This window comes from Microbacterium limosum (genome assembly GCF_036324365.1).
Classification (GTDB): domain Bacteria; phylum Actinomycetota; class Actinomycetes; order Actinomycetales; family Microbacteriaceae; genus Microbacterium; species Microbacterium limosum.
In genome coordinates, this window is sequence record NZ_CP137080.1 from 281026 (window position 1) to 395327 (window position 114302).

Sequence of the window (114302 nt, forward strand, 5' to 3'; positions counted from 1 at the left end):
CCACGCCCGGGCGGTGGATGCCGCGGCCCGCGGCCTCTTCGACGGCCAGATCGTCCCCGTTCCCGCGCCCGAGGGCCCCGTGACCGCGGACGAGACCATCCGCCCCGCGACGACCGTCGAGGGTCTCCGCGCGCTCGGACCGGCGTTCCGCACCGATGCGATGGCCGAGCGCTTCCCCGACCTCGACTGGCGCATCACGGCCGGATCGTCCTCACCGCTGACCGACGGTGCCTCCGCCGTGCTGATCATGGGGGAGGACGTCGCGGCGGCGCTGGGCCTGCGGCCCCGCGCCCGCTTCCACGCCTTCGCGGTCGTCGGCGACGACCCGCTCATGATGCTGACGGGGCCGATCCCCGCGACCCGGCGCGTCCTCGACCGGGCAGGACTCTCGATCGACGACATCGACGCGTTCGAGGTGAACGAGGCGTTCGCGTCGGTGCCGCTGGTGTGGCTCCGCGAGCTCGGGGCGGATGCCGGGCGCACGAACGCCTGGGGAGGTGCGATCGCGCTCGGCCACGCCCTCGGGTCGTCGGGCACGCGCCTGCTCGGCACGCTCCTGGCGCGCCTCGAGCACGACGGCGGCCGTTTCGGCCTGCAGACCATGTGCGAGGGCGGCGGGCTCGCGAACGCGACGATCATCGAGCGCCTCTAGCGCCGCCCCCGCGCCCGCCGGCGCTCCGCCCGCGCCGCCCCGCCCGCCGGCGCTCCGCCCGCCGGCGCTCGCCTGTCACGAACCGCGCGCGCGGGTGCCGTCGGGGAGCGGGTTGCGACAGGGGAGCACCGTGATCCGGGCGGGGGTGGGGGTGACGCGGGCGTGCGCCGGCCCGGAATAGACTCGTCGGGGCGGAGGAGCGGCATGAGGATCATCGTCCCGGTCAAGGGTGTCCCCGATACGTGCGGGGATCGTGCGTCCTCGCTCGAGGCGCGGAAGAGCCGGGCGGCGTGACCTATCTGCGACGCGGCCTGCCGCGCACGCCCGGCGACGAGCCATGGCCGGATGCCGCGCTCCCCGCCACGACCGAGCCGATCCCGTCCCCCGAGGACGACGCCCCCGCGGCCCCGTCGGCCGCCGGCGACGACTCGCGAGACGCATCGCCGGCACCCCGGGCCGATCTCGATCGGCCGCTCCCCTTCACCCGCACGGCGTGGGCGGGCGCCGCCGCCATCCGTCCCGCGAAGGCGCCGCGGGAGGAGCCGGTCCGCATGCGCGGCCTGACCCGAGCCCAGTGGGCGATCGGGCTCCTGCTCGGCGGGGTCGCGCTCGTGTTCGCGTCCGGGATGGTCGTGGCGGCGGCGCGGTTCCTCGTGAGCCTCGACGGCGTGCGCGCGTTCCTCGCCGCCTTCCCGGGCGAGTACCCCCTTCCCGCGGGCACCGCGCCCGGCTTCCCCGCGTGGGTGCAGTGGCAGCACTTCTTCAACGCCTTCCTCATCGTGCTGATCATCCGCACGGGGCTCCAGGTGCGCACGGAGAAGCGTCCGGCGGTGTTCTGGTCCCCGCGGGGCAACCGCAAGCGCCGCATCAGCCTCGCCCTCTGGTTCCACCAGGCGCTCGACATCCTCTGGATCGTGAACGGGGTCGTCTTCGTCGTCCTGCTCTTCGCCACGGGGCACTGGGCGCGCATCGTCCCGACGAGCTGGGAGGTCTTCCCCAACGCGCTCTCGGCGGCGCTGCAGTACGCGTCGCTGAACTGGCCGACCGAGAACGGCTGGGTCAACTACAACTCGCTGCAGCAGCTGGCCTACTTCACGACGGTCTTCGTCGCGGCGCCGCTGGCCGTCGTCACCGGTGTGCGCCTGTCGGGCGTGTGGCCGAAGAACGCCGCGACGCTCAGCCGCCTGTACCCCGTCGAGTGGGCGCGGGCGCTGCACTTCCCGGTCATGCTCTACTTCGTCGCGTTCACCGTCGTGCACGTCGCGCTCGTGCTCGCGACGGGGGCGCTGCGCAATCTCAACCACATGTACGGCGGCACGGACGCGGTGAACACCGTGGGCTTCTGGATCTTCGTGGCCTCGACCGCGGTCATCGTGGCCGGCTGGATCGCGGCCCGCCCGGTGGTGCTCGCCCCCATCGCGAAGCTCTTCGGCACGGTCAAGGGACGGTGAGGGCGGGGGATAACCCTCCCCATCTTCTCCGGCTGACCCCGGCGCGCGGGCGGGGCGGCCGTCCTAGCGTGGAGCCATGTCCACTCCCGTGTCCCCCTCTCCCCGAGTCGAGGCCGTGCCGCCGCACGCCGACGCGGCGCCGGGCCCCGCGCCCGCCGCCCGCCCCGCGCGCGACGGGATCTTCCGCCCGCTCCGGGTCGCCGGCGCGATCGCGCAGCTCGCCGCGCTCGGAATCGTCGGCCCGATCGTCTTCACGATCCTGGTGTCGCTCCTCAGCATCGGCGCGAGCCTCATCCTGGTGCTGGGTCTCGGCCTCGTCTTCCTCCTCGCCTTCGTCTATGCGCTCTTCGCACTCGGGTGGCTCGAGACCGCCCGCGTCGACGGCCTGTACGACTTCGGGCTTCCCGCCCGGCGACCGCGCCGCAGCGCCAAGCCCGGCTTCGGCGGCTTCCTCCACACGGTGTGGCTGCAGTTCATCGACCCCGGCATGTGGCGGGGCGTCGCGAACTCCGCCATCGCGACGGTGCTCGGTCTCATCGTGCTGCCGCTGGCGAGCATGCTCGTGTCGGGACTCGTGCTGGCGTTCTCGCCGCTGTTCGCGGGAGGCGGCGCCGTGCGCCTGGCGGGGACCGGCATCGAGATCGGTGCCGCGTGGGCGATCCCGGGCGGCCTGCTCGCCACGGTCGTGAGCGCGGCCGCCCTCGTGGGCCTCGGCATCCTGCACGGGGTCATCTCCCGCGCGATCATGGTCCCCTCCCGGGAGGCGCAACTCGCCGAGGCGGCGCGCACGTCGAACGTGCAGCGGGCCGGGGCCGTGCGCGCCGCCGAGGTGGAGCGCACGCGCATCGAGCGCGACCTGCACGACGGCGTCCAGCCTCGACTGGTGTCGGTCGGAATGACGCTGGGGCTGGCGCAGCAGAAGGTCGAGACCGACCCGGCGGCCGCGAAGGAGCTCATCGCCGAGGCGCACACCTCGACGAAGGCGGCCATCACCGAGCTGCGCCAGCTGGCCCGCGGCATCCACGCCTCGGTGCTCGACGACCGGGGACTGGATGCCGCGCTGTCGGCGCTGGCCGCCAGGTCGCACGTGCCGGTGACGCTCGATGTCCGCCTGGGCGCACGCTGCAGCCGCACGGCCGAGGCCGCCGCGTACTTCTGCATCGCGGAGGCGCTCACCAACGCCGCGAAGCACTCGCGGGGCAGCGAGTGCCGTGTGCTCGTGCGGGAACGCGAGGGCGGGATTCTCTGGGCCCGCGTCGAGGACAACGGCATCGGCGGCGCCCGGGTCGTCCCGGGCGGCGGGCTCGACGGCATCGCCAATCGAGTGCTGGCGGCGGGCGGGCAGTTCCGTCTGGACAGCCCCGCGGGCGGACCCACGACGGTGGAGGTGAGCATTCCGTGCGCATCCTGATCTGCGAGGACTCCGTCCTCCTGCGCGAGGGCCTGATCCGCCTGCTCGAGGACGCGGGGCACGAGATCGTCGCCGCGCTGCCCGACGCGGCCGGTCTCGCCGCGGCGGTGGCCGAGTCTTCCCCCGACCTCTGCATCCTCGACGTGCGCCTGCCGCCGACCTTCACCGACGAGGGCGTGCGTGCCGCGCTGCGCCTGCGCGCCGCGCGCCCCGACCTCGCCGTGCTCGTCCTCTCGCAGTACGTCGAGGAGCGGTACGCCAGCGACCTCATCGCGGGCAAGGGCGGCGCGCTCGGGTACCTGCTGAAGGACCGGGTGGCGGATGTCGCGGAGTTCGTCGAGACCGTCGCCCGCATCGGCGGCGGGGCCACCGTGTTCGACCCGGAGGTCGTCGCCCAGCTGCTGAGCCGCCGCCCGCTCGATGCGAAGATGCGCCGGCTCACCGACCGCGAGTCGACCGTGCTCTCGCTCGTCGCGGAGGGGCGGTCCAACCAGGCGATCGCCCAGACGCTGCACATCACGGAGGGCAGCGTCGAGAAGCACATCACCTCGGTGTTCGCCAAGCTCGAGCTCGAGCAGGACGACTCCGGAAACCGGCGAGTGCTCGCGGCCCTCGCCCATCTCGAACACGGCGGCCACGCGCCGCAGACTGGAACAGGAGCACCCCGATGAGCACGACGCTCACGCCCCCGCCGAACGCCCCGGCCACCCCGCCGCCGCCCGGCCCCTCCGGGGAGCCGCCCCGCATGTCGCGTCCGGCGGCCCGGGTCGTCGCGATCCTCACGATCGTGCTCGGCACCCTCGTGCTCGCGGGTGCCGCACTCGCCGCCGTCTTCTCGACGGTCTTCGCCGCCGCAGTGCACACCGACAGCCGCACCGCGGATGCCGCTGGCATCACCGAACTCGACGTCGATGTGTCGGCCGGCTCGTTCGAGCTCGTCTTCGGCGACGTCGACGAGGCCGTCCTCGAGGTCACGAGCGGAGCCGGAGCCGACCGGTGGCGACTCGAACGCGATGCCGGCACCCTCGTCGTCGACTCGCCCCGCGCCCTCTTCGGGGGCTGGCTGTTCGGCGGAAGCGGGCACGCGGTCCTCACGCTCCCCGCCGCACTGGAGCGGACGACGCTGGACGCGACGTACTCCCTCTCCGCCGGCGACCTCGACGCGCAGGGACGCTACGGCGACCTGTCCGTGGAGATGGGGGCCGGCGCGATGCGCATCGAGGGGTCGGCCCGCGAGGTCGACGCCGACGTGAGCGCGGGGCGCGCGGACCTGCTCCTCTCCGGCGTCTCGCGGGCGGACCTGGCCGTGTCGGCGGGCCAGCTCGTCGGGGTGCTCCGCGGCGACGCGCCGGATGCCGTGGGCATCGACGTGAGCGCCGGCTCGCTCGAGCTCACCCTGCCGGATGCCGCCTACGACGTGCGAGCCGAGGTCTCGGCCGGCGAGCTCGACAACCGCCTCGAGACGGCCGCGGCGTCACCCCGGGTGATCGAGGCGACGGTCAGCGCGGGTCAGGTGATCCTGCGCAGCGCCGACTGAGCGGCGGTGCCGGCGCGGGTCAGCGGACGAGCCGGACCTCGGTGATCGTCTCGCCGAGGAACGGCTCGTCGTGGCGTGCCCCGTCCGCGGTGAAGCCGTTGCGGGCGTAGAACCGGTGCGCGCGGGGGTTGTCCTCGGCGACCCAGAGATAGACGCCTTCGCCCTCCGGCACGACGGCGTCGAAGAGCTTCTGGCCGATGCCGGTGCCGTGCCACGCGTCGAGCAGGTAGATGAAGTAGAGCTCCCGCGGGCGCGGGGCGTCCTCGTCGCGGGCGGGGCCCGCGCCGGCGAACCCGACGATCTCGCCGCCGACGAGGGCGGCGTGCTGCACGTAGTCCGGGCCCTGGTTCATCCAGTGGGTCCAGAGCTCGGCCATGCGGCGGGCCGAGACGCTCTCGAGCGCCGCCCTGCTCACGAGGTGGTCGTAGGTCTCGTGCCAGCAGGTGGCATGCACGCGACCGAGGGCTTCGGCGTCCACATCGCGGACGGGGCGGACGACGACGTCGGTGGAGAGCTCGGCTTCCATGGCCAGACTCTACGACAGGCCGCGGAAGGGGGGAAATCGATCCCCCCGGCATCCCGGGCGGGCACGGTTCTTTGTCGGAGACGGACAACCGAATGCGTGCTCGGGGGGATCCTCACTACCATCGCCCCTCGTGAACGTGATCTGGCGCACCCTGCTCGTGATCCTCGCCGCCCGCCGCGCGCTGCGTCGCGAGGGCCCGGTCGACCCCGCGGCGATCGGGCGCCTCCGGGTCACGACGCTGCCCACCGACATCGACGTGCTGCGGCACATGAACAACGGCCGCTATCTCTCCCTGTTCGATCTCGGCCGCTGGGATCTGCTCACCCGATCGGGCCTCGCCGACGCGATGCGCGCGCACGGGTGGTACGCGGTGGTCTCGAGCGAGACGGTCACCTTCCGGAAGTCGCTCGGGCTGTGGCAGCGGTTCACGATCGAGACCCGCTTCATCGGGCACGACGACCGCGCGCTGTACATGGAGCACCGCGCGATCGTGGACGGCGAGGTGTACGCCCGGGCCATCATCCGCGCCCGCATGCTCAAGCGCTCGGGGGGCACCCTCTCCCACGACGAGCTCTTCGCCGCGGTGGGCCGGCCGGAGGGCCTGCCCGACGTCCCCGAGTGGGTGCACGAGTGGGCCGCGGCATCCGCCCTGCCCTCCACGCGCCGCCCCGCGCCGAGCATCTGGGACTGATCCGCCGCGCACCACGACGCCGGCCGACGCCGGACACGGATGCCGCGCCCGCGCCGTGCCCGGACGGCGACGGCCTCGCCGCATAGGCTGAGCCCATGGTGACGACCCCCGCCCCCGGGGACACCGGCAGCTCGGCCCCCGGCGATGACCTCGCCGAGCGCGCCGTGCGGCTCGCGCAGCGCTGGGTCGCGGAGAGCGCCCGGGTCGAGGCGGACCCCGCCGCGCAGCGCCTGGCCGGTGTCCTGAAAGACCGCAACGGCCTGCCGTTCACCCTCGGCTTCGTCGACGGCGTGATGCGCCCCGAGTCGCTCGTGGCCGCGGCATCCACCCTGCACCGGGTCGCGCCGCTCGTGCCCGAGTTCCTGCCGTGGTACCTGAGGGGTGCCGTGCGGATCGGCGGCGCCGTGGCGCCCGCCCTGCCCGCGCCGGTCGTGCCGATCGCCCGCCGGGTGCTGCGCGAGATGGTCGGGCACCTCGTCGTCGACGCGCGGCCCGACCGGCTCGGACCCGCGATCGCGAAGATCCGCGAGGGCGGGGCCCGGCTGAACCTCAACCTGCTCGGAGAGGCGGTTCTCGGCGAGAAGGAGGCCGCGCGCCGCCTCGACGGCATCCACGAGCTGATCCGCCGACCCGACGTGGACTACGTCTCGGTGAAGGTGTCGGCGATCGCGGGGCGCATCGCGCCGTGGGCGTTCCCCGAGACGGTCGACGACGTCGTGGCCCGCCTGCTGCCCCTGTACCTCTCCGCCGCCGAGGACGGCACCTTCATCAACCTCGACATGGAGGAGTACCGCGACCTCGACCTCACGATCGCGGTCTTCACGCGGCTGCTTGAGGACCCGCGGCTGCGCCGGCTCGAGGCCGGGATCGTGCTCCAGGCGTACCTGCCCGACGCGCTGCCCGCGCTCGACGAGCTGACCGCGTGGGCCCGGCGCCGCGTCGACGACGGCGCAGCCCGCATCAAGGTGCGCCTGGTCAAGGGGGCGAACCTCGCGATGGAGCGGGTCGACGCCCTCGTGCACGGGTGGAGCCTCGCGACGTACGACGCGAAGGTCGACACCGACGCCAACTATCTGCGCTGCCTCGACGCGGCGCTGCGCCCCGAGCGCACGCGCGCCGTGCGGCTGGGCGTCGCGGGGCACAACCTCTTCGACATCGCGCACGCGTGGCTGCTCGCGGGAGAGCGCGGGGTTCGGGGCGACGTCGACGTGGAGATGCTGCTCGGCATGGCGCAGGGCCAGGTCGAGGCCGTCTCGCGCGAGGTGGGCCCCGTGCTGCTGTACGTGCCGGTCGTGCGCCCGGACGAGTTCGACGTGGCGATCGCGTACCTCGTGCGCCGCCTCGAGGAGAACGCCTCGAGCGAGAACTTCCTCTCGGCCGCGTTCGACCTCGCGGGCGACCCCGTGCTCTGGCGACGCGAGCGCGACCGCTTCCTCGCCTCGGTCGCCCGGGCGCACACCGCCGACCTGGCCACGGGGCCGAACCGGCGTCAGGTGCGCGCGGCGTCCCCGGGTGCCGCGGATGCCGCGGCGGAGGGCCCCTCGTCGCCCGCCGACACCCCCGCCATCCGCCGTGCCCCCGCGCCCGACGCGGAGCCGGAGGCCGGCATGACGCAGGCCGTGCTCGGCATCGCGCAGGGCGCTGCCGCCGGCACGCTCGGCGAGACCGCCGCGCTCGCTCAGCCGGGCGAGCCGTTCTTCTTCGGCGGCACGCCGCTGGTCGAGACGGCCGTCTACGCCCCGCGGGAGCGCGGAGGTGCGGCGCGGGCGGGGGCCGCCGCGGGGATGCCCGGGTTCGCGAACGCCCCCGACTCCGACCCCGCCCTGCCGGCGAATCGAGAGTGGGCCCGCGAGGTGTTCGAGCGGATCCCCGCCTCGACCGCGGGGGAGCGGACGATCGGCGCCGCGCGCGTCGGCGACGTGGACGCGCTCGAGGCGATGGTGGCGCGGGTGCGGGGTGCGGCGGAGGGCTGGGGATCGCTCCCCGCGGCGGAGCGCGCCGCCGTGCTCGAGCGCGCGGCCGCCGTGCTGGAGGGGCGACGTGGCCTGCTGATCGAGGTCGCGGCATCCGAGACGGGCAAGGTCTTCGCCGAGGCCGACGCGGAGGTGAGCGAGGCCGTCGATTTCGCGCGCTACTACGCCGGCGCCGCTCGTGAGCTCGACAGCGTCTCCGGTGCGATCTTCGTGCCCTCGCGCGTGAGCGTCGTCGCCCCGCCCTGGAACTTCCCCCTCGCGATCCCGGCCGGCGGTGTCCTCGCGGCGCTCGCCGCGGGCTCGGGCGTCGTCTTCAAGCCGGCCCCGCAGGCGCGGCGGTGCGCCGCCGTGATCGCCGACGCGCTCTGGGACGCCGGGGTGCCGCGAGACGTGCTGGCACTCGCCGACATCGACGAGGGCGACCTCGGGCGCGAGCTCATCTCGCACCCCGACGTCGACCGCGTCATCCTCACCGGCTCGTGGGACACCGCGGCGCTGTTCCGGTCGTGGCGAGCCGACCTGCCCCTGCTGGCCGAGACCAGCGGCAAGAACGCCATGATCATCATGCCCTCGGCCGACCTCGACCTCGCTGCGGGCGACCTCGTGCGCAGCGCGTTCGGGCACGCGGGGCAGAAGTGCTCCGCGGCATCCCTCGCGATCCTCGTCGGTCCCGTCGGGCGCTCGAAGCGGTTCGCCCGCCAGCTGGTGGATGCCGCGACCTCGCTCCGCGTCGGCTTCCCCCACGACCCGCGAGCGGAGGTCGGTCCCGTCATCGAGCCGCCCAGCGGGAAGCTGCAGTGGGCGCTCACGACCCTCGACGAGGGCGAGCGGTGGCTCGTGGAGCCCCGCCCGCTCGATGCGCAGCGACGGCTGTGGAGCCCCGGCATCCGCACGGGCGTGGAACCCGGCTCGCGGTTCCACCGCGAGGAGTTCTTCGGCCCCGTCCTCGGCATCATGCACGCCGCGACCCTCGACCAGGCGATCGATCTGCAGAACGCCGTCGACTACGGGCTGACGGCGGGCCTCTACACGCAGAGCCCCGACGACCTCGCGCGGTGGATCGGGCGCGTGGAGGCAGGCAACCTCTACGTGAACCGCGGGATCACGGGCGCCATCGTGCAGCGCCAGCCCTTCGGAGGCTGGAAGCGGTCGTCGGTGGGCCCGGGGACGAAGGCCGGGGGGCCCAACTACCTCATGGGTCTCGGCTCCTGGCGCGCGAGCGCCGGCAAGCCCTCGTCGTCGCTGCACCTGCGCGGGCTCGATTCGCGGCTCACGGCGGTCATCGAGGCGGCGCAGGCGACCCTCGACTACGAGGGCTTCGACTGGCTGCGCCGCGGTGCGCTCTCCGACGCGGTGGCGTGGGATCGCGAGTTCGGGCAGGTGAAGGATGTCTCGGGCCTCGGCGTCGAACGCAACCTCTTCCGATACCGGCCCGTCCCCGTCGCGATCCGCGCGACGGGGGACGCGCCGTGGCGCTCGGTCCTGCGGGTCGTGCTCGCCGGCGTCAGGTCGCGGTCGCGGTTCACGCTCAGCGCCCCCGTCGGGCTCCCGGCGCCCGTGCGACGCGTGCTCGGCGAGCTCGACGTGCCGGTGTACCTCGAGACCGACGCCCAGTGGTGCGAGCGGATGTCGGGGGCGCCGCAGGTCGTGGCGGACGCCGGCGCCGAGGAGGCGCCTCGCGCCCGCCCGCCCCGGGCACGGCTGGTCGGGTCCGCGCAGTCCGTCGCCGCGCTGCGCGGCGACCTGGCGCGGGCGGTCGCGGGCGACCCCGATCTCGCGGTGTACGCCGACGAGGTCACGACCGCCGGGCGCATCGAGCTGCTCCCGTTCCTGCGGGAGCAGGCGATCGCGATCACGGCCCACCGCTTCGGGGCGCCCGACCCGTGGAGCGCCGACGTCATCTGACACCGGAGGCGCGGACCCTCGCGAGTCGCAGGGGCAGCGTGAGAGAATGACCGCGGCGTGCTCGTGCCGACCTTTCCTCTCCGCTTCACCGGGGCGCAGAGTCGAAGGGCCGTCGGGCCTCTGGACAGCGTCCGCCGCACCTCGACGAAGGAGCGACAGATGAGCCCCCGACCCCTGCCTACCGAAAGCGCACCCGAGGCCACCGCGGGGCGCACCGCGCATCGCCGGCGGTACCTCATGTGCCGGCCCGAGCATTTCACCGTCAGCTACACGATCAACCCGTGGATGCAGCCCGCCCTCCCGACCGACACGGCGACCGCGCTGCGCCAGTGGCAGACGCTATACGACACGTATGTCTCACTCGGCCACGAGGTGGAGCTGATCGACCCCGTGCCGGGCCTGCCCGACATGGTCTACACCGCCAACGGCGGCTTCCTCATCGACGGTGTCGCCTACGGCGCGAAGTTCCGCTTCGCCGAGCGGGCGCCGGAGGCGGCGCACTTCACCGAGTGGTTCGCCGCGAACGGGTTCGAGGTGGCTGAGGCGCGCGAGGTCAACGAGGGCGAGGGCGACTTCCTGCTGGTCGGCGAGACGATCCTCGCCGGCACCGGATTCCGCTCCACCGGCGACAGCCACCGCGAGGTGGGCGAGGTCTTCGCCCGCGAGGTCGTGAGCCTCACCCTCACCGATCCGCGGTTCTACCACCTTGACACCGCGATCGCCGTGCTCGACCCCGTCGAGGGCGCGCACCGCGGCGGCCCCGACCGCGCGAACATCGCCTACCTGCCGCACGCCTTCGACGCCGTGAGCCGGGCGATCCTCGCCGAGCGCTATCCCGATGCGATCCACGTCGCCGAGGCCGACGGAGACGTGTTCGGGCTGAACTCCGCCAGCGACGGCCGCCACGTGCTGATCTCCCCGCGCGCGACCGGCTTCGAGGCGCAGCTGCGCGAACGCGGCTACGAGCCCGTGCTCGTCGACCTGTCCGAACTGCTGCTGGGCGGCGGCGGGATCAAGTGCTGCACGCTCGAACTCCGAGGAGGAACCCGATGAGCGCACCCGTGCGGGATTCCCAGACCGCCGCCCTGATCGCGGTGGAGGACGCGCACCTCGCCCACAACTACCACCCGCTCCCCGTCGTCATCACGCGCGGCGAGGGCGCGTGGGTGACGGATGTCGAGGGCAAGCGCTACCTCGATCTGCTCTCCGCCTACTCGGCGCTGAACTTCGGGCACTCCCACCCGGCCATCCTCGCGGCCGCGCGCGATCAGCTCGACCGCCTGACGCTCACCAGTCGCGCCTACCACAACGACCGCCTCGCCCCCTTCGCGCAGGCGCTCGCCGACCTGGCGGGCAAGGACATGGTGCTGCCCATGAACACGGGCGCCGAAGCCGTCGAGACGGGCATCAAGGTCGCGCGCGCGTGGGGCTACCGCGTCAAGGGCATCGCGCCGGATGCCGCCACCGTCGTCGTCGCGCACGGCAACTTCCACGGGCGCACGACGACGATCGTCGGCTTCAGCGACGACCCCGACGCCCGCGAGGGATTCGGGCCGTTCGCGCCCGGCTTCGTGCACGTGCCGTTCGGGGATGCCGCCGCCCTCGCGGCCGCGATCGACGAGAACACGGCGGCCGTGCTGCTCGAGCCCATCCAGGGCGAGGCCGGCGTCGTCATCCCGCCCGAGGGCTACCTGCGCGAGGTGCGCCAGATCACCCGCGAGCGGGGGGTGCTGATGATCGCGGACGAGATCCAGTCGGGCCTCGGACGGGTCGGGACCACGTTCGCGTGCGATCGGGAGCAGGTCGTGCCCGACGTGTACCTCCTGGGCAAGGCGCTCGGCGGCGGCATCCTGCCCCTCTCCGCCGTCGTCGCAGACGCCGACGTGCTCGGCGTGATCCGCCCGGGCGAGCACGGATCGACGTTCGGCGGCAACCCGCTCGCCGCCGCCGTGGGCCTGCAGGTGGTGGAGATGCTCGCCTCGGGCGAGTTCCAGACGCGTGCCGCCGCCCTCGGGCAGCACCTCGAGACGAAGCTCGCGGAGTTCGCGGGGCGGGGCGTGACCGCCGTCCGCGTGGCGGGCCTGTGGGCGGGGATCGACATCGATCCCGCGCGCGGCACGGGGCGGGAGGTCGCCGAACGGCTCCTCGCCCGGGGCGTGCTCGTCAAGGACACCCACGGCCAGACGATCCGGATCGCGCCACCCCTCGTCGTGCGGGCGACCGAGCTGGACTGGGCGCTCGAGCAGCTCCGTGTCGTGCTCGCCGGCTGAGGCGGCACGGTCGCCATAATGCGACGGTGGTCCGGGACGAGCACGAGGAGACACCCGACTGACGCCATGACGCCGTGCGCGGCATCCGCCGGCCGAGACCCGCGCGGATGACGCGGCCTTCCGCTCTTCGGAAACGACCCTGCGTCCAGGGGCGGCGGCCGTGGCATCCTGACGACGTCGCCGCCCCGGAGCAGCCCTGCTCCCCGTCAGATCGGAGCACGTCATGAGCGATGTCGCAGACGCCGCGAGCGTGGATGCCGCGCTCGCGCAGTTCTCGGAGATGATGGCCGCCGACGGCTACGTGCTGTCGTGGCAGCCCGTGCAGGAGGACCGCATCGTCGTGCGCATCGACGCGACAGACGGCGCCTGCGCCGACTGCCTCGTGCCGCAGAAGGTGATGGAGGCGATCATGTCGCAGGCGCTCGAGCCGACGCCCTTCGCCCTCGATCACGTCGTGCTTCCCGAGGGCGCCGCCCACTAGCGAGCCGGTCGGGCGCTGCCGCGACCGGGGCGGGCCTGCTCACCGCACCGAGACCGACACCTCGTGCCACCCGGTCGCGCCGTCGGGCACGACGCCGACGCGCTCGGATGTCTGGGTCTGCCCCTCCGCGTTGGTAACGCGGCACCGCACGGTGTGCTCGCCGGTGGTCGCCTCCCACGGGATGCTCCACTGCACCCAGGTGTCGTCCGAGATCGCGCTCGCGAGGGTCGCCGACCGCCACGGCCCCTCGTCGACCTGCACCTCGACACCCGCGACGCCCGTGTGCTGCTGCCACGCGACGCCCGCGACGACGCGGTTTCCGGCATCCACGGCGGCGCCGCGGCGGGGGACGTCGATGCGCGACTGGAGCTTGACGGGACCCCGCTCCGACCATCCGCGGTCGGTCCAGTAGGCGCGCGCACGATCGAAGCGCGTCACCTCCAGCTCGGTCACCCACTTCGTCGCCGAGACGTAGCCGTAGAGCCCCGGAACGACCATCCGCACGGGGAAGCCGTGCTCGGCGGGCAGGGGCTCGCCGTTCATCCCGACCGCGAGGAGGGCGTTGCGGTCGTCGGTGAGCGCCTCGAGCGGGCTCGATGCGGTGAACCCGTCGATCGAGCGGGAGAGCACCATGTCGGCGTCCTCCCGCACTCCGGCGCGCGCGAGCAGCTCGTCCCAGCGCAGCACGACCTCGCGGTCGACGAGGCCGTGGATGCGCAGCGACCAGTCCGCGGGGGCGATGTCGGGCACGACGAGGGCGGTGTCGATGCGGTAGAACTGCGCGTTCGGCGTGACCACGGGCGCAAGCCCGTCGATGCCCAGTTCGGCTCCGGCAGGGACCTCGGGCGCGGCGGTGGCGGGGACCGGAAGGCGGACGGCCTCACGAACGGCCGACGCCGCCGAGCGCCCGGCGCGCACGGCCGTCGCGCCGATCGCGGCCGCGATCGTCACGGCCGCCGCGATGCCGGCGGTGATGAGGAAGCGGCGCCTCGAGGCATCCTCCGTCGGCCCCGGGAGGGGATCGGAGCGGCGGATGAGGACCGACAGCACGCGGCGGTGAGCTCGCCCAGGGCCGTGCCGGTCGCCGCGGCGACGATCCCCGCCACCGCGGAGCCGATGCCCCCCGGCGTGCGTCGGGGCGCATCCGTGCGTGCTTCGACAGCCGTCGCCATGGCGGAAGCCTACGTCCGCGCGCACCGGCCCCGGCCCGCCGCCGGGAAACACCCAGGCAACATGCCCCGGACTAGGCTCGCAGCATGGGTGACCTCTTCGACGGCTACGGCTCCACTCTCGCGCCGCGCAAGACTCCCCAGGGTCTCCCCGCCTTCGACGAGATGTTCGGATCGCCGTCGCATCCCGGCGCGCTCGCGGAATCGCGCGACGCGTACCGCGAGCTCTATCACGCCCTCGCGAGGATGACGCAGGAGGAGCTGCGCGGGCGCACCGACTCCCTCGCGAGCTCCTATCTCGCGCAGGGCGTGACGTTCGACTTCGCCGGCGAGGAGCGGCCCTTCCCCCTGGATGCGGTGCCCCGCGTGATCGACTTCGACGAGTGGTCCGAGGTCGAGGCGGGCATCAAGCAGCGCGTGCGGGCGCTCGAGGCCTTCCTCGACGACGTCTACGGTCGCCAGAACTGCGTGCGCGACGGGGTCGTCCCCGCGCAGCTCATCGCCTCGTCGCAGTACTTCTACCGCCAGGCCTACGGCATCCACTCGGCCAACGGCGTGCGCATCCAGGTGTCGGGGATCGACCTCATCCGCGACGAGCACGGCAAGATGCGCGTGCTCGAGGACAACGTGCGCGTGCCGAGCGGCGTCAGCTACGTCATCTCCAACCGCCGCGTGATGGCGCAGACCTTGCCGGAGCTCTTCGTCTCGATGCGGGTGCGGCCTGTGGGCGACTACCCCAACAAGCTGCTCGCGGCGCTGCGCGCCTCGGCCCCGCCCGGCACCGACGAGCCGAACGTGGTCGTGCTCACCCCCGGCGTCTACAACTCCGCGTACTTCGAGCACACCCTGCTCGCCCGGCTCATGGGGGTGGAGCTCGTCGAGGGCCGCGACCTGCTGTGCATGGGCGGCAAGGTATTCATGCGCACCACGCGCGGGCCGAAGCGCGTCGACGTGATCTACCGGCGGGTCGACGACGACTTCCTCGACCCGCTGCAGTTCCGCGCCGACTCCATGCTCGGCGCGCCGGGGCTCATGCTCGCCGCGCGCCTGGGCAACGTGACGATCGCCAACGCGGTCGGCAACGGCGTGGCCGACGACAAGCTCCTCTACACCTACACCCCCGACCTCATCCGCTACTACCTCTCCGAGGAGCCGATCCTCCCGATCGTCGACACGTGGCGGCTCGAGGAGCCCGAGGCGCTGGAGGAGGTGCTCGACCGCCTCGACGAGCTCGTCGTGAAGCCGGTCGACGGCTCCGGCGGCAAGGGTCTGGTCGTGGGGCCCGATGCCTCGCGCGCCGAGCTCGACGCCCTGCGTACCCGCCTGCTGGCCGACCCCCGCGGCTGGATCGCGCAGCCGGTGGTCATGCTCTCGACGATCCCGACCCTCGTGGAGGACGGCATGCGCCCGCGGCACGCCGATCTGCGCCCGTTCGCCGTCAACGACGGCGACGATATCTGGGTGCTGCCGGGCGGCCTCACGCGCGTCGCCCTCCCGGAGGGGCAGCTCGTGGTCAACTCCAGCCAGGGCGGCGGGTCGAAGGACACGTGGGTCGTGGGAGGCTCGGCGCCCGCGCACGTCGAGTACGGGCAGGGGCAGGGGCTCGCGGGCCTCGTCGCCGATCAGGCGGCGACCGTGACGGCGGCGATCCCGATCATCTACGACGAGGCCGACCACCCCGGCGTCGACCACTCTCCTCAGGATCGTCCGCGCTCGCGCGTCGAGCAGCAGGAACAGCAGCAGCAGGCGAGCGACGCCGCGCCGTCGGATGACGAGGACGGTGCCCCCTCATGCTGAGCCGCATCGCGGAATCCCTCTTCTGGATCGGTCGCTACATCGAGCGCAGCGACGGAACCGCCCGCATCCTGGACGTGCACCTGCAGCTCCTGCTCGAGGACCCGTGGATCAACGAGGACACCGCCTGCCGGTCGCTGCTGTCGGTCATGGGCACGGTCGTCGCCTCGGACGACGCGGCGACGGTCACGCGCGAGGACGTGCTCTCCCGCCTCGCGGTGGACCGGATGAACCCCGCGAGCATCGTCTATTCGCTCAACGCGGCTCGCGAGAACGCCCGGCGGGCGCGCGAGATCGTCTCGACGGAGCTCTGGGAGTGCCTCAACACGACGAACGCCCGGATGCCGAGGCGCCTGCAGGTCGACAAGGTGCACGAGTTCTTCCAGTGGGTTCGCGAGCGGGCCGCGCTCGCGGTCGGGGTCATGGACTCCTCCACGAGCCGCGATGAGGCGTGGCAGTTCTTCGCGCTGGGCCGCGCGATCGAGCGCGCCGACATGACCGCGCGCCTGCTCGCGACCCGATCGCTGACGGAGGTCTCCGGCCCCTCCTGGACGACGATCCTCCGCTCGTGCGGCGCCTACGAGGCGTACCTGCGCACGTATCGGGGGATGCCGAGCGCCCGCAACGCGGCGGAGTTCCTCCTGCTCGACCGGCTCTTCCCACGCTCCATCATCTTCTCGATCCAGCGCGCCGAGGAGTGCATGAGCGCGATCGACCCGCGCGAGGACCGCGTCGGGCACTCCAATCAGGTGCTGCGAGCCCTGGGCCGCATCCGCAACGACCTGGAGTACAGCCCCATCAGCGAGATCCTCGGCGAGCTTCCCCACCACATGCTGCGGGTGCAGACCGTCACGCGCGAGGCATCCGAGGCCATCCGCCAGCGGTTCTTCCCGACGCAGGCCGAACCCAGCTGGATCGGAGAGACCTCATGAAGCGCCTTCGCATCGAGCACACGACCGGCTTCAGCTATCCGGGCGACGTCTCCGCCTCGTACAACGAGGCGCGGATGCTGCCGGGCACGACCGACAGCCAGTTCGTGCTCAGCTCGTCTCTCGATATCGATCCCTCGACCGCGGTCAACAGCTACGTGGACTACTTCGGCACGCGCGTGAGCGCCTTCGATGTGCTCTCCGGACACAAGGAGCTCAACATCACGGCGCGGTCGCTCGTCGAGGTGCGGCCCCGTCCGATCGAGCACACCGGCATCTCGTGGGATCGCCTGGTGGCCGAGAGCGCCCGCTCGATCGACACCGTCGAGCACCTGACGCAGACGCGCCGCACGACGCCGAGCGAGGAGGTCGTCGAGATCGCCCGCTCGATCGCCGGCCGCCACAGCGACCCCGGCCCCGCGGCGCACGACATCTGCATGGCGATCGGCGACGCGGTCGAGTACATGCACGGCATCACCGGCGTGCACTCCACCGCCGCGGAGGCCTGGGATGCCCGCAAGGGCGTGTGCCAGGACATCGCGCACATCGCGATCGGCGCCCTGCGCGCCGTCGGCATCCCCGCCCGTTACGTGTCTGGCTACCTGCACCCTCGGCCGAACGCCGAGGTCGGTGTCGCTGTGAGCGGCGAGTCGCACGCGTGGCTCGAGTGGTTCGCGGGGGAGTGGACCGGTTTCGACCCCACGAACAACATCGAGATCGGCGACCGGCACGTGCTCGTCGGCCGTGGCCGCGACTACAACGACGTGCCGCCGCTGCGTGGTGTCTACGCCGGCCCCTTCAAGAGTCAGCTGTTCGTGCGCGTCACGATCACCCGCGAGGCGTAGGAGCGGGGCGGGGCGCCGCCGCGGCATCCGTTCCGGGCAGGCGGATCGGGGTCGTCCCCGCGACCTCGTCGCTGAACTGCTCCGGTTCCGGGGAGACGATGCTGACGGGCGTCGTCTCGTCCAGGCTCAGCGCGAACCGACGTGTGCGGTGACGGTGCACCCGTCCGGACGCGAGCATCCACGTGATGCCCACGCCGAAGGCGACAAGACCCGCGGCCGCGCCGACGAGGATGGCCACCCGCGGGCCGAACTCGGCCGCGACCCACCCGACGATGGGGGCGCCCACGGGTGTCCCGCCCATCATGACCGCCACGTAGAGGGCCATGACGCGGCCGCGCAGCGCGGGATCTGTCGTGGTCTGCACATAGCCGTTCGCGGTCGTGAGCGCCGTGACGACCGTGAACCCGTTCACGACGAGCAGCGCCGCATACGTCCAATAGGAGGGCATCAGGGCGGATGCGCCGGAAGCCACCGCGAACCCCAGGGCGGCGAACATGACCACCCGGATGCGGGCGCGATCGCGGCGGGCGGCCATGAGGGCGCCGGCGAGGGAGCCGATCGCGAGCACCGACGACAGCAGCCCGAACCCGTCGGCCTGCTGCCCGAACTCGAGCGCCATGGTCGAGGCGAAGATGGGGAAGTTCATGCCGAAGGCGCCGATGAGGAAGACCATCGCGAAGACCACGAGCAGGTCGGGCCGCCCGGCCACGTAGCGGAAGCCGTCCGCCAGCCGAGAGCCGCCGGGCGCGTGGGCGCGCGGCACGAGCTCGCGTGAGCGGATGAGGAGCAGGGCCACCCCCGTGGCCAGGAAGGTGGCGCCGTTGGCGACGAACACCCATCCCGAGCCGACCGCGACGATCAGCACGCCCGCGACGGCCGGGCCGATCATGCGGGCGCCGTTGAACGACGCGGCGTTGAGCGCAACCGCGTTCGAGGCGTTCTCGCGGCTGACGAGGTCGGACACGAACGCCTGCCGCGCGGGGTTGTCGAAGGCCATCACGACCCCCGACAGGCCGGCGATGACGAACATCAGCGGGAGCGTCATCGCGCCCACGAGCAGCAGGATGCCGGTGCCGACCGCCAGCAGCAGCAGCGCGCCCTGCGTGAGCATGAGCAGCCGCCGCCGCTCGAACCGGTCGGCGACCCAGCCCGTGACGCTCACCAGCAGGAGGGGCGGACCGAACTGCAGCGCCATGCTGATCCCCATCGCTGCGGGATCGTTGTCGGTCAGCTCGGTGAGCACGACCCAGCTCTGGCCCGTCGCCTGCATCCACGCGCCCACGTTGGATACGAGGGCGCCGATGAACCAGACGCGGTAGTTGAAGATCGAGAACGACCGGAACATGCCCGAGCCGCCGGCGGTGCGGGGAGCGCGGGTCGTCGTCATCGCTCGGCCATCCGGGCGATCACATCCACCGCATCGCGGAGCCGGCGACGCTCGTCGCCCGACAGCTCGAGGAGGGCGTCCTCGAGCCAAGCGTCGCGGCGCCGCAGGGTCTCCTCCACCACGGCGATCCCCTCCGCGGTGAGCGCGATGTTCACCTTGCGCCGGTCGGCCTCGTCGGGGCTGCGGGAGACGAGGCCGTCCTGCTCGAGGCAGTTGACGGTGCGATTCATCGAGGGAGCCGACACGCGCTCGCGGTCGGCCAGCTCGCCGAGGGTGTGGGTGCCGTGCATCTTCAGGATGCCGAGCACCGCGAGCTGCCCGTCGCTCATCGAGTCGACCGCGCGTTCGTTTCGCAGCCGACGGGACAGGCGCACGATCGCGGATCGCAGCTGCGACGCCTCTGCGGAGAGGGGAGGCGTCGCATCGGTCATCGTGTTCGTTAGCATAGCTCATTAACGTTGCTAACGAATAGCCCGAGGAGTGCCCGATCCCGCGGCATCCGCCGGTGCCGCGCCTAGACTCGTGCCCGTGCCCGAGTTCATCGACGCCCACGGCATCGCGATCGTCTACGACGTCCATCCGGCCCGCCCGCCGATGAGGGGCGTCGTCCAGCTGCTCCACGGCGTCGGTGAGCACGCGGGTCGCTACGGCGAGCTCGTCGAGGCCCTCACCGGCGCGGGTTTCACGGTGTACGCCGACGACCACCGGGGCCACGGCCGCACCGGCATGGGCCACCACGGCGATGCGGCCCGGCTCGGGCGGCTGGGGCCCGGGGGGCTCCCGGCCGCCCTCGAGGCGGTGTGGCAGCTCAGCCGGCTGATCCGGCTCGAGAACCCAGAGGCGCCCGTCGTGCTCCTCGGGCATTCGTGGGGCTCGTTCCTCGCGCAGATGCTGCTGGACCGGCATCCGGACGCGTACGACGGCCTCGTCCTCTCGGGGTCGGCGCTGCGCTGGCCCGGTTCGCTCAACGCCGGCGACCTCAACGCCCCGTGGAAGGACGAGGACCCCACGGGTCTGGCCTGGCTGTCCTCCGACCCCGCGGTCGGCAGAGCGTTCGCCGACGATCCCCTGACGACCTCCGAGCCGCTGCGCAAGCTCTTCGGCGTCGTCGACGCCGCCCGGCTGTTCGGCCGCCCGCGGCGGGGCCTCCGGGGGCGGCGCGCGGGACGCGACATCCCGATCCTGCTGATGGTCGGCCGGGACGACACCGTGGGCGGGCCCGCCTCGGTGCACCGGCTTGCACGGGCGTATCGCGAGCGCTCCGGCTTCGACGACATCACGACGCTCGTGTATCCGCACGCCCGCCATGAGATCTTCAACGAGGTCACCGCGATCCGCGAGCAGGTGCGCGCGGACCTGCTCGCCTGGCTCGACCGCCGATTCCCCGTCGTCGACGCCGCCCTAGGCTGAGAGCATGCACGGCGAGTACAAGGTCCCCGGCGGAAAGCTCGTGGTCGTCGACCTCGACGTCAGGGAGGGGCGCATCGCGGACTTTCGTCTCGCGGGCGACTTCTTCCTCGAACCCGACACGGCGCTCGTGTCGATCGACGCCGCCGTGACGGGCCTGCCGGAGACGGCGGATGTCGCGGCCATCGCGGCGGCGATCCGCGCCGACCTCCCGGAGGGCGTGCAGATGCTCGGGTTCACTCCGGAGGCGGTGGGGACCGCCGTGCGCCGGGCGCTCGTGACGGCTCCCGGGTGGCGGGACTTCGACTGGGAGATCGTGCACGAGAAGGCGGTGTCCCCGCGGATGAACCTCGCGCTCGACGAGGTGCTCACCGCCCGCGTGGGCGACGGCCGTCGCCGCCCTACGCTGCGGATGTGGGAGTGGGACTCCTCCGCGGTCGTGATCGGCTCGTTCCAGTCGCTGCGGAACGAGGTGGACCCCGAAGGGGCCGCGCGCCACGGGTTCGACGTCGTGCGACGGATCTCGGGCGGCGGCGCCATGATGATGGCGGCGGGGCAGATCGTGACGTACTCGCTCTACGTCCCGGCATCCCTCGTGGCCGGAATGACCTTCGCCGACTCCTACGCCTTCCTCGACGACTGGGTGCTGCAGGCGCTGCGCTCGCTGGGGATCGAGGCCGTCTACCAGCCCCTCAACGACATCGCGAGCCCGACGGGGAAGATCGGCGGCGCCGCGCAGAAGCGCCTCGCGAACGGCGGCGTGCTCCACCACGCGACCCTCAGCTACGACATCGACGGCCAGACGATGACCGAGGTGCTGCGCATCGGTCGCGAGAAGCTCTCCGACAAGGGGACGGCGTCGGCGGCCAAGCGCGTCGATCCGCTCCGCAGTCAGACCGGCCTGCCCCGGGCGGAGGTCATCCAGCGGCTGCTCGACACGTTCGCGCGGCTGTACGGCGCGGAGCGGGGCACGATCACCGCCGACGAGTACGCGGAGGCGGAGCGGCTCGTGGAGGAGAAGTTCTCGACCGACGCCTGGCTGAAGCGCGTGCCGTGACCGCCGACCCCGCGCCGGCCGGATCGGGCGTAGAGATCGTCGAGGGGGACAATCTCGCCGTCATGGCGGATCTGCCCGACGGGGCGTTCACGCTCGTCTACCTCGACCCGCCGTTCAACACCGGTCGCACCCGTGAGCGCGTGTCGACGACGACGACGGTGGCGGGCGACGTGCAGTCCGGCTTCCGCGGCCGGGGCTACGAGCGGGTGCGCACCCTCCTGAAGATCTACGACGACACCTTCGACGACTACTGGGGGTACCTCGCGCCGCGGCTCGTCGAGGCGTGGCGCCTCCTCGCCGACGACGGCACGCTGTATCTGCACCTGGACTACCGCGAGGCGCACTACGCCAAAGTGATGCTCGATGCGCTGGTCGGCCGCGACCGCTTCCTCAACGAGATCATCTGGGCCTACGACTACGGCGCCAAGCCGCGCAGCCGATGGCCGAGCAAGCACGACACGATCCTCGTCTACGTGAAGAACCCCGGGGCGCACGTCTTCGACGTCGACGCCATCGAGCGCGAGCCCTACATGGCGCCCGGGCTCGTCACCCCCGAGAAGGCGGCGCGGGGCAAGCTGCCGACCGATGTGTGGTGGCACACGATCGTCCCCACGGGCGGACGCGAGCGCACCGGCTACCCGACGCAGAAGCCCGAGGGCATCCTGCGCCGCATGATCCAGGCATCCACGCGCCCCGGCGACGTCGTGCTCGACCCCTTCGCCGGCAGCGGCACGACCGGCGCCGTCGCTTCCGCCCTCGGGCGGCGCGGCGTGCTCATCGACGCCCACCCCCACGCGATCGACGTCATGGCGAGGCGGATGCCGGGGGCGGCGGTGCGCCGTATCGCGGACGGCGACGACGCCGCCGTCACGGCGTAGACACGCGCGCGCGGCGGTTCCGCCGCCGGCGTCGCCGCCCGGCACTACGCTTCCTCCATGTCCTCCCCCTCCGCCCGGCCCAACCGCGGCCCCGCCGCCGGGCCGGGGAACCGCCGCGCACTCATCGACGCCGCCCGGCGCATCTACGCGGAGACGGGATTGAGCGCACCGTTCACCTCGGTCGCCCGCGCCGCGGGCGTCGGTCAGGGGAGCCTCTACCGGCACTTCCCCGACCGCACATCGCTCGAGGTCGCGATATTCCAGGAGACCCTGGCGGCCTTCCGGGCAGACATCGCCGACGAGCGTATCGGTCTCGATGCGCTCTTCACGGCCGTCGCGGGCGAACCGGTGCTCTCGACGGTGTTCGTGCAGATGATCCGTGATTCGAAGGATGCCGAGGTGGTCGAGATCGCCGACGGGTATCAGGAGGCGTTGTCGCTGCTGCTCACGCGGGACATCGCGCGAGGTCGCGTGCGCGCCGACGTCGACGTCGACGACGTCATCCACGCCGCCAGCATGCTCGCCGGCGAGCTCACCGCGGTCCCGCTCGAGGATCGCCCCGCAGCCGCGAGCAGGGTCCGCCGCCTGATCGACGCGGCGCTCGCGGCCCGCTGAGGGATCGAACCGCGCGACGGGGACGCGGCGGCCGAGGCTCCTACGCGTCGCGCCCCGCGCCCCGCGAGGGGGTGACGGTGAAGGTGCGCGGGGCGCCGAACCCGCGACGCGCGAACGCGCGGGCCGCGGCATCCGCCACCCGCTCGACGGCGTCGCCCTCGACGAGCGCGATCGCGGCGCCGCCGAACCCGCCGCCCGTCATGCGCGCGCCGATCGCACCCGCCTCGAGGGCCGCGTCGACGGCGGTGTCGAGCTCGAGCGTCGAGATCTCGAAGTCGTCGCGCATCGAGGCGTGCGAGGCGACGAGCAGGCCCCCGATCGAGCGGGGGCCCCTGTCGCGAAGCGTGCGCACCGTGTCCTGCACCCGCTGGTTCTCCGTGACGATGTGGCGCACACGGCGGAGGGTGACGTCGTCGAGGAGGCCTCGGGCGCGCTCGAGGTCGTCCGGCAGGAGATCGCGCAGGGCGGGGACGCCCATGGCGGCCGCGCCGCGCTCGCAGGCGTCGCGACGCTCGCGGTAGCCGCCCGTCGCGTGCGAGTGCGTGACGCGCGTGTCGATCACGAGCGGCCGTAGGCCCTCCGCGTCGAAGCCGAGGTCGACGCTCTCGGTCGCCAGCGTTCGGCAGTCGAGGAAGGTCGCGGCATCCGCGCGCCCCAGCATCGACGCGACCTGGTCCATGATCCCGGTCGGCGCCCCTACGGCGTCGTTCTCGGCCACGCGGCCGACCTTCGCCAGGTCGAGCCCCGAGAGCCCGAGCTCCCAGAGGTCGTTGAGCGCGCTCGCCGCCGCACCCTCGATCGCGGCCGACGAGGAGAGGCCGGCGCCGATCGGGACGTCGGAGGCGATCGCGATGTCGACTCCGGGCAGTCCCGCGGGATCGACGCCCGTCTTCGCCAGCGCGGCCCACGCGACGCCGAGCGGGTAGGACGCCCACTCCGGGATGCCGTGGCCCGGCCGATCGAAGAGCGTCGGCAGGGCGGCGAGCGGCGCCTGCACCGGGTTCTCGTCGAACGTGGAGGCGACGCGCACCACGCCGTCGTCGCGACGCGCCACCGCCGCGTACGTGCGGTGCTCGATCGCGAACGGCAGCACGAAGCCCTCGTTGTAGTCGGTGTGCTCGCCGATCAGGTTCGCTCGCCCGGGCGCCGACCAGACGCCGTCGGGCTCGCGGCCGGTGAGCTGCTGCAGCAGCACCTCCGCCGCGGCGCGGGCGCTCATCGGGCGATCGCCTCGCGCAGGCGCTCCGCGCTCTGCTCCGGGGGGATGTCCGCGATCCACGCGCCCATGGCGGTCTCCGATCCTGCGAGGTACTTGAGCTTGTCGGCGGCGCGGCGGGGCGACGTCAGCTGCAGATGCAGCCGCACGGCATCCCGCCCGGTGTGAACCGGCGCCTGGTGCCAGGCGGCGATGTAGGGGGTGGGGGTGTCGTAGAGCGCGTCGACGCCGCGCAGCAGGCGCAGGTAGACGTCGGCGAGCTCGTCGCGCTCGGCCGCGCTCGTGGCGGCGAGGTCGGGCACGTGCCGCAGGGGGGCGAGGTGCACCTCGAGCGGCCAGCGGGCTGCGAACGGCACGTAGGCGATCCAGTGCTCCGCCTCGAGGACGACGCGGGGCCCGGCCGACTCGAAGGCGATGATGCGCTCGAAGAGGTCGGCGCCCTCGCGCTCGATCGCGGCGAGCATGCTCCTCGTGCGGGGAGTGACGTACGGGTACGAGTAGATCTGCCCGTGCGGGTGGTGCAGGGTCACACCGATCTCCTCGCCCCGGTTCTCGAACGGGAAGACCTGCTGGATGCCGGGGAGCGCCGACAGCGCCGCGGTGCGGTCGGCCCAGGCCTCGATCACGGTGCGGGCGCGCGAGGACGACTGCGTGCCGAACGATCCCTCGTGGGCGGGGGAGAAGCAGACGACCTCGCAGCGCCCCACCGAGGAACGGCTCCGGCCGAGGCCGGCGGCGTCGAGGTCGTCGAGCCCGGTGGGGGCGTCCTCGGCCAGGGGCGCGTCTCCCGTGGCGGCGGCCAGTGCCGGACCGAACGAGGGCGACTTGTTCTCGAAGACGACGACGTCGTAGAGGGAGGGGACCTCCGACGGGTTCGTCGGGGTCTGCGGCGCGAGCGGGTCGAGGTGCGCGGGCGGCAGGAACGCACGGTTCTGGCGTGCCGCGGCGACCGAGATCCAATCGCCCGTGAGCACGTCGCGGCGCATCGTGGCGGTCGCGGGCCGGGGGTCGAGCGGCCGCGGGTCGATGGCGCGCTCCGGCGGGAGAGTCGTGTCGGCGTCGTCGTAGTAGATGATCTCGCGACCGTCGGCCATGCGGGTCGCGCGGCGGACGACGCCGGCCCCGAGGGGGGTGAGGACGGTGTCGGCGGGCGCGCCCGCGTGACGGGATTCCGGAGTGTTCACGTCAACACGGTAGTGGGCCTGCAATGATGACGTCAACATCCCGATCTCTCCGGAGTTCTGTCCGGGTCGATCGACCATCGCCGAGGGGGAGACGCGCAGATGCACCGACGGGTCTCGATGGCCGACGTCGCCGCCGCGGCGGGCGTGTCGGGCCAGACCGTCTCGCGCGTCGCGAACGGGTCCGCGCGGGTCGACCCCGCCACCCGCGCGCGCGTCGAGGCGGCGATGGCGTCGCTCGGCTATCGGCCGCACCGTGCGGCCCGCGCGCTGCGCACCGGACGCACCCACACGCTCGGCGTCGTCGTGCGCACCCTCGCATCGGTCGGCAACACCCGCATGCTCGAGTCGGTCGTCGCGGCGGCCGCCGGGCGCGGATACGCCGTCGTCGTCGCGAGCCTCGCGGGCGGGAGCGGGGAGGATGCCGCGGCGGCCTTCGCCTCGCTCCACGACCAGGGCGTCGACGGCGCGATCGTGCTCAACGAGGCGACGCCCTCGGTGCGCGCGGCCGGGCCGCCCGCGGGGATGCCGGTGGTCGCGATCGACTCCGGCGGCGACGAGCGCTTCACATCGGTCGAATCCGACCACGCGGGGGGCGCGGCCGCCGCCACGACGCACCTGCTGGGAGCGGGGGTGGGCGCCGTGCACCACGTCGCCGGTCCTGCACGGGCGTACGCCGCCGCCGAACGCGAGCGGGGCTGGCGCACCGCGCTCGAGCGGGCCGGGGCGGACGCGCCGAAGGTCTGGCGCGCGGACTGGACCGCGGCATCCGGCCACGCCATCGGCCGCCGCCTCGCCGCCGACCCCGATGTGCACGCCGTCTTCGCCGCGAACGACCAGATCGCCCTCGGCATCCTCCGTGCGCTGCACGAGGCGGGCCGCCGCATCCCGGAGGACGTCGCGGTCGTCGGCTTCGACGACGTGCTGGATGCCGCGGAGTACTGGCCGCCTCTGTCGAGCGTGCGGCAGGATTTCGACGCCCTCGGCGCGCGGGCGGTGCAGGCGCTGCTCGCCCGGGTCGACGGCGCGGCATCCACCCACGACGTCGTGCCGACGACGCTCATCGTGCGGCGCAGCAGCGGCGGGAGTGCGTCGTGAGCCGCGTCGTCGTCGCGCCCGACTCGTTCAAGGGCACGATCGGGGCGGATGCCGCGGCCGTCGCCCTCGCCGACGGCTGGCGCGCCGTGCGGGGCGACGACGCCCCGCTGCTGCGTCCCATGGCCGACGGAGGCGAAGGGACGCTGGATGCGTTCGCGCGCGCCGTTGCCGGGTCGGTCCGGATGCCCGTGCGGGTCACGGGTCCGGCGGACACCCCTCTCGACGCGCACTGGCTCCTGCTCCCCCCGACCCCTGACGCGCCCGAGGGCACGGGCGTCGTGGAGCTCGCCGGCACGTCGGGCATCGAGGCGCTCGGCTCGCCGCCCCGCCTGAGTCCCCTCGCGGCGCACACCCTCGGATTCGGTCAGGCGATCGCCGCCGCGCTCGACCACGGAGTGTCGCGGCTCGTGCTCGGCGTGGGCAGCAGCTGCTCGACCGACGGCGGGGTGGGCCTGCTGTCGGCCCTGGGCGCCCGCTTCCTCGACAGTGCGGGGGCACCGGTGCCGCTCGGCGGCCGCGGGCTCGCCCTCATCGCACGCGTGGAGACGGACGCGCTCGTCCCCCTCCCGCCGGGCGGGGCGGCCGTGTTGACCGACGTGACGAATCCTCTCCTGGGCCCCGAGGGAGCCGCGGCGGTCTTCGGCCCGCAGAAGGGCGCGTCGCCCCTGCAGGTCGCGGCGCTCGAGGCGGGGCTGCGGGTGCTGGCCTACCGGCTCGGGGGCGAACCGGATGCCGCGGGCGCCGGAGCCGCCGGCGGCGCGGGCTATGGGCTGCTCGCGTGGGGCGCGACGCTGCAGAGCGGGGCGGATGCCGTGGCGCGCTTGATAGGCCTGGGCGAGGCGATGGCCGGGGCATCCGTCGTCGTGACGGGCGAGGGATCGTTCGACGGTCAGTCGGCGCGGGGGAAGGTGCCGGGCCGCGTCGCGGCGCAGGCGCGAGCGGCGGGGGTGCCGGTCGCCCTCGTGGCGGGAAGGATCGATCCGGCGGCCGACGCGACGGGGTTCGCGGCGACGCTCTCGCTCGCGGAGCTGGCGGGATCACCGGATGCCGCGATGGCCGACGCCGCGCGCTGGCTCCGCGCCGCGGGCGAAGCCCTTGCGCGCACCTTCGCCTGACCGCGCGGCATCCCGTCGCGGGCGACCTCAGCCGCCGAGGGCGGCCGAGACGACGGCGCGGGCCTCCTCCTGCACTTGCGCGAGGTGCTCGGGGCCCCGCAGGGACTCGGCGTAGAGCTTGTAGACGTCCTCCGTGCCGGAGGGGCGCGCGGCGAACCACGCGTGCTCGGTCTGCACCTTAAGGCCGCCGATCGCCGCGCCGTTGCCGGGCGCGTGCGAGAGCTTCGCGGTGATCGGCTCGCCCGCCAGGTCCGTCGCCTCGACCGCGTCGGGCGAGAGCTTCGCGAGCGTCGCCTTCTGCTCCGGCGTCGCCGGCGCGTCCACGCGCTGGTAGGCGGATGCCCCGAACTGCTCCTCGAGCTCGGCGTACCGCTGCGAGGGGGTCTTGCCCGTCACCGCGAGGATCTCGGCCGCCAGCAGGCAGAGGATGATGCCGTCCTTGTCGGTCGTCCACACCGATCCGTCGGTGCGCAGGAACGACGCCCCCGCGGACTCCTCGCCGCCGAACGCGACGGAGCCGTCGAGGAGACCCGGGACGAACCACTTGAAGCCGACGGGGACCTCCAGCAGGCGGCGGCCGAGCGACTCCGTGACGCGGTCGATGATCATCGACGACACGAGCGTCTTGCCCACCGCGGCATCCGCGGGCCAGCCGGGCCGGTGCGAGAACAGGTAGTCGATCGCGACGGCGAGGTAGTGGTTGGGGTTCATCAGCCCCGCGTCGGGCGTGACGATGCCGTGGCGGTCGGCGTCGGCGTCGTTCCCCGTGAGCAGGTCGTACTCGTCGCGGCGGGCCACGAGGGCGGCCATCGCGTTCGGCGACGAGGGGTCCATGCGGATCTTCTCGTCCCAGTCGAGGGTCATGAACCGCCACGTCGGGTCGACGTCGGGGTTCACGACCGTGAGGTCGAGGCCGTACTTCTCCGCGATCAGGGCCCAGTAGTCCACCGATGCGCCGCCCAGGGGGTCGGCACCCACGCGGATGCCGGAGGTGCGGATCGCATCGAGGTCGATGATCGTGGCGAGGTCGGCGACGTAGGCCTCGCGGAAGTCGTAGCGGCCGAGGGTGTCGACGACGATGTCCGCGTAGCGGGCTCGGGAGACGCCCTCGAGGCCCGCCGCGATCAGCTCGTTGGCGCGGCTCGCGATCCAGCCGGTCGCGTCGGTGTCGGCGGGGCCGCCGTGGGGCGGGTTGTACTTGAAGCCGCCGTCGCGGGGAGGGTTGTGGCTCGGGGTCACGACGATGCCGTCGGCACGGTCGGGGGAGTCGGCGGCGAGGTCGCGGTTGTAGGTGAGGATCGCGTGGCTGAGGGCGGGGGTGGGCACCCACGAGTCGCGGGAGTCGACGCGCACGTCGACGTGGTTGGCGACGAGCACCTCGATCGCGGTGCGCTCGGCGGGGCGGGAGAGCCCGTGCGTGTCGCGCCCGAGAAACAGCGGACCGGTGAGGCCCTGCGCCCGCCGGTAGTCCACGATCGCTTGCGTCGTGGCGAGGATGTGGTCCTCGTTGAAGCTCGTCGACAGGCTCGAGCCGCGGTGGCCGCTCGTGCCGAAGGCGACGCGCTGCTCGGGCACCGAGGCATCCGGCTTCCTGTCGTAGTACGCGGCGATCAGCTCGTCGACGTCGATCAGATCGGATGCTTCGGCGGGCTGTCCTGCACGGCTCATGTCTTTAGTCTGCCGTGCCGCGGACGCGGGGGCATCCTTTCGCCGCGTTCGTTCCTCGGCGCGCGCGTGTCGATATGGTTCGAGAGTGTCCCGTGTGACGGAAGTGCAGCCGACGGTCGGGCCCGCCCGCGTGGCGGTCGTCGACGACCACGAACTCGTGGCGGTGGCGGTGCGTGGCCGGAACGGGACGCGCACGCCCGAGTAGGCTGACTGCTTGTGACCAGCCCCGCCGATCCCGCCCCCCGCACGTACTCGTATCTCGGGCCGGCCGGAACGTTCACCGAGGCGGCGCTCGCGCAGGTCCCGGAGGCGAGGAACCAGCGGTGGCGGCCCGTCCGCAACGTCGGGGAGGCGCTCGCGGACGTCGTGGAGGGGCGCTCTCACGCCGCGATGATCGCGATCGAGAACTCGGTCGACGGCGGGGTCTCCACGGCGCAGGACGCGCTGGCGACCGTTCCGGGGCTGCGGATCATCGGCGAGTACCTCGTGCCGGTGGATTTCGTGCTCGTGGGGCGGCCCGGTTCGTCGCTCGAGGACGTGTCGACCGTCGCGGCGCACCCCGTGGCGTACGGGCAGTGCCTGCAGTGGCTCACGCGCACCCTGCCGGAGCACGCCCACCTGCCCGCGGCGAGCAACGTCGCGAGCGCCGTCGGGCTCCTCGACGGAACGAGCGACGCGGATGCCGCCATCGCGCCCCCGACGATCACCGAGCACCACGACCTCGTCGTGCTGGCCCGCAACATCGGCGACAACCCGAACGCGGTCACCCGGTTCGTGCTGGTGAGCCGGACGGTGGCCCCCGCGCCCCCGACCGGCGCCGACAAGACCTCGCTCATCGTGGAGCTGCCGGAAGACCACCCGGGTGCACTGCTCGAGCTGCTGGAGCAGTTCGCCACCCGCGGCATCAACCTCAGCCTGCTCGCCTCGCGGCCGATCGGCGACGCGCTCGGCCGCTACCGGTTCGTCATCGACGCCGACGGGCACATCCACGACGAACGCATGGCCGACGCGCTCTTGGGCCTGCGCCGGTTCAGCCCGAAGGTGCTCTACCTCGGCTCGTATCCGCGGGCCGACCGCACCGTCGTGCGCTACCCCGACCGCTACTCCGACGACGTCTTCGTCGAGGCGCGCGACTGGCTGCGCGCCCTGCTCAGCGGGGAGCCGGAGGCGTAACCCGCGGCGCTCACCCGCGAACGGTCGTCCCGCGCTGCTCGCCTGTCGCGAACGGTCGTCCCGCGCCGCGGCGACGAGCGGTTTGCGACAGGGGAACGGGCGCCGGGGCGACCCGCGGGCGGGCGGGGCGGGACGCCGCGGGTGGCGGGGCGGGGCGGGGGCGACGCGTGCGTCAGGCGACGAGGGCGCCGGCGCCCGCCGCGACGAGCTCGAGCGTCTGCGCGCGGCCGCCCGCGGCATCCATCGGCTCACCGTCGTACGCCGCGGCGACGGGGGCCAGCATGACCTCGTCGACGCCGTGGCGGGCGGCGAAGGCCGCGACATCCGCCGCGACCTGCTCGCCGGTGCCGACGAACCACCGCTGCCTCGCCGACGCGACGAACGACTCGGCGAGGGGATCCATCGGGGCGGCGGCGGCCTGCTCCACCGTCTCGAGCGGGATGAGCGGCTTGTTCGTGCGCAGCCGTGCCATCATGCGCAACTGCGGCAGCGCCCGCGCCTCGGCCTCCTCGAGCGTGGGGGACGCGACGGCGTTGACCGTGACGAACGTGCGCGGCTCGGGGTGGGTCTCGCTCGGCTGGAACTGGCCGCGGTAGAGCTCGAGGGCGCGCTCGAGTCCCTCGCCCGCGAAGTGGTTGGCGAAGACGTAGGGCAGCCCGAACGACGCGGCCAGCTGCGCCGAGTAGTCGCTCGAGCCGAGCAGCCATACATCGGGCGACCCGGATGCCGCGGGCGTCGCGTGCACGTCGTAGGTGCCGCCGCTGGTGAACCGCACCGTCGCGCCCTCGGGGGAGGCCATCGCGACGATGTCGCGGACGTGCTCGGGGAAGCGGTCGACGTCGCTCGTCGTGCCCGACTGGCGCAGCAGCTGCGTGATGACGGGGTCGCTACCGGGGGCGCGGCCGATGCCGAGATCGATGCGGCCGGGCGCGAGGGCTTCGAGCGCCGCGAACTGCTCGGCGACGATGAGCGGCGAGTGGTTGGGCAGCATGACCCCGCCGGAGCCGACGCGGATGCGCGCGGTACGCGCCACGGCGGCCGCGATCAGCACGGGCGGCGTCGTCGAGGCGACGGCCGGCATGTTGTGGTGCTCGGCGAACCAGTACCGGCGGTACCCGAGGTCGTCGGCATGACGGGCGAGGTCGAGGGAGGCCGCGACGGCCTGTCCGCTGGACTGCCCGTGTCGCACGGGCACCAGGTCGAGGACGGACAGGGCGGGGGCAGTGGGAGTGGACATCGCAGAGTGAAACGCCCGGGGTCGCCGCGCATTCCCGGACAACACTCCGGAGGCTCGCGGCTCCTGCCGGTCCCAGAGCACCCGATCGGCCGCGGGGCGCCGATGTCTCCGGAATGTTGTCCGGGTCCGCCGCGCTCCTCGACGCCCGAGGGCCCGGGCCCCCTCAGCGCGCGGCCTGCTTGACCTCCTCGTACGCCCGCAGCGCGGCGGCGCGCGAGGCCTTGAGATCCACGAGCGGCTCCGGCCCGTCGCCCGCCGCATGATCGGGCGCCCATTCGCGGACGTACGAGCCGCGGGGGTCGAACTTCTGCGCCTGCAGCTCGGGGTTGAAGACGCGGAAATAGGGCGCGGCATCCGCCCCCGATCCCGCGACCCACTGCCAGTTGAAGGGGTTCGAGGCGCCGTCGGCATCGACGAGCGTGTCCCAGAACCACTCCTCGCCGCGCCGCCAGTCGATCATCAGGTTCTTGATGAGGTACGACGCCGTGACCATCCGCACACGGTTGTGCATGATGCCGGTGCGCCACAGCTCCCGCATGCCGGCGTCGACGAGCGGCACCCCCGTCCTGCCCTGCTGCCACGCCTCGAGGTGCGAGGGCTCGAGCCGCGGCCAGGGGAAGGCGTCGAACTCGGCCCGCAGGTTCTTCGTCGCGAGGTCGGGGTGGTGGAACAGCACGTGCGCGGCGAACTCGCGCCACCCGATCTCGGAGAGGAACCGGGATGCCGCGCCGGGATTCGCACCCGACTCGCGCGCCGCGACGGTCTCGTGCCATACCGTGTACGGGCTGAGCTCGCCCCAGCGCAGGCGCGGCGACAGCTGCGAGGTCGCCCCGGCGGCGGGCTCGTCGCGGGCGCGGTCGTAGTCGTCGAGGTCGTCGGAGAGGAAGCCGCGCAGGCGGGCGCGCGCGGCGGGCTCGCCCGGCTCCCACGTCTCGCGCAGGCCCTCGGCCCAATCGGGCACCGTCGGCAGCAGGCCCCAGTCGTCGAGGGCGTCCGATGCGGGGGACGACCCCGGCCCGGGCACGTCGCGCGGTTCGGGCAGGGGCGCCCGCGGTGCCGGCAGGGCCTGGCAGGCCTTCCAGAAGGGCGTGAACACCGAGTAGGGGCCGCCCGATCCCGTGCGCACGGTCCACGGCTCGAAGAGCACGGATGCCGCGAACGACGCGACCTCGATGCCGTCGCCCCGCAGCGTCTCCTTCAGGCCCCCGTCGACCTCCCGCTCGGCGGCCCCGTAGCGCCTGTTCCAGAACACGGCGCCGGCGCCGGCATCCTCCACCACGTCGGCGACGACCCGTGTGGCGGGGCCCCGGCGCAGCACCAGTTCGCCCCCCTTCTCGCGCAGGCGCTCGCCGAGAGAGGCGAGCGACCCGTGCAGCCACCACTTCGCCGCGCCGCCGAGGGGGCGGATGCCGGGCGAGACCTCGTCCAGCACGTAGAGCACGACCACCGGCTCGTCGCGGTCGAGCGCCGCCCGCAGAGCGGGGTTGTCCGCCAGACGCAGGTCGTCGCGCAGCCAGACGATGCTGGGGCTTGTCATGCCCCGGATGCTACCGGCGGTCCGCGCCCGGCTTCGCGCGCTTGACGGCACGCGGCCCGCCGTCTACAGCCTGCTGGTGTCGTGACCGTCGGGCACGACGACGCGCAGGCCCCCGGCCTGGATCGTGCACCGGATGCGCACGGCTTCGCCGAACTCGTCGCCGTCGAGCTCGATCGGCTGGGCGGGGGAGGTCGCGAGCTCGATGCCCTCGCCCCGCAGGAACCGCACGGAGCTGTTGCGCCCGCGCCGCTCGAGTACGCGGCGCCCCGCGCGGAAGCGCCGGAGCACGCTGTTGTCCCACCACACCTTGCGCCACACGCCGATCCAGCCGAACCAGCCCGTCGGCTGGAGGACGGCGACATCCAGGATCCCGTCGGCGACGGAGGCCTCCGGGATCAGGGCGATCCCGGCCGGCAGCGCGCCGCAGTTGGCGAAGAGCACGCTCTGCACCTTCGCGGAGTGCAGCCGGCCGTCCTTCATCTGGTACATCACGCGGAAGGGCTTCGCGGTCGCAAGCGAGCGGGCCGCGCCGTCGACGTAGGCCACCCAGCCGACCGACTTCTTCAGCTGCGGGCTGGTGTTGGCGATCATCGCGGCATCCAGCCCGATGCCCGCCATGACGACGAAGGCATGGCGCTCGCGCGAGCCGTCATGGCGGCGGATGTCGGCGAAGCCGATGTCGATGGGATGCGTCGCGCCGGCGAAGGTCGCGGCGATCATCAGCTCGGGGTCGTTCAACGGCAGGTTGAGGTTGCGCGCGAGCAGGTTGCCGGTGCCGCTGGGGACGATCGTCAGCGGGACGTCCGAGCCGGCCATCGCCTCCGACACGGCGCGCACCGTCCCGTCGCCGCCCGCGACGAGCACCGCGTCGGCCCCCTCCTCGAGGGCCAGCCGCGTGACGTCGTCGCCGAGGTCGTCGACCGTGGTCTCGAAGAAGATCGGCTCGGCCCAGCCCGCGGACTCCGACATCCGCGTGACGAGGTCGCGCAGGCGCTCCTGGTCGACCTTGATGGGGTTGTAGACGAGGGCCGCCCGCTTGCGGAGCGAATCGTCGGGCTCCTCCATCGGTGCAGGCTCGCCCTCGGGGGTGACCTGGCGGGCCTCGCCGCCCTCGCCGTCGGCCGTGTCGGGCTCGACGTCCTCCGGCTCGCGGATGACGTCGTCGGGCGCGGCGGCCTGCTTCGGGTCGGGAGCGGCCGCATTCACCTGATCGGAGGGCGCCTCTCCGGCCCCCGCCTCATCGACGGGACCGGGTGCGTCCGCGGCGCGGTCGTCGTCAGAGGTGCCGGATGCCGCGGTCATGGTCCCACCTTAGGCTCAGCCGGGCGCCGGCCCCCGGCCCGCCCGGGGCCCGAATCGCGCGCCCTAGACTGTTCGGGTGATCGACCCCGTGCTGCTCCGCGATGACCCTGATCTGGTGAAGCGCTCGCAGGCGGCGCGCGGGCATTCGCCCGAGACCGTCGATGCGGCCCTCGCCGCCGACCGCGACCGCCGTGCCGCGATCGCCGAGTACGAAGAGTTGCGCGCCGCGCAGAACGCCTTCGGCAAGCAGGTCGCGAAGGCTCCCAAGGAGGAGAAGGCCGCGCTCGTGGCCGAGGCGAAGGGCCTCGCCGACCGCGTCAAGGCCGCCCAGCAGCGGGCCGCCGAGGTGGAGGAGGCCGCGGCATCCGCCCTCTCGCGCATCGAGAACGTCGTCATCGACGGCGTCCCCGCCGGCGGTGAGGCCGACTTCGTGACGCTGCGCACGGTGGGCGAGCCGGCGAGCTTCGACTTCGAGCCGCTCGATCACCTCGAGCTCGGCGAGAGGCTCGACGCGATCGACATGGAGCGGGGGGCGAAGGTCTCGGGGGCGCGCTTCTACTTCCTCAAGGGCGTGGGCGCCCGGCTCGAGATCGCGCTGATGAACCTCGCGCTGAACACCGCCCTCGACAACGGCTTCACGCCGCTCATCACCCCCACTCTCGTGCGCCCCGACATCATGCGGGGCACGGGTTTCCTCGGAGAGCACGCCGACGAGATCTACCGTCTCGAGGCCGACGACCTGTACCTCGTGGGCACGAGCGAGGTCGCGCTCGCGGGCTATCACAAGGACGAGATCATCGATCTCTCCCGCGGCCCGCTCCGCTATGCCGGCTGGTCCACCTGCTACCGGCGCGAGGCGGGGTCGCACGGCAAGGACACCCGCGGGATCATCCGCGTGCACCAGTTCAACAAGCTCGAGATGTTCGTCTACACGACGCCCGAGGATGCCGCGGCCGAGCACGAGCGGCTGCTCGCCTGGCAGGAGCAGATGCTGCAGCCCCTGGGCCTGGCGTACCGCGTCATCGACGTCGCCGCGGGTGATCTCGGGTCGTCGGCGGCGCGCAAGTTCGACATCGAAGCCTGGATCCCCACGCAGGGGGCCTACCGGGAACTGACCTCGACCTCGAACTGCACGACCTATCAGGCGCGCCGGCTCGACATCCGTCACCGGCCTGACGGTGGGAAGACGCAGACGGTCGCGACCCTCAACGGAACCCTCGCCACGACGCGCTGGCTCGTCGCCCTCCTGGAGACCCACCAGCAGGCGGACGGATCGGTGAAGGTCCCCGAGGTGCTGCGGCCCTACCTCGGAGGCCTCGAGGTTCTGGAGCCGGTCGCGTGAGCGAAGATCGCGCCACGACGGCGGACGAGACCGAAGCGCTCCCCGAGCCGGGCTCGGTCGAGGTCGTCGAACCCGACGACGCGGCCGAGCTGGTCGAGGAGATCGCCGACGAGACGGTCGCGGACGGCTCGCCCGAGGGCACTGCGGGCCCCATCCTGATCGTGCTCGACATCGACGGCACCGTCCTGCTCGAGGACGAGTCCCCGAGCCCGGGGGTCGTCGACGCCGTGAAGGACGCGGCCGCGGCGGGCAACGAGGTGATGCTCGCGACGGGGCGCAGCTGGGATGGCACCCGCGGCATCCTGCGGGTGCTCGGCATCGCGCCCGAATACGTCGTCTGCTCCAACGGCGCGGTCGTGCTGAAGCGGGTGGATGCCGACGACCTCGCGTACGAGCGCGTGCACACCGAGACCTTCGACGCGACGACGGTGCTGACCCTGCTGCGCGAGCACCTGCCCGACGCGCACTACCTCGTCGAGCTCCCGGGCGGTGAGCGGCTCTACACCGAGTACCTCGACGACTGGAACCTCCTCGCGGCGCACCGCGTGAGCTTCGAGGAGCTGACGGCGCAGCCCGTGTGCCGCGTCGTCGTCGTGTCGCCCGAGCACGAGGAGGGGGACTTCCTCTCATTGGTCGAGCGGATCGGCCTGAATCAGGTGTCGTACGCGATCGGTTGGACGGCCTGGCTCGATATCGCCCCGCAGGGCGTGGACAAGGGAACCGCTCTCGAGCTCGTGCGCGGCTGGCTCGGTCTTCCCGCCGACCGGGTGCTCGTGATGGGCGACGGGCGCAACGACGTCGGCATGTTCGAGTGGGCGCTGCGCAACGGCGGACGCGCGATCGCGATGGCCCAGGGCCCGGACGAGGTGCGCGCCGTCGCCGGCGAGGTGACCACGTCGGTGCAGGAGGGCGGCGTGGCCGCGATCCTCGGCGCGCTCGGGCGCTGAGGACGCCCCGGCATCCGCTTTCAGCGCCCTGCCAGCCGTTTCCTGCCAGAATGGGGCAGCTTCGCGGTCGGATAGACTCGGTGACCGACGGCGCCGCTTCGCGGTCCGCCGGGAGGGTTGTCCGAGCGGCCGATGGAGCTGGTCTTGAAAACCAGTGGGCAGAGATGTCCCGTGGGTTCGAATCCCACACCCTCCGCTTCCGGCTCGACAGGGGAGCGGCCCCGCCCGAGAGGACACCAGTGAGCGAGAGCAAAGCGCCCAGGCGCCGGTCGACGGTCGCCCGTCACGGCGAGCTCTCCTCCCCCTCCGTGTGGAGTCAGCTCGTGCGTTTCGTCGCGGTCGCCGTCGCGGTCGTGCTCGTCGCGGGCGTCGGCGTCGTCGCGTTCCAGGCCTACAGTGCCGTCACGAGCTTCACGAGCGCCGCCGTCGAGCTGGAGGGCCAGGCGGCGGTGCCGCCCGACATCGGCGAGATCGAGGGCGGAGTCAACCTGTTCCTCGCGGGCACCGACGCGTGCGAGCCCGAGTATGCGGAGCTGTTCGGCGACCGGTGCACGGGAGCGGATGCCGGGGGCGAGCTCAACGACGTCAACATGCTCGTTCACATCTCCGACGAGCCGCGCCGGGTGACGGTGGTCAGCTTCCCGCGCGATCTCATGATCCCGATCCCCGAGTGCACCGACCCCGAGACCGGCCGCACATCGTCGGCGATGAGCAAGCAGCCCCTCAACGCGACCTTCTCGTACGGCGGCCTGGCGTGCGCCGTGAAGACGGTCTCCGAGCTCTCGGGCCAGGACATTCCCTTCGCGGCATCCGTCACCTGGGGTGGCGTGATCGAGATCACGAACGCCATCGGCGGCGTCGAGGTGTGCATCGCGAACGGCATCAAGGACTACCACACGGGGATCGACTGGCCGGAGGGCAACCGCAACCTGCAGGGCCTCGAGGCGCTGCAGTTCCTGCGCACCCGCCACGGCGTCGGCAACGGCGGCGACCTGGGGCGCATCTCGAACCAGCAGCAGTACATGTCCCGCCTGGCGCGTAAGCTGATCAGCAACGAGACGCTCTCGAACCCCGCGACGCTGTACTCGCTGGCGACGACCGCCCTGAACAACATCACGGCGAGCCAGACGCTCACCAATCCGCTCACGATGGTGCAGATCGCCCTTGCGGTGAAGGACGTGCCGTTCGAGGAGATCGTCTTCGTCTCCTACCCGGTCGTCGACGACCCGTTCGACACCAACCGAGTGGTGCCGAACTACGCAGCGGCGAATGAGCTGTGGGCCGCCCTCGAGGCCAATAAGCCGATCCAGCTGAGCGGCGAGGCGAGCCAGGGGGACGGCGTCATCGTGGAGACGCCCGCTCCCGCCGATCCGTCGACGGACCCGACCGAGCAGGCGTCGCCCGCTCCCTCGGAGGAGCCGGGCGAGGCGGTGGCGACGCTGCCGCCCTCCATCGCGGGACAGACGGCGGCGATGGAGACCTGCTCGAACGGCAACGCCTGACCCGCATTCGTCGTGGGCGGACGGAGCCGTTAGTATTGCCAGGTGCACCCGCGCCGTTTCGCGTTGGGTGCCATGGAGACGTCGCATAGTCAGGCCTAGTGCACCACCCTGCTAAGGTGGAGTCCCCTCACGGGGACCGAGGGTTCAAATCCCTCCGTCTCCGCGGAAAAATCCCCGGTCATCCGGGGATTTTGCGTTTGCGCTGATGATGCTCGAGATGCCCGATCTGGCGGCGGGGTCCCCCAAGGGTCCCCAAGTGGGGACCCCCAGGGGCCCTTGCGACCGATATGGACAGCGGTTTCGGGAGAGCTGCACCCTCATTCGGCGCGGAATTCCGCGGGTTTCCGGTCGTCGTGCTCGCCGGAGAGAGCGACTCACCCGACCTGCCGACCGTTCACGACTTCCGGGATGTAGCCGTACCCGTGCTGGAGCGCATGCACAATCGGCGCCGTCGCGTTGTCGCCAAGGAAGGCTTCTCGATCTCGACCGAACGCGGGTGACGGCGCCGTGCGGCGCACGTCGAAACCGGTCGCGTCGAGTTGACAGACTGTTGAGGTGGCCGACCTATGCTTGGTCCATTGCTCCCTCCCGTCTCCGGATTGGCGGGGATTTTATTTGCCCCGGGGAAGCCATCGTGCTGCGCGCGAGGCGAGGATGGCCCAGGTCAGGTGAGGGCGTTGATGACTCGGCGGGTTTGCGTGTACGTAGCGTGCGGGTAGAGCGCGACGGCGGGGAGCTCTCTCAGGCGGTCGGGGAGCGCTTCGATGACCACGGCGACGGCGGGCTGGAGGCCTGCGGCGATCCGTAGAGCGAACTCCCGCAGCTGCCCTTCAGCGAGCCCGGTGTCGGCTTCGAGGCGTCGGATGCTGTCGGCGTTGAAAGTGCCGAGAGTGTTCGCGCCGTCGACGGCGATGGCGAGCTCGACGTTGTCGAATACGGCAGGGTCGTGCGCGAGGACTTGCTCTCGCTGCGTGAACGGGAGCGAGGTGTTCAGGTCGTAGAAGGGGGCGAGCACGCTGCGACCGGGCACGTGGGTGAGGGAGTAGTTCTTGGAGTGGCCGTCGTTGTGGCCGATGATCCAGGAGAAGACGTGCAGCTTCGCGAACCGCTCCTTGGCGGTCCTGGCGTCGACGGCGCTGAGGTTGCGGTCGAAGACCGTGAAGATGTCGCGGTAGCCGGGGCCGCCATCGGACTCATACTTTTGAACGTGCGAGGTCCCGGTGGCTTGCGCGAGGTCTTCCTGGTGGAGTCGGCCGATGGCGCCGTTGTTGTCGAAGCGGTCGAAGCGTTCCACGATGAGGACGTGCTCGCCGTCGAACTCGGCGATCACTGATGCGGCCGCATCGATCCCGAGCAGGCGCGCGACCTGCAGGGTGATGTGCTCGGTGACGTCGGAGCCGGGCAGTGGCTGGATGCCTGGTTTGAAGATGTGTGTCGACGGCTGCCGCCCAGACGGCTCGAACCACTGGTCGTTGCGAAGGGCGAGCGCGAACTTTCCCTGAGCGCCGCCGAGGGAGAACCCTTGTTCGACGGCGCGATGCTGTAGCCAGTCGGAGTCGTCTCGACGGATCTGCCGGATCCGGTCGCCGATCTCGTTCTCGGTGAGCGGCGTCAGGTTCTCCTCCTGCCTGGGTGATGTGCCTGCAGGGTAGAACTCGAGCGCGCCGGCGACATCGGCGCCGTAGACGGAGAGCAGATCGAAGGTGCTCTCGCTGGTCAACTTCGCTTCCCGCGCCCAGCGGGAACGGACGTCGGCGCGGTCTGGCAGGAGGTTGCCGAGGAATCGCTTGGTGTCGTCGTTCCCGAACGGGGTGGAGACGACGGGAAGTGTCACGGAGATGGGGACGGGGCTGTCCGATGCGACGTACTCGGGCAGGTAGCGCAACTGCAGGTTCTCGCCTCGCCGGGTGATCGTGCCGACGTAGGCGTCGTAGAGGTACACGTCGAGGGTGCGGATCATTCGATACCTGCGGCATGTGGGTCGGCGCCCGTTTGGGCCTCAGCGGTGGTCGGGGAGCCGGCTTCCACCGCTCGCGGCGGATTGTTGAGGACGGAGCCAGGGATGGTGAGACGCTCGGTGAGTCCGCGGGCGGCTGCGCGGGCGGAGGCAAGTGTTGCGGGATCGAGGTTGGCCTCGATCTGCGTGAGGATGCCAGAGGTGTCGATCTGGGGGAGCGAGCCAGTGATCTGCTTGTTGAGCGCTTCGAGCATCCCCGAGTCGATCAGTGGTGTGATGCGCGTGGTGAGTGCGTCAGCCGCGGCCTGGGCGGCACCCCTCGTGGCGACTGCGACGGGAGCAGTAGTGCGGCGGTCGGTGGTGGCGTCCAGGTGGATGCCGAGGTGATCGATGATGAGCAACACCGTATCGAAGGAGGTGCCACCGTTGCCGCGTTCGAGGCGGGCGAGGGACTGACGAGTGATGCCGACGGCGTCGGCGACATCCTGCTGGGTGAGGTTCCGCTGGGCGCGGGCGTTCTTTACCAGGCGGGCGAGGTCTGATGGTGTCTGCAACTTCACGTCGATCACCCCAATTTATGTTAGAAAAATAGCACCGCAAGTCTTCGGTAGAAAAATCTACCATCGTAGTGGATGTACTGTAAATAGCACATCCCAACGATGTGCCAAAAATGCAACATGTTTGGGCATCGTGCCTGGGCATCGCCTCGCGGAGCCTGGAACACCGACCTCGGTCGCCGCTGCCATGAGGCTTCCCTCGGTCGACGCGATTATGGTTGAGAGGTGGTTCCCGTCAGCGCGATTGGCGCGGCCACGTCTGAGCGCCGGCAGAAGATCCGTGAAGACCGAATCCGGGTTGCGGCGGGGGTCCCCCAGGGGTCCCCGAGCATCCCGTGAACGCCGATGATCGCGTGGCTTCCGTGGATAGCGTGCGTCACGAGTTGCACCAAGCGCTCCGAAAGCAGCCTGATCAAGCCCGGATTGCGCGGAATCTCGCGGAATCCGGACCAGTGAGCTTGCCGGGCCGATTTGGCCCATTTCGACCCTGCTAAGGTGGAGTCCCCTCACGGGGACCGAGGGTTCAAATCCCCCGCTCATCAACCTGCTCGTTTGAAGTCGTCGAGGGGTGAAGAATCCGCGTGTCCGCCAGGGAGGGCGGGGGGCGTATCCCTCGGTCTCCAGGGGGCCATGCGAACGCCTCCACTGCGGCCTCCGTTCCTCCACAACGGCGGATTCGGGCGCGCCGTCCCCAGCCCGTCGGATGTCGCGATCGGAGCGACGTCCTCGTCGGGATGCTGGCCGCATGGGAATCCGCTACTACGCATATGCCTTCGATGCCGACCTTGCTCAGCAGGCGGTCGATGACCCGCACAGCATCCTCTCCAGCGATCCGCTCGCTGACGCGTGGGGCTTGGAGCCGCACGCGAGCGTGAGTATCGCGACGTTCGAGCAGGTCTCGCCGAAGCGCGACATGCTCTATCTCGACAAGGCATGGTCCGCCCTGCAATCCCTCACGTGTCCGACGACCGATGTTCCCGACGCAGGCTCCTGCTACCGGATGTTCGAGGGGGGCGTAACGATGCATGGGCTCGGGTGGGACCCGTGGGTGAGGACGATCCTCCCGGCGGAGATGCCGGCGATTCGGGACGACCTCTGTGCGATCGACGAGGACCAGGTGCGAACGTGGGCGCGCACCTGGCGCAGCCGACACGGAGCCGACGATGACGACGAGCTCCGCTACGTCCTCGACTACCTCACGCGGGCACAGGAGTTCGTCGAGGCGCTCGCGACAGACGGTCGCGGGATGGTCTACCTCATCGGGTGACTCGGTCCGAGCTATCCGCCGCCGCGTCAACGGATGTCGGTGTGTTCCTTCAGAATGGACGCGTGCCCGCCGTCGCCCAGGTTCTCGAGCTCGCCCAGCTTGCGGAGCGCGATGCGGCGTGGAAGCTGCTTCGAGCCGACAGTGCACCCGTGGTCGCCGGTCTTCTCGGCACCCATCTGGGTGGAGACGAGCGCCGCGTCGACGCTGAGGAGCTGTACGAACGGATCGATGCCGACCTCGAGCGGCTCCGTGCGCAGGGGCTGGTCTTGCCGCTGACAGCGAAGGGGTACTGCGGGGAGTGGCGATCGGCCGGTTTTCTGGTGCGTCGGCCGTCATCGGAAGCGCGGGGTGAGACGCTCGAGCTTTCCCCGGATGCGATCGCCGGGATCCGCTTCTTGCAGGGGCGTGCCGCCCCGCGTTCGCGTGTGACCGAGTCTCGGCTTGCGAGTCTTGCGGCGCAGGTCCGTCGCCTCGCGATCGACACCGATCCTGATGTGTCAGCGCGCATCGCACTGCTCGAGGAAGAGATCGAGTCGATCGGGCGGCGGATCGAGAGCCTGCGTTCGGGTGACGAGACCGCGATCGACGAGGACCGGGCGCTCGAGCGCGCTCGCGATGTGTTGGCGCAGGCGGCGGACGTGCCGGACGACTTCGCTCGGGTTCGGGCCGAGTTCGAGACGTTGAATGCGTCCCTGAGGGCGAAGATCGTCGAGTCCGATGTCTCTCAAGCATCGGTCGTCGACGAAGTCTTCCGCGGCATCGACCACATCTCCGACTCCGATGCCGGCCGCAGTTTCGCCGCCTTCTCTCAGCTCGTGCTCGACCCTGCACTCGGGGTCGCGTTCGAGGCCGACATCCGCCGCATCCTCGACCGCGGATTCGCTCGCGACCTCACCTCGGATGAGCGCCGAGCACTGCGCTCCTTCCTCACCACGCTCAAGGGACGAAGCGCCGAGATCCACGATGTCATCACCCTTTTCGCCCGGGCGCTCCGCCGCTACGTACAGTCGCAGGACTACCAGCGCGACCGGGTGCTGAGAACTCTTCTGCGGGAGGCTCAGCACGCGGGGGTGGAAGCCGCCGCGCATACGCGCCCTTGGTATCCGACATCTCTCACGCTGGATCTCTCTGCTGTCGCGCTGTCAAGCGTCGGGGCAATCGACCTTCACGATCCCGCCGAATTCGCCGCCACCGAAGAAGTCGTCACGCAGACGGCATCCCTCGCGAGCATCGAGGAGCTGCGGGCGATTGCTCGCGAGACCGAGATCGACTTCGACGAGCTCACCCGGAACGTCAACGACCTGCTCGCCGAGGTGCCATCGTGCACCGTCGCAGATGTCCTTGCTCGATACCCCGCAACGCAGGGGGCCGGCAGCGTGATCGGACTTCTCTCGATTGCTGCCGAGCAGGGCACCGTTGACGATGAGCCCGAGGTACTCGCTTGGCAGGGCGCCGACGGAGTTCCGCGTGCCGCGATCGTCGCCGCGCACCGATTCACTGGAGCGGTGACATGACCGAACAGACTGCGGATGCCGTTTCCGACGAGCACACTGGCCTCTGGCGTGGCGACGCCGGCGAACTCCCCGATCGCACGCGGCGGGTCTTGCTGCGTCTGGTGCGCGGCCCATACCTTTCCGGCGCGCGCGAGGCACAGCTGTGGGCGGTGCTGCTGACCGACGAGGCTGTCATCCGCTCCCGGCTCGCCGACCTGTTCCTCGAACTGGTCATCGATCGCGACAACGAGTTCGCCTTCGTCCGCAACGCTCCATCCGACGAAGCCCCGAAGGCAGTGCGATCTGAAGCCTTGACGTTCCTCGACACCGCAATGCTGCTCGTCCTTCGCCAGACGCTGCTGAGCGAGGAGGGTCGTGGTCGGGTGATCGTCGGGCAGACCGAGGTGTTCGAGCAGCTCGCCGTGTTCCGCACCCCGGACCGCGATGAGAAGGACTTCGCGAGCCGCGTCAACTCGTCGTGGAACAAGATGCAGAACAAGCTCCGCGTGCTGTACGCCGTTGGCGATGACCGTGCCGAGATCTCGCCCGTGCTCCGACTGCTCGTCGACGCCGACCAGATCCGCGCGATCACATCGGAGTACCACCGGATCGCCCGAGAGGGCGGAGGAGAATCCGTTGCCCCGTCGACGGATGCCGAGGACGAGACAGAATGACGATGCTGAGCTTTCCCACCGACGAGCCGGAAGTCGATCCGACCAGGCCCGGCCAGTGGCGCCTCGCCCAGATCGAACTCGTCAACTGGGGTACGTTCGCTGGCCACGTCGCCGTGGACCTCGCGCGTGCCGGTCACCTTTTCACCGGCGCATCGGGATCAGGCAAGTCGTCGCTCCTCGACGCGATTGCCGCAGTCATCACCCCCGACAAGTGGCTACGCCTCAACGCGGCAGCTCAGGACGGCGCTTCCCGGCAGAGCGATCGGACGCTGATGAGCTACGTGCGTGGGGCATGGAGCAAGGAAGCAGACGAGACCGCCGATCGGGCCACCACGACGTACCTGCGCTCGAAGGCAACCTGGAGCGGTGTCCTGCTGCGCTACGAGAATCTCCGCGACGAACCGGTCGTCCTGCTGCGGGTGTTCCACGCACCCGGCACGCGCACCGAACCGAGCGCGTTGAAGGACGCGCGGATCTTCACCCGCGGTTACGTGAAGCTTCTCGACGTGAAGCCGCACGTCGAAGGCGGAATCGACGCGCGCCGCATGTCGAAGGCCTTCCCCGACGCGTTGATCACCACCGGCGGGAGACACGGACGCTTTCATGAGCGCGTCATCCGTCAGTTCGGCTTCCGTGGAGATGCGACGCTTCAGCTTCTTCACAAGACACAATCAGCGAAGAACCTCGGCACCCTCGACGCGCTGTTCCGCGGGTTCATGCTCGACCAGCCGGGAACCTTCGCGCGGGCCGAGACCGCCGTTGAGCAGTTCACGGAGCTCGATGCCGCGCACAAGCACGTGGTCGACCTGAGGAAGCAGGCTGATGCGCTCCGCAAGGTCGACGAGGCGATCACCTTGTTCGACCTGGCCGGAGCCGAGATGGCGGCGATCTCTGATCTGCACGACGCCGTCGAGCCCTTCACTGCGGGACTCAAGCTTCGGCTCGCGAAGGATGCCGCAGGCCCGGCGCGCGCCGTGCTGGCGCGCGCCGAGAGCGAGCTGAGCGACGCCGTGCGGGAGCAGCGGTTGGCAGGCGAGGCGCTGGAAACCGCGAAGGCGCGGGTCCGGGACGAGGGCGGCGCGCGCGTAGAGCTTCTGCAGGAGCGGATCGACAGTGCGCAGCGTTCCGAGGACATCACTAGGCAGTATCGAGCTCAGCTGACCGCAGAGCTGATGCGCATCGGCGCACCCATGCCCGAAGACCCCGAGCAGTTTGCGGAGCTCCTTGCCGCGGCCGTCACCGAGGTTGCGCGCGACATACCCGCTGTGTCGTATGAGGTGCGTGACGCCGCGAGTCAGGCGCGTAAGGCGCTGGACGAAGTCACCAGGCAGATTCAGGCGCTGAGAGACCACCGGAGCAACCTCGACGAGAAGCTTCTGAGCGCACGACGATTCCTTGCGGACGCTGTCGGTGTGCCGGCATCGACATTCCCCTTTGCCGGCGAGCTGATCTCGGTCGCCGAGCAGCACTCCGCTTGGCGCGGCGCGGCAGAGCGAGTGCTCGCTCCGTTTGCGTCGACGCTCCTCGTGCGGGACGAACATCTTGTCGCCGCACGTCGGGCAGCCGACTCGCGAACACTCGGTGTCCGGCTCGTCGTCGAAGCGGTCCCGCACACCGTCGATGAACCGCGTCGCCCCAAGGATGCCCGCTCACTCGTTCATCGCCTCGCGGTGAGCGATGGGCCCTTCGCGTCCTACGTCCGCAAGCGCATCGCCTCCGAGTTCGACTACGCCTGCGTTTCGCACCCCGACGAGCTTGATGACGTCGAGCGTGGCGTCACGATCGGTGGCCTGGTAAAGCGCAACTCACGCAGGTATGAGAAGGACGATCGTCACGAGGTCGGTGATGCCACTCGATGGGTGCTGGGCGGCGACACCCACGCGCGGCTCGAGGCATTGCTTGAGCGTCGTCGGGAAGCGATGGCGGCGATGGAGGAAGCATCCGCCCGCGACGCCGAGGCCGACTCGTTTCGTCAGGACGCTGTCAGTCGGCGCGACGTCTTCACACGCGTATCGACGTTCAGCTGGGACCAAGTGGACCTCGCATCCGCGATGGCGGTCACCTCGGCCCAGCGCGACGATCTCCGGGTGCTCACCAGCGAGTCGGGGACGCTCCGCGAAGCACAGGGGGCCGCGGAGCGAGCGACCCGGCGACTGGACGAGGCGAACGAGAAACACGCACGGTCGCTCGGAGCCCACGCTGTCGCCCGCAATCACGTCGAGAGCATCGCGGCGCAGGTCGCCGAACTCGAGGCCACCCCATATGCACCGGTCGAGGAGCGGATCGCCGACGCCCTCGAAGGCCGGTTCCGAGCCGAGCGACGCTCCGTGAACCTGGAGACGGTGGACGAAGTCGCGCGAAAGGTGCAGTCGGCACTCTCGAAGGAGAAGGACGCCGCGGCCGGCCGCGCAGCGGATGCTGAGGCCAGCTTCGCCGGGCGCGCCGCCGAGTTTCGGCTCGGGTGGCCCGCTGCATCTGCAGAGTTGACTGCTGACATCCGTGACCGCTACGGCTACCGGGAACTGCGCGAAGGCATCATCGCCCGCGGCCTGCCCGAGAAGGAGTCCGAGTTCCGCAAGCTGTTGCGGGAACGATCGCAGGACGTCGTCGCACACTTGCTCAGCGATCTCCGCGACGCCCCGGGTCTCATCCGTGAGCGAATCCTCCCCGTCAACGCATCTCTGGGGCGGTCCCCGTTCGAGGGAGCGGACCGCTTCCTCGAGATCGATGTGAAGACGACGCGGGCCCAGGAGGTCGACGAGTTCCTCACGGACCTCCGCCGCATCGTTGAAGGCAACTGGGCCGACGAGTCGGCCGCCGGTGCCGAGCAACGATTCGCCGTGCTGCAGCGCGTAATCGGTCGACTCGGATCCAAGGACCGCGTCGACATCGACTGGCGCAACCGGGTGCTCGACACGAGGCTTCACGTGAGCTTCCTCGCGCGGGAGAAGGACGTCGCCGGCCGGGTTGTGCGGGTGTATGACTCCGCAGAGGGCTTGTCGGGTGGTCAGCGGCAGAAGCTCGTCATCTTCTGCCTCGCGGCAGCGCTGCGGTACCAGCTGACTGAAGAAGAGGACGAGGTTCCGAGGTTCGGGTCGATCGTGCTCGATGAGGCGTTCGACAAGGCGGACAGCCGATACACGCGCAACGCGATGGAGGTGTTCCGCGAGTTCGGATTCCACATGGTCCTCGCGACACCGCAGAAGCTGCTGCAGACGCTCGAGCCGTACGTGGGCGCGATCACGTCGGTATCGAACCCCGACCGCGACGCCTCACGGCTGGCGAACGTGGTGTTCTCGGTCGATGAGACTGAGGTCGCCACCCCGCCGCACGCGGAGTCGCGCGCGTGACCAGGCTTGTCACACCATCTGACCTGCGCGCGCGGGCGAAGAAACTCTTCGACCGCGATGCACGCACCTGGGCCGCCGAGCAGCAGACCGATGTGGTGCTCGACGTTCCGTTACGCCCGCCAACGGAGCGGGAGGCGCTGGACGATCTCGATCGGGTTCGACAGTGGGTCGACGCCTGGCGCGGTGTGAGCGAGGATTCGGGTATCGAGCTCGAGTGGGTCGTCCGCCATTGGTCACGCATCGGGTCGCAGGAAGTCCCCGTACGCGCGGTGCTGCGCGGTACGGATTCGATCGCTCGAGCGGCGGGCGAGGCGGATGCTTGGCGACTTCTGGTGGCGCGACTTGACGAGTTGCGGGGCCTGGCAGGCTCCGATGTCGGCGGCGTGCTCCGCGCCCATGGCCGCGCGATCGCCGATCTCGATGGCGCCGATTTCCACAGGCTCGTCCATGTGCTGGCCTGGTTGCGCGAAAACCCGGAATCGGGCCGCCTGGTGCGGGAACTGCCGATCCGCGGCATCCACACCAAATGGATCGAATCTCGCCGCGGACTCGTGGAAGCGTTGCATCGGGCGGGAACCGGAGCGCCCGAACTGGGCCTTCGCGAGCCGTCACCGCTCATACGGATCCGTGCTCTCGATCCGTCGCTCTCGTTCCAGGGGCTCACCGATCTGTCGGCGCCCGTCGACGACCTTGCGGCGAGCACGATCCGACCCGAGCGCGTGTTCGTATTCGAGAACCTCGCCACCCTGCTCGCGATGCCCGATGTGCCCCGAGCCGTAGCAGTGCATGGTGGCGGTCACCGCGTCGATCTCGTCGCCCGCCTCCCGTGGGCGCAGACGGTCACCTACTGGGGCGATCTCGATTCGCACGGATTCGCCATACTCAACCGACTTCGATCCAAGGGAGTGGACGCAACGTCGGCATTGATGGATATGGATACTCTGTTCGATCACCGTGATCTGTGGGGGATCGATCCCGATCCCAACGTCGGCGTGTTCGAGCTGCTCACGCCTGATGAGCGCGCGACTCTCCAGGCGATGAGCGCGGAGGGCAACATACGCCTCGAGCAGGAGCGCATTCCGTGGAGCTTCGCGCTCGCGCGGCTCGGGGTGTGTTGACGACGCATCTGATCGTTGCCCCAGCACGCGCCTATCGACCTGTCGGTGACGCGTGGTACCGTAATCGCAACAAACGCAATCTCCTGCGTTTACGTGTATTGGGGTGATTTCTGTGTCTCGCGCTGCAGTTGTTGAAGAGACGTACCTTCCCAGCAGTGGAGTCGAGCTTGCCCCGGTGCTTGACTTCCTCGCCGCCCATGAGGCCGCCGGCCGGGCTCTTCCCGAACCAAGGTACTTCCTTGCCGGGGCGCGTCCAGGTGACCAGGTCGAGCTTCCGGAAGAGGTCTACCTCGCACTCCGCAAGATCGTGGACGCAATGCAGAGCGGGCTGGCCGTGTCAGTTGTACCCCAGACAACACGGCTCACCACCCAGCAGGCAGCGGATCTCCTGAACGTGAGCCGCCCGACCATCGTGAAGCTCCTCGACGAGGGCGAGATCCCGTTCGAGAAGGCGGGAACGCACCGACGCATACTCCTCGCGGATCTGCTCGACTATCGGGAGCGCCGGCGGGAGCGGCAGTACGACATCCTCGCCGCCACACGCGACTCCGTCGGCGAAGACAACATCGAGCAGACGCTCGAGCACCTCAAGGCGGCGCGGAAGGCGGTCGCGGCGAGGCGGGCTGCCCGACTCTGACCTCGCAGGCTGACAGGATGGGGGCGTGTTCACGGCGACTCGCCGCGATGCGGCGAGAGTTCGCCGACGCGGAGGCCGAAGGCTGGGAGCCGCTCGAGGGCACGTTCGGGGTTCCCGATCCGGACGACGAGCATGTGGTCGCCGCGGCCGTCATCGCGGGAGCCGGAGCGATCGTCACCGAGAACCTGAAGGACTTCCCTCCAGGCAAGATTCGCCGGGCATTCAGGTGCTCAGCGCCAGGGATTTCGCGAAGAACACTGTCGCGCTCAACCCAAGGCATGCGCTCGCCGCGGTGCAGGAGATCGCGATTCGTTCCGGCCGCTACGGTGCAGCGCTCACCGTCGAGGAGATTCTCGACACCTTGCGAGATCGATACGGCATGATCGAGGCCGTCGAGATGATGGTCGAAGCTGCATCCGCGTAGTCTCCAGATCGCGCGACAGAAGGGCGGTGCAGCCACCTGATCTCGCGCCGAATACCCGCCACGTTTCTGCCACGAATCGAACCCGGCTCACCTGATCGAGGAGGATGTCCGCCACGTCAGAAACCGCGGAATCATGCGGTTTCGACCCGTCTCGGTTGCCGTCGGCGCGATTTCACATCCCTCCGTCTCACCTCCGTCTCCGCCATTCGTCTCCGCCATTGTCTCCGCCGTTCTTGTCCAGCTCTGGGGCCTTCTTCTGCGGCGCTGCCGCCGGTCCACGGCGGGAGCGTCCGGGCGCGGACTCTTCGATCGTGGTGTCGCGTGGGAGCGCGTCGTCACTTGCTGTCACACTGTTGCCCCTCTCGCGCACGGATCTAGCCTGATAACACCGCGCGCGCCCGCCGCGGGTCGTCTATCCCGAGGAGTTGCCATGACCGTGCTGTCTGAAGTGCTCGAAGCGAACGGCCGCTACGCCGACGCTTTCGGAGACAAAGGCGAGCTCGCCCTGCCGCCTGCGCGGGGTTTCGCAATCCTGACGTGCATGGACGCGAGGCTCGACCCTGCGAAGTTCGCCGGCCTCAGCGAGGGCGACGCGCACGTCATCCGCAACGCCGGGGGGCGTGCTTCCGACGACGCGATCCGATCGCTCGTGATCTCGTACAAGCTTCTCGGCACGCGCGAGTGGTTCGTCATCCATCACACCGACTGCGGCATGGAGTTCTTCACCGACGAGGTCATGCGCGGGCTTCTGGCCAGCAGCCTCGAGACGGCTGTGCTCGGTGAGAAGGGGTTCTACGACGTCGGTGAGGGACCGGGCTCGTCCGAGGCGAAGTACATCGACTGGCTGACGATCTCGGATCAGGCGGCCAGTGTGACCGAGGACGTCACGCGCATCAAGGCGCACCCCTTGGTCCCTGCGCGCATCGCGGTCTACGGCTACATCTACGACGTCAAGACCGGACGCCTCACCGAAGTGCCCGACGCGACCGCCGCAGGGCGCGCCACGGCATGAGCTCGGCGCTCCCGCCCTGTTGCGGATTGCGGGTAGCGTGAGAGGTAACCACGTGACACGGGGTGCCCCGCGGGGCTGAGATCACACCCGTCGAACCTGATCTAGTTCGTACTAGCGAAGGGATGTCGCGCATGACGCGCACGCCAGGAAACCTGCTCGATTTCACCTGCTCCGCCCTGGACGGGGTGCGCGCACACGTGCCGCTCGTGCAGTGCATCACCAACAGCGTGGTGGTCAACGTCACAGCCAACGCCCTCCTCGCGCTCGGCGCGTCGGCGGCGATGGTCGACATCCGGGGGGAGGCGGGCCCGTTCGCGGGAGTCGCCTCCGGACTCCTCGTCAATCTCGGCACGCCGACGCTCGAGCAGCGGGAGGCGATGCTCGAGGCGGTCACCGCCGCCAATGCGGCCGGCACGCCGTGGGTGCTCGACCCGGTCGCGGTCGGCTCGCTGCCGGTGCGCACGCCGCTCGGCCACACCCTGCGAGATCTGCGCCCGACCGTGGTGCGCGGGAACGCCTCCGAGATCATCGCCGTGACCGGCTCCGGAGCGGGCGGGCGCGGTGTGGACGCCTCCGACGGGGTGGATGCCGCCGTGTCGTCGGCGCGGTCGCTGGCGGAGCGCACCGGGGGAGTGGTCGCGATCTCCGGGCCGGTGGACGTCGTCACCGATGGGCGCGACCTCGTGCGGATCGCCAACGGCGACGCGCTGCTGACGAAGATCACCGGCGGTGGGTGTGCGCTGGGCGCGGTGATGGCGGCGTTCGCTGCGGTCGACGACGACCGGTTCGCGACCACCGTCGCCGCGATCACCGTGTACACGGTCGCCGCGGAGCTCGCCGCCGCACGCGCCGCGGGGCCGGGGAGCTTCCAGGCGGCGTTCCTCGACGCTCTCGCCACGGTCGACGGCGACGCCCTGCGCAGCAGGGCGGCGTTGACGTGAGCATCGACCTGTCGCTCTATCTCGTGACCGACTCGCGCCTCGCCGAGGCGGCCGGCCACGATCTCGTCGAGCTCGTGCGCGCAGCCGCGGAGGGCGGTGTGACGGCGGTTCAGGTGCGGGACAAGGACGCTTCCGTCCGGGAGTTCCTGGACACCGTGCTGCGGATCTCCGATGCGCTCCCCGCCGGGGTCGCGCTGCTGGTCAACGACCGGGTCGACGTGTTCCTCGCCGCTCGTGCCGCCGGGGCCCGCGTCGAGGGCGTGCACGTCGGCCAGTCCGACCTCCCCGCGCATGCGGTGCGCGAGCTGATCGGCGCGGAGGCCGTGCTCGGGCTGAGCGCATCCACGCCGGAGCAGCTCCGTCTCGCGGCGGCGGGGCCCGCCCGGGTCGACTACGTCGGCATCGGAGCCGTGCACGCGACGACGACGAAGAAGGATGCGCCCGAACCCCTCGGCCTGGGCCGATTCGCCCGGCTCGTCGCGGCGAGCCCCCTGCCCGCGGTCGGCATCGGCGGGGTCACGAGCGCCGATCTGCCCGAGATGCGGTCGGCGGGCGCCGCCGGAGCCGCCGTCGTCTCGGCGATCTGCTCCGCCCCCGATCCCGCGACCGCCGCCCGCGAGCTGCGCGCGGCCTGGGGAGCGGCATCGTGACGGCGCCCCGGCGGATGCCGCGGGTGCTGAGCATCGCGGGAACCGACCCGACCGGCGGCGCCGGCATCCAGGCGGACCTGAAGAGCATCGCCGCCAACGGCGGGTACGGCATGGCGGTCGTCACCGCCCTCGTCGCCCAGAACACGCTCGGCGTCCGCTCCGTGCACGTGCCGCCGGTGGCGTTCCTCGCCGAGCAGCTGGACGCCGTCTCGGACGACGTGACGATCGACGCGGTCAAGATCGGGATGCTCGCCAACGCGGAGGTCATCCAGACCGTGGGGGATTGGCTCGATCGCACGCTCCCGCCGGTCGTCGTGATCGACCCGGTGATGGTCGCCACCAGCGGCGACCGCCTCCTCGACGAGGAGGCCGAGCACACGCTGCGCGCTCTGGTCTCCCGCGCCGATCTGCTCACTCCGAACGTCCCCGAACTGGCCATCCTCGCCGACGAGCCCGCCGCGACGGACTGGGCGGCGGTCGTGGCTCAGGCGAGCCGCGTCTCCGCGCGATACGGCGTGCGCGTCCTCGCGAAGGGCGGGCACCTCGCCGGAGCAGCACTGCCCGACGCGCTCGTCGACGCGAACGGTGACACGGTCGAGGTCGTCGAATTCCCCGGCATCCGCATCGACACGACGAACACGCACGGCACGGGATGCTCGCTGTCCTCCGCCCTGGCCACCCGTTTTGCGCGCTCGCGGGACTGGAGCGGAGCCCTCCGGGAGTCCAAGCGGTGGCTGGCCGAGAGCATCCGTCATGGCGCCGAGCTGGAGGTCGGTGCCGGACACGGTCCGGTCAGCCACTTCGCGGGGCTCTGGGAGCGCGGCGGCGTCGCCACCGACCCCACCCCGGCCGAGGTCGAGGCCGAATGGTGGGAGAGCACCCGCGAGATCCGGCGACGCATCGACGAGCTGCCGTTCGTCCGGGGCCTGGGGGACGGCACCCTCGACCGGCAGGCGTTCCTCAGGTACCTGGGGCAGGACGCACTCTACCTGCGCGACTACTCCCGAGCGCTCGCCGAAGCCAGCCGTCTCGCCCCGACACCCGAAGAGCAGGCGTTCTGGGCCGGAGCGGCGCAGTCGGCGATCGCGGCAGAGCTGCAACTGCACGAGAGCCAGCTTGCGCCCGGCACACTCGAGGACGTTCGACCCAGCGAGACCACGACGGCCTATCTGAACCATCTGCTCGCGTGCGCCGGCCGAGGGGACTATGCGGTGCTGATCGCCGCGCTGCTGCCGTGCTTCTGGCTCTACCAGGACGTCGGAGCCCGGCTGCATCCGCTCTCACATGCCGAGCATCCGTACCGGTCCTGGCTCGACACCTACGCCGACGACGCCTTCGAGGCCTCGACCCGCCGCGCGATCGACATCGTCACGCGAGCCGCGGCGGGAGCGCGGGAGGCGACGCGCGTCGCCATGCGCGAGGCGTTCCGCGTCTCCTCCGATCACGAGCATGCGTTCTTCGCCGTCGCCATCGCCCCGGCATCCTCATACGGGTCCGGTGCTGGCGCGTGCGATGAAGTCGGGGATGCTGTGCAGTTCGGTGGAGGGGGGCGCTCCGCGGAGGATGTCGAGCAGCGCGCGGGCTGACTGCGCGCCGTAGCTCAGGACATCCCGCCGCATCGCGGAGAGGCTGGGACTCATCCTCTGGCAGAGCAGCGAATCGTCCCACACCATGAGGGAGATGTCCCGCGGCACCTCGAGTCCCCGATCCACGAGCGTGGACAGGACGGTGATCCCGACGAGGTCGTTGTCGCACAGGATGACGGTCGGTCGCACCCGCTGATCGAGCAGCCGGTGGGTGAGGGATGCCGCGGAGCCCGGTGTCGCTCCGAGCTCGAGGATCGTCGGGTCCGGCAGGCCGGCGTCGCGGAGGGCCGCGAGCATCGCCGCGGTGCGGTTGTGGCTGTGCAGGAGCGTCGCGGGCTCCGTGATCCGGGCGAAGTGCCGGTGGCCGAGCGAGGCCAAGTGGGCCACGGCATCCCGCATGCCCGTGTCGTCGTCGGTCCACACGGACGTGACCGAGGCGCTGTCGACGGGGCCGCCCGCGACCACCGTGGGCAGTCCCAGCTCCTCGACGAGGCGGATCCTGGGATCGTCGGTCCGCGGGTCCAGGAGCAGGACGCCGTCCACCGCCCTCCGGGCCCACCATTTCTCGAGCGTCGACATCTCGGTGTCGACATCGGGCACGACCTGCAGCGTGAGGGAGTGGCCCTCGCCCGACAGCACTTCGCTCACCCCCGCGGTGAAGGAGCCGAAGAACGGCTCGGTCGCCACGACCTCGGCCGAACGCCCGATCACCAGGCCGATCGTCTCGGTGCGCGTCGACGACAGCCGCCGCGCCGCGTCGTGCGGGGACCAGCCGAGGCGGGCCGCCACCGCGAGGATCCGGCCCCGGGTCTGCGTGGAGACCCCGGGGCGATTGTTGAGGGCATACGACACGGCCGCCGTCGATAGGCCCGCCTCGCGTGCGATGTCGCCGATGCGCGGGCGTTCTGCGCGATTCAGCGTTGAATCTTAATCGGTCAAGTGCTTCGGTGGAAGATCAGACGATCACGGTGGAGCCGAGCGCGAGCGGCCGCTGCGGCGTCGGGGTTGCGAACGTCGGCTACGCGCGGGACCCGGTGTCCGGGTCGTTCCGGGCGGTCCACGCCGCTCCCAGCGTGAACTGGCTGGAGGCGCCGAAGTAGCGCATGGCCTCGTCGATGCGGCGCCGGCCGGTGCGTGGACTGAGCCCGAGTGTCTGCGCGGCGGCCTCCACGGTCATGCCGCGGCTGAGGAGTCGCAGCATCGGGTCCCAGGCGTGCTCGTCGGTGCGGACGGGGCGCGACTGCGTCCAGAGCGACTCGAACGCCCAGTGCAGCACGGTGGCGAGGGCGCTCGTGCGTGCGCCGACGACGGTGGTCGGGTCGGGATCGCCCCAGATCTGGGGGAGGGCGACGATGTCGTCGTCGATGATCCAGAAGAAGCTCGGCGGGCGCGGATGCACGCGGATGAGCGTGCCGGTGGCGAGCTCGTTGTCGATGTGCCACTGGTTCTCGGGCGCCCGGGCATCTTCATCTGACAGGATGACGCGGACCCGGTGCTCGTCGCCGGCCCGTGCCGCCCAGAAGGTCTCGGCGTACTCCAGGCCCGCCGCCCGCAGCACGCCCGTCGCGGGGATGCAGAGGTCCGCCGATCGCGGCGCGTTGCGCGAGGACTGCAGCCGCCACATGTCCGCCAGCGCCCACGGCCCTTCGATGACGTCCAGGGGCAGGGAGGGCGATTCTCTGCCGTTCGTCCAACTGCTGAGAAGCTCGGGCAGGTCGGCGATGAGCTCCTTCGAGCGCTGCACCGACTCCTGCAGCGATCGCACCCCCTCGTCCAGGGTGTGCTGGAGGGCGTCCGCCGCCGCGAAGTCCGGGCGTCGGTAGACGAGCTCATCGCCGATGACGTTCAGCAGCCGCATCTCGGCCAGCTGCTCGAGCGGGCCGTGAAGTTCTGCGGCGGCGACGCCGAGCACGGCCGCGAGGTCGGCGGGGGTGGTCGGCCGTTCCCGCAGAGCCGCTGCGAGCACGTCGAGCCAGCTCACGTTCGCTGTCGATTCGAAATCCACGCACGTCTCCTGGCCGTCTTGTGCCACTGGCAGCATCCGCTCCCGCTTCCGTCGATAGTGTCACGACGGAACGCCAGGAGCCCAACCGACATGTGCGGGCTCGAAGTGGGAGGAGACGGCGAGTGAGCGAGCAGCAGGCGCAATCGGATCGGAAGAAGTGGACGGCGCGGCGGGTGATTGTGCTCGCCCTCGTGATGGCGGGCGCGGGCACCGCCGCGTACTGGGTGTCCTATCTCGTGTTCGTCAACCTGGGCTGACCGCCCGCGGCCGCGAGGTGATCGCCGCGAGGATGCATCACGCCACGGTCGATGGAATCGCGGGGATGCGGTTCTTCGAGACGGGCGATCGGCGCTTCGCGGCCCGCGCATGCCACCGTCAACGACGTGCTTCTCGCGCCCGGGACGCCGTGTCGGGGCCGGGCAGGAAGTACTCGCGGGCGAGGGGCGCGACATCCACCCCGCCGGCGTCGACCGCGCCGATCCAGCGCAGCTCCGCGATCTCGGCCCCGACCCGCGGGCGCTGAGAGCCGAGCGACGCCTCGAACACGTCGGCGACGACGAGGAAGCCCGGCTCGTTGGCGGCGGCAGCCGTGAACCGTCCGAGGGGGCGCAGGTCTGCGGCGTCGACCCGCACGCCGAGCTCCTCCTCGAGCTCACGGCTGAGGGTCTCGGACGGGGTCTCGCCCGGTTCGGGCTTGCCGCCGGGCTGCATGAACGCGGTCGTGCCCCCCTTGCGCACCACGAGCAGCCGGCCGGCGTCGTCTCGGATGACGGCCGCCGACACGCGGATGCGGCGGGGCTCGGGCTGCGCGGTGCTCACCCGGGCACGCTAACAGGCGCGGGCCGGTCGACACCCCCGCGCGAACGGTCGCGACGAGCCGCGCGGGGTGCAGGCGCGCGGCATGTCGCGACCGTTCGCGGGAGAGGCGGGGCGGGATGCCGCGGGGCGGCGACGTAGAATCGTGTGTGCCCGACGAGACTTCCGTGACCGCCGACACGCCGCGAAGCGGCGCCGCCGGACCGCCGCCGACCGGCGCCGCCGGACAGCCGCGAAGCGGCGAGGTCGGACAGCCGCGAAGCGGCGAGGTCGGGCAACCGCCGAGCGGCATCGACCCCGACGAGCTCGCGATCACCCTGAAGGTGCTCGGGGGCATGGCCTCTGTCGACCAGGCCCACCCCGACTACGTCGCCGTGCGTCGCGCGACCGCCGCGATGTTCAAGGCCGTGAAGAAGGTGCGCCGGCGCGAGATCCGCGAGGCGATCGCGACCGCCGACCGGGCAGTGGTCGCCGCGACCGCGACGGGGGCGCCCGACCGCATCGACGACGAGACCCGCGGCATCCCGATCAGTACGTCCACGACGGCGCCGACGGCGGGCACGCTGCTCAAGGCGCGCGGCTGCTACATCTGCAAGCAGCCGTACACGCTCGTCGACGCGTTCTACCACCAGCTGTGTCCCGACTGCGCGGCGATGAGCCACGCCAAGCGCAACGCCCGCACCGATCTCACCGGGCGTCGCGCGCTGCTCACCGGCGGTCGCGCGAAGATCGGCATGTACATCGCGCTGCGCCTCCTGCGCGACGGGGCCCACACGACGATCACGACCCGCTTCCCGCGGGACGCGGTGCGCCGCTTCAGCAGCCTGCCCGACGCCCCCGAGTGGATCGACCGGCTGAAGATCGTGGGGATCGACCTGCGGGATCCTGCGCAGGTCATCGGCCTGGCCGACGACGTCGCCGCGGCCGGCACGCTCGACATCCTGATCAACAACGCCACGCAGACCGTCCGGCGCTCGCCGGGGGCGTACCAGCCGCTCGTGGATGCCGAGCTCGCGCCGCTGCCGGAGGGTCCGCTGCCCGAGCTGGTGACGTTCGGGCACACGAACGACCGGCACCCGCAGGCGCTCGAGCGTTCGGTGGGCGCCCACCCGATCCTGGCGGCCGCGGCGGCCCGCGCGGAGGAGCTGACCGAGCAGGCGATGAGCGCCGGATCGAGCTCGCTCGAGCGGCTCGCGGCGGGCACGGCGATCGATGCGGGCGGGCTGCTGCCCGATCTCGACCACATCAACTCCTGGACGCAGCGCGTGGATCAGGTCGACCCGCTCGAGATGCTCGAGGTGCAGCTGGCGAACACGACGGCACCGTTCCTGCTCGTGTCGAAGCTGCGTCCCTCGCTCGCCGCGAGCCCCGCGCCGCGCACGTACATCGTGAACGTCAGTGCGATGGAGGGCGTCTTCGGGCGGGGCTACAAGGGCCCGGGGCATCCGCACACGAACATGGCGAAGGCCGCGGTGAACATGCTCACGCGCACGAGCGCGCGCGAGATGTTCGAGACCGACGGCATCCTCATGACGAGCGTCGACACCGGCTGGATCACCGATGAGCGCCCGCACCCGACGAAGGTGCGGCTGGCGGAGGAGGGGTTCCACGCCCCGCTGGATCTCGTCGACGGCGCGGCGCGCGTGTACGACCCGATCGTGCGGGGCGAGGCGGGCGAGGATCTCTTCGGGGTCTTCCTCAAGGACTACGCCCCCGGCAACTGGTGAGCCCCGCCCCGCTGCGACCGGAGCGTGGCACCCTGTTCTGATGACCTCAGAACTGCTCGATCTGCGATACGGCGGCGCGGCGCCCGCCACGACGGCGACGGGGAACGAGGTGATCCCCCTCCTGCTGCGGCACCGCTCCGTGCGTTCGTTCACGGAGGAGGGGATCGACGACGAGACGATGACGGCGATCGTCGCCGCCGCGCAGTCCGCGGCGACGAGCTCGAACATGCAGGCCTGGTCGGTCGTCGAGGTGAGGGATGCCGCGCGCAAGGACGCCCTCTCGCGCCTGGCGGGCGATCAGGCGTTCATCCGCGAGGCCCCCGTCTTCCTCGTCTTCGTGGCGGACTGGGCGCGCCACCGTGCCGTCGCATCGCATCGCGGCGAGCCCGCGGACGGCGTGGACTACATGGAGAGCACGCTCGTCGGCGTCATCGACGCGGCCCTCGCCGCGCAGAACGCCACGGTCGCGGCGGAGTCGCTGGGTCTCGGCGCCGTGTACGTGGGAGCGGTGCGCAACGCGCCCGAGGCGATCTCCGACCTTCTCGAGCTGCCGCGGGGCGCGTTCCCCGTCATGGGGATGGCGCTCGGCCACCCCGACCCGCGCGACCGGGCGGGCATCAAGCCGCGGCTCCCGCAATCCGTCGTGCGGCACCGGGAGACCTATCGGGCGTCGCCCGACGAGACGATCGGCGCGTACGATCACGCCGTCCGGGAGTACTACTGCGGACAGGGTGCGGCGCGCGGCTGGATCGAGACGATCGTGGGGCGCATCCGCAGCGGGGCGAGCCTGCGGGGGCGCGACGGCATGCGCGCCTCCCTCGAGCGGCGCGGCCTGCCGTCGCGCTGAGGCTCATCCCCCGCCGGCGAATCCCGTCGATTCGCGTCCGACGACGCGGAAATCGGGCGTGAGGGTGCGCGGCGGCCGCCGTTCGCCCTTCTCGTGGATGCGCTCGAGCAGCAGGTCGACCGCCATCTCGGCGATCCGATCGCGGCCCGTGTCGATGCTCGACATGGACGGCACCGAATAGCGGGCCTCGTCGATGTTGTCGAAGCCGATGAGCGCCACATCGTCGGGAACGCGGATGCCGGCCTCGCCGAGTGCCCGGAGCGCACCCAGGCCGAGGGTGTCGTTGAGGGCGAACACGGCGTCGAACGCCACGCCGTCGTCGATCAGGCGTCGCGTGGTGGCGGCCCCCGTGGCCCGGTCCCAGTGCTCGGTCGGGCGCACCAGCTCGGGGGAGAGCGCGATCCCCGCCGCCTCGAGCGCGCGCCGCCTCGACGAGGACATGCGCCGGCTCGTGGGTATCGACCTCTCGGCGCACGCCGAGCGGCACTCGATCGTCCCCCGAGGGGGTCGACCTGCAGACCATCGACGCCGCGCTCGGGGATGCCGAGGCCGCGGCGCGGGGCGAGGCTGCGGTGCCCGCGATCGACGCGCTGCGCGACCTCGTCGCGGCCCTCGCCCCCGAGCGCCGGGGCCTTCCGCTCGTCGTCAGCGTCGGGCGGCTGCACCGCGTGAAGGGCATGGCCCCCCTCGTGCGGGCCTGGGTCGACAGCGGTGCCCAGGCCCGCGCGAACCTCCTGATCGTCGGCGGCGACCTGCGCGAGCCGTCGCTCGACGAGCGCGAGCAGCTCGATGCGATCGAGGCGATCGTCCCGGCCGCCGAGCGCGCCCGCGCGGGCCTCGTGCTGGCGGGGCACCGGCCCAACGACATCACCGCGCGGTGGCTGGCCGCCGCCCGGTTCGGGCTCGAGGGCGTGATCGCGCCGAGCGGCGTCTACGCCTGCGCGAGCATCAAGGAGGAGTTCGGCATCGCCCTGCTCGAGGCGATGGCCACGGGGTTGTATGTCGTCGCCCCCGCGGGCGGCGGTCCGGCCACGTACGTCGAGGACGGCACGACGGGAACGCTCACCCGGACATGGGACGAGCAGGCCCTCGCGGCCGCCCTGGTGGCGGCGCTCGACGCGGCGGGCGAGTCGGACGATGTCCGCCCGGAGCGGTCGCGGGGGATGGTGCGCGACCGGTTCACGATCCAGCGCATGGCGGCGGCGCTCGACGAGGTCTATGCCGGGGTGGCCCGCGAGGAGGCGGAACTGCGCGCCGTCGTGGAGGCGGCGTCGTGACGCTGCTGCTCATCAGCCCCGACTACGCCTCCCACCTGCTGCCCCTCGCGACGATCGCCACGGCGTGGCGGGATCGCGGGCATCGGGTCGTCGTCGCGACGGGCCCCGCGACCGCCGACATCGTCGCGGGCTTCGGCTTCGAGCGAGTGCACCTGCAGCTCGGGCGCGGCTCGAATCCCGGCGTCATCCGGGCCGACGAGCAGCCCCGCGACGAGGCGGACTCGCTGCGGGGCTTCTTCGCCGCGACGCGCGAGGGGATGGTCCCGACGCTCGCCTACCAGGCGAAGGAGCGTCTCACCGACCTGATGTGGGACCCGGTGGCGGCTGGCCGCGCGACGCTGCGGATCGTCGCAGATCTGCGGCCCGAGGCGATCCTCATCGACCACCTCGCCTTCAGTGCACGGCTGGCCCTGGACGCCGCGGGCCACGACTACGCCGACGTCGTGCTCGGGCACCCGAGCGCGCTCCCCGTGCGCGACGAGCTCTACGGGTTCCCGCCGGCGTGGCCGGACGCCTTCCGGCCCACGGGCGCGGAGCTGTCGGCCCTGCGCGAGCTGTGCGAGCGGGTGTCGCGGAACTTCACGAGAGAGTGGAACCGCGCCACGGCGCAGCTGGATGCCGCGGCGACGCCGACCGCGAGCGCTTTCGCCACGCACGGCCCGCGGGTCTTCTACAACTATCCGGCGCAGCTGCGGCCGGAGGCATCCGTCGACGGGGCCGTCTTCCTCGGCTCGACCCGACGCGTCGAGCCCGCGGACGCCGAGGTCGAGGCCTGGCTCGCGGACGCCGTGCCCTTCGTCTACGTGAGCTTCGGCAGCTTCCTCTCGGTGCGCGCAGACGTGCTGCGCCGCGTCGCCGACGCCCTGCGGGCACTCGGGGTGCGCGCCGCGATCGCGTCGGGGTCGACCCCCGTGGCCGAGCTCGGCGAGATCCCGGGCGGGTGGCTCGTGCGGCCCTACCTGCCGCAGGTGCGCCTGCTGGGCGCCGCGGCCGCGGCCGTCACGCACGGCGGCAACAATTCCGTGACGGAGGCGCTCGGGGCGTGCGTGCCGCTGCTCGTGCTGCCCTTCTCCACCGACCAGTTCGCGGGCGCCGCGGCGATCGAGGCGGCGCGCGTGGGGCTCTCGCTCGATCCGAACGTCGCCGATGGGTCGGCGATCGCGGACGCGGTGGCGTCGCTCCTGGACGGGCGGGCCGTCGACGCCGCGACGCTCGAGGCGATCGCGGCGGACCAGCGGGCCGCACCCGGACCCGAACGCGCCTACCGCTCGCTGACGAGCGCGCGCATCGCCGAGGCATCCTCGGACGCCGTGCGGTAGCGCTCCATCAGGGCCGCGTTCGCGTCGTACTGCGCACCCGCGCGCGTCTCGGCGACGTGATGCAGGGCGTACACGCGCCCCTCGTGTCGCTGCGGGGGAGCGCCCACGAGCGTCGTGTGGGCGAGCTGCCACGCGGCGGCATCCTCGTAACCCCATCCCCGGAATCGCGGATCCTGCCCGCCGTGGCTCTCCCACGTGCGTCGCGTCGTCACGTAGACCCCCGAGCAGGCGCCCCGCACGAGCTCGAAGCGGCAGTCCTCCGGGGCGATCCCGGCGGCGAACTGCGCCGCACCCTCGGCGCCGAGCCAGTGGTACGCCGTGTACGGCAGGTGCACGCGACCCGACGTGCGGGCCGCCTCGATGGCCGCGCGCAGGGGCGCGGGCTCGGGGATCGTGTCGGCGTCGCCGAGCACGACGACGTCGTCCGGCTCGGCGAGCGACTCGACGGCCAGATTGCGGCACAACGCGAGGTTGAAGACCGGGTCGGGGGAGTCGATCGTCGTGACCGTCAGCTCCGGCAGCATGCGGGCGTACCAGCCACGGACGCGATCATAGGCCTCGAGGCGGGACGGTGCGGGGCGCCAGGGCAGGACGACGGTCGCGGGACGCACCCGGAGAGTCTATGCGGGCCCGAGCTCAGCCGACCGGGGTGAAGCCCGTGCCGGTGTACTCCTGTACGACGACATCGCGCATGGCCGGGCGATCCTCCTGGGTCGTGTCGATGGCTCCGCCGTCCAACAGGAACGGCGCCGGGAAGTCCGAGATCGATCGGAGGGCGTCCATGAAGCTCTCCCGCGTCGGTTCGGTCATCGTGGTGAACGCCTCCTCGAGCACGCTCGCCCCGATCCAGCTCCACAAGCACTGGGGGAAGGCCGGCACTCCCTCCTGCGATGTGTGCTCTGCGAGCGCGGAGAGGAACTCCTGTCCCTCGGCGCTCTCCGCGAACGCGGGCGACCCCGCGTTCATCGACGATGCCGTCGTGTAGATCGCGGGGAAGTTGTCCGCGACCCCGGACGGGGTGAGGAACGCGCCGGGGCTCGCCGAGGTCGAGGGGAGGAAGATCTCCGGCAGCCATCCGATGGAGTTCGCCTGCTGGAGCGAGCCGATCACCAACGGCGCCAGAGAGGACATCGCGTTGAAGAAGACATCCGCCTGCGAGGAGGCCAGTTCCGTGATCTGGGCGTTGACGTCCGTCGCGGTCGCTTCGAAGCTCAGTTCCTCCACGATATCGATGTTCTCGGCCCCTTCGACGGCCGAGAGGAAGCCCTCCACGTAGCCCTGGCCGAAATCGTCGTTCTGGTAGAGGATCGCGACGCGGTGATCCGTGCCGGATGCCGCCAGCATCTCCCCGAACGCTTCGCCCTCCTGCTGATAGACCGGCAGCAGACCGAGTTGCCAGGGGCTCTCCGACCTGTCGCTGAAGAGCGGATCCCCGGTCTGCAGGAGGACCTGTGGGAACTCCGCGTCGATCGCCGCCTCCCGCCACGCGCGATTCGTCGGGGTGCCGAGGCTCAACGCCGCGCCGAACACGTCATCCGACTGCATCTGCTGGAAGTTCGCGAGCGCGCGCTGCGGGTCGTACTTGTCGTCGTAGGCCCGGAACTCGACAGTGCGGGTCTTCCCGTCGCCGAATGTGATCCCGCCCTCCTCGTTGCGGGTCTCGAAGTAGGCCGTCGCGCCGTCGACGGCGCACGTGCCCACACCGGCTGCGTTGCCGGTGAGGGGCGATGTCGTCCCGATGGTGATCGACTCGTCGGTGATCCCCGGGCTGGTTGTGCCGCCTTCCGGCGCGTCCGTCGAGGAGCCGGCGTCCCGAGCGCCGCACGCGGCGAGGAGGAGGACGAGCGCCCCGGCGGACGCGACCGCGGCAACCGCGCGGGATCGGGTGGGAATGGTCTGCATAGGACTGCGCCTTCCTGGGTTCGATGGCGCGCATCACGCGGCGTTCCTCTCTGAACGCTCACGACCTCGATGTCGCCACGGCCGAGCTTGGGCGATCTCGGCCGGGGAGGGGCTCCCGGGCTCCACTCTCGGGCTCCGGCCATTACGCGGTCAATCGAAACAATCCGATCAAGAAACACGACTGCGCCGTGTTATACGCTGCCCGCATGTCCACAACGGAGTCGGCACTGCACGCACACGTCACCCGCGGGGAGCTGACCTTCCGTCAGCTCGCGCACTTCGTCGCCGCAGCGGACGAAGGGACGATCAGCGGCGCGGCGCGTCGGCTCCAGTTCTCGCCATCGGCGATCTCGGCGTCGATCACCGAGTTGGAGCGAGCGCTGGGGGCGGAGCTGTGCGTTCGACGGCGAGCGCAGGGGGTCACGCTCACCTCGACCGGTGCGCTCGTCCTCGACAAGGCGCGACGGCTCCTGGCCGATGTGGCGGAGCTCAGTTACGCGGTGCAGGGAACGGGCAATGACATGTCCGGACCCTTGGTCGTCGGGTGCTTCGCGACACTCGCTCCGACCGTGCTGCCGCGAGTCCTCGACGAGTACGAGGACCTGCACCCTCGCGTGTCCGTCGACTTCGTCGTGGGGGCCCAGGACGAGCTGGGCGCCGCGCTCCTGAACGGATCCATCGATGCCGCGATCGTGTACGACATGGGCGGGTTCCACGGCATCCGGACCTTCGAGCTCTACGAGGCTCGCGGATACGCACTGTTCGGTGAGAACCATCCGCTCGCGGCGAAGGAGTTCGTCACGATGGAGGAGCTCGCGGCCTACCCTCTCGTGCTGTTCGATCAGAACCCCAGCACGCGGTACGCGATGTCGATGTTCGAGGCGCGGGGCCTGGTCCCCAGGGTGCGACATCGGACGCACGCCTTCGAACTGACGCGCTCGATCGTGGCCCGCTCCGATTCGGCGTACGCCGTTCTGGTGCAGCGCCCGGTGAACACCCTCACCTACGAGGGTCTGCCCATCGTGGAGCGGGAGATCGTTCCCCCGCCGCCCGCGGCCAAGGTCGTCTTCGCCTGGGCCGCGGGCGTCGAGCCCTCTCCGCGCGCGCGGGCTCTGGCGGATCTGCTCCGCCGGCAGTATCCGGTCTCTTAATTCGAACGAATCGTGCTTTATGCGCGATTTGTTCTGTTTGACCGTTGATGGCGCGGATCGCAGGATGGTCGCACGACACCCACACTGTGACCGCGGCAGCGACGCCGCGGGAGAGGCGGCATCCGATGAGCACCAGCATTCTCGACACCCGCGAGCAGGCCCCGCGGTCGGCCCCCGATCCGACGCTGACGGCCGACGACCTGGTCGCGCGGGCGCAGGAGATGATCCCCGCCCTGCGGGACCGGGCCGCCGAGGTCGACCGCGAACGTCGCATACCCGCCGAGACATATCGCATGCTCGGTGACGCGGGGTTCTTTCACATCCTCAAGCCGAAGAAGTACGGCGGGCTGGAACTGAGCGAGCACGAGCACGCACGCGTGGCCATGAACCTCGCCCGCGGGTGCGCGTCGACGGCATGGGTGTTCTCGATCCTGAGCTCGGACAACATGGCGATCCTCTCGTTCCCGGAAGAGGTGCAGGACGAGATCTGGGGCGATGATCCCTACGCCACGCTTGCGGGCAACACGAACCTGAACCCGAAGGCCACCGCTCGGAAGGTCGAGGGCGGGTACCGCCTGACCGGCCAGTGGGGGTTCTGCAGCGGTTCCGACTTCTCCGAGTGGCTGATCTTCAACGCCCCCGTCGGTGAGGCCGGTGAGGGGCACATGTTCCTCGTCCCTCACGGCGAGGCCGAGACCATCGACGACTGGCACCCGACGGGGATGCGTGGCACGGGGAGTCGGTCCATGGCGGTTCGAGACGTCTTCGTGCCGGAGCGTCGCGTGCAGGCGACGAAGGACACGGTCCGAAAGCTCGCCGAGCGTCGTTCGCTGCATCCGACATTCGACACGATGTGGGCGACCTGGCCCTCGAACGGCCGCTTTCCGTTCGCCTCCTGCGCCGTCGGCGCGGCATGGGGCGCGGCCGAGCACTTCGCCGACACGGTGGGATCGAGCACCCGGGTCGCCAACGCGCTGGGCGGCGCGGTGCGCCTCGCCGACCAGGACTACGTCGCGAGCGAATTCGCGGCGGCTCAGGGGGACATCCAGATGGCTCGTCTGCTGATCGAGAAGCGCAGCTTCGAGGCTTCCCAGCGCGCCCGGGACCGCAAGGAATCGACGGAGGCCGACATCGCGCGCGAGATGCGCGACAACTCCCTCGTCACCCGGACTGCGCTGCGTTCCGTCCAGCAGATCTTCTCGCTCGTGGGAGCGCGCGCCGGCAGCGCCGAGCATCCCGTCTCGCGAGCCAAGCGCGATGTCGAGATGATCTCCCACCACGTGACCCTCAACTGGCGGCAGGCGGCGGTGCGCTATCTGGGATCGGTGGCGTGATGATCCCCGCCGACGACTTCAAGGCGGCCTTCCGCCTGCACCCCGCGGGGGTCGCGCTCATCACGGCCGACGCCCACGGCGTGCCGATCGCCCTCACCGCCTCGTCGGTGTCCGCCGTGAGTGCAGACCCACCGCTGCTCATGTTCTCCGTCTCGGTGCACAGTTCGAGCTCGACCGTGCTGAGACTGGCGGACACCGTCGTCGTGCACCTGCTCTCTGCGCAGAACCTCGACCTCGCGGTTCTCGGCGCCACCAGCGGGGTCGACCGGTTCGCCGACACGGCGCGGTGGCGCCGACTGCCCACGGGTGAGCCGGTCTTCGACGACGCCCACACCTGGTTGCGGGCCCGGATCCTGCACCGCATCGACGCGGGAGGCTCGACGGTCTTCGTGGGTACCGCCGTCGAGTCCCGCTGCGCTGCGGATACCGCGGCGGACGAGGGGCTGGTGTACCGCAATCGCACGTGGCATCGGGTGGGTGAGGACTCGGTCGCCGAGCCCGCCCGTCTCGTCGGCGCCGCGCGCAACTAGCCCGTCACGGGAGGTCTTCGGGCACGCGCAGTCCGAGCGCGGCGCCGGCCTCCATGACGGCGATCGCCGACAGGTCGTTGGCCGCGAAGACGGCCGTGGGCCGATCCGGCTGGGCGAGGAGGAGATGCGCCTGCTCCCGCGTCAATGGGCGCGTCGACGGGTGCCTGAGGCGACTCGGCGGTTCGCGCGCGATACGGTCGGAGACATGGATGCCGCGGAGCGCGATGACGAGGTCGACCTCATCATCGACGCGTGGTCGCTTCACCTGCCGGATGTCGACCTCACGCCGCTGGATGTCATGTCGCGGCTGCGACGCGCCGCCCACCGCCTCTCTCGTCTCCGGTCGAAGGCCTTCGGCTCCGCGGGGCTCGCGGTGTGGGAGTTCGACGTGCTCGCGGCGCTGCGCCGCGCGGACGCCCCGCACGAGCTGAACCCCGCGCAGCTCATCGCCGCGACCATGATCGGCAGCGCGGCGATGACGACGCGGCTCGAAAAGCTGTCGGCGCGCGGACTCGTGGAGCGGCGCCCCAACCCCCGCGACGGGCGCGGGGTGCTCGTGCGGCTCGCACCCGAGGGCATCGAGCGGGTGGATGCCGCGATGACCGAGCTGGCGCGCGTCGAGGCCGACGCGCTGAGCGGCGTGAGCCGCGAAGACCAGGCGACGCTCGCGCGCGTGCTGCGCCAGCTCGGCCGGGAGGGCTGACGACACGGGCGGCCACACGCCGGGAATACCCCAGGGGGGTACTTGACGTTGTATCTCCTGCGTGCGAGGGTGATACCCGGCCGGGGTATCCGCTTCCGCCCTCCCTCGCCCGAGATGAGAGGACCCGTCATGACCACTACCGAACTCTTCGTCTCCGGGATGACCTGCGCGCACTGCGTCGCGAGCGTCTCGGAGGAGATCGGTGAGATCCCGGGCGTCGCCGCCGTCGACGTCGATCTGCGCGCGGGCGAGGCGTCGCGCGTGCGCGTCACGAGCGCAGCGCCCCTCGACGCCACCGCGCTCCGGGAGGCCGTGGAGGAGGCCGGCTACACGCTCGCCGGCGCACCCGCGTGAGCGCCGCCGACCTCGAGCTCGACATCCGGGGCATGACGTGCGCGTCGTGCGCGACACGGATCGAGCGCAAGCTCAACAAGCTGCCGGGCGTCGAGGCGAGTGTGAACTACGCCACCGAGAAGGCGCGGGTGCGTGCCGAGGGGACGAGCGTCGACGACATCCTCGCCGCCGTGGCGGGCGCCGGGTACTCGGCGAGCGTGCCCGCTCCGCCCGACGCGACGACGGGACGGGATGCCGCGGCATCCGCCCCCGACGAACTCAGCGCACTGCGCACCCGTCTCGTCGTGAGCGCCGTCCTCGCGCTGCCGGTCGCGGTGCTGTCGATGGTGCCGGCGCTGCAGTTCACGAACTGGCAGTGGCTCGCCCTCGCCCTCGCCGCCCCCGTGGCGGTGTGGGGGGCCTGGCCCTTCCACCGTGCGGCGGCGGTGAACGCCCGCCACGGTGCCGTCACGATGGACACGCTCGTGAGCCTCGGCGTGCTCGCGGCCTTCGGCTGGTCGCTGTGGGCCCTGTTCTTCGGGATGGCGGGCGAGCCCGGCATGACCATGACGTTCCGCTGGATCGGCGACCCCGCGCACGCCTCGGGCGAGCTGTACCTCGAGGTCGCCGCCGCCGTCACGGTCTTCCTGCTCGCGGGCCGCTACATCGAGGCGCGCGCGAAGCGCGCATCGTCCGAGGCGCTCGACGCGCTGCTGCACCTCGCCGCCACCGAGGCGAGCGTCGTGGAGGGCGGCTCCGTGCGGCGCGTGCCCGTCGCGGCGCTCACGGTCGGCGACGTCGTCGTGGTGCGCCCTGGGGAGAAGATCCCCTCCGACGGCCTCGTGACGGCCGGCACATCGGCGATCGACGCGCGGATGCTGACGGGCGAGTCGGTGCCCGTCGAGGTGGGGCCCGGCGACCGCGTCGCGGGCGCGACGCTCAACGTCGGCGGGCGGCTGAGCGTCGAGATCACGCGCGTCGGCGCCGACACCGAGCTCGCGCGCATCGGTCGCCTCATGCAGGAGGCGCAGACCGGCAAGGCGCGGGTGCAGCGGCTCGCCGACCGCGTCTCGGCGGTCTTCGTCCCCGTCGTCATCGGGCTCTCGCTCGTCTCCCTCGCGGGCTGGCTCCTCTCCGGGGCGACGCCGGAGGTCGCCCTCTCCGCGGCGATCGCGACGCTCATCATCGCGTGCCCCTGCGCCCTCGGGCTCGCGACCCCGACGGCGCTCCTCGTGGGAACCGGCCGCGGGTCGCAGCTGGGCATCCTCATCCGCGGGCCCCAGGTGCTCGAGGCGACGCGCGCGGTCGACACGATCGTGCTCGACAAGACCGGCACCGTCACGACGGGACGCATGGCGGTGGCCGCCGTGCACGCGGTCGAGGGTGTCGACCCCGCCGAGCTCGTGGCGTGGGCCGCCGCGGCCGAGGCGGGCTCGGAGCACCCGATCGCGCAGGCGATCGTGGAGGCGCACGGTGCCCCCCGCGATGCCGAGGCCTTCGTCGCGCACACCGGCTTCGGGGTGCAGGCCGCCGTCGGCGACCACGCCGTCGTCGCGGGGCGCGCGGCGTGGCTCGCCGAGCAGTGGAGCGTTCCCCTCCCTCGCGAGGCGGCGGAGTGGGCCCGTGCGCAGGAGGACGCCGGGGCGACCGTCATCGCGGTCGCCGTCGACGGGCGGGCCCTCGGCGCGATCGCCGTCGCCGACACCGTCAAGCCGACGAGCGCCGCCGCGATCGGGCGCCTGCGCGCGCTCGGGCTCCGCCCCATCCTCGTCACGGGCGACAACGCCGGCGCGGCGCACGAGGTGGCCCGCGCCGTCGGCATCGACGACGTGCGTGCGGGCGTTACGCCGCAGGGCAAGCTCGACATCGTGCGGGCGCTGCAGGCCGAGGGGCGGGTCGTGGCCATGGTGGGCGACGGCGTCAACGACGCCGCGGCGCTCGCGGCATCCGACCTCGGCCTCGCCATGGGCGGGGGCACGGATGCCGCGGTGGCCGCGAGCGACATCACGATCGTCTCCGATGACCTCGGCGCCGTCCCGGTGGCGATCCGCCTCGCGCGCCGCACGCTCGCGATCATCCGGGGCAACCTCTTCTGGGCGTTCGCCTACAACGTCGCGGCGATCCCGCTCGCGATGCTGGGTCTGCTGAACCCCCTCATCGCGGGCGCCGCGATGGCGTTCTCGTCGGTGTTCGTCGTGATGAACAGCCTGCGACTGCGCCGCTTCCGTCCCTGAGGCCGGCGCACCGGTCGGGGAGCGACGAGTCCGTTCAGGGAGCGACGGCGCGGCCGATCGCCAGCGCCGCCGTGCGCAGCGCCCCCGCGTGCTCCTCGACCTGGGCCCTCGTCGTGGCCCCGGTGACGGAGATCGCGGCGATCGGCGCGCCCGCGGCATCCAGGATCGGGGAGGCGACGCAGAACAGGCCGGCCCGCGACTCCTCGAGGTCGAAGGCGACGCGCCGCGCGCGGGTGGCCGCGAGGTCCCGGCGCAGGAGGGCGGGATCGACGATCGTGTGCGGCGTGACCGGCCGCAGGGGCTGAGAGAGCACGGCGTCGATCTCGCTCGCGGAGGCGAAGGCGAGCAGCGCCTTGCCGAGTCCCGTGGCATGGGCGTCGCCGCGACCGCCGAGACGCGTGTGCGAGACGCGGTGCGAGGCCTGCGTGATCTTCTCGAGGTAGACGATCTGCGAGCCCTCGCGCACGGCGAGGTTGACGGTGAGCCGCGTGAACTCGGCGAGGTGGTGCGCGTACGGCAGCGCCGCCTCGCGCAGGCGCGCGTGCGTGGGCGCGAGGGTGCCGATCTCGAACAGCCGCACGCCGATCTGCACGCCGTCATCCGTGCGCTCGAGCGCACCCCACGCCACGAGCTGCCCGATCGCGCGATGAGCGGTCGAGCGCGGGATGCCGGAGCGACGCGCCAGCTCGCGCACCCCCATGACGCGGTGGCGCTCGTCGAAGGCGCCGAGCAGCGACATCACGGTGTCGACGGTCGAGCGACCGGCTTCCGTGTCCGGCTGAGAGGGACGGTCCATGATCGCCGATGGTACGCCCCCGCAGGATCGAACGGCACCCGCTATCCGAGGAATGGAAAGACGATGAGCTCCGACCACGTCGACATCGCCGGCATCCGCGTGGCCCCCGTGCTGCGCGCCTTCGTCGAGGAGGAGGCGCTCGAGGGCTCCGGGGTCTCGGCGGACGCGCTGTGGCGGGCTCTCGCGGGCATGGCGGCGGAGTTCGGGCCGCGCACGCGGGCGCTGCTCGCCGAGCGTGACCGCCTGCAGGGGACGATCGACCAATGGCATCGCGCGAACCCCGGCGGTCACCGCGACACGGAGCGCTACCGCGGCTTCCTGCGGGAGATCGGCTACCTCGACGCGGCCCCCGTGCCGACCATCACGACGGAGGGCGTCGACGAGGAGATCGCCTCGCTGTGCGGGCCGCAGCTGGTCGTGCCGGTCACCAATGCGCGGTACGCCCTCAACGCCGTGAACGCGCGCTGGGGGTCGCTCTACGACGCGCTGTACGGCACCGATGCCATCCCGGGCGCCGCCGCCGGGGGCGGCTACGACGCCGACCGGGGCGCGCAGGTGATCGCATGGGCCAAGGCCTTCCTCGACCGCGCGATGCCCTTGCAGGGCGGCTCCCACGCGGATGTCGTGGCCTACGGCATCCGTGACGGCGCGCTGTCGGCGACTCTCGCCGGTGGCGCCGAGACGGGGCTGCAGGATGCCGAGGCGCTGCGTGGCTTCGCCGGCGACCCGGCCGACCCGACGGCCGTGCTGCTGCGCCACCACGGCCTGCACCTGGAGCTGCTCATCGACCGGTCGGGGGTCGTGGGTGCGTCCGACCCCGCGGGCGTCGCGGACGTCGTGCTCGAGTCGGCGCTGACCACGATCGTCGACTTCGAGGATTCCGTGGCCACCGTCGACGCCGACGACAAGGTCGCGGCGTATCGGAACTGGCTGGGCCTGAACCGCGGGGATCTGCAGGACGCGTTCGAGAAGGGCGGGCGCACCGTGACCCGACGGCTCGCCGCCGACCGGGAGTACACGTCGCCGGCCGGGGAACGCGTCGTGCTGCCGGGCCGCGCGATCATGTTCGTGCGCAACGTCGGCCACCTCATGACGACCGACGCCGTGCTCGACGCGGACGGCAACGAGATCGGGGAGGGTCTGCTCGACGCGCTCCTGACGGCCCTGTGCGCCCTTCCGGGCCGCCGCGGCGAGCGCACGAACGGACGCGAGGGGTCGATCTACATCGTCAAGCCGAAGATGCACGGCCCGGCCGAGGCGGCGCTCGCCCGCGACATGTTCGCACGCGTCGAGCAGGTGCTGGGGCTGCCCGAGCGCACGATCAAGATCGGCGTCATGGACGAGGAGCGCCGCACGAGCCTGACGCTGGAGGCGGTGCTGTCGGAGGTGGCCGACCGGGTCGTGTTCATCAACACGGGGTTCCTGGACCGGTCGGGCGACGAGATCCACACCTCGATGCACGCCGGACCCGTCGTGCCCAAGACGCAGATGAAGGCGCAGGAGTGGATCCGCGCCTACGAGGACAGAAACGTCGACGTCGGGCTCGCCGCGGGGCTGCCCGGGCGCGGCCAGATCGGCAAGGGGATGTGGGCGATGCCCGATCGCATGGCCGACATGCTGCGCGAGAAGGCGGCGCATCCGCAGGCGGGTGCGAGCACCGCCTGGGTCCCCTCGCCGACCGCCGCGACGCTGCACGCCACGCACTACCACGACGTGGATGTCGCGGCCCGCCGACGGGAGATCGCTGAGCGCCCCATCGCCGATATCGATCGCCTGCTGACGATCCCCGTGGGCGACCCGGCCGAGTGGGACGAGGCGGCCCGTGCGCGGGAGGTGGACCTGAACGTGCAGTCGCTGCTGGGATACGTCGTGCGGTGGGTCGAGCAGGGCATCGGATGCTCCAAGGTCCCCGACCTCGACGACGTGGGCCTCATGGAGGACCGCGCGACGCTGCGCATCTCGAGCCAGCTGCTCGCCAACTGGCTCTGCCACGGCGTCGTCAGCGGCGACCAGGTGCGGGAGAGCCTCGAGCGCATGGCTGCCGTCGTCGACGCGCAGAACGCGGACGACCCGTCGTACCGGCCGCTCGGGCCGGACCTCGGCGAGAGCGTCGCGTTCGCCGCCGCGCTCGAGCTGGTGTTCGACGGCGCCGCGCAGCCCAACGGCTACACGGAGCCGATCCTGCACCGGGCGCGGCGTGAGGCGAAGGCGCGGGCGCTCACCGGCGTGTGATCGGCGCGGTCGCGACGCGGGTCAGAGGCGGTCGGAGAGGATCTCGATGACCGCTCTGCGGAGCGCGGCCGGCACGGCCAGGTGGCGGCCGCCGAGGAAGGCCTCGGCCTCGCGCTGAGTGATCGCCTCGATGACGGACACCGACACGTCGGGATAGCGGGCTGCCAGCCACGCCACGAGGTCGGCGTAGGCCACGGCATCCTGTTCGCTGATGCGGATGACGGACGGGCCGTCGGTCGAATCGACCTGTGTGCTCGCCGGTCCATCCGTCATGTCCTCAAGTCTCGCAGCCGAGTCCGCGGATGGCTAATGCTTTGGATTTAGATAGCTGACCTAGTAACTTAGTCGAGGAGTATCCGGGGAGGTAAACATGTTCGACACTGTCGCGCCGCCGACGACGACCACCGACACCGCCCCGCCGGTGACGTGGGTCACGGTCGACCGCGGGCTCGTCGTGGGCAGTCGCCCGGGCGAATACGTCGGATCCATCGAGCATGCACCCATCGGGCACGTGGCGATCGACGGAGCCGGCAACGTCGTCGGACGCTTCGACTCGCTTGCGCAAGCCAAGCGCGCTCTCGTCTCGCCCCCGCGCAGCCCGCGCAACGAACAGGAGCCCGCATGGCATCGCACCGCACAGCGGGTCGCGGCCGCGACGGGGCTGCTCAGCGCGTCGTTGGCCGTCGCCGCCGTCGTCATCACCGCCGTTTGAGCGTGCCGTCTTCCGGCACCGCCCGGTCAGGGCGTGCGCGGACGAACCTCCTCCGGCTGGACCTGGTCGACTGCATCCTGCAGCCGCGTGAGGCAATCGATCACGACGGCGCTCTCCTCGGCGCTCAGATCGATGACCGCGTCGAGCATGCGGTCGTGCATCGCGCCGAGCGTCGCCCGCACCTCCGAATCGGAATCGACCGTCGCGACGACGAGCAGGCTGCGCCGGTCGCTCGGGTGGGGCATCCGCTTGACGTGGCCGGACTTCTCGAGCCGATCGAGGATCGCGGTCATCGACGCGGTCGACACCGCCAGGTACCGGGTGAGCTCGCCGGGCGAGACCGAGCGGCTCTCCCTCTGCGCCCGCAGCAGGTAGCGCAGCACCAGAAGGTCGTTCTCGCCCATGGACATCGATTCGCGCGTGCGACGGCGCATCGCGACCTCGGCGGCGCGGTACAGGCGGAACGCCTCGAGAACCGCGATGGCGCGGGCACGCTGATCGCCCGCGGTGTCTCCGTACCAGTAGTTGGTGGTCTCGCTCGACGTCACATTCGCATCCTAGGCGAACCGATCGCGGCGGGCGAAGAAGGCGGGGGCGCCTCGTGAACGACGACACGGGGCAGGTCCGGGCGGCGCTGGCCGCGTACCGTGCGGCGGCCGTGGCGGCCGATCGCGCCGTGAGCGACACCCTCGGCGTCGGCCAGAACGACCTCGCCGTCGTGCGGCTGCTGCTGGATGCCGAGGGGCGGGAGCAGACGCTGACGCCCCGTGACGTCGCGCTCGCGCTCGGCATCTCGACCGCGTCCACGACGGCGCTCATCGACCGGCTCGAGTCGGCGGGAGTCGTCGCGCGGGAGCCCAATCCCCGCGATCGGCGCAGCCTCATCCTGCGCGCGCGGGCGGATGCCGCGAGCGCCGTGCGCGCGCACGTCTTCGCCTCGGTCGATGCCGAGCGCGCCGTGGTCGACGCGCTCTCTCCCGAGCATCGCGAGGTGCTGCTGCGGGCGCTCGGCGACCTCACCGCCGCCGCGGACGACGTCGTGCGTCGCCACCGCTGACGGGGTTCGTCGCGGCCAGGTCCACGGGCGCAAAGAAAAACCCCGGGGGACCGTGGTCGACCCCGGGGTTCCTCAGGTGACGGGCCGCGCCCCCCGGCTGCGGCCCGAGCTTTGGACGCGGGGACTCGCGCCCCCGCGTGATATCGACGGTACCCCACCCGGTCGCGGCCACCGGGGGCTTGTCACCCCGAGGTCGCTCTGATAAGGCGGCGCCGGATGCCGCGGGTCAGCGCGGCGCGGCGGCGGAGCGGCTGCGACCGCCCCGCGATCCCCGGCGGCGTCCGCCGGAGCGGGGAGTTTGGTCGCCGGCCCCCGAGCGGGGGCCGTGGTCCTGACCGGCACCACGGCCGGCGCCCTGCGCGGCGGCGGGACGCGCGGTGCCGCGCGCGGTCGAACCGGCACGGCCCGATCCGCCGCGGCTCGCTCCGCCGCGACCGGCGCCGCCGCGACCGGCGCCGCCGCGGCCGTTCGGGGCCCCCGACGTGGTTGCCGTGACCGGCGCCGGAGTCACGTGCGGGGCTGGGTCGCCGACGAGGGCTGCGACCTCCGGGTGCCGTGCCGTGACGGGCTCGAGTGCGGCGCGGATCTGCGCCTTGCGGAGCAGGTCGCCCACGTCGCGGCGCTGGGCCTCGAGCGCGACCGTGACGACGGTTCCCTCAGCCCCGGCGCGTGCCGTGCGGCCCGAGCGGTGCAGGTACGCCTTGTGCTCGACGGGCGGGTCGACGTGCACGACCAGCTCGACGCCGTCGACGTGCACTCCGCGCGCGGCGACGTCGGTGGCGACGAGCACGCGCACGCCCCCGGCATCCGCGTCCGCCCCGAAGGCGGCCAGGTTGCGCTCGCGCGCGCCCTGCGAGAGGTTTCCGTGCAGATCTACCGCGGGGATGCCCGAGGCGGTCAGCTGCTTGGCGAGCTTCTTGGCCTGGTGCTTCGTGCGGGTGAAGAGGATGCGGCGACCGCGGCCCGAGGCGAGGTGACGCACGAGCTCGGCCTTCTCGCCGTCGCCGACGACGAAGACGCGGTGCGTCATGGCGGCGGGCGGGACGCTGGACTCGTCGACCTCGTGGCGCACCTCGTTCTGGAGGAAGCGACGCACGAGCACGTCGACGCCGCGGTCGAGCGTCGCGCTGAAGAGCATGCGCTGGCCGCCGGCCGGCGTCGCGCCCATGATGCGGGTGACGCCCGGGAGGAAGCCGAGGTCGGCCATGTGGTCGGCCTCGTCCAGCACCGTGATCTCCACGCGGTCGAGGCGGATGACGCCCTGCTTCATGAGGTCTTCGAGGCGGCCGGGGCACGCCACGACGATGTCGACGCCCGCGCGCAGGGCCTGCTCCTGCGGGCGCTGGCCCACGCCGCCGAAGATCGTCGTGACCTTCAGCCCGCTCGCGGCGGCCAGGGGCGCCACGGTCGCCGCGATCTGGGTCGCGAGCTCGCGCGTGGGGGCGAGAACCAGTCCGCGGGGGCGCATCGGCGTGCGGGTGGCCGCGTTCGCACCGCTCAGGCGGGCGACGAGGGGGAGGGCGAAGGCGATCGTCTTGCCGCTGCCGGTGCGGCCCCGGCCGAGCACGTCGCGGCCGGCGAGCGAGTCGGGCAGCGTGTCGCGCTGGATGGGGAAGGCCTCGGTCTTGCCGTCGGCTTCGAGGACGGAGGCCAGGCGTGCGGGCACGCCGAGGTCGAGGAAAGTAGGCATGGAGATGCTTTCGGGTGAGAGCGCGGACCGGATCCGGTCACGGGCGCGGAGTGGGCGACGGCGCGGGATCGCGCATCGGTTCGCCGTTCGAGAAGATGCACGGCCTCGGGTGGGCCGGGAAGCGTATCGACGACGCAGACGGGTGAGCCGTCGGAGCAACCTTAGCAGGGCCGAAGATGAGCGGCGGGTGACGGTCCCCTGGGGATCCCCCGTGCATCGCCCTTTCGGCATACACCGCCACGTAGTGTGGGGCCCCAGCGATCGGCGCCCGCCTTTGGCTTCGCCCAGACCCGTTCGGGTCGTCCGACGAGCAGGTGCCTTCATCTCCTCCACCGTCATCCAGGCCGCTTCTCATTCCTCCTCGACCATGGGCCCGGTCCGGCAGACCTACGCGTCGTCCGAGACCTTCCCCCACCTGACCCGTGCCTACACCGAGGTGTCGCAGGTCGTGCGCGAGACGGGGCTGCTGCGCCGCACCCCGTGGTTCTACACGGTCGTCGGCTCGCTGCTCGTGCTCGCCTTCGGCGGTCTCGTGGCCGGGTTCATCCTGCTCGGCGACAGCTGGTTCCAGCTGCTCATCGCCGCGGGCCTGGGCATCGTGCTCACTCAGGTCGCGTTCCTCTCCCATGAGGCGGCCCACAAGGCGATCCTTTCTTCGGGCCCGGCGAACGACCGCCTCGCGAAGTTCCTCGGCAGCGGCATCGTGGGCATGAGCTACTCGTGGTGGGGCTCCAAGCACACCCGCCACCACGCCAACCCCAACCGCGTGAGCCGGGATCCCGACATCGAGATCGACACGATCTCCTTCGTCGAGGAGGATGCCGCGAAGGCCTCCGGCCTGCTCGGTCTCATCACGCGCCGCCAGGGGTACCTCTTCTTCCCGCTCCTCACGCTCGAGGGCCTGAACCTGCACTTCCTGGGGCTCAAGCACCTCGTCACGACGCCCGGGGTCAAGGGGCGTTGGTCGGAGCTGGGCATGATCGGCCTGCGGTTCGCGGTGCTGTTCACAGCGGTGTTCTGGATGCTCCCGCTCGGCATGGCGTTCGCCTTCCTCGGCGTGCAGCTGGCGGTCTTCGGCGTCTACATGGGAGCCGCGTTCGCGCCGAACCACAAGGGCATGCCCATCATCGACCGCGACGCGAAGCTCGACTTCTTCAGCAAGCAGGTGCGCACGTCGCGCAACGTCTCCGGCGGCTGGTGGGCGACGTGGCTCATGGGGGGCCTGAACTACCAGGTCGAGCACCACCTGTTCCCCAGCATGCCCCGCCCGCACCTCGCGCAGGCGCGCGAGATCGTGCGCGAGGCGTGCGTGAGCTTCGACGTGCCCTACTCCGAGACCACCCTGTGGCGCTCGTACGGCATCGTGATCGCGTACCTGAACCGGGTCGGGCTCGCCGCGCGCGACCCGTTCGAGTGCCACATCGTCTCGAGGTTCCGCCGAGTCTGATCCTCTGGCGCGTGCTCCTCATCCCGGCGGGAGCTCGCGCGAACGCCGGGGCGGCTACTCTCGATGGCGAGGGGGTGACGTAGTGCCGAACGCCGCCGCGGATGCGCACGACGCGACGGAGGTCGCGGAGGAGTCGAACGCGCGCGTGAAGCGCCCCCGCGTCGCCGACGTCGTCGAGGAGGGCATCTACATCGCCGCCGCCGCGACCCGGCTGAGCGTGAAGAACCGCATCCTCATGGAGACCATCGCGGGCGGCGAGGGGTACGACGTCGACCGGTTCCTCCCCGACGCGCGCGCGGCACTGCTGGCGCTCGCCGACGAATCCGACGCCGAGGCGGAACGCGTGCGGCGGGAGAAGAAGGATGCCTGGCGTCGTTTCTCCGACCCCAACGGCACCCACGACTACGGCAGCCGCGACCTCGGCAACCTGCGTCGACGGCAGCGCCAGGGCAGGAAGATCGCGAAGGCCCTGCGCGCGCGTGCGGAGGACGAGGCGGCCCTGCGGCAGCTCGTCGAGGCCGCGCGGGATGCCGCGTGGGCCGAGCTCGCGGCCAACATCGACCGCACGCTCCGCATGGAGGCGGCTCGCCCGGACCTCGAACCCGACTACGGCACGATGCGCGAGGCGCGCATGCAGGCCCTGCGTCTCGTCGACCTCGCGGGGCTCGCCTCCCAGCGGCGCAAGCGGGCCAAGGCGCTGGCGAAGAAGGACGCGGCGACCGCGGAGGGCGACACCGCTCCGGATGCCGGGGCGAGCGCCCGGGCGGCGTCGGCGGAGGCGGGTTTCGCCGAGCGGGCGCGCGCCCGCGGCATCGACCCCGCCGAGCTCGACGACTGACGCGGCATCCACCGCGCCCTCGATTCGCGCGGCGGCACCGCTGTGGGGTAATCTGATCGCTGGTGTGCGCGGCGGTTCTCCGCGGCGGGAACGCACCGAGCGCCCGTAGCTCAATGGATAGAGCATCTGACTACGGATCAGAAGGTTAGGGGTTCGAGTCCCTTCGGGCGCACACTGTGTTGAGACAGTAAGCATCGAGAACCCGCGGAACTCCGCGGGTTTTCGTGTTTCTGTCGCGGGGTCCCGGAGCGCGCGACGGCACCCTTCGCCCGCTGACGGTCGGAGGTCCCGGGTACGCTCGGCCGCATGCACCGGCTCACCCGCGATGAGGCCCGGCGTATCGCCGTGCGTGCGCAGCTGCTCGACGCCGATCGCCCCGGTGACGTGGTCGAGGTCATCGAGCAGCTGGGGTCCATCAAGATCGACCCGACGGCGACGGTCGCCCCGGCCGAGCAGAGCATCCCGTGGACGCGCATCGGCTGGTCGTTCGAGCCCGGTCAGCTGCGCAAGGCCGCCGAGGACGACCGCACCGTCTTCGAGTTCGACGGCGCGTTCCACGCCGGCAGCCTGCTCGCGCCGATGCTCGCTCGCATGCGCAGCCGCACGCTCCGGCCGGCGATGACGGAGTACCTCGACGCCAACGACGCCTTCCGCCGCGACATCCTCGCCCGGCTCACGGCGGAGGGGCCCCTCCGCGCCTCCGACATCCCCGACACCAGCGAGGCGGACCGGATCATCCAGGAGCGGCAGCTGCAGGCGGCCGGTCTCGCCCGCGAGTGCTCGCCCTGGACGCCCGTCGGCACGGCGGGGGAGCCCGCGGAGGTGGAGGGCAGCGCGTGGCGCTGGCGCGTGGACCCCGGAGCCATCGCGACGCTCGACGACGACCCCGGGGGCCGCGCGGCGATCCTCAATCCGTACGACCGGACGAGCGCGAGATGGTGGATGCCGAGATCCGCGACCTCGCGGAGTGGCTGGGCGTTCCCCTCGTGCTAGCCGGCTGATCCGCCCCGGCAAGAGGGAGCGCGCATAATCGAGGGGATGCCCGACACCACCCCGCGCCGCTCGGCGCGCCCCCGCACGGGGCTGCTCGCCCTCCTCGCCGACGCCGTTCTCGTCGTCGCCTTCGCCGCGATCGGCCGCGCCAGCCACGACGAGGGCCTCACTCCGCTGGGGGCGCTGGGGACGGCGTGGCCCTTCCTCGCGGGCCTCGGAGCGGGCTGGCTCGCCACCCTCGCGTGGCGGCGTCCGGTGGCTCCCGTGCGCACGGGTCTCGGGGTGTGGGCCGTGACGGTCGTGGCCGGGATGCTGCTGCGTGCGCTCAGCGGTCAGGGCACGGCGACGGCGTTCATCGTCGTGGCGACCCTGACGCTCCTGGTCTTCCTCGTGGGGTGGCGCGTCATCGCGACGGCGATCGCGCGTTCCCGCGGCTCGGCCTCTCGGCCGTGACCCGCGGACGCCGTCAGGGGCGTCCCATCCCGTGGTACTCCCAGCCGGCGTCCCGCCAGGCGGCGGCGTCGAGGCAGTTGCGGCCGTCGACGACGATGCGCCCGGCCGTCAGCGTCGCGGCGTGCTCGGGGGAGAGCTGTCGGCGATACTCGTCCCACTCCGTGACCACGAGCACGAGGTCGGCTCCGCGGAGGGCCTCGTCGCGGTCCTTGACGTAGGACAGCTGCGGGTGGATGCGCTCGGCGTTCTCGAGGGCCTCGGGGTCGGTCACGGTGACCCACGCCCCGAGGCCTCGCAGGCGCACGGCCACGTCGAGGGCGGGGGAGTCGCGGATGTCGTCGCTGTGGGGCTTGAACGCGGCGCCGAGCACCGTGATGTTCTTCTTGAACACCGAGCCGCCGAGCGACTCGATCACCAGCTGCACGGCACGCTCGCGGCGGCGCAGGTTGATCGCGTCGACCTCGCGGAGGAACGCGACCGACTCGCCGCGGCCGAGCTCTTCGGCGCGGGCCGAGAAGGCGCGGATGTCTTTCGGGAGGCAGCCGCCGCCGAAGCCGATGCCGGCGCCGAGGAAGCGGCGCCCGATGCGCACGTCGTGGCCGATCGCGTCGGCGAGCTGGGTGACGTCGGCGCCCGTCGCCTCGGCGATCTCGGCCATCGCGTTGATGAACGAGATCTTCGTCGCGAGGAAGGCGTTGGCGGCGACCTTCACCAGCTCGGCCGTCGGAAGGTCGGTGACGATGAACGGCGTCTCCTTGGCCACGGCGGGGTGGTAGACCTCGCGCAGCACGTCGGCGGCACGCTCGCCCGCCTCTCCCGCGGGCACGCCCACGACCAGGCGGTCGGGGTCGACGGTGTCCTGCACGGCCCACCCCTCGCGCAGGAACTCGGGGTTCCACACGAGGGTCGCACCGGCGGCCTCGACCCGCGGCGTCAGCGTCGCGGCGGTGCCCACGGGCACCGTGGACTTGCCGGCCACGACATCGCCCTCGCTCAGGTGGGGCACGAGCGCGTCGACGGCCGCGTTGACGTAGGTGAGGTCGGCCGCGTAGCCGTCCTTCTGCTGAGGGGTGCCGACGCCGATGAAGTGCACGGCGGCGCCGGATGCCGCGGCCATGTCGGTCGTGAACGACAGCCGCCCCGACGCGATCCCCGCCTCGAGGATCTCCTGCAGGCCCGGTTCGAAGAAGGGCGCCTTGCCGGCCGAGAGCGCGTCGACCTTGCGCTGGTCGACGTCGATGCCGACGACCTCGTGGCCGATCGATGCCATGGCTGCGGCGTGGACTGCCCCCAGGTATCCACAGCCGATCACGGAGAGGCGCATGAAAGCTCCTTGGGTGAGGGATGTCTTCCGCCACGTCCCCGGTGGCGGAAGTTCCCCCCTTCCTATCAGACCGAGGGCGCTCTCCCGGAAACGGGTGCCGCGGCACGGCGGCGTACCCGCCCCCGCGGCGGGCATGATGGACACCTACGGGTGGGTCGTCCACCCAGGGGGGGGGCGGGAATGAGCACGCACATCGCGATCGTGTGGAATCCGTCGAAGACCGAGAAGGAGACCCTCGAGAAGGGTCTCGACGGCGCCGGTCTCGTCGCCGGGGCCGAGGTGTCGTGGTTCGAGACCACGGTCGAGGATCCCGGCCAGGGCGCCACCCGTCGCGCGCTCGCCGCCGGTGCCGATCTCGTCATCGCCGCCGGGGGTGACGGGACCGTCCGCGCCGTGGCAGAGGCGCTCGCCGACGCCTCGTCGGATGTCGAGCTGGGCATCGTGCCGCTCGGCACGGGCAACCTGCTCGCCCGCAACCTCGGCCTGCCGATCAACGACGTGCCGGCGGCGGTGGCACGGGCCGTCGAGGGCACGTCGATCCCGGTCGACGTGGGCTGGGTCGACGTCGAGCTGGAGAAGGGCTCCGAGCGTCACGCGTTCGTGGTGATGATCGGCTTCGGCATCGACGCCCACATGATCGCCGAGACGAACGAGGACCTGAAGGCGAAGGCCGGATGGCTGGCGTACGTCGAGTCGCTCGGTCGGGCGCTCACGGCGAGCGAGATCGTGCCGTTCCACCTCACCGCCGACGATCTGCCCGGCCGCGACGAAGAGGGCCACACCCTCCTGATCGCGAACTGCGGCACCCTGCAGGGCGGCCTCACCCTCCTGCCGGACGCCGACCCCTCCGACGGCGAGCTCGACTACCTGCTGCTCAGCGCCGACGGCGTGGGGGAGTGGCTCGGCACTCTCAAGACGATGGTCTGGGACAACGGCCTCGGGCGCCTCATCCGTGGCAAGGACGAGACCACCAGCACGGATGCCGTGACGCACGGCCGCGCGCGCAAGATCCGCGTGACCCTGCCCCAGCCCCGCGCCTTCGAGATCGACGGCGAGGAGATCGGCGAGACCCGGGAGTTCTCGGTGACGCTGCAGCCGGCCGCCATCCACGTGCGCTGAGGCCCGCGGTCAGCGCACCGGTTCGCGCTCGCCATGCGCGCGCGCCCGGTCGCCGGTGTCGCGGCGGGTCTTCGTCAGCACCGTCCAGATCGCTACTGCGACGACGGCGTACGCGGCGAAGAGCGAGGTCCAGACCCAGAACGGGGTCGAGGTCTCCTCCCAGCTGCCCGGGAACGGCAGCAGGACGACCATGAACAGCGACGCCCCCGCGGCGTAGACGATGATCCACATGCCGCGGCTGGCGGAGAAGATCGCCGAACCCGCGAGTCCCCCCAGAGGCAGCAGCATGATGGGCAGCGCGGAGATCCCGAGCACGGTGATGCCCGCGAGCGCTTCGACGGCGAATCGATCGAGGATGCCGCCGGAGCGGGTGAGAGGTTCGGCGAGAACGCCGTAGAGGAACCACGCCGACATGCCCGCGCCGGCAACGTAGGCGATCTCGACGACCGCGAGGCGCAGCCCGTCCCGCGTGCTCAACGCGGCGGGCAGGGCGGCCGCGATGATGAGGCCGAAGACGACGCCCGGCGCGAAGCCCGTGAGGCGCGACAGCAGCACGGAGGCGAGGAGGATGCCGAGGGACCCCGCGACGAGACCGACTCGAGCGGTCGGGCTGATCGCCCACCGCCGTGCGACGCCCGCCACGAGCGCGGCGCCGGCGACCGCCTCGACGCCGAACGCGACGATGTTCGAGGCGACCATCCGCACGGATCCCGCGTTCCAGCCGAACGTCGGGTCGACGAAGCCGGCGATGACCGCCGCGGCGAGCACGCCCAGGGCGAGCGGTGCCGCTCGAGGCAGTCGTGCGCTCGCCGCGCGGGTAGCCCGTGCGACGGGTTGGCCGATTCGGCGGCCGACGGCTGCGAGCGGCGCCCACAGCCGCGAGACACGGTCGTAGTTCTCGCTGATCGCCGTCTCCATCAGCCTGCCGGGGAACGCGAGGATCGCAGCGAACACGAGCGTGAGTCCCAGCGTGCATCCGAGGGTGAGGGGGTCGAGCGAGACCTGGCTCGGAGTGCGCAGTTCGCTGAGAGTCGAGGGCGCGGTCGGCCCGTCCCGGAGATCGGTGGGGGCCGCGGTCGGTGCGCCCTCGTCGATCGCGACATTCTCGGTCGGTGTGTCGATCGCCGTGTTCTCGTCAGGCTCCTCCTCGACCGGATCCGGCAGATCGAGCATGGGGAGGATGCGTGCGCGGATGACCGCGAGGGCGCTGGAGGTGAGGCCGCGGGACGCCATCAAGACCCCGTCGCCCAGCAGCACCTCGCGTGCGGGAAAGGAGAGGACGACCGTGTCGTCCGGTTCTGCGATCAGCGTGTAGACGGGACCGTCCGCCGAATCCGAGCGCGCGTAGCCGTTCGCCAGAAGTCGTTCTCGGAGCGTGTCCTGGTCGGAGACGATCGCGTACCCGACCGCCACCGCGTCGGGGTCGGTGTCACGCAGCCACCAGCAGGTAAGGCCCTGCCCGTCGAAGATCTCCGACCACACGGTCCACGAGGTGGCGTCGTCGTGCATGGTCGGCTCGTCGCTGGTGCCGACGGTCTCGGCTTCGCGGTACCCCGACGAGGCGAGTTCTGCACGCAGCGTCTGGTCGATCAGGTCATCGCATGTCACCGGTGCCGCTGTTGTGACCGGGATCGCCGATCCGGATGCCGCCGACTCGCCGGCGAGCCCGTGAGTCGCGCTTGTCGCGCCCGCCCACATGGCAACGGCGAGAGCCGCCGTGACGAAGACCCCGCGAACGCTCATCGGATGGGCTCGTGAAGCGCGCTGCGTGGGTGTGGTGTCACCGTCGTCTCCCCGGGGTGGCTCCTGGCGGGCGACGGCGAATGGGCGGGAACGTCCCCGTTCCCTCGTTCTCACGCCGCTACCCCCAGTGCGCCCTGGCGGGCGCGTAGCTGTCGTGCTCGTCCTTCCTACCGCAGGCGCCGAAGCCAGGACAAGCGCCGCGCCCGACCGATTCCGCTCAGCTTTCACCGAAGGACAAGCGAGCCGCGAAGGGAGCGAAGCGTCAATCGGAATCGCAGATCAAGCCACGTAAGAGCGCCAAATCAGTGCCTGATCACGCCGGCCTGACACCAGTGGTGACGCGCTGTAGATCAAGAGCGCTACGCGCGGCGGACCGACTAAATAATGCCCAGAGCGAGCATCGCGTCCGCCACCCGTGTAAACCCTGCGATGTTCGCGCCGGCCACGTAATCCCCCGGGGCGCCGTACGCATCCGCGGTTTCCAAACAACGGTCGTGGATGGACCGCATGATCTCTTCAAGCCGCTTCTCCGTGTATTCAAAGGTCCACGAGTCTCGAGACGCGTTCTGCTGCATCTCCAGCGCACTCGTGGCCACACCACCCGCATTCACGGCCTTTCCAGGCGCAAAGCGAACGCCAGCTCCTCGCAGAGCGCGGACCGCGTCGGGACTGGTGGGCATGTTCGCGCCCTCGGCAACGATGCGACATCCATTCCGGATCAACGCTGCCGCCCCGTCCCCGTCCAACTCGTTCTGGGTGGCACACGGCAAGGCGATGTCGCATGGCACGTCCCAGATCGACCCTCCTGGCACATATGCCACTGCAGACCCACGCGCTGCGGCGTACTCGGTGAGCCGTGCGCGACGCGCGCTCTTCACCTCTTTCAACAGTGCGAGATCGATGCCACGTTCATCCAGGATGAATCCGTCGGAATCTGAGCAGGCAACCACTCGCCCGCCGAGCTCAAGAATCTTCTCGATGGCGTAGATCGCGACGTTGCCGGACCCGGACACAACCACACGCTGTCCCTCCAGCCTCTCTCCCGCGAACCTCAACATCTCGTCAACAAAGAAGACGGTGCCATAGCCCGTCGCCTCTGTCCGGACCTGAGAACCGCCCCAGCTGAGCCCTTTCCCGGTGAGGGTGCCTGATTCGTACCGATTGGTGATGCGCTTGTACTGCCCGAACAGATACCCGATCTCCCGTTGGCCGACGCCGATGTCTCCCGCGGGCACATCTGTGTACTCGCCCAGGTGGCGATACAGCTCGATCATGAAGGACTGGCAGAAGCGCATGATCTCGCCGTCAGATCGGCTCCGGGGATTGAAGTCTGAACCACCCTTGCCGCCGCCGATCGGGAGGCCGGACAGTGCGTTCTTGAAGATCTGCTCGAATCCGAGGAACTTCACGATTCCCAGGTATACAGAGGGGTGAAAGCGAAGACCGCCCTTGAAGGGGCCCAACGCAGAGTTGAACTCCACACGGAACCCTCGATTGAGTTGAACACGTCCAGAATCGTCCGTCCACGGAACTCGGAAGATGATCTGCCGTTCTGGTTCGCAGAGACGGCGAATGACTTCGGCGTCTGCATACTCTGGATGCTTACCGACCACCGGACCGAGGCTTTCGAGGACCTCTCTCACGGCTTGATGGAACTCGACCTCTCCGGGGTTACGCGCAACCACTTCATCAAATACAGCAGCGAGTGAAGACTCAAGTACAGACAAACGCACAGACTCCGTTCTGCTCGCAGCCGCGAAGAACGGCTTATCCGCGGTTCCCTCCTGACTCAGTGAGTCGAACAGGAGGGCGCCCTCCAATACAGACACGTCGAACAGGGTCAGTCAAATCCGGAACCGGGGCGCCTGAGTGCGCAAGGGTCGCTCATTCATGGCGCTCTTCGGCCGAGACTCGCTGATCACGAGCTGGATGACGCTGCCCTTCTCGCCGGACCTCGCCCTCGGGCCGCTGCGGACCCTGGCACGCATGCAGGGCAACAAGGTCGATCCGGTCACCGAGGAGGAACCGGGGCGCATCATGCACGAGGTCCGCCTGGGGGTCGACTTCTCGCTCGCTCTCGGCGGGGACAGCATCTATTACGGCTCGATCGACTCCACCCCGCTTTTCATCATGCTCGCCGGTCAGATGGCTCGGCGGGGAGTGCCGCTCGAGGAGCTCGACCCCTTGCGACCCGCAGTCGACAAGGCGGTGCAATGGATCACCAAATACGGCGATACGTTTTCACGAGGCCTTCTGGATGCCCGATGAAGGCTTCTACGCGATCGCTCTTGACCGCGACAAACAACAGGTGAACGCGATCGCCTCCAACGTCGGGCACTGCCTCTGGACAGGCATCGTCGACGACTCGGCCGCTCGCTCCGTGGTCGAACGGCTCCTTTCACCGGAATTCTTCACCGGATTCGGCATCCAGACCCTCGCCACCGGCAACACCCGCTACAACCCCGTCAGCTGCCACAACGGATCGGTGTGGCCCCACGACACCGCGCTCATCGCCGCCGGGATCGCCCGCGACACGCCGACGCGTCGACGACCTCGAACGCCAACTCGCGGACAGCAAACACTGACCCCGACTGATCGCCCGGGGCACGCTTACTCGTGATCAGCACGAGATGCGTCTTCCTGCCCAAGGTCGGGGAAGAGGTGCAGGATTTTTCGCTCGCGTGACGCATGCACTTGTTGGTCGGACGGTGCACATGCCGGCGAATGACGCTTGGTCCTCCCACGACCCTACGCTAAACTTGATGCAATGCGACGCAAGTTCGAATGCGAAGGGAGTTGGGACCAATGCGTCGTTTCCAAAATGGGATGAAGACGGCCCTGCTGCTGGGGCTGCTCACCGGCATCATCCTCGTCGTCGGCTATTGGCTGGCCGGATTCGCGGGCCTGGTCATCGCCACCCTGGGAGCGCTCGCCATGAACGGTGCAGCGTACTTCTGGTCCGACCGCCTGGCTCTCGCCGCGATGCGCGCCCAACGAGTCACTGCCCACGAGGCTCCAGAGCTCACGTCGATCGTTAGCCAGTTGGCGACTGCAGCCGGAGCCCCGATGCCTCGGGTTTTCGTCAGCCCGCTGACGCAGCCGAACGCGTTCGCGACGGGACGTAACCCCGAGCATGCGGCGGTCTGCGTCACCGACGGCATCCTGCGACTACTGACTCCGCGCGAATTGCGTGCCGTCCTCGCACACGAGATGGCGCACATCACAAACCGTGACATCCTCCTCTCCAGCGTCGCAGCGGGCCTCGCGGGAATCATCACTTCCGTGGCGCAGTTCGCCCTCTTTCTTCCCTTCGGATCAGATGAAGACGACGCGCCGAATCCGCTGGGTACTCTCCTGATGCTCATCCTCGCGCCGCTGGCCGCGACGCTGATTCAACTGTCGATCAGCCGTACCCGCGAATTCGAAGCCGATGCGGACGGCGCTCAGCTTTCCGGTGACCCGCTCGCTCTGGCGTCCGCTCTCCAGAAGATCGAGGCAGGCGTGCGAGTTGCTCCCCTCACGGGGGCGACGCCAGCCAGCTCCTCGACCGCGCATCTTATGATCGCCAATCCGCTGTCCGGCGACGCCATGAGCAGTTTGTTCAGCACGCACCCGGCCACGGCAGACCGCGTTAGGAGACTGCTCTCTATGGCCGACGAGCCGAGCATGCGTCGTGGACTCATCACCCCCTACCACCCCGAGCACATTGTGTGATAAGGAGACATCATGACGAACTCATCCACCTCGACACCCGCCCGTGAACTCCTCGCGAGCTATGACGACTATGCGTCTGCGCAGGCGGCGGTCGACCGACTCTCCGATGCGGAGTTCCCCGTTGAAGAGGTCTCGATCATCGGCTGGAACGTGCGCATCGAGGAGCAGGTGACCGGGCGCATGACACTGGCCCGCGCAGCGGGCTACGGCGCCGCATCCGGTGCGTGGTTCGGTCTGCTCGTCGGGCTCATCTTCGGGCTCTTCGCCCCCGGCCTCTTCTGGCTGTGGCTGCTGATCGCGGCGACCGGCCTCGGTGCGCTGTGGGGTGGCCTCTTCGGGCTCGTCGGCCACGGCATCTGGCGCGGTAAGCGGGACTTCTCGTCCGTCCAGAATCTCGCTGCCGAGCACTGGGACGTGATGGTCAATCCCGCGTACCTCGATCGCGCGCGGACACTGATCTCGACGGCACCGCAGCAGCCCTGAATTCTGCCCGCCGCCTGCCCGTCAGGAGGAGTCGATGCTGAAGCGGGAGAGTGACTGCTGCGCGGATAGGTGACAGGTTGTAGTCACGCCGCCAGTGCGACGGTCGTGTTCATGATGGTCTCGAACTCGATGGGCGTCAAGCGGCCCAGGCGTGCCTGGCGTCTGCGGCGGTGGTAGGTCCGCTCGATCCTGGTCACCAACGCGATGCGCAGCTGCTCGCGGGGGGCCAGGTGCGGCGGTTGAGGACGTTCTTCTGCAGCAGCGCGAAGAACGATTCCATGGCTGCGTCTCCGCTGGACCCGACTCTTCCCATGCTCCCGACCATGCGGTGGCGGCTGAGCGCACGGAGCATCTTACGGTTGCGGAACTGACCGGGCCACCTCTGTCCGAATGCACGATGCAGCCGGCGGCGTCGCCGCGCATCGCGACGGCGTTCTCCAGCGCCTGGACCGCCAGACGGGACGTCATCCGGGTGTCGATCGAGTACCCCACGATCCGGCCCGAGTAGACGTCCTCGATCGCGCAGAGGTACAGCTTGCCCCCCGCGGTCCGGTGCTCGGTGATGTCCGTCAGCCACAGCTCGTTCGGAGCGTCGGCGGTGAACACGTGCCGGTTTCGGCCGTTCTCGTCGACGACGGCGCAGAGGTCGTCGTGCACGGGCGGTCCGGGTCGGCGGGCCTTGCTCCGTTTGGGTCTCCCGAACGCGCTGAAACCAGCCGTTGCTCGACGCGATCCGCCACGCGGTCCGGTCTGACATCGCCTCACCGTGGTCGCGGGCCTCGTCGGACCTCTTCGGCGGTCAGTCGATGATCGTCGGCCCGCGCGGGCAGATCCTGACGCAGCAGCGCGGGTGGACGACGGGTGACTCCTTCGTCTGCACGACGATCGACATCGAGGCGCTGCGTCGCGCTCGGGTCGCGAACGGTCTCTACAACCAGTTCAAGGACCTGCGCACCGAGCAGTACCGGGCGATCTACGACACCCCGATCTACCCGAAGAACCAGTACCTCGACGCTCCCCCGGAGGAGAACTGGCTCGCGCGCGAGGACACGACGCGTGCGAACAACATCAAGAAGCTGATCGAGCGCGGAGTGCTGACTCCGCCCACCGGTTACGCGGGCTGAACCAGCTAGTGAGGGCGGCGGATCATCTCCGCCGCCCTCACTCCTATAAGAGGAGTGCGGATGCGCAAGGTCGGAATCCTGGGGATGGGCAGGTGGGGGCAGACGTGGCAGCGCGTGCTCGCGCCGGAGCCCGGTGTCCAGGTCGTCGCCGTCGCCGCGCGGAGCAGGCGGGCGGAGATCAGCTCGCGCTCCCCGCGGCTGCGGGTGTACGACGACTATCGGACTCTTCTCCGAGACCAGGATCTCGACGCGGTCATCGTGACCCTGCCGCCCGGCGAACACCTCGAGGCGGTGCGGCTGGCGGTCGGTCGCGACCTGCCCGTCCTGTGCGAGAAGCCTCTCGTCCCGACGCGCTCGGAGCTGCAGGAGATGGTCGCGCTCGATGAGAGCGCGGGCGTCGCCGTGCGCGTCAACCAGAACTACCGCATGCGCGGGTGGGCGTGCGCCGTCTTCGACCACCTCCCCGCCATCGGCCGTCTGCGCCGCGTGATCATCGAGTTCGCGCAGCCCGAGCTGACCGACGGCGAGCGCGCGGTGCTCGCGCATCCGCTGCTGGCCGACATGTCCATTCATCATCTCGACCTCCTGCGCTTCCTCACGGGGCAGGAGGCGCGGGTGCTCTCCGCCGAGGCAGGGCGACCCGACGACGCGCGCGTATGGGGCATGACGGACGTCGATGCCCGGCTCGCGCTCGCGGAGGGGGCAGAGGTCTCCTACGGTGCCACCTGGGCTGCCCGCGGGCGCCCGACGTCGTGGGACGGCGACTGGACCTTCGAGGGCGACGACGGTGTGATCTCGGTGCGCGATCTGGGCGTGCGCGTCGAGGCGGACAGGCACCCTCTGCGGATCGTGCCGCCCTCACCCGTGGTCGACGATGAAGACCTGCTCGTGGCGTGGCGATCCTTCGTGCGCGTCATGGAAGGCGAGGAGTCCCGGCGTCCGGCCACGGTCGCCGACAACGCCCGCAGCCTCGAGCTCGTCTTCGACATCGCGGATGCGGCCGGTGTGGCAGACCCGAGCGCTCGACTCGCCGCACCCCTCGGTGCCGACCCGCACGCCGCGACCACGTCGCCGGTCGCCGTGCAGGCCAGCGATGGCGTGAGCAGCACCTCCACCAACTGACGACGCGCGGCACGCTTTCCGTCGCGAGCCTCCTCAGAACGGTGGTGGTTCGCCGTGCGCGTTCGAATGATGATCGTCGGGGGTGAATCGCACGTGTGGTGGTGTGGGTGGTTGGTCGGTGTAGGTGAGTCCGCCGGGTGAGGTCCATTGCAGGACGCCGCCGTCGTGTTGGGTGACTTTCCAGGGCGTTTCGCCTTTGAGGGTGTGGTGTCTTCGGCACAGGTGGGCAAGGTTTCCGGTGTGGGTTTTCCCGCCGTGGGCGTAGTCGATCGAGTGGTCGAGGTCGCATCGGTGTGCGGGCTGTCGGCAGCCGGGGAATCGGCAGTGTCGGTCGCGGGCGCGGAGGTATCGTTTCATCTCCGCGGAGGGGGTGTATCGGTCGACGGCGAGGACGCTTCCGGTGATCGGGTCGGTGAGGATCCGGTCCCATCCGGGTGCCCGGGCGGCCAGTTCCCGGGCGGTGTCGGCGTCGATGGGTGTCTTCCCGACCAGGTCGCCTGGTTCGGTGGTGACGCCGGCGAGGGCGAGGGCGGGGACGGTGACGTTGACGATCGCGGTGATCGCCCCGAGCCCGCCGTATCCGTCGGCCAGTCCTTCCCCGGTTTCGATGTTGGGGGTGGAGGTGAGGAGCATGTCGGCGGCGAGGTCCGCCCGGATCTGATCGAGGGTGCGGGTGTCGGTGGGGTCGAGGTTCTTCACCGCTCGGGCTTGTTGGGTGAGCCGGTCGTGGATCCCGTCGATGAGCACCGCCGGGTGCACGATCGTGACGGATCCCATGCCGTCTTCGAGCACGGTCGTCCATACGCCTCGTCGTGCCCGGGCGGCCCGGTGCCGCTCTGTCAGCGACCCCGGTTGCATCTCCTCCGCCACCGGGGCGAGCGCCGCCCGCAGTCGCCGTGGCGTCATACCTTCGGCCTGCCGGACGGCTTCCGCCTCGAACGCCGCCCGCGCCACCGGGTCTGCCACCGGGGTTCCGAGTTCGGTGATCACCCTTACGTGCCGGGCCCCGATCCGCCCCTCACCCCACGCGGTCATCGCCGCCGGGAACTCCCGCACCACCACGGCCGCTTCGCCCATCTGGCGTTGCACCGCCCCGTCGGGCTCCCGCGCCGCGACGGCCAGCTCCGCCGCCACCGCCCGCACGGGAAGTTCGGCGTCCTTCGCCGACGCCCGGGGCAGCACCGCCACCCGCGACGCCGCCAGCTCGGCCGCTTCCGCCAGCACCCGCGCCACCGCGGCCTGCGCGACCGCTTCCGCCCGCCGCGCCGCGACGTAGCGTTCCGCGAGCTCCCGCGCGGCGAGATCCACGTCGTCTCCCCAGGGGGTGGACGACGACACCGGGTTCGAATGCATGTTCGAAACTATAGAACCAGCCTCCGACATCGCCACCCGGATTCCGTCCCGAAATCGACCTCTCGCAGAGAATTTGCATGAGATCTCTCTCATCTGTCCTCTGCCCTCTCGTCGCCCCTCCCGCCGTCCCCTCCCGCCGTCTCCTGACGCTGCCCCTTTGCCGGTGGCAAGGGGCCGTTCCGGCCCCGCGGCAGCCCCCGATCGCAGCGCCGCGCTCAGCGGTCCTCCTTGCGGCGCGTCGGGCCCCCGTCAACCCGTTTGCGTCAGCGGCGAGGTTCGCGTGGACTGGGCGGCATGGATAGAGACAACCCGCCCATCGAGCCCGGTCCAGAGCCCGACACGACGGATGCCGGCGAACCGGACGACACTGACGAGCGCCACGGCACCGCGGGCCAAACGCCCGTCGTCGACTCCGAAGGCAACGTCGGGAGCGCCCCGACGGCCTGACGCGCATTCCGGTAACCACTCGCCCTGGCCTTCCCCTTCCTCGCGATCTGCGGTAGCTGGCTCAAGGGCACGGCGACCAGCACCTCGTTAGCCTGAGGGGATGCCGATCGAGACATCAGCCATCCTGTCCTGGACCCTCCAACAAGAGATCCCGATCCCCGACGACGTCAGCGCTCTCCTCGTCGAAGGCGAACAGCCGGTGGCGTCCTTCAAGACGTTCCGAGACTCCGCCACATTCACGACGAAGCGTCTGATCGTTCGTGATGCTCAGGGAATCACGGGCAAGAAGGTCGAGATCTATTCACTTCCCTACTCGGCGATCAACATGTGGTCGACCGAGAACGCGGGCGGATTCCTCGACCGTGACGCGGAGGTGGAGTTGTGGACGCGCGCGGGTCACATCAAGGTGAAGATCACGAAGGGTGCCGACATCCGCCGCATCGACAGCCTGATCGCGTGGGCGGTGCTGCAGCCCCATTGAGAATCCGGGAGCGCCCCGACGGCCTGACGCTCCCACCCTCCCCACGCGCCAACCTCCCCCCACGCCCGCGCCCCGGCGCAGACGACGCGGCGAGTCCACCCGGCAACAGTCCGAGGGCCGTGTAGGACAGGATGAGCACATCCTGCTTCCTCAGGGGGTGAGCCATATGGATGGCCAGATCGAGTTCGATTTCCGGACGCGCGACACCGACGCTGCCGTGCAGCACCTCCGTCAGAGCTATGGGCGACTAAGCATCCGCGGCGCTGTGGACTACGGCGTCTCTGTGTCCGGGGACCGATGTTTCTCCGTCGGCACCGTCCTGCTCGGGGGCGATTTCGCGATCAACGGCATCGTCGACGGCTTCACCGTCGTCGTGGGACCGGATCGTTATCGCTGGCAGGTCGACGAGGATCGGGGCGACCTGGGGCAGGGCCCGGTCCTCTTCCATCCCCATATCCCGCTGCAGACGTACGTCGACAGGGTGCGGGTCACCGCCGTTCGCTTCGACACCCGCGAGCTGGAGCGCCTGGCCAGGCGTGCGTTCGACAATCCCCACCTCCACCTCGGGTTCGATGGTTCTCGTCCGATCTCCCGACGGCATGGCGAGCGGTGGTCGCCGCTTCTGCGCTCGATCGCGAGCCAGCGGGACGAGATAGTTCACAACGACCTGCTTCGCGCCTCCGCCTATCGACAGCTCGCGGTGGCGACGCTGGGAATCTTCCGCTTCGAACGCACGACGCCCCGCCGATCTGTGACCTCGCGCGGGGCGGCGGTCGCATACCGGGCGGCGGTCGCCTTCATCGAGGAGAACGCCGCGCTTCCCATCACGGTCGAAGACGTCGCCGCCGTCGCCGGAGTGTCGTCCATGAGGCTCGGGCAGATCTTCATGGAACACGCCTCGCCGCCCGAGAGCCCGCGCGCGTGCATCCGGCGCGTCCGATTGGCGGCGGCGCGACGTGACATCTCCCGGTGGGAGCCCGAGGAGTTCACTCTCGGCGACGTCGCAGCCCGATGGGGATTCACGCAGCAGGGCCTCGTGCGCCAGTATCGGCGTGCATTCGGCGTCGACCTGCGCGACTGCGAGGGCGAGGCGGCCTCGGGCGGGGCGAACGGTCAGGCTCCCACGGCGATGGCGCCCGCCGCACGCGCCCTGGCCCCCGCGCCGCGAAACAGCGTGGCCGAGGGAGACTCGCCGAACCGCTCCGCGTAGCGGGCGGCGAAGCGCCCGGGGTGGGGGAGTCCCCACCGGGCGGCGACGTCTGACACGAGCAGTTCGGCAGACTCCGGATGCCGCAGGTTCCGCCGCGCGTACGCCAGACGGATGTCGCGGAGCATGCCCGACGGCGTGTGCGCCCAGCGGCTCTGAAAGCGCTTCTCGAGCGTTCGCAGGCCCACCCCCGCCTCGTCGGCGATGTCGCCGATGGACGCGCCGGATGCGGCGCGCCTGTGCATCAGCGAGAGCACTCGGTGCACGGAGGCGTCGGGGTCGGACGCGAGCGCGTCATCCAGCTCGCTCGTGTACTCGTGCCGCCCCGCGCGGAGTAGGCCCCTCACCACCGCGTCGGTCAGGGTCGGACCGACGAGCGGATCGTCCTCCTCGCGAAGTCGTGCCCACCAGTCGAGCCGCCGCGCGAGAGCCGCCCATTCCCTGCCCGCCGCGCTCGTGACGTCCACGGCGCCGTGGAAACCGATCGGCCGCTGGATGCTGTGACCGAGGATCGAGGCGAGCGCGTTCTCCAGATGCGCGCTCTGCACCTTCACCGCGAGAAGCCTCGCCGGCGTCCTCCAGCCGTCCACGCGAGACGGGGCCGCCGGCCCGTGCACGACGGCCTGACGTGTCGTGGCCCGGTGCTCGCGGCCCGCGTAGCTCATCAGCACGTCCCCATAGAGGGGGAGGTTCACCTGGTACGAGTCGAGGAACTCGGCGGCGCGGATGCTCACGGGCGTGCGGTACTCGAGCGCGCCGATGACGATCGGTCCGATCGTCGAGGCGCGCAGATGCATCCCGAATCCCTCGCCGCGGTCACGCAGGCGGAGGACGTGCGGATGGTAGACGCCGGCGCCGATCGCGATGGCGTCATCGATCGACCGGGTGTTCACATTGACCGCGGCGAACTCATTCACAGACAAACTCCATTGTTGACGTCTTCAAGTATCTCCGGATGCGGCGACCCCCACAAGCAGGCCGGAGCGGGTGTTGTCCGAAATGCGAATCGACGCTTGCTCCCCGCGTCGCGGGGCCGCACCATCAGTCCCACACCCGACCGGACTCTCGAAGAGGAGACGACATGACAGAGACGTCGACAGCGCCTGAAACCACCGCGATCCGCACCGACCTGCTGATCGGCGGCGAATGGCAGCAGCCCGCGGCGGGCGAGCGGATGGACGTCACCGATCCGGCCACGGGTGAGGTCATCGGCGAGGTGGCCGGGGCGACGGTCGCCGACGTCGACGCGGCGGTCGCGGCGGCCCGGAAGGCGTTCGACGACGGCGGCTGGTCGAGGATCTCGGGCCGTGAGCGCTCTCGCGTGCTCCTGCGGGTCGCGGCGCTCATCCGCGAGCGGTCCGAGGAGCTCGCGCAGGCGGAGAGCCCGGACGTCGGCAAGCCGATCATGTTCACGCGGATGATCGACGTGCCGACCGCGGCGGATCAGTTCGAGTACTTCGCCAGCCTCGCGCAGCATCTCGACGGGGCCGTACGCGAGACCCCGCTGCCCGCGTTCGCGTTCACGCGCCGTGAGCCCCGGGGGGTGGTCGCGGCGATCAGCCCCTTCAACTTCCCCCTCATCCTCTCGAGCTCGAAGCTGGCTCCCGCGCTCGCCGCGGGCAACACGGTGGTGCACAAGCCGGCACCGCAGACGCCCCTCAGCGCCCTGCTGATGGCCGACATCCTTCGCGAGGCCGGCGTGCCCGCGGGCGTCTACAACCTCGTGATCGGCCCGGGGCCCGAACTCGGCGACGCCCTCGTGCGCCACCCCGACGTCGACATGGTCGCGTTCACCGGCTCGACGGCGGTCGGTCGCATCGTCGCGCGCACCGCCGGCGAGCACCTCAAGCCGGTCGCGGCCGAGCTCGGGGGCAATGCGGCGAACATCGTCTTCGCCGACGCCGACCTCGACAAGGCGATCGGCGCGGTGATCAACGCCTTCGTGTTCAACACGGGGCAGTTCTGCATGGCGGGGCCGCGGCTCCTCGTGGATCGGTCGCTGTACGAGACGGTGGTCGGCATCCTGGGCAACGCGGTGGGCGGGGTGCCGCTCGGGCGCCCCAGCGACCCCGGCACCGTGATCGGTCCGGTGGCGAGCCGTGCGCAGCTCGAGCGTATCGAGCAGATGGTGCAGGATGCCGTGGCCGCCGGCGGCACCGTCGTCACCGGCGGTCACAGGGTCGAGCTCGACGGCGGCTTCTACTACGCGCCGACCGTCATCGCGGGGCTCGACAACGATGCCGTCGCCGTGAAGGAGGAGGTCTTCGGCCCCGTGCTGACGGTTCAGCCGTTCGACACCGAGGAGGAGGCGATCCGCCTCGCGAACAGTACCCCCTACGGCCTGGCGGCGGGCGTGCAGACCGGCAGCATCAGCCGGGCCCACCGCGTGGCCAACAGGCTCGAGGCCGGAATCATCTGGGTCAACGGGTGGGCGATGCTCGATCCGGCCGTCCCCTTCGGGGGCGTGAAGGCGTCGGGCTGGGGTCGCGAGAGCGGACCCGAGGCGCTGGAATCCTTCACCCGATCGAAGTCGGTGATCGTCACGATCGACCCGGAGGACGCAGCCTAAGCCGCGCAGCGCGGGCCGCCGTTCTTCGCGAGCGGAGGCGACCGCGAGCGTGAACGAGGCGGCGGGGCGCCGAGCTATATTCTGGCTCGGCGCCCCGAGTGCGTGCGCAGAGAATGACCCCCAGGAGCGTCCGTGACCGAACTGACCCGTCCCGCAATCTCACCCGAATCGGCGCCGGCGACGCAGCCCGCAGCGGAGGAGGCGCAGCCGCGCCGGCTGTCGTCGTTCTTCGGCGATCTCGAGCTGCTCGTCGTCGTGCTCCTGGGCATCGTGTCGGTCGCGACGGCGTACACGTCGTTCCAGGCGGCGCTGTATGACGGATTGTCGGCCTCGGCGTACTCGCAGGCGCAGAACTCGCAGACCGAGGCGGAGTCGCTCTACCTCGAAGCGAACCAGACCTACATCCGCGACACCGAGACGTGGTCGCGGCTGACAGAGCTGAGCATCGACATGGACAGCGCCGACCCTGTTCTGGCGGCCTCGGCCGAGGCGAAGTTCGACACGCTGCACTTCGTCGCCGTCGACGAGGCTCTCGATGCCGCGATCATCTGGTCGGACGAGCAGAACGCCGAGGGCGGCGACTACGTGAGCCCGTTCGACTCCGAGGAGTACCTCGGTGCCCGCTTCTCGATGTGGTCGGTCGAGGACGAGCGCAGCGACGCCTTCTTCGCCGACGCCGAGCGCTACAACACGTACGGCGACCGCCTGCAGTTGAGTACCGTGCTCATGGCTGTCAGCCTCTTCCTCCTCGGTGTCGCGGCCGTGGTGAGGGGCCGGCGCACGCAGTGGATGCTCATCGGCTTCGGGGTGACGATCGCCCTGACGGCGACGGTGCTGAACAGCTTCGTCCCCTTCGTCTGGTTCTGAGCCGACGCACGCCCCGCTTCCGGCCTGTTCGGCTCTACGGCGCCACTCCACAGGCCGCGGCCACGTCGGCGTCTTCCGTGCCGAACAGCGTCGGCGTGCGCACCAGCTCGAGCAGCTCGGTGTAGGGCGTCTGCACCACGACCTCGTAGGTGGCCGACTCGCCCGGCCACAGGTCGCTGGTCCACGACACCACCTGGCGCCCGTCGTGCGTGCCCGGTCCGAGCGTGCCGGCGGTGGCGGCATCCCCCAGTACCGTCGAGCCCTGCGGCATGTAGATGTACGTCACCGTGCGGATCAAACCCTCCGGCACGAAGGTGCCGAACCCGGTGATATACCCGGGCAAGGATGTCGCGGCATCCGCCGGCGCCTCGCTGCGCACCGTCACCGACAGCCCTGCGCGCGTCGTGCCGTCGGTCGCCGACTCGCACCAGCCGAGCGAGGTCTCCAGGCGCGCGTAGTAGTCCATCTTCGATCCGGTGCCGTCGTTGACGAACACTCCGAATCGCGTCGCTTCGAGGTCGGTGACGGGCAGCGCGCCCACCAGGGTCGTCCCCTCGAGCACCGTCTGCTCCTCGTCGCGCTCGTTCCAGATGAGCAGCCGGTCTTCCGAGCCCGCCTGCACGAGGGCCTCGACCAGCGCGGTCGGCGACGCCTCGCCCGACGTGAGGGCGCCGAACACCGCCGCCGCCGCGGAGGCGAAGAACGCGTCCTGCTCGGCCGGTTCGGAGTAGCGGAAGTACACGTCGTTCAGCAGAAGCGGGACGGCGTTCTCGCTCGTGAGCACGTCTCCCGACGGCAGCGTCACCGGCCCCGTGGCGCGAAGGAGGTAGGACAGCGCCACGGGGTCGATCGAGATCACTCCGTCGACCGCGGTGCCCGTCGCGCGCTCCCAGAAGGCGCGTGAGAGCTCGCCCGTCAGCGCGAAGTCGGGCACGAGCGTCGTGTTGTGCATGAAGCGCACGGGGTCGAGCCCGTATATGCCCTGCACCTCGCTCGAGAGGGCGGCGATGGGCTCCCCTCCTTGCGTGAGCTCGTTCGCATCCGATTCGCCCGCCAAGCTTATGCGGCCGCCGTCCGTGTTCACGAGAATCACCGCACCTGGGATGCCGCCCAGCGAACGCCATTCAGCGTTGTTCTGGAAGAGCACGAGGTAGTTGCGGGGACCGTCGGCCCCGAGCATCGGGGGGACCAGCTGCGTCGCACGGGCGAGGGCTTCCGTCGCCGTCGCGACCGTGCCCATGAGCTCCGATGCCTCGGCGAGCGGCTGCCGCACGGCGCCCACGAGCCCCGCGGTGTCGAGATCGTCGAGCGAGGCCGCTGACTGTGCGGCGGCCGACGCGGCGGTCGCCGCCGGCTGCTGCATCGCGATCAGCGGCGCGAGGTCGATGGCGCCGTCGCGCGGCGCGAAGGCGCTCACGTCCAGTCCCGCGGCGACGTCGAGCAGCGGGGCCAGGCCGCTCCGCACGAGGGTGTCGATGGATGCCGCGACCGTCGATACGGCGCTCAACTGCGGGCCGATCCAGGGCACGCCCTCGACGAGCTTCCACACGGGGTCGGAGGTGAGGTCACGAGCGGCGGCCGTTTCATCGGCGAGGGCTGCCGCCGCCGTCGCCATCGCCGCCGGCTCGGTGCTGAGCGTCGACTGCACCTCGCCCGCGACCGCCTGCGCCGACGAGAGGTGTTGCTGAGCGAGGAGGGCGCGTACGCCCACCCAGGCGAGCACGGCGATCGCTGCGATCAGGACAACCCCGGTGACGATCGCGAAGACCCGGCCCGCGGAACGTCGGCGGGCGAGGGAGGCAGAGGTCACCGTTTCACCCTAGGCGACCCCGCGATCACCGACCGGGCAGAATCGACCCGTGACGTTCCTCCCCGACGATCTCTACGCCCAGATCGAACGATCGATCCCGCTCGCGTGCGTCGACTTCGTCCCCGTGCGCACCGCGCCGGACGGTGCGCAGCAGGTAGGCCTCATCCTCCGCGACTCGCCCTACGGCCGCGTGTGGTGCCACCTGGGAGGGCGGGTGCTCTACGGTGAGACGCTCGCGGCGGCACTCCGCCGCCACTGCCTCGACACCCTCGGCGTCGAACCAGTGATCGACGACGACCCGCAACCCGCCTACGTGTACCAGTGGTTCCCCGAGGCGGCGCGCCCGGAGTCGCCCGCGACCGGTATCGATGCCCGGAAGCATTCCATCGGCCTCTCCTTCACGATCGAACTGCCGGATGCCGCAGCCATCGTCCCGCAGAACGAGGCGCTCGACTTCGCCTGGTTCACCCCGCCTGCGTGGCCCGAGCCGCTCTGGCCGGGCGGCCGGACGCTGCTCGAGCGCCTGACGAAACGCTCGTAGTCGTTACCCGCGTGAGATCCGTCAGAAGGGGACGTCGTCGAGGTCGGGAACGAAGCCGACGGTGACCGGTGGCGGGGTGTCGGTGTAGCTGACTCCGCCGGGTGAGGTCCATTCGATGACGCCGCCGGGATGGTGTCTCACCCGCCAGGGTGTTTCCCCCTTCACCGTGTGATGTCGTCGGCAGAGCGCAGCGAGATTTCGATGGTGGGTCTGCCCGCCGAGGGCGTAGTCGTGGCCGTGGTCGATGTCGCACCGGTGGGTGGGCATGCGACATCCGGGGAATCTGCAGTGCGGATCTCGGACCCGAAGATGTCGGGTCAGATCTGCGGTTCTGGTGTATCGGTCGACGGCGAGGACGCCTCCGGTGATGGGGTCGGCGAGCACCCGCTCCCATCCCGGCGCGGTCACGGCGAGTAGTCGGGCCGTGTCGAGGTCGATGGGTGTGCGTCCGACGAGTTCGGCGGGGTCGTCGGTGACTCCGGCCAGTGCGAGGGCGGGGACGGTGACGTTGACGGTCGCGCGGATGGATGCGAGCCCGCCGTGGCCGTCGCCGAGTCCCTCACCCGACTCCACGTCGATGCGGTGGGTGAGGGCGATCTCGGTGAGCACGTCGGCACGCACCTGATCCATCGTTCGGGAGTCGGCGGCATCCATCGCACCGGTGTTCGTGTGGCCGTCGTTGAGGACCTCGCGGGCGATCTGGCTGATCAGGGCGTGGATGCCGTGCACCGGCACGGCCGGGCCGCGCAGCAAGAGTTCGGTCATCCCGTCGGCGACATCCCGCACCCACACGCCCCGACCCTCCCGTGCGGCTTGGTGCCGTTGCGCGAAGGTGGTGGGTTGCACCTGCTCGACCAGCCGCGCGAGCTGCGGGCCGAGTCGTCCGGGCGTCGTCGAGGCCGCCCGCTCGAGCGCTTCGCCCTCGAACGCGGCCCGGATGTCGGGGTCGGTGAGCTTCACCCCGTGCTCCACGATCGCCCGCACATGGCCGACCGATACCCGCCCTGCGGCCAATGCCTCCCATGTGGCCGCGAACCGGGTGACAACCGTATGGGCATCATCCATCCGGCGCTGCACCGAGCGGTCGGGCTGTCGGGCATGCGCCCCGAGCTCGGCAGCGAGCGCGCGCAGCGGCAGGTCAGCCTCGCGGCTGGCCGTGCGGGGGATCGCCTCGATGCGTTCCACACCCACGGCCTGCGCCCGCGCAAGCACCGCCATCGCTCGAGCCTCGGCCGCGGCGACATCCGCCACCGCCGCTGCGTACTCCGCCGCGAGCGCCGCGGCAACGGCGTCGACCTCGGGGTCGTTGCCACCGCAGCCGAGTGTCGTATTCATGTTCGAAACTCTACGCGGGGCCTCCGACATCGGCCGGTGATATCAGGACATCGCCGACAAAGTGCGTCGTGTGACGCCCCCGTCAGATCGGCAGGCGGTTCGATCGCTACGCGTTCAGGTTCTCGCGAAGAGTCGTTCCGGCCCGCAGATGCCGCTGTGGCGCTCCCCGCCCATAGTCGGCCGTCACGCAATGTTGCGTGGAGAGGGCATGATGATGCGCGAGAGGACTGACATGACAGACGCCGACGAGAAGAAGTCCCGACTAGCCGAGCTTCGCGAGAAGTTCAACGTTCCCGAGCCGATTCCGACACCGGCTCGCACGACGAAACAAGCGAGCCCGCGCGCGGAGTTCGACGCGTTCCAATCTGTCCAATTCGAGTGGAAGACCACGCTGTTTGCGATGAAGCGTCTGCGCAGTGGAACGATGCTTTGGCGCCTCCGCACGTGGCCCGCAACCGCGATCGGCGTCTTCTTGCTCGTAGCCTCGGTCGTCGGGCTGATCGTGGGCGGCCCCGCAGCGGCCCTTCCTCTCATCGCTGTATGGATGATCTACACCGTCTCATGGACGATGTGGACCATCGTGTTCGAATCGGCGACTCCCCTGAGATGGGAGGAAGTCGTGCACAAGGCCAGCGACTACGCGCACTGGAAGCACAACCCGCGGAACAAACCTGGGTTCTGATCCCAAATACGGCCGTGTCGGTGGGCCCTAACCCCGCAGTTTCCCCACGTGCTCGCGGTACCACTCCACCGTCCGCCGCAGCCCCTCCTCGAGGGAGATCGAGGATCGCCACCCGGCCTCGGCCAGCTTCGACACGTCGAGCAGCTTCTGCGGGGTGCCGTCGGGCTTCGAGGTGTCCCACTCCGTCGCACCCGTGAAGCCGACCACCGAAGCGACAACAGAGGCGATCCCGGCGATCGTCACGTCCGATCCGGTGCCCACGTTCACCTGCTCCGGCCCGTCGTAGTGCTCCAGCAGGTGCAGGCAGGCGTCGGCCATGTCGTCGGCGTGCAAGAACTCGCGTCGCGGCGTGCCGGTGCCCCAGTTCGTGACGACCGGAGCCCCGGAACGAGCCGCCTCGTCGTACCGGCGGATCAGCGCCGGCAGCACGTGGGAACCCTGCGGGGAGAAGTTGTCGTTCGGTCCGTAGAGGTTGGTCGGCATCGCCGAGATCCACGGCAGCCCGTACTGGCGGCGCACCGCCTGCACGTGCAGGATGCCGGCGATCTTCGCGATCGCATACGCGTCGTTCGTCGGCTCCAGGTGCCCGGTCAGCAGCGAGTCCTCGCGGATGGGCTGCTCGGCGAACTTGGGGTAGATGCACGACGAGCCGAGGAAGAGCACTCGCTCGACGTCGACGGAGCGTGCGGCATCCAGCACGTTGACCTGGATGCGCATGTTGTCGCTGAGGAAGTCGACGGGGTAGGTGGAGTTGGCCATGATGCCGCCCACCTTCGCCGCCGCCAGCACGACATACCGGGGGCGTTCGGCCGCGAAGAACTCGAACACGGCGTCGCGGTCTTTCAGGTCGAGCTCCGACGAGGTGCGCCCGATGAGGCGCGAGAAGCCCGCGGCCTCGAGGCGGCGCCAGATCGCCGAGCCGACCAGCCCGCGGTGCCCCGCGACGTAGAAGACGGCGTCGCGGTCGAGCTCGCCCGGCGTGAATTGCAGGCCGTCCGAGGCGACCATCAGAGCGTTCCCCACGACGCGAGCTTCACCTTGTCGTACCAGGGCTTGCCCTCGTGCTCCAGCGCCTCCACGTCGGCGTCGACCATGAGTCGGGCCAGCTGCGCGCCGTCGATCGTCGGCGTCCAGCCGAGCTTCTCCTGCGCGCGAGTGGAGTCGCCGATCAGCGCGTCGACCTCGGTGGGCCGCAGGTAGCGCTCGTCGAACTTCACGAACTCCTGCCAGTCGAGCCCCACATGACCGAAGGATGCCTCGAGGAAGTCCTTGATCGTGTAGCCGACGCCCGTGGCCAGCACGTAGTCGTCGGGGGTGTCGACCTGCAGCATGCGCCACATGCCCTCGACGTACTCGGCGGCGTAGCCCCAGTCGCGGATCGACTCGAGGTTGCCGAGGTAGATGTCCTTCTGCACGCCGGCCTTGATGCGCGCGACGGCGCGGGTGATCTTGCGGGTCACGAACGTCTCGCCGCGGCGGGGCGACTCGTGATTGAAGAGGATGCCGTTGACCGCGAACATGTCGTACGCCTCGCGGTAGTTCTTGGTGATCCAGTAGCTGTAGAGCTTTGCGGCCGCGTAGGGCGAGCGCGGGTAGAACGGGGTGTCCTCGTTCTGGGGCGGGGGAGTGGCCCCGTACAGCTCCGACGACGACGCCTGGTAGAACTTCGTCTTGATGCCCGACAGACGCACCGCCTCGAGCAGACGGATCGTGCCGGTGCCGGTCGTGTCGGCGGTGTGCTCGGGCTCGTCGAACGAGACCCGCACGTGCGACTGCGCGGCCAGGTTGTAGACCTCGTCGGGGTTGATCTCGGCCATCAGCGTGACCAGGCGGGCCCCGTCGGAGAGGTCGCCGTAGTGCAGGAAGAGCTTTGCCGCGGGGTCGTGGGGGTCGACGTAGAGGTGGTCGATGCGGGAGGTGTTGAAGGTGGAGGCGCGGCGGATCATGCCGTGCACCTCGTAGCCCTTGGCGAGCAGCAGCTCGGTGAGGTACGAACCGTCCTGGCCTGTGATTCCGGTGATGAGGGCGCGCTTGGTCAAACGGTGCTCCGTGCTTCGTGCGAGGTGGGGACTTCGGTGGGTTCGTGCGGCGACTCGTCAACGCTCCCATGCCCGCACAGGCGCATGATCATGGCGCTGAACTGGTCGATCGCGGCCTCTTCGTCGAGCACCGTCTCCCGGTAGCGGCGACCGTTGGCGCCGAGCCGGGCGCATCGGTCGGGGTCGGCGCCCAGCGCGAGCGCGGCGTCGAGCAGGTTCGCGGGGTGGCCGGCCGCGACGACGACCCCGGCATCCGCGGCCCGCACCTCGTCGGCCGTGATGCCGGTGGGGTCGGTCGCGGCGAGCACGGGGCGTCCGGTCGAGAAGTACGACGTGAGCTTGCTGGGTACGGCCATCTCCGACACCCCGGCCTTCTCATTGACGAGCAGCACATCGGCCGAGCCGAGAGCGGCGGCGAAGCCGGCGTCGTCGAGGGCGTCGAGAAACTGCAGCGTGGGGATGCCGCGGCCCAGCCGCTCGAGGCGCGCGCGATCCGAGCCGCCGCCGAGCAGCACGAACCGGACCTTGTCCCCTCGGGACGCGGCGAGTTCGGCCGCCGACACGACGTTGTCGAGCCCCTGCTTCACGCCCATGTTGCCGGCGTGGAGGATGACGGTCTCGTCGCCCCAGCCGAGCTCTCGGCGGGCTGCAGCCACGTCGATGACGGGCGAGGGGGGTAGGTGCGTCCAGTTGCGCACGACCTCGATGCGCTCGCGGGGCACGCCGAAGTCTTCGTGCACGCGCGTGGCGAAGCGGTCGTGGATGACGACGACGCGGTCGGCGTTGCGCAACAGCCAGCCCTCGAGCGTGCGCATGATGCGCAGCACGGTACCGCCACCCTGGCCGGTCTCGGTGAGGCCAAGACTGTAGAGGTCTTGCACCCACACCACGAGAGGTGTGCTGCGGTTCAGCGTCTTGGCGCGCAAGGTGGCAAGGGTCGACGAGATGAGGGCGGGAGAGACCGCGACGATGGCGTCGGGAGAGTGCCAGCGCGTCGTCTGCAGGCGTGCGCCGTACGAGACTTCAGACAGCAGGCGCCGCATGCCCACGGGGCGCGCGGGCACGTAGTGCTTCACGCGGTGCACGTGCACTCCGTCGAGATGCTCCCTGCGTGACCACTGCCCGTAACCTGGCGTGACCCGCCAGTTCGGATAATGGGGATGCGTCGTGACGACGCGCGTAGGGTGGCCACGACGAACCAGCCCGCGAGCCATAGCACCGGTGTAAGGGGAAATCCCGGTGTGCTCAGGAGGGTAGTTGAGTCCGAGGACCGTGACGCGTGGGGAAGGTCGCGGCATATCAGTGACACTATCGTGGTAGTGGTTCCGGGCGCGTGAAACGGGGGAGGCAGCGTGTGGCAGACGTCCCAGTGATCGATCTATCAAAGGCGCCTGGGGAGCGCGCAGCGTGGGACAGGCCAGCGTGGGTCGTTTATCTGTGGGGCATCTGCGAGCTGCTGTTCGTCACGAATCCGTGGCAGATCAGTTCGGGCATTCGCGTGCGCGTGCTGCGGGCGTTCGGTGCCGAGATCGGCAACGGCGTTGTCTTCCGACCGCGCACCCGAGTCAAGTTTCCGTGGAAGCTGCACATCGGCGACCGCTCGTGGATCGGCGAGGGTGTGTGGTTTCACAACCAGGACCACATCTACGTGGGCCATGATGTCGTGATCTCGCAGGAGACGTTTCTCACGACCGGAAGTCACGCACATAGGCGTGACATGGCCCTCATCACGCGTCCGATTCGCATCGAGGACGGCGCGTGGCTCACATCTCGGTGCACCGTACTCGGTGGGGCCCACGTTGGTCGTTCTTCCCTTGCGACGCCGATGTGCCTTGTGGCCGGCTTAGTGCCCGCTAACGTGATTATCAGCGGGCCGACCGCCCAGGTGATCGGGCACCGTTTCCCGTCTACGACCGCATGAAGATAATCCACGTTGTCACGTATGTGTCGCCTGATGGAGCGTTTGGTGGTCCTACGCGCGTAGCCTTAGCTCAAGCGGAGGAACTGGCTGCGCGAGGGCACGAAGTCTCGGTGTTTGCGGCGGCACCGGCGGCGCGAGCTGCAAGCACGGAGCAAGACGGCTACGTCCTGCGGACTTTCCCTGCGCAGCGGCCACCCATTGTTCGAGGATTCGCGTTCTTGCGGGCTCGAGGTATGCTGCGAGCCCTAAAGCGGACGCTCCAGTCCGTGGATGTCGCGCACGTTCACCTTGCTCGAGATCTCGTCACTCTGCCCGCTGCGTCACTGTTCCGTAGGCAGGGCACTCCCTACGTGGTTCAGCCGCACGGCATGATCGACGCGTCTGATCGGCTGCTTGCCGTACCTTTGGACAAGTTTGCAACTCGGCCCGCGCTCCGAGGCGCAGCGGAAGTTCTCGCGCTAACTGCTCGCGAAACCTCTGACCTTGTCGGAGTCGCCCCGGGGATCGTTCCTCGGCGGATCGGAAATGGGCTCAAGCTCGGGAACATCCCGCCGTACGAAGGACGCGGTGACGTAGTGATGTTCCTGGCTCGGTTGCATCCTCGCAAGCGTCCGCTAGCATTCGTGCGGATGGCTGCGCTTCTCGCCGAAAGGTTCTCGAGCGCGCGATTTGTGCTTATCGGCCCGGACGAAGGCGAGGGGGCAGCTGTACGCGATGCCATCGCCGGCTCGGGGCACTCGGAGCAGATCACGTGGATGGGAGCAGCGTCGCCGGAGCGAACTGACGAGCTTCTTGCGACGGCGAAGGTGTATGTGCTTCCGGCCTTCGACGAGGTCTTTCCTATGTCAGTACTGGAAGCGATGCGGGCGGGTACTCCAGTGGTCACAACTGACTCGCTTGGAATCGCCGCCGACTGCCGTGCTCACGGAGCCGCGCTTGTGACGGATGGATCCGCCCACCAGCTTGCCGCGGCAGTAGCCTCTCTACTCGATGACGCCACCCTTGCTGAAGAGATTCGAATAGGGGCGGGCAGATACCTGGAAGAGCAGCTGAACATCGCGCGTGTCGCAGAGCAATTGGAATCAGCATACGCCGCCGCGGCGGGCAATCGTCGGTGAAAGCCTTTACGCGCCCGATAGCCGAAAAGTTGATGGATGAACGTGCCCTCGTGATTAGTGGAGCTATGACAGGATGATGCGCAGCAGTGACGGCGTCACAGACACTTCATCTTCCATAGGAGTGTCCGGATGGGGTAAAGCTGCTCCAGTCCTTGCGGTATACGTCGCGATTTCTCTGTGTGGGTTCGTGCCGATATGGATCATCGCGGCAACCAGCGCCCCTCCAACATCCGCATGGGTGGGCGTGGCTGTTGCGACGGTGGTAGCGGGCGCCCGATTTGCGTGGGTTATCGGTTCGGGTCGCAGGCGAATCTTCGAGATGTGCGTATGGCTCTTCTTCTACGTATTCCTTGGCGTCGCCCCCTTGGTTCAGCTGCGGGACCAGGTAGATCCATCGACCACGCCCGACTTGCCTCACGACCACGACTGGACTGCGGTCGTAATTGTCCTCACGGCACAAGTTTCCTATATCGCGGGCAATTGGTGGGCGGCACGATCGCGGCACCGCGGAAACATCTTGCCACGCGGACGCATCGTCGATGGCCACCGCACGAACGTCTTCCTCCTCGCGCTGAGCGCATTAGCGGTTGCGTATGTAGGCCTTGTGGGCCCTGCGACACTCTTTCTGAATCGGACGGAAAGAGGCCAAGTAACTGCGAACGTTTTCGGTAACGACGTCCTTGTCACAGTCCTCAATGCCTTCGTTTCAGTCGGGCTGCTGGTTGCGATTGTTGCTAGGCTGGAGGTCGAGCGTCGACGTAGGGTGCGCTCGGGCCAGAGTCGATACCTGCCAGTCGTTCTTGCGTGTATTCCGTTGGCTCTGATCGTGAACCCCATCGGATCGCCACGTTTTACTGTCTTGACTGTGGCGTTGGGGTTGTTTGCGGCGATGGGCGCATACAAGTCTCTGGCGAGGTACCGTCTCACGGCGCTCGTGGCTCTAGGTTCAATGTTCTTGCTCTTTCCGGTGCTGGATACGTTCCGACGGACGCTTGAAAACACGATCGAAATCACTGACCCATTGGTTTCCCTTAAGAGTGGTGACTTTGATGGCTTCTCGCAGATAATCAATACCGCTGCTTTCGTGGAGGTCAACGGCATTTCCTGGGGGAACCAGATTCTTGGTGTCCTGCTATTTTTCGTGCCACGAAGCATGTGGGCAGAAAAGCCCACAGACACCGGCATATTGCTCGCGGATTTCAGGGGCTACGCGTTCACCAACTTGTCCGCACCCCTGCCTGCCGAGCTCTACATCAATGGCGGATGGTTTGCTCTAGTTTTGGGCTCGTTGGTCTTCGGGTATGTTGTTTACAGGTTAGACGCGCGGGCCGAACTGCAGTTGATGCGAATCGGAATTCCAACCGTACTTGGCTGCGTGCTCCCCTTCTACTTGATCTTCGCTATGCGTGGTTCGCTTCTTCAGGCCACCGCAAACCTTGCGGTAATGCTCCTCACATGGTTTCTCGTTTCCAGGTCAGCAGATGTCTCGAGTCAATCGAGAACGGGAGCATCTGGATCGGCTTCAAGGAAATCTAAGTAGTCGTCAGCAATCGGGAAGGCGTCGACCAGAGTTTCCGGATCGAGGTTTTCGATTGGCAGATCCGCGAACAGCCACAGGTCTCCGAACAGTCGCGCGACGTCTTCAAAGAATGCAGGAACGCCCCCGACGAGCCAATCGAGGCGCTGCACGCTCGCGGGACCATTGGTGAAGAAGTGATGAGGCAGGATGCCCGCCGCGCGATCCTCTGTCAAGGCGAGAGCGCGGAAGCGATCATTGTCTATGCCGACAATGAGGATCCTCGAGAAGCCCAGAAACCCAGCGACACTCAGTGCATGGTAGGCGGTCATGCTCAGGAATCCGCGAGGGCGCAGCGGGCTGATGTTCCGTGAGAAGCCGTCAAGGCCCAGATTGTTGAAGCGGATGATCCGCGAAAGCGGAAAGCTCGGTGGCACCTCGTAGCCGTTCGGAACAAAGACCGTTATCCGTGTGTGGGAACCCAGGTACTCCCACACAGCTGCTTCCCGTGGACCGATTTCTCCGAAGAATTGAGGGTCAGCTAGAACGTAATAGTCGGGTACTAACGCCGCAAGGTCTGAAAGCGCGTAATGGTTGAGAGAGATCACGCGGGACCCTGACCGCTGTCGCTCGAGGACCCGGTCTTTGTCGATTCTTCGTGCGGATGGGCCAAGAGAGATGAGGATCGCCTCGCGATCGCCCTCGCGGCCCTTCAAGTTTGCCAGGCGTCTGAGTGAATGCCACCGCTGCACGGGTCTGTCGCACACCTGCACCGCAAACTTTGCGGCGACGCGAGCGCGCATACGCAATAGACGCGTAACGCTGAGGCCTCGATAGTCGTGTTGCGATAAGAAAAGCCGCTGCATGTCCATTCAGATTCTCCTGGTGCCTCAAATGCTTATTGTTGAGGGATGTACTGGCCATAGTAGGCGCGCCCGCTGGCTGCTGAGGGGCGTCGAAGGTTCCCGCGCAGCGCTCATGCACGCGGGCGTCGGTACCAACAGTGCGTGGCGGAAACGAGCAGTGCTGCTGAGGCTGTGGCGATGGTTATCCCGAACGAGGGTGCGAACACGGCGCACCCGAGGCAAACGAACCCCGCAGACGCGAGCGGCACGAAAGAGCTCGATGTTCGGGCTGTCGCAAAAGGTGTCCGACGTGCGAGTATCGCGCTCGACACGGCTTGTAGCGCGAAGAACAAGGGCCATGCGGTGGCGAATAGTATGAGGGAGGGCGGTTCAAGCGATATCTGAGTCATGACCTGGAGCGCAGCAAGCGCGGCTACTGCTGCCAGCGGTGTAGTGAGGGCCAATGGTCCGGTCCGGCCGGTGATGAAGGTCAGGTGGATGTTCGCCAGGTAGAGCACTTGGAAGATGCCGGATAGTGCCACTACGAGGGAGGCCCTCGCCGGGGCATCGGACTGAACTACCGGCCCTCCTATGAATTGGACCATAAAAGGCGCGAGGACAACGTAGACGCAGATGATGACCAGGGTTACGAGCGAAATAACGTAAGTCGAGTGCTCGAGCACCTGAGGCCGCGTTTCGGTGCCTGTTTTCATGATCATTGGCGCCCATGCATTGTTTAGAGCATTCAGCATCGTGAGGACGCTTGCGCCCACGAGCGCTGCGATCTGCAACTCGGCCGCCGTCGTCGTGTTGGTTGATGCCGAGACGATTGCGAGAGCGCCAGATATAAGGAGCGGCAATGAAACTAGGTGCGGAAGGGTCGGTAGACCAATTCGATAGGCTCCAAGGGTTTCGGTAAGAGAAAAGCGCGGTCTCCGGAAGCGCATCGCGGTGACGAGCGCCACTAGCCCCGCAGCAACGTATCCGACGGCCAGGCCAAGCGTGTAAGTTTCGGCAGTACGCGACTGGCCTGCTGTGATCAGGGCTAGGCCCAACGTAGGCGGTAACACCGACGCGGTAATCGCGAGCGCCACGAAGACCTTCACTTTCTCGGCCGCGCGAAAGAGCGATTGAGCGAGTGTCGTGATTGATAGGCCTACGCCGGCGATCACCCCCCATGCCAGGGTTTGTGGTAGAACTGCGGGGAAAGTTACGCCGCCCCATAACGGAGCTGCTAGAGCGAGAGACGTGCCGCATGCCGCGGCTCCGATGGAGCCAACGAGGATGATCCCGTTCGCAATGCCGAACCCCCCTCGACCAAGCAATGCATGACGCGTGACCGCGAGCGGGAGGCCGAACGTGACGAGCATCGCGCCGAGTTGATAGATCGTTATAACTATGGCGACTTCGCCGTACTCGGCAGCGCCCAATGTTCGGGTCACAAGCGGTGTGAGTGCCAGCAAAGTCAGCGTCGGCGCGAGAGTCGCGACGAGATAAAGTGATCCCGCCCCCAGTAGTTTCCGAATGAATTCCACTTCGCCTACCCTCCGCCGATCTTTGCTACGCCCGCAGGTGTCCCGCGGAGATCCAGATGGCCCCCCGGTGGCGGGGCGGAACGCCGACCGTCGAGCCGGGGTGAGCGCCTATCCCTCGCTAGGTGCAAAAGAGACGTCTCGCGGCTGAGGCGACCCGGAGGTCCGGGGGATCGCTGCCGCCGGGGCGCGATGCGCGACGTCGACCAACGCGCAGGGGATACTCTCGACCGCCGCCTGGCGCGGCACCACCTGGAGGTCACTTCGCCATTGTCGACTTTGTAGCGAACGCGCTGCGCCCGGCCATGATTTGCCGGTGCTTGCGTGAGCTGTAGATCACCACGCGGTCCAACCACCGTCTACCGAGAGCACTGTCCCGGTGGTGAAGGACGAGGCCGGCGATGCGAGGTAGAGGAGCGCCGACTGTATCTCTCGTGGCTCACCGATGCGTCCCAGCATTGTCTGCTCACTTAGGCGTTGTATGAATGCGCCATCGGCCTGAGCCGCGGCAGCAGGGAATGGCCCGGGCGCAAGGGCGTTCACACGGATGCCGAGGGGGCCGAGTTCGGCGGCTGCGTAGCGCGTCAGCTGAATCATCGCCGCCTTGGCCGCGCCATAGAACGGAGGGTTTGTGGCACCCTCCGCGCCGTACAGCTGCGGGCGGGGGGCGACTAGCCCATACATCGATGCCACGTTGATGATGCTCGGAGATCCGCCCGCTGCCAGCGCTTGCTTGAGGCCGACGCGCGAAGCTTCGATACTGCGCGCGACTGCACCTACCCCTAAATCGAATGCTTCGGTCAGGTCTTCGGAGGTAGCTGACTGCAGCGTACCTCCGCGTCCCACATGTGCGTTGTTGACCAGAACGTCTATGCGGCCATGTGCGTCCGCAGCTTCAGCGATAAGCGCGGGCCATGAGGTGTCGCGAACATCCGCTTGGGCGACTGTCCAGTCGCCTTCAATGTCTGCAAGCTTCTCGCGCGCACCTTGAGGACTGCGGGCGGCGACGATGACTCTGGCGCCGGCGGCGCAAAGCGCTTCCACCATCGGCCGGCCGAGCCATCCACCGCCGCCTGAGACGACGGCTACGCAGCCGTGAAGCGAAAAGAGCTGTTCCACTACAGCTCCCACTGGCTTGGGTCTGTCGCCGGGGGAGGCAGGAGCGGTAGCGCGCGTCGCACGGCGGCGCGCGCATCGCTCGAGAAGCTTCGCGGGTTTGCTGCGATGCTGGCCAGCTCGTAGATGTGAGAGGGGTCGTCCGCTCCCACGACGATCGTCGACACCCAGCGGTGCGCAAGCACGTACGACAACGCTAGTTCAGTGCGATTTGCGAATCCCAGGTCTACCACAGCTTGGTCGATACGAGACAAGAGCGCGTCGCGTGAAATGCCAATGTTTCGCGGCCAGCGAGTCTGGCTGCCTCCGATGAGCAGTCCTTGAAGAAACGTGCTCCGCGTCGCGATAACAACATCGGGGCGTAGCGATAGCGCGGCCTGAACCGGCGAGGTGTTCCACCGATCATCGAGCAGGTTGAATGGCAACTGCACGTAACCGATCGTCTTGTCCTCGAGCGCCCGGAACAACTCGACCGGAGTGGAAAGGGACACGCCGATTCGTTGGACGATGCCCTCCTGCTGCAGCGAGACGAGCGCCTCTTTGAACCCTGGGCGCGCCCAGTCGTCCCATCGATGCGCCAGTACGGTCTCGACCGATGGCGCCTGCAGGCGGACCAGCGACGACATGACGGAGTCATGCACGGCGGCGCCGACGTGAGAAACCGATGCCGTCACTGGTAGGTCCGAGAGCGGGCGAACCTTCGTGATCGCGACCATCGGACGAGGAAGGCCACGTCGGAAGGCCGCGCCGATGTTCTGCTCGCTTTTCCCATAGGCTGCGGCAGTGTCGATGTGGGTGATTCCGACCTCGGCGCCGGCCTCGATAATCCCCAGGGCGGACCGTTGTGTCGGTGTGCCTGTCGTGTTCGCGATGCCGTACTGCATGCCGACCTGAGCGCCGCCCAAAGTGAGTGCACTCTGACCGCCTTTCGCCTCCAGGTGCGGCGTGGCGAGTCCCTGGGTTATATCCGACCGGCGGTCAGCGAGTAGATCCGCCAGCCGCTCCCAGGGGATCTGAACTGGGTGCTGAATCTGCTCGAAAAGGTCTGCGATGACGGTGTAGTCAAACAGCGTGTCCACCGTCGCGCGCGTGTGCGCCCACTGCGGCGCGGCATGAGCGACGTCGAGCGGCCGGCCGCGGAATCTTTCGCGGATCCAAGGAGTAACGTGCTCTCGCTCATATTGATGGTCTGCGGACGCCGCGGCTTGACGCAGCACAGCTACGGTGAAGGCTTCGCCTGAGACCCCGTAAGGAACTGGACTGGCGTCACCACCGACGTAGGTGTACGGCGTTCTATCGTCTACCTGTGCGGCTAATGCCTGCGCCAATTTTCCGTCGGGCAGGCAGTTGTCGGCGGTGAGTCGTACCACCACGTCGTCTGGTCGCAGGTCGCGTGTTGCGCGATCAAACCGATCCAGGGTGTCACTCAGTGATCCTCGAAACACGCCGATCCCGGCTCGTGTCACTGCTGAGACAATGGGGTCGTCATCAGATTCTGTGCTGGTCGCAACGACGACGTCCAAGCCGGTGTTCGCTGCTCGGCGAGCGGCGAGCGTCACAAGTGGCATCCCTGCGACCGACAGCATCGCTTTCGCGGGAAGGCGAGCCGAATTGAGCCTCGACTGAATCACTACACGCGTGGCCACAATACTCACCGCAATGCGCGCGTGAGAGACTCCACGACGCGCTCAACCTGTGCATCGCTGAGGTCCGGAAAGATTGGAAGCGACAGTTCCTGCTTGTAGAACGCTTCTGCATTGGGGCACATACCACGCCGGTATCCCGCGTTGGCGTAAACAGGATGCCAATACACAGGCATGTAGTTCACCTGCACGCCAATACCGTCGGCCCGCATCCGCTCGAAGACTTCGCGTCGGCGGTCGTCGAGTACACGGAGCGGATATAGATGCCAGACGGGGTCTGCTCCCTCGCGTTG

General features: G+C 70.2%; 106 protein-coding genes, 3 tRNA genes, 2 pseudogenes and 1 riboswitch (2 of these 112 only partly in view). Of the genes and pseudogenes, 72 read left to right on the forward strand and 39 right to left on the reverse strand.

Annotated elements, in window-relative coordinates; translation table 11 throughout:
- From RYJ27_RS01385 to RYJ27_RS01405, 5 genes are all read left to right on the forward strand, one after another.
- Positions 1-652, forward strand: the 3' portion of a protein-coding gene (locus RYJ27_RS01385; protein ID WP_330171016.1) for a thiolase family protein. The gene continues 527 nt to the left of window position 1, outside the view; 652 of the gene's 1179 nt are visible here — the last part of the coding sequence; the start codon falls outside the window, past its left edge; its stop codon occupies positions 650-652.
- Between the two features lie 290 nt (positions 653-942).
- Positions 943-2103: a cytochrome b/b6 domain-containing protein gene (locus tag RYJ27_RS01390; protein ID WP_330171017.1), complete on the forward strand. Its 1161-nt coding sequence runs from the start codon at positions 943-945 to the stop codon at positions 2101-2103.
- Positions 2104-2179: 76 nt separating this feature from the next.
- A complete protein-coding gene (locus tag RYJ27_RS01395; RefSeq protein WP_330171018.1) occupies positions 2180-3514 on the forward strand; it encodes a sensor histidine kinase in 1335 nt (444 codons plus the stop codon).
- Positions 3502-4185: a response regulator transcription factor gene (locus RYJ27_RS01400; protein WP_330171019.1), complete on the forward strand. Its 684-nt coding sequence runs from the start codon at positions 3502-3504 to the stop codon at positions 4183-4185. Before RYJ27_RS01395 ends, RYJ27_RS01400 begins: the two co-directional genes overlap by 13 nt.
- Entirely contained in the window at positions 4182-5051 is an 870-nt protein-coding gene (locus RYJ27_RS01405; protein WP_330171020.1) for a hypothetical protein, read from the forward strand. The genes RYJ27_RS01400 and RYJ27_RS01405 overlap by 4 nt, the downstream gene beginning before the upstream one ends.
- 19 nt (positions 5052-5070) lie before the next feature.
- Here the strand turns inward: RYJ27_RS01405 and RYJ27_RS01410 are convergent, their stop codons facing one another.
- Positions 5071-5577 carry a GNAT family N-acetyltransferase gene (locus tag RYJ27_RS01410; protein ID WP_330171021.1) on the reverse strand — a complete coding sequence of 169 codons (507 nt, stop codon included), beginning with the start codon at positions 5575-5577 and terminating at the stop codon, positions 5071-5073.
- Positions 5578-5707: 130 nt separating this feature from the next.
- Here RYJ27_RS01410 and RYJ27_RS01415 point away from each other — a divergent pair, with 130 nt between their 5' ends.
- The 5 genes from RYJ27_RS01415 (at position 5708) to RYJ27_RS01435 (ending at position 12897) form a co-directional block, all read left to right on the forward strand.
- A complete protein-coding gene (locus tag RYJ27_RS01415; protein ID WP_330171022.1) occupies positions 5708-6268 on the forward strand; it encodes an acyl-CoA thioesterase in 561 nt (186 codons plus the stop codon).
- Positions 6269-6363: 95 nt separating this feature from the next.
- On the forward strand, positions 6364-10146 hold the full coding sequence (locus tag RYJ27_RS01420; RefSeq protein WP_330171023.1) for a bifunctional proline dehydrogenase/L-glutamate gamma-semialdehyde dehydrogenase: 3783 nt from the start codon (positions 6364-6366) through the stop codon (positions 10144-10146).
- A gap of 159 nt (positions 10147-10305) precedes the next feature.
- Entirely contained in the window at positions 10306-11199 is an 894-nt protein-coding gene (ddaH, locus tag RYJ27_RS01425) for a dimethylargininase (protein WP_330171024.1), read from the forward strand.
- Positions 11196-12416 carry an ornithine--oxo-acid transaminase gene (gene rocD / locus RYJ27_RS01430; protein WP_330171025.1) on the forward strand — a complete coding sequence of 407 codons (1221 nt, stop codon included), beginning with the start codon at positions 11196-11198 and terminating at the stop codon, positions 12414-12416. The genes ddaH and rocD overlap by 4 nt, the downstream gene beginning before the upstream one ends.
- Positions 12417-12639: 223 nt before the next feature.
- Positions 12640-12897, forward strand: coding sequence for a hypothetical protein (locus RYJ27_RS01435; protein WP_330171026.1), 258 nt, complete (start codon positions 12640-12642; stop codon positions 12895-12897).
- A 39-nt stretch (positions 12898-12936) separates the two neighbouring features.
- On the opposite strand, the gene RYJ27_RS01440 is transcribed toward RYJ27_RS01435, so the two are convergent.
- Positions 12937-13947, reverse strand: coding sequence for a molybdopterin-dependent oxidoreductase (locus RYJ27_RS01440; RefSeq protein ID WP_422732850.1), 1011 nt, complete (start codon positions 13945-13947; stop codon positions 12937-12939).
- Between the two features lie 206 nt (positions 13948-14153).
- Between RYJ27_RS01440 and RYJ27_RS01445 the strand changes: the two genes are divergently transcribed.
- Genes RYJ27_RS01445 through RYJ27_RS01455 form a run of 3 tightly spaced genes read left to right on the forward strand, consistent with a single transcriptional unit; the run spans position 14154 to position 17634 of the window.
- Positions 14154-15863: a circularly permuted type 2 ATP-grasp protein gene (locus RYJ27_RS01445; RefSeq protein WP_330171027.1), complete on the forward strand. Its 1710-nt coding sequence runs from the start codon at positions 14154-14156 to the stop codon at positions 15861-15863.
- On the forward strand, positions 15857-16792 hold the full coding sequence (locus RYJ27_RS01450) for an alpha-E domain-containing protein (protein ID WP_330171028.1): 936 nt from the start codon (positions 15857-15859) through the stop codon (positions 16790-16792). Before RYJ27_RS01445 ends, RYJ27_RS01450 begins: the two co-directional genes overlap by 7 nt.
- Entirely contained in the window at positions 16789-17634 is an 846-nt protein-coding gene (locus tag RYJ27_RS01455) for a transglutaminase family protein (protein ID WP_330171029.1), read from the forward strand. Before RYJ27_RS01450 ends, RYJ27_RS01455 begins: the two co-directional genes overlap by 4 nt.
- On the opposite strand, the gene RYJ27_RS01460 is transcribed toward RYJ27_RS01455, so the two are convergent.
- Positions 17618-19021, reverse strand: a complete 1404-nt coding sequence (locus RYJ27_RS01460; RefSeq protein WP_422732851.1) for an MFS transporter — start codon at positions 19019-19021, stop codon at positions 17618-17620. The two genes, RYJ27_RS01455 and RYJ27_RS01460, sit on opposite strands and share 17 nt — an antisense overlap.
- Positions 19018-19452, reverse strand: coding sequence for a MarR family winged helix-turn-helix transcriptional regulator (locus RYJ27_RS01465; RefSeq protein WP_330171030.1), 435 nt, complete (start codon positions 19450-19452; stop codon positions 19018-19020). Before RYJ27_RS01465 ends, RYJ27_RS01460 begins: the two co-directional genes overlap by 4 nt.
- A 97-nt stretch (positions 19453-19549) precedes the next feature.
- On the opposite strand from RYJ27_RS01465, the gene RYJ27_RS01470 reads away from it, so the two are divergent.
- Genes RYJ27_RS01470 through RYJ27_RS01485 form a run of 4 tightly spaced genes read left to right on the forward strand, consistent with a single transcriptional unit; the run spans position 19550 to position 22978 of the window.
- Positions 19550-20431 carry an alpha/beta hydrolase gene (locus tag RYJ27_RS01470; protein ID WP_330171031.1) on the forward strand — a complete coding sequence of 294 codons (882 nt, stop codon included), beginning with the start codon at positions 19550-19552 and terminating at the stop codon, positions 20429-20431.
- Between the two features lie 4 nt (positions 20432-20435).
- Positions 20436-21485, forward strand: a complete 1050-nt coding sequence (locus RYJ27_RS01475; protein ID WP_330171032.1) for a lipoate-protein ligase LplAB — start codon at positions 20436-20438, stop codon at positions 21483-21485.
- Positions 21464-22363, forward strand: coding sequence for a DNA-methyltransferase (locus tag RYJ27_RS01480; RefSeq protein WP_422732874.1), 900 nt, complete (start codon positions 21464-21466; stop codon positions 22361-22363). Before RYJ27_RS01475 ends, RYJ27_RS01480 begins: the two co-directional genes overlap by 22 nt.
- Before the next feature lie 57 nt (positions 22364-22420).
- On the forward strand, positions 22421-22978 hold the full coding sequence (locus RYJ27_RS01485) for a TetR/AcrR family transcriptional regulator (protein WP_330171033.1): 558 nt from the start codon (positions 22421-22423) through the stop codon (positions 22976-22978).
- A gap of 40 nt (positions 22979-23018) precedes the next feature.
- Here RYJ27_RS01485 and galK read toward each other — a convergent pair whose 3' ends face one another.
- Entirely contained in the window at positions 23019-24197 is a 1179-nt protein-coding gene (gene galK, locus RYJ27_RS01490) for a galactokinase (RefSeq protein WP_330171034.1), read from the reverse strand.
- A complete protein-coding gene (gene galT / locus RYJ27_RS01495; RefSeq protein WP_330171947.1) occupies positions 24194-25288 on the reverse strand; it encodes a galactose-1-phosphate uridylyltransferase in 1095 nt (364 codons plus the stop codon). The genes galK and galT overlap by 4 nt, the downstream gene beginning before the upstream one ends.
- A 207-nt stretch (positions 25289-25495) precedes the next feature.
- Between galT and RYJ27_RS01500 the strand changes: the two genes are divergently transcribed.
- Together RYJ27_RS01500 and RYJ27_RS01505 are read left to right on the forward strand one after the other, a co-directional pair.
- Positions 25496-26473 carry a LacI family DNA-binding transcriptional regulator gene (locus RYJ27_RS01500; RefSeq protein WP_330171035.1) on the forward strand — a complete coding sequence of 326 codons (978 nt, stop codon included), beginning with the start codon at positions 25496-25498 and terminating at the stop codon, positions 26471-26473.
- Positions 26470-27588, forward strand: a complete 1119-nt coding sequence (locus RYJ27_RS01505) for a glycerate kinase (protein WP_330171036.1) — start codon at positions 26470-26472, stop codon at positions 27586-27588. Before RYJ27_RS01500 ends, RYJ27_RS01505 begins: the two co-directional genes overlap by 4 nt.
- A 27-nt stretch (positions 27589-27615) precedes the next feature.
- On the opposite strand, the gene pgm is transcribed toward RYJ27_RS01505, so the two are convergent.
- Positions 27616-29256 (reverse strand): phosphoglucomutase (alpha-D-glucose-1,6-bisphosphate-dependent), encoded by a 1641-nt coding sequence (gene pgm / locus RYJ27_RS01510; protein ID WP_330171037.1) that lies wholly within the window; start codon positions 29254-29256, stop codon positions 27616-27618.
- A 216-nt stretch (positions 29257-29472) separates the two neighbouring features.
- Between pgm and pheA the strand changes: the two genes are divergently transcribed.
- Positions 29473-30429 carry a prephenate dehydratase gene (pheA, locus tag RYJ27_RS01515; protein WP_330171038.1) on the forward strand — a complete coding sequence of 319 codons (957 nt, stop codon included), beginning with the start codon at positions 29473-29475 and terminating at the stop codon, positions 30427-30429.
- 172 nt (positions 30430-30601) lie between these two features.
- Here the strand turns inward: pheA and RYJ27_RS01520 are convergent, their stop codons facing one another.
- From RYJ27_RS01520 to RYJ27_RS01530, 3 genes are all read right to left on the reverse strand, one after another.
- Complete coding sequence (locus RYJ27_RS01520; protein ID WP_330171039.1) at positions 30602-31666, reverse strand: LLM class flavin-dependent oxidoreductase; 1065 nt, start codon at positions 31664-31666, stop codon at positions 30602-30604.
- A 163-nt stretch (positions 31667-31829) separates the two neighbouring features.
- The gene (locus RYJ27_RS01525; RefSeq protein ID WP_330171040.1) at positions 31830-33203 is read right to left on the reverse strand and encodes a cryptochrome/photolyase family protein; all 1374 of its coding nucleotides are present in this window, start codon (positions 33201-33203) and stop codon (positions 31830-31832) included.
- A 63-nt stretch (positions 33204-33266) separates the two neighbouring features.
- Positions 33267-34505 carry a diacylglycerol/lipid kinase family protein gene (locus tag RYJ27_RS01530; RefSeq protein WP_330171041.1) on the reverse strand — a complete coding sequence of 413 codons (1239 nt, stop codon included), beginning with the start codon at positions 34503-34505 and terminating at the stop codon, positions 33267-33269.
- Positions 34506-34581: 76 nt separating this feature from the next.
- Here RYJ27_RS01530 and serS point away from each other — a divergent pair, with 76 nt between their 5' ends.
- From serS to RYJ27_RS01555, 5 genes are all read left to right on the forward strand, one after another.
- Positions 34582-35847, forward strand: a complete 1266-nt coding sequence (gene serS / locus RYJ27_RS01535; protein ID WP_330171042.1) for a serine--tRNA ligase — start codon at positions 34582-34584, stop codon at positions 35845-35847.
- Positions 35844-36794 (forward strand): HAD hydrolase family protein, encoded by a 951-nt coding sequence (locus RYJ27_RS01540; RefSeq protein WP_330171043.1) that lies wholly within the window; start codon positions 35844-35846, stop codon positions 36792-36794. Before serS ends, RYJ27_RS01540 begins: the two co-directional genes overlap by 4 nt.
- A gap of 111 nt (positions 36795-36905) precedes the next feature.
- Positions 36906-36990 (forward strand) — tRNA-Ser (locus tag RYJ27_RS01545).
- Positions 36991-37033: 43 nt separating this feature from the next.
- Positions 37034-38296, forward strand: a complete 1263-nt coding sequence (locus RYJ27_RS01550; RefSeq protein ID WP_330171044.1) for an LCP family protein — start codon at positions 37034-37036, stop codon at positions 38294-38296.
- A gap of 74 nt (positions 38297-38370) precedes the next feature.
- Positions 38371-38459: transfer RNA gene (locus tag RYJ27_RS01555), tRNA-Ser, on the forward strand.
- Between the two features lie 501 nt (positions 38460-38960).
- On the opposite strand, the gene RYJ27_RS01560 is transcribed toward RYJ27_RS01555, so the two are convergent.
- Positions 38961-40256 carry a HipA domain-containing protein gene (locus RYJ27_RS01560; RefSeq protein ID WP_330171045.1) on the reverse strand — a complete coding sequence of 432 codons (1296 nt, stop codon included), beginning with the start codon at positions 40254-40256 and terminating at the stop codon, positions 38961-38963.
- On the reverse strand, positions 40253-40822 hold the full coding sequence (locus RYJ27_RS01565; RefSeq protein ID WP_330171046.1) for a helix-turn-helix transcriptional regulator: 570 nt from the start codon (positions 40820-40822) through the stop codon (positions 40253-40255). The genes RYJ27_RS01560 and RYJ27_RS01565 overlap by 4 nt, the downstream gene beginning before the upstream one ends.
- 733 nt (positions 40823-41555) lie before the next feature.
- Here RYJ27_RS01565 and RYJ27_RS01570 point away from each other — a divergent pair.
- The 11 genes from RYJ27_RS01570 (at position 41556) to RYJ27_RS01620 (ending at position 53962) form a co-directional block, all read left to right on the forward strand.
- A complete protein-coding gene (locus RYJ27_RS01570) occupies positions 41556-42077 on the forward strand; it encodes a DUF1877 family protein (RefSeq protein WP_330171047.1) in 522 nt (173 codons plus the stop codon).
- A gap of 62 nt (positions 42078-42139) precedes the next feature.
- Complete coding sequence (locus tag RYJ27_RS01575) at positions 42140-43591, forward strand: DUF3375 domain-containing protein (protein WP_330171048.1); 1452 nt, start codon at positions 42140-42142, stop codon at positions 43589-43591.
- Positions 43588-44244, forward strand: coding sequence for a DUF4194 domain-containing protein (locus RYJ27_RS01580; RefSeq protein WP_330171049.1), 657 nt, complete (start codon positions 43588-43590; stop codon positions 44242-44244). Before RYJ27_RS01575 ends, RYJ27_RS01580 begins: the two co-directional genes overlap by 4 nt.
- On the forward strand, positions 44241-47594 hold the full coding sequence (locus RYJ27_RS01585; protein WP_330171050.1) for an ATP-binding protein: 3354 nt from the start codon (positions 44241-44243) through the stop codon (positions 47592-47594). The genes RYJ27_RS01580 and RYJ27_RS01585 overlap by 4 nt, the downstream gene beginning before the upstream one ends.
- Positions 47591-48712, forward strand: coding sequence for a DUF3322 domain-containing protein (locus RYJ27_RS01590; RefSeq protein ID WP_330171051.1), 1122 nt, complete (start codon positions 47591-47593; stop codon positions 48710-48712). The genes RYJ27_RS01585 and RYJ27_RS01590 overlap by 4 nt, the downstream gene beginning before the upstream one ends.
- Before the next feature lie 175 nt (positions 48713-48887).
- Positions 48888-49349 (forward strand): helix-turn-helix domain-containing protein, encoded by a 462-nt coding sequence (locus RYJ27_RS01595; RefSeq protein WP_330171052.1) that lies wholly within the window; start codon positions 48888-48890, stop codon positions 49347-49349.
- A gap of 226 nt (positions 49350-49575) precedes the next feature.
- On the forward strand, positions 49576-49773 hold the full coding sequence (locus RYJ27_RS01600; RefSeq protein ID WP_330171053.1) for a hypothetical protein: 198 nt from the start codon (positions 49576-49578) through the stop codon (positions 49771-49773).
- A 430-nt stretch (positions 49774-50203) separates the two neighbouring features.
- Positions 50204-50785 (forward strand): carbonic anhydrase, encoded by a 582-nt coding sequence (locus RYJ27_RS01605; protein WP_330171054.1) that lies wholly within the window; start codon positions 50204-50206, stop codon positions 50783-50785.
- A gap of 48 nt (positions 50786-50833) precedes the next feature.
- Positions 50834-50925: riboswitch (TPP riboswitch) on the forward strand.
- Positions 50917-51726 carry a hydroxyethylthiazole kinase gene (gene thiM, locus RYJ27_RS01610; RefSeq protein ID WP_330171055.1) on the forward strand — a complete coding sequence of 270 codons (810 nt, stop codon included), beginning with the start codon at positions 50917-50919 and terminating at the stop codon, positions 51724-51726. Its footprint overlaps the riboswitch before it by 9 nt.
- Positions 51723-52376, forward strand: a complete 654-nt coding sequence (thiE, locus tag RYJ27_RS01615) for a thiamine phosphate synthase (RefSeq protein WP_330171056.1) — start codon at positions 51723-51725, stop codon at positions 52374-52376. Before thiM ends, thiE begins: the two co-directional genes overlap by 4 nt.
- The gene (locus RYJ27_RS01620; RefSeq protein ID WP_330171057.1) at positions 52373-53962 is read left to right on the forward strand and encodes a bifunctional hydroxymethylpyrimidine kinase/phosphomethylpyrimidine kinase; all 1590 of its coding nucleotides are present in this window, start codon (positions 52373-52375) and stop codon (positions 53960-53962) included. The genes thiE and RYJ27_RS01620 overlap by 4 nt, the downstream gene beginning before the upstream one ends.
- Here the strand turns inward: RYJ27_RS01620 and RYJ27_RS01625 are convergent.
- Complete coding sequence (locus tag RYJ27_RS01625; RefSeq protein WP_330171948.1) at positions 53861-54880, reverse strand: LacI family DNA-binding transcriptional regulator; 1020 nt, start codon at positions 54878-54880, stop codon at positions 53861-53863. The two genes, RYJ27_RS01620 and RYJ27_RS01625, sit on opposite strands and share 102 nt — an antisense overlap.
- Before the next feature lie 100 nt (positions 54881-54980).
- Positions 54981-55943, reverse strand: a complete 963-nt coding sequence (locus tag RYJ27_RS01630) for a hypothetical protein (RefSeq protein WP_330171058.1) — start codon at positions 55941-55943, stop codon at positions 54981-54983.
- Between the two features lie 146 nt (positions 55944-56089).
- Here RYJ27_RS01630 and RYJ27_RS01635 point away from each other — a divergent pair, with 146 nt between their 5' ends.
- The gene (locus tag RYJ27_RS01635) at positions 56090-56224 is read left to right on the forward strand and encodes a hypothetical protein (RefSeq protein WP_330171059.1); all 135 of its coding nucleotides are present in this window, start codon (positions 56090-56092) and stop codon (positions 56222-56224) included.
- Between the two features lie 118 nt (positions 56225-56342).
- Here RYJ27_RS01635 and RYJ27_RS01640 read toward each other — a convergent pair whose 3' ends face one another.
- Positions 56343-56786 (reverse strand): NUDIX hydrolase, encoded by a 444-nt coding sequence (locus tag RYJ27_RS01640; RefSeq protein WP_330171060.1) that lies wholly within the window; start codon positions 56784-56786, stop codon positions 56343-56345.
- Between the two features lie 287 nt (positions 56787-57073).
- On the opposite strand from RYJ27_RS01640, the gene RYJ27_RS01645 reads away from it, so the two are divergent.
- Entirely contained in the window at positions 57074-58510 is a 1437-nt protein-coding gene (locus RYJ27_RS01645; RefSeq protein WP_330171949.1) for an SDR family NAD(P)-dependent oxidoreductase, read from the forward strand.
- A 40-nt stretch (positions 58511-58550) separates the two neighbouring features.
- Positions 58551-59357, forward strand: coding sequence for an NADPH-dependent oxidoreductase (locus RYJ27_RS01650; protein WP_330171061.1), 807 nt, complete (start codon positions 58551-58553; stop codon positions 59355-59357).
- A 3-nt stretch (positions 59358-59360) separates the two neighbouring features.
- Here RYJ27_RS01650 and RYJ27_RS01655 read toward each other — a convergent pair whose 3' ends face one another.
- Entirely contained in the window at positions 59361-59849 is a 489-nt protein-coding gene (locus RYJ27_RS01655; protein ID WP_330171950.1) for a LacI family DNA-binding transcriptional regulator, read from the reverse strand.
- An 80-nt stretch (positions 59850-59929) separates the two neighbouring features.
- On the opposite strand from RYJ27_RS01655, the gene RYJ27_RS01660 reads away from it, so the two are divergent.
- Together RYJ27_RS01660 and RYJ27_RS01665 are read left to right on the forward strand one after the other, a co-directional pair.
- The gene (locus RYJ27_RS01660; protein WP_330171062.1) at positions 59930-60634 is read left to right on the forward strand and encodes a glycosyltransferase; all 705 of its coding nucleotides are present in this window, start codon (positions 59930-59932) and stop codon (positions 60632-60634) included.
- Positions 60631-61953 carry a glycosyltransferase gene (locus RYJ27_RS01665; protein ID WP_330171063.1) on the forward strand — a complete coding sequence of 441 codons (1323 nt, stop codon included), beginning with the start codon at positions 60631-60633 and terminating at the stop codon, positions 61951-61953. The genes RYJ27_RS01660 and RYJ27_RS01665 overlap by 4 nt, the downstream gene beginning before the upstream one ends.
- Here RYJ27_RS01665 and RYJ27_RS01670 read toward each other — a convergent pair.
- A complete protein-coding gene (locus tag RYJ27_RS01670) occupies positions 61896-62564 on the reverse strand; it encodes a galactosyltransferase-related protein (protein ID WP_330171064.1) in 669 nt (222 codons plus the stop codon). The two genes, RYJ27_RS01665 and RYJ27_RS01670, sit on opposite strands and share 58 nt — an antisense overlap.
- 25 nt (positions 62565-62589) lie before the next feature.
- Complete coding sequence (locus RYJ27_RS01675) at positions 62590-63855, reverse strand: ABC transporter substrate-binding protein (RefSeq protein WP_330171065.1); 1266 nt, start codon at positions 63853-63855, stop codon at positions 62590-62592.
- Between the two features lie 206 nt (positions 63856-64061).
- On the opposite strand from RYJ27_RS01675, the gene RYJ27_RS01680 reads away from it, so the two are divergent.
- The 3 genes from RYJ27_RS01680 to RYJ27_RS01690 all read left to right on the forward strand — a co-directional run bounded on the left by RYJ27_RS01680 (position 64062) and on the right by RYJ27_RS01690 (position 66870).
- Entirely contained in the window at positions 64062-65006 is a 945-nt protein-coding gene (locus tag RYJ27_RS01680) for a LysR substrate-binding domain-containing protein (protein WP_330171066.1), read from the forward strand.
- A gap of 125 nt (positions 65007-65131) precedes the next feature.
- The gene (locus RYJ27_RS01685; protein ID WP_330171067.1) at positions 65132-66340 is read left to right on the forward strand and encodes an acyl-CoA dehydrogenase family protein; all 1209 of its coding nucleotides are present in this window, start codon (positions 65132-65134) and stop codon (positions 66338-66340) included.
- Complete coding sequence (locus tag RYJ27_RS01690; protein WP_330171951.1) at positions 66340-66870, forward strand: flavin reductase family protein; 531 nt, start codon at positions 66340-66342, stop codon at positions 66868-66870. The genes RYJ27_RS01685 and RYJ27_RS01690 overlap by 1 nt, the downstream gene beginning before the upstream one ends.
- A gap of 10 nt (positions 66871-66880) precedes the next feature.
- Here RYJ27_RS01690 and RYJ27_RS01695 read toward each other — a convergent pair.
- Positions 66881-67009: pseudogene (locus tag RYJ27_RS01695) on the reverse strand (substrate-binding domain-containing protein); the annotation flags it as partial.
- Between the two features lie 66 nt (positions 67010-67075).
- On the opposite strand from RYJ27_RS01695, the gene RYJ27_RS01700 reads away from it, so the two are divergent.
- From RYJ27_RS01700 to RYJ27_RS01710, 3 genes are all read left to right on the forward strand, one after another.
- On the forward strand, positions 67076-67573 hold the full coding sequence (locus tag RYJ27_RS01700; RefSeq protein ID WP_330171068.1) for a MarR family winged helix-turn-helix transcriptional regulator: 498 nt from the start codon (positions 67076-67078) through the stop codon (positions 67571-67573).
- A 129-nt stretch (positions 67574-67702) separates the two neighbouring features.
- Positions 67703-67927, forward strand: coding sequence for a heavy-metal-associated domain-containing protein (locus RYJ27_RS01705; RefSeq protein WP_330171069.1), 225 nt, complete (start codon positions 67703-67705; stop codon positions 67925-67927).
- Positions 67924-70140 carry a heavy metal translocating P-type ATPase gene (locus tag RYJ27_RS01710; protein ID WP_330171070.1) on the forward strand — a complete coding sequence of 739 codons (2217 nt, stop codon included), beginning with the start codon at positions 67924-67926 and terminating at the stop codon, positions 70138-70140. The genes RYJ27_RS01705 and RYJ27_RS01710 overlap by 4 nt, the downstream gene beginning before the upstream one ends.
- Before the next feature lie 34 nt (positions 70141-70174).
- On the opposite strand, the gene RYJ27_RS01715 is transcribed toward RYJ27_RS01710, so the two are convergent.
- Entirely contained in the window at positions 70175-70936 is a 762-nt protein-coding gene (locus tag RYJ27_RS01715; protein ID WP_330171071.1) for an IclR family transcriptional regulator, read from the reverse strand.
- Between the two features lie 63 nt (positions 70937-70999).
- Between RYJ27_RS01715 and RYJ27_RS01720 the strand changes: the two genes are divergently transcribed.
- Complete coding sequence (locus tag RYJ27_RS01720; RefSeq protein ID WP_330171072.1) at positions 71000-73168, forward strand: malate synthase G; 2169 nt, start codon at positions 71000-71002, stop codon at positions 73166-73168.
- A 21-nt stretch (positions 73169-73189) separates the two neighbouring features.
- Here the strand turns inward: RYJ27_RS01720 and RYJ27_RS01725 are convergent, their stop codons facing one another.
- Entirely contained in the window at positions 73190-73441 is a 252-nt protein-coding gene (locus tag RYJ27_RS01725; RefSeq protein WP_330171073.1) for a hypothetical protein, read from the reverse strand.
- Between the two features lie 97 nt (positions 73442-73538).
- Here RYJ27_RS01725 and RYJ27_RS01730 point away from each other — a divergent pair, with 97 nt between their 5' ends.
- Positions 73539-73880, forward strand: a complete 342-nt coding sequence (locus RYJ27_RS01730; protein ID WP_330171074.1) for a hypothetical protein — start codon at positions 73539-73541, stop codon at positions 73878-73880.
- A 26-nt stretch (positions 73881-73906) separates the two neighbouring features.
- Here RYJ27_RS01730 and RYJ27_RS01735 read toward each other — a convergent pair whose 3' ends face one another.
- On the reverse strand, positions 73907-74428 hold the full coding sequence (locus tag RYJ27_RS01735) for a MarR family winged helix-turn-helix transcriptional regulator (RefSeq protein WP_330171075.1): 522 nt from the start codon (positions 74426-74428) through the stop codon (positions 73907-73909).
- 53 nt (positions 74429-74481) lie between these two features.
- Here RYJ27_RS01735 and RYJ27_RS01740 point away from each other — a divergent pair, with 53 nt between their 5' ends.
- Positions 74482-74937 carry a MarR family winged helix-turn-helix transcriptional regulator gene (locus RYJ27_RS01740; RefSeq protein ID WP_330171076.1) on the forward strand — a complete coding sequence of 152 codons (456 nt, stop codon included), beginning with the start codon at positions 74482-74484 and terminating at the stop codon, positions 74935-74937.
- Positions 74938-75163: 226 nt separating this feature from the next.
- Here RYJ27_RS01740 and RYJ27_RS01745 read toward each other — a convergent pair whose 3' ends face one another.
- A complete protein-coding gene (locus RYJ27_RS01745; RefSeq protein ID WP_422732875.1) occupies positions 75164-76633 on the reverse strand; it encodes a DEAD/DEAH box helicase in 1470 nt (489 codons plus the stop codon).
- A 361-nt stretch (positions 76634-76994) separates the two neighbouring features.
- Between RYJ27_RS01745 and RYJ27_RS01750 the strand changes: the two genes are divergently transcribed.
- From RYJ27_RS01750 to RYJ27_RS01770, 5 genes are all read left to right on the forward strand, one after another.
- Positions 76995-78074, forward strand: coding sequence for a fatty acid desaturase family protein (locus tag RYJ27_RS01750; protein WP_330171078.1), 1080 nt, complete (start codon positions 76995-76997; stop codon positions 78072-78074).
- 82 nt (positions 78075-78156) lie between these two features.
- A complete protein-coding gene (locus RYJ27_RS01755; protein WP_330171079.1) occupies positions 78157-78912 on the forward strand; it encodes an asparagine synthase in 756 nt (251 codons plus the stop codon).
- Between the two features lie 99 nt (positions 78913-79011).
- Positions 79012-79084: transfer RNA gene (locus tag RYJ27_RS01760), tRNA-Arg, on the forward strand.
- A gap of 134 nt (positions 79085-79218) precedes the next feature.
- Positions 79219-79905, forward strand: a complete 687-nt coding sequence (locus tag RYJ27_RS01765) for a hypothetical protein (protein WP_330171080.1) — start codon at positions 79219-79221, stop codon at positions 79903-79905.
- A 45-nt stretch (positions 79906-79950) separates the two neighbouring features.
- Complete coding sequence (locus RYJ27_RS01770) at positions 79951-80358, forward strand: DUF3054 domain-containing protein (RefSeq protein WP_330171081.1); 408 nt, start codon at positions 79951-79953, stop codon at positions 80356-80358.
- 13 nt (positions 80359-80371) lie between these two features.
- Here RYJ27_RS01770 and RYJ27_RS01775 read toward each other — a convergent pair whose 3' ends face one another.
- Complete coding sequence (locus RYJ27_RS01775) at positions 80372-81682, reverse strand: UDP-glucose dehydrogenase family protein (RefSeq protein WP_330171082.1); 1311 nt, start codon at positions 81680-81682, stop codon at positions 80372-80374.
- A 180-nt stretch (positions 81683-81862) separates the two neighbouring features.
- Here RYJ27_RS01775 and RYJ27_RS01780 point away from each other — a divergent pair, with 180 nt between their 5' ends.
- A complete protein-coding gene (locus RYJ27_RS01780) occupies positions 81863-82801 on the forward strand; it encodes a diacylglycerol/lipid kinase family protein (protein WP_330171083.1) in 939 nt (312 codons plus the stop codon).
- Positions 82802-82810: 9 nt separating this feature from the next.
- Here RYJ27_RS01780 and RYJ27_RS01785 read toward each other — a convergent pair whose 3' ends face one another.
- Both RYJ27_RS01785 and gdhA read right to left on the reverse strand, forming a co-directional pair.
- Positions 82811-84544: a hypothetical protein gene (locus tag RYJ27_RS01785; RefSeq protein ID WP_330171084.1), complete on the reverse strand. Its 1734-nt coding sequence runs from the start codon at positions 84542-84544 to the stop codon at positions 82811-82813.
- Between the two features lie 377 nt (positions 84545-84921).
- Complete coding sequence (gdhA, locus tag RYJ27_RS01790) at positions 84922-86271, reverse strand: NADP-specific glutamate dehydrogenase (RefSeq protein WP_330171952.1); 1350 nt, start codon at positions 86269-86271, stop codon at positions 84922-84924.
- A 163-nt stretch (positions 86272-86434) separates the two neighbouring features.
- Here gdhA and RYJ27_RS01795 point away from each other — a divergent pair, with 163 nt between their 5' ends.
- From RYJ27_RS01795 to RYJ27_RS01810, 4 genes are all read left to right on the forward strand, one after another.
- A complete protein-coding gene (locus RYJ27_RS01795) occupies positions 86435-86812 on the forward strand; it encodes a glucosidase family protein (RefSeq protein ID WP_330171085.1) in 378 nt (125 codons plus the stop codon).
- Positions 86802-87164, forward strand: coding sequence for an amylo-alpha-1,6-glucosidase (locus tag RYJ27_RS01800; RefSeq protein ID WP_330171086.1), 363 nt, complete (start codon positions 86802-86804; stop codon positions 87162-87164). The genes RYJ27_RS01795 and RYJ27_RS01800 overlap by 11 nt, the downstream gene beginning before the upstream one ends.
- Before the next feature lie 206 nt (positions 87165-87370).
- Positions 87371-88258, forward strand: coding sequence for a zinc metalloprotease HtpX (locus RYJ27_RS01805; protein WP_330171087.1), 888 nt, complete (start codon positions 87371-87373; stop codon positions 88256-88258).
- A 12-nt stretch (positions 88259-88270) separates the two neighbouring features.
- On the forward strand, positions 88271-88741 hold the full coding sequence (locus RYJ27_RS01810) for a YflT domain-containing protein (RefSeq protein ID WP_330171088.1): 471 nt from the start codon (positions 88271-88273) through the stop codon (positions 88739-88741).
- 83 nt (positions 88742-88824) lie between these two features.
- Here the strand turns inward: RYJ27_RS01810 and RYJ27_RS01815 are convergent.
- A pseudogene (locus RYJ27_RS01815) lies at positions 88825-89431 on the reverse strand (transposase); the annotation flags it as partial.
- A 29-nt stretch (positions 89432-89460) separates the two neighbouring features.
- On the opposite strand from RYJ27_RS01815, the gene RYJ27_RS01820 reads away from it, so the two are divergent.
- Complete coding sequence (locus RYJ27_RS01820; RefSeq protein WP_330172082.1) at positions 89461-89865, forward strand: hypothetical protein; 405 nt, start codon at positions 89461-89463, stop codon at positions 89863-89865.
- A gap of 60 nt (positions 89866-89925) precedes the next feature.
- Entirely contained in the window at positions 89926-90987 is a 1062-nt protein-coding gene (locus tag RYJ27_RS01825) for a Gfo/Idh/MocA family protein (protein WP_330171089.1), read from the forward strand.
- Between the two features lie 33 nt (positions 90988-91020).
- On the opposite strand, the gene RYJ27_RS01830 is transcribed toward RYJ27_RS01825, so the two are convergent.
- Complete coding sequence (locus tag RYJ27_RS01830) at positions 91021-92340, reverse strand: HNH endonuclease signature motif containing protein (RefSeq protein WP_330171090.1); 1320 nt, start codon at positions 92338-92340, stop codon at positions 91021-91023.
- 294 nt (positions 92341-92634) lie between these two features.
- On the opposite strand from RYJ27_RS01830, the gene RYJ27_RS01835 reads away from it, so the two are divergent.
- From RYJ27_RS01835 to RYJ27_RS01845, 3 genes are all read left to right on the forward strand, one after another.
- Complete coding sequence (locus tag RYJ27_RS01835) at positions 92635-92787, forward strand: hypothetical protein (protein WP_330171091.1); 153 nt, start codon at positions 92635-92637, stop codon at positions 92785-92787.
- A 100-nt stretch (positions 92788-92887) separates the two neighbouring features.
- Complete coding sequence (locus tag RYJ27_RS01840) at positions 92888-93268, forward strand: PH domain-containing protein (protein ID WP_330171092.1); 381 nt, start codon at positions 92888-92890, stop codon at positions 93266-93268.
- A 157-nt stretch (positions 93269-93425) separates the two neighbouring features.
- Entirely contained in the window at positions 93426-94478 is a 1053-nt protein-coding gene (locus tag RYJ27_RS01845) for a hypothetical protein (RefSeq protein WP_330171093.1), read from the forward strand.
- Here the strand turns inward: RYJ27_RS01845 and RYJ27_RS01850 are convergent.
- Positions 94382-95392 (reverse strand): AraC family transcriptional regulator, encoded by a 1011-nt coding sequence (locus RYJ27_RS01850; protein WP_330171094.1) that lies wholly within the window; start codon positions 95390-95392, stop codon positions 94382-94384. The genes RYJ27_RS01845 and RYJ27_RS01850 overlap by 97 nt on opposite strands.
- 164 nt (positions 95393-95556) lie before the next feature.
- On the opposite strand from RYJ27_RS01850, the gene RYJ27_RS01855 reads away from it, so the two are divergent.
- Both RYJ27_RS01855 and RYJ27_RS01860 read left to right on the forward strand, forming a co-directional pair.
- Complete coding sequence (locus RYJ27_RS01855) at positions 95557-97044, forward strand: aldehyde dehydrogenase family protein (RefSeq protein ID WP_330171095.1); 1488 nt, start codon at positions 95557-95559, stop codon at positions 97042-97044.
- Positions 97045-97176: 132 nt separating this feature from the next.
- The gene (locus RYJ27_RS01860; RefSeq protein WP_330171096.1) at positions 97177-97911 is read left to right on the forward strand and encodes a hypothetical protein; all 735 of its coding nucleotides are present in this window, start codon (positions 97177-97179) and stop codon (positions 97909-97911) included.
- Between the two features lie 34 nt (positions 97912-97945).
- Here the strand turns inward: RYJ27_RS01860 and RYJ27_RS01865 are convergent, their stop codons facing one another.
- Positions 97946-99721: a DUF4012 domain-containing protein gene (locus tag RYJ27_RS01865; RefSeq protein WP_330171097.1), complete on the reverse strand. Its 1776-nt coding sequence runs from the start codon at positions 99719-99721 to the stop codon at positions 97946-97948.
- A gap of 49 nt (positions 99722-99770) precedes the next feature.
- On the opposite strand from RYJ27_RS01865, the gene RYJ27_RS01870 reads away from it, so the two are divergent.
- Complete coding sequence (locus RYJ27_RS01870; protein ID WP_330171098.1) at positions 99771-100262, forward strand: DUF4916 domain-containing protein; 492 nt, start codon at positions 99771-99773, stop codon at positions 100260-100262.
- Between the two features lie 21 nt (positions 100263-100283).
- Here RYJ27_RS01870 and RYJ27_RS01875 read toward each other — a convergent pair whose 3' ends face one another.
- On the reverse strand, positions 100284-101597 hold the full coding sequence (locus tag RYJ27_RS01875) for an HNH endonuclease signature motif containing protein (protein WP_330171099.1): 1314 nt from the start codon (positions 101595-101597) through the stop codon (positions 100284-100286).
- A gap of 232 nt (positions 101598-101829) precedes the next feature.
- Between RYJ27_RS01875 and RYJ27_RS01880 the strand changes: the two genes are divergently transcribed.
- Entirely contained in the window at positions 101830-102279 is a 450-nt protein-coding gene (locus RYJ27_RS01880) for a hypothetical protein (RefSeq protein WP_330171100.1), read from the forward strand.
- Between the two features lie 27 nt (positions 102280-102306).
- Here the strand turns inward: RYJ27_RS01880 and RYJ27_RS01885 are convergent, their stop codons facing one another.
- The 3 genes from RYJ27_RS01885 to RYJ27_RS01895 are packed head-to-tail and all read right to left on the reverse strand — an operon-like array spanning position 102307 to position 105616.
- Positions 102307-103287, reverse strand: a complete 981-nt coding sequence (locus RYJ27_RS01885) for a GDP-L-fucose synthase family protein (RefSeq protein WP_330171953.1) — start codon at positions 103285-103287, stop codon at positions 102307-102309.
- Positions 103287-104318, reverse strand: coding sequence for a GDP-mannose 4,6-dehydratase (gene gmd, locus RYJ27_RS01890; protein ID WP_330171101.1), 1032 nt, complete (start codon positions 104316-104318; stop codon positions 103287-103289). Before gmd ends, RYJ27_RS01885 begins: the two co-directional genes overlap by 1 nt.
- Complete coding sequence (locus RYJ27_RS01895) at positions 104315-105616, reverse strand: glycosyltransferase (protein WP_330171102.1); 1302 nt, start codon at positions 105614-105616, stop codon at positions 104315-104317. The genes gmd and RYJ27_RS01895 overlap by 4 nt, the downstream gene beginning before the upstream one ends.
- A gap of 71 nt (positions 105617-105687) precedes the next feature.
- On the opposite strand from RYJ27_RS01895, the gene RYJ27_RS01900 reads away from it, so the two are divergent.
- The 3 genes from RYJ27_RS01900 (at position 105688) to RYJ27_RS01910 (ending at position 108897) form a co-directional block, all read left to right on the forward strand.
- On the forward strand, positions 105688-106239 hold the full coding sequence (locus tag RYJ27_RS01900; RefSeq protein ID WP_330171103.1) for an LbetaH domain-containing protein: 552 nt from the start codon (positions 105688-105690) through the stop codon (positions 106237-106239).
- Positions 106236-107357: a glycosyltransferase gene (locus RYJ27_RS01905; protein WP_422732852.1), complete on the forward strand. Its 1122-nt coding sequence runs from the start codon at positions 106236-106238 to the stop codon at positions 107355-107357. Before RYJ27_RS01900 ends, RYJ27_RS01905 begins: the two co-directional genes overlap by 4 nt.
- Positions 107358-107430: 73 nt before the next feature.
- Entirely contained in the window at positions 107431-108897 is a 1467-nt protein-coding gene (locus RYJ27_RS01910) for a hypothetical protein (protein WP_330171105.1), read from the forward strand.
- Here RYJ27_RS01910 and RYJ27_RS01915 read toward each other — a convergent pair.
- The 5 genes from RYJ27_RS01915 to RYJ27_RS01935 all read right to left on the reverse strand — a co-directional run.
- Positions 108849-109481 carry a hypothetical protein gene (locus RYJ27_RS01915; RefSeq protein ID WP_330171106.1) on the reverse strand — a complete coding sequence of 211 codons (633 nt, stop codon included), beginning with the start codon at positions 109479-109481 and terminating at the stop codon, positions 108849-108851. The two genes, RYJ27_RS01910 and RYJ27_RS01915, sit on opposite strands and share 49 nt — an antisense overlap.
- Before the next feature lie 368 nt (positions 109482-109849).
- Positions 109850-111253, reverse strand: a complete 1404-nt coding sequence (locus tag RYJ27_RS01920) for an MATE family efflux transporter (protein WP_330171107.1) — start codon at positions 111251-111253, stop codon at positions 109850-109852.
- Between the two features lie 333 nt (positions 111254-111586).
- Complete coding sequence (locus RYJ27_RS01925) at positions 111587-112381, reverse strand: SDR family NAD(P)-dependent oxidoreductase (protein ID WP_330171108.1); 795 nt, start codon at positions 112379-112381, stop codon at positions 111587-111589.
- Entirely contained in the window at positions 112369-114021 is a 1653-nt protein-coding gene (locus RYJ27_RS01930) for an aldo/keto reductase (RefSeq protein WP_330171109.1), read from the reverse strand. The genes RYJ27_RS01925 and RYJ27_RS01930 overlap by 13 nt, the downstream gene beginning before the upstream one ends.
- Positions 114018-114302 carry the final stretch of a DegT/DnrJ/EryC1/StrS family aminotransferase gene (locus tag RYJ27_RS01935; RefSeq protein ID WP_330171110.1) on the reverse strand. The gene runs 840 nt beyond the window's last position, so only the last 285 of its 1125 coding nucleotides appear in the window; its start codon lies off the right edge, out of view — the gene reads right to left on this strand; its stop codon occupies positions 114018-114020. The genes RYJ27_RS01930 and RYJ27_RS01935 overlap by 4 nt, the downstream gene beginning before the upstream one ends.

What these genes read in the sequence shown, in the direction of transcription:
- RYJ27_RS01395 (WP_330171018.1), top strand. Translation starts at nt 2,180, where the DNA reads ATGTCCACTCCCGTGTCCCCCTCTCCCCGAGTCGAGGCCGTGCCGCCG.
- RYJ27_RS01405 (WP_330171020.1), top strand. Translation starts at nt 4,182, where the DNA reads ATGAGCACGACGCTCACGCCCCCGCCGAACGCCCCGGCCACCCCGCCG.
- RYJ27_RS01410 (WP_330171021.1), bottom strand. Translation starts at nt 5,577, where the DNA reads ATGGAAGCCGAGCTCTCCACCGACGTCGTCGTCCGCCCCGTCCGCGAT.
- RYJ27_RS01420 (WP_330171023.1), top strand. Translation starts at nt 6,364, where the DNA reads ATGGTGACGACCCCCGCCCCCGGGGACACCGGCAGCTCGGCCCCCGGC.
- ddaH (WP_330171024.1), top strand. Translation starts at nt 10,306, where the DNA reads ATGAGCCCCCGACCCCTGCCTACCGAAAGCGCACCCGAGGCCACCGCG.
- rocD (WP_330171025.1), top strand. Translation starts at nt 11,196, where the DNA reads ATGAGCGCACCCGTGCGGGATTCCCAGACCGCCGCCCTGATCGCGGTG.
- RYJ27_RS01435 (WP_330171026.1), top strand. Translation starts at nt 12,640, where the DNA reads ATGAGCGATGTCGCAGACGCCGCGAGCGTGGATGCCGCGCTCGCGCAG.
- RYJ27_RS01445 (WP_330171027.1), top strand. Translation starts at nt 14,154, where the DNA reads ATGGGTGACCTCTTCGACGGCTACGGCTCCACTCTCGCGCCGCGCAAG.
- RYJ27_RS01450 (WP_330171028.1), top strand. Translation starts at nt 15,857, where the DNA reads ATGCTGAGCCGCATCGCGGAATCCCTCTTCTGGATCGGTCGCTACATC.
- RYJ27_RS01455 (WP_330171029.1), top strand. Translation starts at nt 16,789, where the DNA reads ATGAAGCGCCTTCGCATCGAGCACACGACCGGCTTCAGCTATCCGGGC.
- RYJ27_RS01460 (WP_422732851.1), bottom strand. Translation starts at nt 19,021, where the DNA reads ATGACGACGACCCGCGCTCCCCGCACCGCCGGCGGCTCGGGCATGTTC.
- RYJ27_RS01465 (WP_330171030.1), bottom strand. Translation starts at nt 19,452, where the DNA reads ATGACCGATGCGACGCCTCCCCTCTCCGCAGAGGCGTCGCAGCTGCGA.
- RYJ27_RS01475 (WP_330171032.1), top strand. Translation starts at nt 20,436, where the DNA reads ATGCACGGCGAGTACAAGGTCCCCGGCGGAAAGCTCGTGGTCGTCGAC.
- RYJ27_RS01485 (WP_330171033.1), top strand. Translation starts at nt 22,421, where the DNA reads ATGTCCTCCCCCTCCGCCCGGCCCAACCGCGGCCCCGCCGCCGGGCCG.
- galK (WP_330171034.1), bottom strand. Translation starts at nt 24,197, where the DNA reads ATGAGCGCCCGCGCCGCGGCGGAGGTGCTGCTGCAGCAGCTCACCGGC.
- galT (WP_330171947.1), bottom strand. Translation starts at nt 25,288, where the DNA reads ATGGCCGACGGTCGCGAGATCATCTACTACGACGACGCCGACACGACT.
- RYJ27_RS01500 (WP_330171035.1), top strand. Translation starts at nt 25,496, where the DNA reads ATGGCCGACGTCGCCGCCGCGGCGGGCGTGTCGGGCCAGACCGTCTCG.
- pgm (WP_330171037.1), bottom strand. Translation starts at nt 29,256, where the DNA reads ATGAGCCGTGCAGGACAGCCCGCCGAAGCATCCGATCTGATCGACGTC.
- RYJ27_RS01520 (WP_330171039.1), bottom strand. Translation starts at nt 31,666, where the DNA reads ATGTCCACTCCCACTGCCCCCGCCCTGTCCGTCCTCGACCTGGTGCCC.
- RYJ27_RS01525 (WP_330171040.1), bottom strand. Translation starts at nt 33,203, where the DNA reads ATGACAAGCCCCAGCATCGTCTGGCTGCGCGACGACCTGCGTCTGGCG.
- RYJ27_RS01530 (WP_330171041.1), bottom strand. Translation starts at nt 34,505, where the DNA reads ATGACCGCGGCATCCGGCACCTCTGACGACGACCGCGCCGCGGACGCA.
- RYJ27_RS01560 (WP_330171045.1), bottom strand. Translation starts at nt 40,256, where the DNA reads ATGATCCGCACCCTCGACGTGTACCTCTACGACGCCTACGTCGGCACG.
- RYJ27_RS01570 (WP_330171047.1), top strand. Translation starts at nt 41,556, where the DNA reads ATGGGAATCCGCTACTACGCATATGCCTTCGATGCCGACCTTGCTCAG.
- RYJ27_RS01580 (WP_330171049.1), top strand. Translation starts at nt 43,588, where the DNA reads ATGACCGAACAGACTGCGGATGCCGTTTCCGACGAGCACACTGGCCTC.
- RYJ27_RS01585 (WP_330171050.1), top strand. Translation starts at nt 44,241, where the DNA reads ATGACGATGCTGAGCTTTCCCACCGACGAGCCGGAAGTCGATCCGACC.
- RYJ27_RS01605 (WP_330171054.1), top strand. Translation starts at nt 50,204, where the DNA reads ATGACCGTGCTGTCTGAAGTGCTCGAAGCGAACGGCCGCTACGCCGAC.
- thiM (WP_330171055.1), top strand. Translation starts at nt 50,917, where the DNA reads ATGACGCGCACGCCAGGAAACCTGCTCGATTTCACCTGCTCCGCCCTG.
- RYJ27_RS01650 (WP_330171061.1), top strand. Translation starts at nt 58,551, where the DNA reads ATGACCTCAGAACTGCTCGATCTGCGATACGGCGGCGCGGCGCCCGCC.
- RYJ27_RS01675 (WP_330171065.1), bottom strand. Translation starts at nt 63,855, where the DNA reads ATGCAGACCATTCCCACCCGATCCCGCGCGGTTGCCGCGGTCGCGTCC.
- RYJ27_RS01680 (WP_330171066.1), top strand. Translation starts at nt 64,062, where the DNA reads ATGTCCACAACGGAGTCGGCACTGCACGCACACGTCACCCGCGGGGAG.
- RYJ27_RS01685 (WP_330171067.1), top strand. Translation starts at nt 65,132, where the DNA reads ATGAGCACCAGCATTCTCGACACCCGCGAGCAGGCCCCGCGGTCGGCC.
- RYJ27_RS01690 (WP_330171951.1), top strand. Translation starts at nt 66,340, where the DNA reads ATGATCCCCGCCGACGACTTCAAGGCGGCCTTCCGCCTGCACCCCGCG.
- RYJ27_RS01700 (WP_330171068.1), top strand. Translation starts at nt 67,076, where the DNA reads ATGGATGCCGCGGAGCGCGATGACGAGGTCGACCTCATCATCGACGCG.
- RYJ27_RS01705 (WP_330171069.1), top strand. Translation starts at nt 67,703, where the DNA reads ATGACCACTACCGAACTCTTCGTCTCCGGGATGACCTGCGCGCACTGC.
- RYJ27_RS01715 (WP_330171071.1), bottom strand. Translation starts at nt 70,936, where the DNA reads ATGGACCGTCCCTCTCAGCCGGACACGGAAGCCGGTCGCTCGACCGTC.
- RYJ27_RS01720 (WP_330171072.1), top strand. Translation starts at nt 71,000, where the DNA reads ATGAGCTCCGACCACGTCGACATCGCCGGCATCCGCGTGGCCCCCGTG.
- RYJ27_RS01725 (WP_330171073.1), bottom strand. Translation starts at nt 73,441, where the DNA reads ATGACGGATGGACCGGCGAGCACACAGGTCGATTCGACCGACGGCCCG.
- RYJ27_RS01730 (WP_330171074.1), top strand. Translation starts at nt 73,539, where the DNA reads ATGTTCGACACTGTCGCGCCGCCGACGACGACCACCGACACCGCCCCG.
- RYJ27_RS01750 (WP_330171078.1), top strand. Translation starts at nt 76,995, where the DNA reads ATGGGCCCGGTCCGGCAGACCTACGCGTCGTCCGAGACCTTCCCCCAC.
- RYJ27_RS01765 (WP_330171080.1), top strand. Translation starts at nt 79,219, where the DNA reads ATGCACCGGCTCACCCGCGATGAGGCCCGGCGTATCGCCGTGCGTGCG.
- RYJ27_RS01770 (WP_330171081.1), top strand. Translation starts at nt 79,951, where the DNA reads ATGCCCGACACCACCCCGCGCCGCTCGGCGCGCCCCCGCACGGGGCTG.
- RYJ27_RS01775 (WP_330171082.1), bottom strand. Translation starts at nt 81,682, where the DNA reads ATGCGCCTCTCCGTGATCGGCTGTGGATACCTGGGGGCAGTCCACGCC.
- RYJ27_RS01780 (WP_330171083.1), top strand. Translation starts at nt 81,863, where the DNA reads ATGAGCACGCACATCGCGATCGTGTGGAATCCGTCGAAGACCGAGAAG.
- RYJ27_RS01785 (WP_330171084.1), bottom strand. Translation starts at nt 84,544, where the DNA reads ATGAGCGTTCGCGGGGTCTTCGTCACGGCGGCTCTCGCCGTTGCCATG.
- RYJ27_RS01795 (WP_330171085.1), top strand. Translation starts at nt 86,435, where the DNA reads ATGGCGCTCTTCGGCCGAGACTCGCTGATCACGAGCTGGATGACGCTG.
- RYJ27_RS01800 (WP_330171086.1), top strand. Translation starts at nt 86,802, where the DNA reads ATGCCCGATGAAGGCTTCTACGCGATCGCTCTTGACCGCGACAAACAA.
- RYJ27_RS01805 (WP_330171087.1), top strand. Translation starts at nt 87,371, where the DNA reads ATGAAGACGGCCCTGCTGCTGGGGCTGCTCACCGGCATCATCCTCGTC.
- RYJ27_RS01810 (WP_330171088.1), top strand. Translation starts at nt 88,271, where the DNA reads ATGACGAACTCATCCACCTCGACACCCGCCCGTGAACTCCTCGCGAGC.
- RYJ27_RS01825 (WP_330171089.1), top strand. Translation starts at nt 89,926, where the DNA reads ATGCGCAAGGTCGGAATCCTGGGGATGGGCAGGTGGGGGCAGACGTGG.
- RYJ27_RS01830 (WP_330171090.1), bottom strand. Translation starts at nt 92,340, where the DNA reads ATGCATTCGAACCCGGTGTCGTCGTCCACCCCCTGGGGAGACGACGTG.
- RYJ27_RS01835 (WP_330171091.1), top strand. Translation starts at nt 92,635, where the DNA reads ATGGATAGAGACAACCCGCCCATCGAGCCCGGTCCAGAGCCCGACACG.
- RYJ27_RS01840 (WP_330171092.1), top strand. Translation starts at nt 92,888, where the DNA reads ATGCCGATCGAGACATCAGCCATCCTGTCCTGGACCCTCCAACAAGAG.
- RYJ27_RS01855 (WP_330171095.1), top strand. Translation starts at nt 95,557, where the DNA reads ATGACAGAGACGTCGACAGCGCCTGAAACCACCGCGATCCGCACCGAC.
- RYJ27_RS01875 (WP_330171099.1), bottom strand. Translation starts at nt 101,597, where the DNA reads ATGAATACGACACTCGGCTGCGGTGGCAACGACCCCGAGGTCGACGCC.
- RYJ27_RS01880 (WP_330171100.1), top strand. Translation starts at nt 101,830, where the DNA reads ATGACAGACGCCGACGAGAAGAAGTCCCGACTAGCCGAGCTTCGCGAG.
- RYJ27_RS01885 (WP_330171953.1), bottom strand. Translation starts at nt 103,287, where the DNA reads ATGGTCGCCTCGGACGGCCTGCAATTCACGCCGGGCGAGCTCGACCGC.
- RYJ27_RS01895 (WP_330171102.1), bottom strand. Translation starts at nt 105,616, where the DNA reads ATGCCGCGACCTTCCCCACGCGTCACGGTCCTCGGACTCAACTACCCT.
- RYJ27_RS01905 (WP_422732852.1), top strand. Translation starts at nt 106,236, where the DNA reads ATGAAGATAATCCACGTTGTCACGTATGTGTCGCCTGATGGAGCGTTT.
- RYJ27_RS01910 (WP_330171105.1), top strand. Translation starts at nt 107,431, where the DNA reads ATGATGCGCAGCAGTGACGGCGTCACAGACACTTCATCTTCCATAGGA.